The 104,656-nt window shown below is 56.7% G+C and carries 142 protein-coding genes; 121 read left to right on the forward strand and 21 right to left on the reverse strand.

Annotation, left to right across the window (positions count from 1 at the left end; translation table 11 throughout):
• The 3 genes from ACGLHT_RS15005 to ACGLHT_RS15015 all read right to left on the reverse strand — a co-directional run.
• Positions 1-221 (reverse strand): transposase family protein (locus ACGLHT_RS15005; RefSeq protein ID WP_142977754.1); only part of this gene is annotated, 221 nt, incomplete at its 3' end.
• Between the two features lie 21 nt (positions 222-242).
• Positions 243-755 (reverse strand): signal peptidase II, encoded by a 513-nt coding sequence (gene lspA, locus ACGLHT_RS15010; RefSeq protein ID WP_003821921.1) that lies wholly within the window; start codon positions 753-755, stop codon positions 243-245.
• Between the two features lie 3 nt (positions 756-758).
• Positions 759-1,655: a cation transporter gene (locus tag ACGLHT_RS15015; RefSeq protein ID WP_004364974.1), complete on the reverse strand. Its 897-nt coding sequence runs from the start codon at positions 1,653-1,655 to the stop codon at positions 759-761.
• Positions 1,656-1,750: 95 nt separating this feature from the next.
• Here ACGLHT_RS15015 and cadR point away from each other — a divergent pair, with 95 nt between their 5' ends.
• Complete coding sequence (cadR, locus tag ACGLHT_RS15020; protein ID WP_009403731.1) at positions 1,751-2,158, forward strand: Cd(II)/Pb(II)-responsive transcriptional regulator; 408 nt, start codon at positions 1,751-1,753, stop codon at positions 2,156-2,158.
• 240 nt (positions 2,159-2,398) lie between these two features.
• Here cadR and ACGLHT_RS15025 read toward each other — a convergent pair whose 3' ends face one another.
• Complete coding sequence (locus tag ACGLHT_RS15025; protein ID WP_135192924.1) at positions 2,399-2,821, reverse strand: TraR/DksA family transcriptional regulator; 423 nt, start codon at positions 2,819-2,821, stop codon at positions 2,399-2,401.
• A gap of 152 nt (positions 2,822-2,973) precedes the next feature.
• Between ACGLHT_RS15025 and ACGLHT_RS15030 the strand changes: the two genes are divergently transcribed.
• The 29 genes from ACGLHT_RS15030 (at position 2,974) to ACGLHT_RS15170 (ending at position 29,101) form a co-directional block, all read left to right on the forward strand.
• Positions 2,974-3,321, forward strand: a complete 348-nt coding sequence (locus ACGLHT_RS15030; protein WP_135192923.1) for a hypothetical protein — start codon at positions 2,974-2,976, stop codon at positions 3,319-3,321.
• Positions 3,322-3,370: 49 nt separating this feature from the next.
• Positions 3,371-3,691, forward strand: a complete 321-nt coding sequence (locus ACGLHT_RS15035; protein ID WP_135192922.1) for a hypothetical protein — start codon at positions 3,371-3,373, stop codon at positions 3,689-3,691.
• Positions 3,692-3,823: 132 nt separating this feature from the next.
• Complete coding sequence (locus tag ACGLHT_RS15040; RefSeq protein WP_255251287.1) at positions 3,824-4,114, forward strand: HU family DNA-binding protein; 291 nt, start codon at positions 3,824-3,826, stop codon at positions 4,112-4,114.
• A gap of 474 nt (positions 4,115-4,588) precedes the next feature.
• Positions 4,589-6,010 (forward strand): group II intron reverse transcriptase/maturase, encoded by a 1,422-nt coding sequence (gene ltrA / locus ACGLHT_RS15045; RefSeq protein ID WP_024718247.1) that lies wholly within the window; start codon positions 4,589-4,591, stop codon positions 6,008-6,010.
• Positions 6,011-6,140: 130 nt separating this feature from the next.
• Positions 6,141-6,626 carry a hypothetical protein gene (locus ACGLHT_RS15050; protein ID WP_010792911.1) on the forward strand — a complete coding sequence of 162 codons (486 nt, stop codon included), beginning with the start codon at positions 6,141-6,143 and terminating at the stop codon, positions 6,624-6,626.
• A gap of 2 nt (positions 6,627-6,628) precedes the next feature.
• Entirely contained in the window at positions 6,629-8,839 is a 2,211-nt protein-coding gene (locus ACGLHT_RS15055) for a helix-hairpin-helix domain-containing protein (protein WP_274120446.1), read from the forward strand.
• Positions 8,814-10,625 (forward strand): type IV secretory system conjugative DNA transfer family protein, encoded by a 1,812-nt coding sequence (locus ACGLHT_RS15060; protein WP_010792909.1) that lies wholly within the window; start codon positions 8,814-8,816, stop codon positions 10,623-10,625. The genes ACGLHT_RS15055 and ACGLHT_RS15060 overlap by 26 nt, the downstream gene beginning before the upstream one ends.
• Before the next feature lie 36 nt (positions 10,626-10,661).
• On the forward strand, positions 10,662-11,003 hold the full coding sequence (locus tag ACGLHT_RS15065; RefSeq protein ID WP_274120445.1) for a hypothetical protein: 342 nt from the start codon (positions 10,662-10,664) through the stop codon (positions 11,001-11,003).
• 104 nt (positions 11,004-11,107) lie between these two features.
• Positions 11,108-11,458, forward strand: coding sequence for a hypothetical protein (locus ACGLHT_RS15070; protein WP_010794271.1), 351 nt, complete (start codon positions 11,108-11,110; stop codon positions 11,456-11,458).
• A 3-nt stretch (positions 11,459-11,461) separates the two neighbouring features.
• Complete coding sequence (locus ACGLHT_RS15075) at positions 11,462-11,851, forward strand: hypothetical protein (RefSeq protein ID WP_274120444.1); 390 nt, start codon at positions 11,462-11,464, stop codon at positions 11,849-11,851.
• A gap of 2 nt (positions 11,852-11,853) precedes the next feature.
• On the forward strand, positions 11,854-12,231 hold the full coding sequence (locus tag ACGLHT_RS15080) for a hypothetical protein (RefSeq protein WP_010794273.1): 378 nt from the start codon (positions 11,854-11,856) through the stop codon (positions 12,229-12,231).
• Between the two features lies 1 nt (position 12,232).
• Positions 12,233-12,859, forward strand: a complete 627-nt coding sequence (locus ACGLHT_RS15085) for a hypothetical protein (RefSeq protein WP_010792904.1) — start codon at positions 12,233-12,235, stop codon at positions 12,857-12,859.
• A gap of 2 nt (positions 12,860-12,861) precedes the next feature.
• Positions 12,862-13,656: a hypothetical protein gene (locus ACGLHT_RS15090; RefSeq protein WP_010792903.1), complete on the forward strand. Its 795-nt coding sequence runs from the start codon at positions 12,862-12,864 to the stop codon at positions 13,654-13,656.
• A complete protein-coding gene (locus ACGLHT_RS15095; protein ID WP_274120443.1) occupies positions 13,653-15,176 on the forward strand; it encodes a conjugal transfer protein TraB in 1,524 nt (507 codons plus the stop codon). Before ACGLHT_RS15090 ends, ACGLHT_RS15095 begins: the two co-directional genes overlap by 4 nt.
• A 9-nt stretch (positions 15,177-15,185) precedes the next feature.
• On the forward strand, positions 15,186-15,509 hold the full coding sequence (locus ACGLHT_RS15100) for a TraV family lipoprotein (protein ID WP_010792901.1): 324 nt from the start codon (positions 15,186-15,188) through the stop codon (positions 15,507-15,509).
• Positions 15,497-15,970, forward strand: coding sequence for a hypothetical protein (locus tag ACGLHT_RS15105; protein WP_010792900.1), 474 nt, complete (start codon positions 15,497-15,499; stop codon positions 15,968-15,970). The genes ACGLHT_RS15100 and ACGLHT_RS15105 overlap by 13 nt, the downstream gene beginning before the upstream one ends.
• Positions 15,970-18,918, forward strand: coding sequence for a VirB4 family type IV secretion system protein (locus ACGLHT_RS15110; protein ID WP_274120442.1), 2,949 nt, complete (start codon positions 15,970-15,972; stop codon positions 18,916-18,918). Before ACGLHT_RS15105 ends, ACGLHT_RS15110 begins: the two co-directional genes overlap by 1 nt.
• Positions 18,899-19,276: a hypothetical protein gene (locus ACGLHT_RS15115; RefSeq protein WP_135192710.1), complete on the forward strand. Its 378-nt coding sequence runs from the start codon at positions 18,899-18,901 to the stop codon at positions 19,274-19,276. The genes ACGLHT_RS15110 and ACGLHT_RS15115 overlap by 20 nt, the downstream gene beginning before the upstream one ends.
• A 3-nt stretch (positions 19,277-19,279) precedes the next feature.
• Positions 19,280-20,563, forward strand: coding sequence for a hypothetical protein (locus ACGLHT_RS15120; protein ID WP_274120440.1), 1,284 nt, complete (start codon positions 19,280-19,282; stop codon positions 20,561-20,563).
• On the forward strand, positions 20,544-21,203 hold the full coding sequence (locus tag ACGLHT_RS15125; protein ID WP_274120439.1) for a hypothetical protein: 660 nt from the start codon (positions 20,544-20,546) through the stop codon (positions 21,201-21,203). Before ACGLHT_RS15120 ends, ACGLHT_RS15125 begins: the two co-directional genes overlap by 20 nt.
• The gene (locus tag ACGLHT_RS15130; RefSeq protein ID WP_057382867.1) at positions 21,200-21,904 is read left to right on the forward strand and encodes a transglycosylase SLT domain-containing protein; all 705 of its coding nucleotides are present in this window, start codon (positions 21,200-21,202) and stop codon (positions 21,902-21,904) included. Before ACGLHT_RS15125 ends, ACGLHT_RS15130 begins: the two co-directional genes overlap by 4 nt.
• Entirely contained in the window at positions 21,876-22,679 is an 804-nt protein-coding gene (locus tag ACGLHT_RS15135) for a sel1 repeat family protein (protein ID WP_172684664.1), read from the forward strand. Before ACGLHT_RS15130 ends, ACGLHT_RS15135 begins: the two co-directional genes overlap by 29 nt.
• 9 nt (positions 22,680-22,688) lie before the next feature.
• Positions 22,689-23,582, forward strand: a complete 894-nt coding sequence (locus ACGLHT_RS15140) for a hypothetical protein (protein ID WP_012805999.1) — start codon at positions 22,689-22,691, stop codon at positions 23,580-23,582.
• Positions 23,579-24,985 (forward strand): hypothetical protein, encoded by a 1,407-nt coding sequence (locus tag ACGLHT_RS15145; RefSeq protein ID WP_274120438.1) that lies wholly within the window; start codon positions 23,579-23,581, stop codon positions 24,983-24,985. Before ACGLHT_RS15140 ends, ACGLHT_RS15145 begins: the two co-directional genes overlap by 4 nt.
• Positions 24,978-25,916 carry a hypothetical protein gene (locus ACGLHT_RS15150; protein ID WP_394519667.1) on the forward strand — a complete coding sequence of 313 codons (939 nt, stop codon included), beginning with the start codon at positions 24,978-24,980 and terminating at the stop codon, positions 25,914-25,916. The genes ACGLHT_RS15145 and ACGLHT_RS15150 overlap by 8 nt, the downstream gene beginning before the upstream one ends.
• 51 nt (positions 25,917-25,967) lie before the next feature.
• Positions 25,968-27,020, forward strand: a complete 1,053-nt coding sequence (locus tag ACGLHT_RS15155; protein WP_394519669.1) for a hypothetical protein — start codon at positions 25,968-25,970, stop codon at positions 27,018-27,020.
• A gap of 102 nt (positions 27,021-27,122) precedes the next feature.
• Positions 27,123-28,061, forward strand: a complete 939-nt coding sequence (locus ACGLHT_RS15160; protein ID WP_274120436.1) for a hypothetical protein — start codon at positions 27,123-27,125, stop codon at positions 28,059-28,061.
• Positions 28,058-28,606, forward strand: a complete 549-nt coding sequence (locus ACGLHT_RS15165; RefSeq protein WP_274120434.1) for a hypothetical protein — start codon at positions 28,058-28,060, stop codon at positions 28,604-28,606. The genes ACGLHT_RS15160 and ACGLHT_RS15165 overlap by 4 nt, the downstream gene beginning before the upstream one ends.
• 72 nt (positions 28,607-28,678) lie before the next feature.
• On the forward strand, positions 28,679-29,101 hold the full coding sequence (locus tag ACGLHT_RS15170) for a hypothetical protein (RefSeq protein WP_171886956.1): 423 nt from the start codon (positions 28,679-28,681) through the stop codon (positions 29,099-29,101).
• Positions 29,102-29,158: 57 nt separating this feature from the next.
• Here the strand turns inward: ACGLHT_RS15170 and ACGLHT_RS15175 are convergent, their stop codons facing one another.
• From ACGLHT_RS15175 to ACGLHT_RS15185, 3 genes are read right to left on the reverse strand one after another with little or no spacing between them, the layout of a single operon-like run.
• Positions 29,159-29,734 carry a hypothetical protein gene (locus tag ACGLHT_RS15175; protein WP_019486166.1) on the reverse strand — a complete coding sequence of 192 codons (576 nt, stop codon included), beginning with the start codon at positions 29,732-29,734 and terminating at the stop codon, positions 29,159-29,161.
• 7 nt (positions 29,735-29,741) lie between these two features.
• Positions 29,742-30,794 (reverse strand): ParM/StbA family protein, encoded by a 1,053-nt coding sequence (locus ACGLHT_RS15180; RefSeq protein ID WP_010794287.1) that lies wholly within the window; start codon positions 30,792-30,794, stop codon positions 29,742-29,744.
• A gap of 15 nt (positions 30,795-30,809) precedes the next feature.
• Complete coding sequence (locus ACGLHT_RS15185; protein WP_274120433.1) at positions 30,810-31,823, reverse strand: hypothetical protein; 1,014 nt, start codon at positions 31,821-31,823, stop codon at positions 30,810-30,812.
• A gap of 660 nt (positions 31,824-32,483) precedes the next feature.
• On the opposite strand from ACGLHT_RS15185, the gene ACGLHT_RS15190 reads away from it, so the two are divergent.
• On the forward strand, positions 32,484-32,774 hold the full coding sequence (locus tag ACGLHT_RS15190) for a hypothetical protein (RefSeq protein ID WP_171886957.1): 291 nt from the start codon (positions 32,484-32,486) through the stop codon (positions 32,772-32,774).
• A gap of 232 nt (positions 32,775-33,006) precedes the next feature.
• Here ACGLHT_RS15190 and ACGLHT_RS15195 read toward each other — a convergent pair whose 3' ends face one another.
• Positions 33,007-33,333 (reverse strand): hypothetical protein, encoded by a 327-nt coding sequence (locus ACGLHT_RS15195; RefSeq protein WP_010792885.1) that lies wholly within the window; start codon positions 33,331-33,333, stop codon positions 33,007-33,009.
• Between the two features lie 447 nt (positions 33,334-33,780).
• Here ACGLHT_RS15195 and ACGLHT_RS15200 point away from each other — a divergent pair, with 447 nt between their 5' ends.
• From ACGLHT_RS15200 to ACGLHT_RS15220, 5 genes are read left to right on the forward strand one after another with little or no spacing between them, the layout of a single operon-like run.
• A complete protein-coding gene (locus tag ACGLHT_RS15200; protein ID WP_274120432.1) occupies positions 33,781-34,512 on the forward strand; it encodes a hypothetical protein in 732 nt (243 codons plus the stop codon).
• Positions 34,494-35,864: a hypothetical protein gene (locus tag ACGLHT_RS15205; protein WP_057382877.1), complete on the forward strand. Its 1,371-nt coding sequence runs from the start codon at positions 34,494-34,496 to the stop codon at positions 35,862-35,864. Before ACGLHT_RS15200 ends, ACGLHT_RS15205 begins: the two co-directional genes overlap by 19 nt.
• On the forward strand, positions 35,857-36,174 hold the full coding sequence (locus ACGLHT_RS15210; protein ID WP_274120430.1) for a hypothetical protein: 318 nt from the start codon (positions 35,857-35,859) through the stop codon (positions 36,172-36,174). The genes ACGLHT_RS15205 and ACGLHT_RS15210 overlap by 8 nt, the downstream gene beginning before the upstream one ends.
• Positions 36,167-36,742: a hypothetical protein gene (locus ACGLHT_RS15215; RefSeq protein WP_274120429.1), complete on the forward strand. Its 576-nt coding sequence runs from the start codon at positions 36,167-36,169 to the stop codon at positions 36,740-36,742. The genes ACGLHT_RS15210 and ACGLHT_RS15215 overlap by 8 nt, the downstream gene beginning before the upstream one ends.
• Before the next feature lie 13 nt (positions 36,743-36,755).
• Entirely contained in the window at positions 36,756-37,988 is a 1,233-nt protein-coding gene (locus ACGLHT_RS15220) for a hypothetical protein (protein ID WP_010794292.1), read from the forward strand.
• 53 nt (positions 37,989-38,041) lie between these two features.
• Here the strand turns inward: ACGLHT_RS15220 and ACGLHT_RS15225 are convergent, their stop codons facing one another.
• On the reverse strand, positions 38,042-39,571 hold the full coding sequence (locus ACGLHT_RS15225; protein WP_274120428.1) for a diguanylate cyclase: 1,530 nt from the start codon (positions 39,569-39,571) through the stop codon (positions 38,042-38,044).
• Positions 39,572-39,784: 213 nt separating this feature from the next.
• Between ACGLHT_RS15225 and ACGLHT_RS15230 the strand changes: the two genes are divergently transcribed.
• Positions 39,785-40,888: a hypothetical protein gene (locus tag ACGLHT_RS15230; protein WP_274120427.1), complete on the forward strand. Its 1,104-nt coding sequence runs from the start codon at positions 39,785-39,787 to the stop codon at positions 40,886-40,888.
• Here ACGLHT_RS15230 and ACGLHT_RS15235 read toward each other — a convergent pair.
• Positions 40,878-41,678, reverse strand: a complete 801-nt coding sequence (locus tag ACGLHT_RS15235) for a hypothetical protein (protein ID WP_274085195.1) — start codon at positions 41,676-41,678, stop codon at positions 40,878-40,880. The two genes, ACGLHT_RS15230 and ACGLHT_RS15235, sit on opposite strands and share 11 nt — an antisense overlap.
• A gap of 112 nt (positions 41,679-41,790) precedes the next feature.
• Between ACGLHT_RS15235 and ACGLHT_RS15240 the strand changes: the two genes are divergently transcribed.
• The 12 genes from ACGLHT_RS15240 (at position 41,791) to ACGLHT_RS15295 (ending at position 48,596) form a co-directional block, all read left to right on the forward strand.
• Positions 41,791-42,303, forward strand: coding sequence for a hypothetical protein (locus ACGLHT_RS15240; protein WP_274120425.1), 513 nt, complete (start codon positions 41,791-41,793; stop codon positions 42,301-42,303).
• A gap of 115 nt (positions 42,304-42,418) precedes the next feature.
• Positions 42,419-43,198, forward strand: coding sequence for a hypothetical protein (locus ACGLHT_RS15245; RefSeq protein ID WP_274120424.1), 780 nt, complete (start codon positions 42,419-42,421; stop codon positions 43,196-43,198).
• 101 nt (positions 43,199-43,299) lie between these two features.
• Positions 43,300-43,602 carry a hypothetical protein gene (locus ACGLHT_RS15250; protein ID WP_010792875.1) on the forward strand — a complete coding sequence of 101 codons (303 nt, stop codon included), beginning with the start codon at positions 43,300-43,302 and terminating at the stop codon, positions 43,600-43,602.
• 31 nt (positions 43,603-43,633) lie between these two features.
• Positions 43,634-44,071, forward strand: coding sequence for a Lar family restriction alleviation protein (locus ACGLHT_RS15255; protein WP_274120423.1), 438 nt, complete (start codon positions 43,634-43,636; stop codon positions 44,069-44,071).
• A gap of 23 nt (positions 44,072-44,094) precedes the next feature.
• The gene (locus tag ACGLHT_RS15260; RefSeq protein ID WP_183596622.1) at positions 44,095-44,709 is read left to right on the forward strand and encodes a hypothetical protein; all 615 of its coding nucleotides are present in this window, start codon (positions 44,095-44,097) and stop codon (positions 44,707-44,709) included.
• A gap of 148 nt (positions 44,710-44,857) precedes the next feature.
• On the forward strand, positions 44,858-45,232 hold the full coding sequence (locus tag ACGLHT_RS15265; protein WP_123084680.1) for a hypothetical protein: 375 nt from the start codon (positions 44,858-44,860) through the stop codon (positions 45,230-45,232).
• 266 nt (positions 45,233-45,498) lie between these two features.
• Entirely contained in the window at positions 45,499-46,143 is a 645-nt protein-coding gene (locus tag ACGLHT_RS15270) for a hypothetical protein (RefSeq protein ID WP_394519681.1), read from the forward strand.
• 49 nt (positions 46,144-46,192) lie between these two features.
• Positions 46,193-46,588 carry a hypothetical protein gene (locus tag ACGLHT_RS15275; protein ID WP_274120422.1) on the forward strand — a complete coding sequence of 132 codons (396 nt, stop codon included), beginning with the start codon at positions 46,193-46,195 and terminating at the stop codon, positions 46,586-46,588.
• Positions 46,589-46,678: 90 nt separating this feature from the next.
• Entirely contained in the window at positions 46,679-47,128 is a 450-nt protein-coding gene (locus tag ACGLHT_RS15280; RefSeq protein WP_274120421.1) for a hypothetical protein, read from the forward strand.
• A 216-nt stretch (positions 47,129-47,344) separates the two neighbouring features.
• The gene (locus ACGLHT_RS15285) at positions 47,345-47,731 is read left to right on the forward strand and encodes a hypothetical protein (protein WP_274120420.1); all 387 of its coding nucleotides are present in this window, start codon (positions 47,345-47,347) and stop codon (positions 47,729-47,731) included.
• Positions 47,732-47,938: 207 nt separating this feature from the next.
• Entirely contained in the window at positions 47,939-48,205 is a 267-nt protein-coding gene (locus ACGLHT_RS15290) for a hypothetical protein (protein WP_010792853.1), read from the forward strand.
• 13 nt (positions 48,206-48,218) lie between these two features.
• A complete protein-coding gene (locus ACGLHT_RS15295; RefSeq protein ID WP_274120419.1) occupies positions 48,219-48,596 on the forward strand; it encodes a hypothetical protein in 378 nt (125 codons plus the stop codon).
• Between the two features lie 112 nt (positions 48,597-48,708).
• On the opposite strand, the gene ACGLHT_RS15300 is transcribed toward ACGLHT_RS15295, so the two are convergent.
• Positions 48,709-49,548 carry a hypothetical protein gene (locus ACGLHT_RS15300; protein ID WP_020190442.1) on the reverse strand — a complete coding sequence of 280 codons (840 nt, stop codon included), beginning with the start codon at positions 49,546-49,548 and terminating at the stop codon, positions 48,709-48,711.
• A 116-nt stretch (positions 49,549-49,664) separates the two neighbouring features.
• Between ACGLHT_RS15300 and ACGLHT_RS15305 the strand changes: the two genes are divergently transcribed.
• The 3 genes from ACGLHT_RS15305 to ACGLHT_RS15315 are packed head-to-tail and all read left to right on the forward strand — an operon-like array spanning position 49,665 to position 51,688.
• The gene (locus tag ACGLHT_RS15305; RefSeq protein ID WP_274120418.1) at positions 49,665-50,522 is read left to right on the forward strand and encodes a class I SAM-dependent methyltransferase; all 858 of its coding nucleotides are present in this window, start codon (positions 49,665-49,667) and stop codon (positions 50,520-50,522) included.
• A 27-nt stretch (positions 50,523-50,549) separates the two neighbouring features.
• Positions 50,550-50,981, forward strand: coding sequence for a hypothetical protein (locus tag ACGLHT_RS15310; RefSeq protein WP_274120417.1), 432 nt, complete (start codon positions 50,550-50,552; stop codon positions 50,979-50,981).
• A gap of 56 nt (positions 50,982-51,037) precedes the next feature.
• The gene (locus ACGLHT_RS15315; protein ID WP_274120416.1) at positions 51,038-51,688 is read left to right on the forward strand and encodes a hypothetical protein; all 651 of its coding nucleotides are present in this window, start codon (positions 51,038-51,040) and stop codon (positions 51,686-51,688) included.
• 228 nt (positions 51,689-51,916) lie between these two features.
• On the opposite strand, the gene ACGLHT_RS15320 is transcribed toward ACGLHT_RS15315, so the two are convergent.
• Entirely contained in the window at positions 51,917-52,219 is a 303-nt protein-coding gene (locus ACGLHT_RS15320; protein WP_135192709.1) for a hypothetical protein, read from the reverse strand.
• 162 nt (positions 52,220-52,381) lie between these two features.
• On the opposite strand from ACGLHT_RS15320, the gene ACGLHT_RS15325 reads away from it, so the two are divergent.
• From ACGLHT_RS15325 to ACGLHT_RS15385, 13 genes are all read left to right on the forward strand, one after another.
• Positions 52,382-53,092, forward strand: coding sequence for a hypothetical protein (locus ACGLHT_RS15325; protein ID WP_135192708.1), 711 nt, complete (start codon positions 52,382-52,384; stop codon positions 53,090-53,092).
• Complete coding sequence (locus ACGLHT_RS15330; RefSeq protein WP_135192707.1) at positions 53,085-53,669, forward strand: hypothetical protein; 585 nt, start codon at positions 53,085-53,087, stop codon at positions 53,667-53,669. The genes ACGLHT_RS15325 and ACGLHT_RS15330 overlap by 8 nt, the downstream gene beginning before the upstream one ends.
• A 4-nt stretch (positions 53,670-53,673) precedes the next feature.
• Positions 53,674-53,931 (forward strand): hypothetical protein, encoded by a 258-nt coding sequence (locus ACGLHT_RS15335; protein ID WP_123084687.1) that lies wholly within the window; start codon positions 53,674-53,676, stop codon positions 53,929-53,931.
• 44 nt (positions 53,932-53,975) lie between these two features.
• A complete protein-coding gene (locus tag ACGLHT_RS15340) occupies positions 53,976-56,222 on the forward strand; it encodes a hypothetical protein (protein WP_135192706.1) in 2,247 nt (748 codons plus the stop codon).
• Positions 56,219-56,434: a hypothetical protein gene (locus ACGLHT_RS15345; RefSeq protein WP_123084689.1), complete on the forward strand. Its 216-nt coding sequence runs from the start codon at positions 56,219-56,221 to the stop codon at positions 56,432-56,434. The genes ACGLHT_RS15340 and ACGLHT_RS15345 overlap by 4 nt, the downstream gene beginning before the upstream one ends.
• Positions 56,427-57,011 carry a hypothetical protein gene (locus tag ACGLHT_RS15350; protein WP_123084690.1) on the forward strand — a complete coding sequence of 195 codons (585 nt, stop codon included), beginning with the start codon at positions 56,427-56,429 and terminating at the stop codon, positions 57,009-57,011. The genes ACGLHT_RS15345 and ACGLHT_RS15350 overlap by 8 nt, the downstream gene beginning before the upstream one ends.
• A complete protein-coding gene (locus tag ACGLHT_RS15355; RefSeq protein ID WP_123084691.1) occupies positions 57,004-57,276 on the forward strand; it encodes a hypothetical protein in 273 nt (90 codons plus the stop codon). The genes ACGLHT_RS15350 and ACGLHT_RS15355 overlap by 8 nt, the downstream gene beginning before the upstream one ends.
• Positions 57,277-57,339: 63 nt before the next feature.
• Positions 57,340-57,474, forward strand: coding sequence for a hypothetical protein (locus ACGLHT_RS15360; RefSeq protein ID WP_010794363.1), 135 nt, complete (start codon positions 57,340-57,342; stop codon positions 57,472-57,474).
• 118 nt (positions 57,475-57,592) lie between these two features.
• Complete coding sequence (locus tag ACGLHT_RS15365) at positions 57,593-57,781, forward strand: hypothetical protein (protein WP_135192705.1); 189 nt, start codon at positions 57,593-57,595, stop codon at positions 57,779-57,781.
• 165 nt (positions 57,782-57,946) lie between these two features.
• The gene (locus ACGLHT_RS15370) at positions 57,947-58,324 is read left to right on the forward strand and encodes a hypothetical protein (protein ID WP_010794365.1); all 378 of its coding nucleotides are present in this window, start codon (positions 57,947-57,949) and stop codon (positions 58,322-58,324) included.
• A gap of 2 nt (positions 58,325-58,326) precedes the next feature.
• Positions 58,327-58,590 carry a hypothetical protein gene (locus ACGLHT_RS15375; protein WP_079743059.1) on the forward strand — a complete coding sequence of 88 codons (264 nt, stop codon included), beginning with the start codon at positions 58,327-58,329 and terminating at the stop codon, positions 58,588-58,590.
• Between the two features lie 207 nt (positions 58,591-58,797).
• Entirely contained in the window at positions 58,798-59,088 is a 291-nt protein-coding gene (locus ACGLHT_RS15380; RefSeq protein ID WP_123084692.1) for a hypothetical protein, read from the forward strand.
• 171 nt (positions 59,089-59,259) lie between these two features.
• The gene (locus ACGLHT_RS15385; RefSeq protein ID WP_183596625.1) at positions 59,260-59,427 is read left to right on the forward strand and encodes a hypothetical protein; all 168 of its coding nucleotides are present in this window, start codon (positions 59,260-59,262) and stop codon (positions 59,425-59,427) included.
• Between the two features lie 232 nt (positions 59,428-59,659).
• Here the strand turns inward: ACGLHT_RS15385 and ACGLHT_RS15390 are convergent, their stop codons facing one another.
• The gene (locus tag ACGLHT_RS15390) at positions 59,660-60,361 is read right to left on the reverse strand and encodes an ERCC4 domain-containing protein (RefSeq protein WP_274120414.1); all 702 of its coding nucleotides are present in this window, start codon (positions 60,359-60,361) and stop codon (positions 59,660-59,662) included.
• Positions 60,362-60,537: 176 nt separating this feature from the next.
• On the opposite strand from ACGLHT_RS15390, the gene ACGLHT_RS15395 reads away from it, so the two are divergent.
• The 6 genes from ACGLHT_RS15395 to ACGLHT_RS15420 all read left to right on the forward strand — a co-directional run bounded on the left by ACGLHT_RS15395 (position 60,538) and on the right by ACGLHT_RS15420 (position 63,675).
• On the forward strand, positions 60,538-60,876 hold the full coding sequence (locus tag ACGLHT_RS15395; RefSeq protein WP_123084694.1) for a hypothetical protein: 339 nt from the start codon (positions 60,538-60,540) through the stop codon (positions 60,874-60,876).
• A gap of 323 nt (positions 60,877-61,199) precedes the next feature.
• The gene (locus ACGLHT_RS15400; RefSeq protein ID WP_223271134.1) at positions 61,200-61,463 is read left to right on the forward strand and encodes a hypothetical protein; all 264 of its coding nucleotides are present in this window, start codon (positions 61,200-61,202) and stop codon (positions 61,461-61,463) included.
• Positions 61,464-61,553: 90 nt separating this feature from the next.
• Positions 61,554-61,775 carry a hypothetical protein gene (locus ACGLHT_RS15405; protein WP_043313031.1) on the forward strand — a complete coding sequence of 74 codons (222 nt, stop codon included), beginning with the start codon at positions 61,554-61,556 and terminating at the stop codon, positions 61,773-61,775.
• Between the two features lie 26 nt (positions 61,776-61,801).
• The gene (locus tag ACGLHT_RS15410; RefSeq protein ID WP_135192704.1) at positions 61,802-62,050 is read left to right on the forward strand and encodes a hypothetical protein; all 249 of its coding nucleotides are present in this window, start codon (positions 61,802-61,804) and stop codon (positions 62,048-62,050) included.
• Positions 62,051-62,139: 89 nt separating this feature from the next.
• Positions 62,140-63,087, forward strand: a complete 948-nt coding sequence (locus tag ACGLHT_RS15415) for a hypothetical protein (RefSeq protein WP_274120413.1) — start codon at positions 62,140-62,142, stop codon at positions 63,085-63,087.
• Positions 63,088-63,126: 39 nt separating this feature from the next.
• A complete protein-coding gene (locus ACGLHT_RS15420) occupies positions 63,127-63,675 on the forward strand; it encodes a hypothetical protein (protein WP_135192712.1) in 549 nt (182 codons plus the stop codon).
• Positions 63,676-63,677: 2 nt separating this feature from the next.
• Here ACGLHT_RS15420 and ACGLHT_RS15425 read toward each other — a convergent pair whose 3' ends face one another.
• A complete protein-coding gene (locus ACGLHT_RS15425; protein ID WP_135192702.1) occupies positions 63,678-65,183 on the reverse strand; it encodes a Fic family protein in 1,506 nt (501 codons plus the stop codon).
• Between the two features lie 208 nt (positions 65,184-65,391).
• Between ACGLHT_RS15425 and ACGLHT_RS15430 the strand changes: the two genes are divergently transcribed.
• The 6 genes from ACGLHT_RS15430 to ACGLHT_RS15455 all read left to right on the forward strand — a co-directional run bounded on the left by ACGLHT_RS15430 (position 65,392) and on the right by ACGLHT_RS15455 (position 70,844).
• Positions 65,392-66,018, forward strand: a complete 627-nt coding sequence (locus ACGLHT_RS15430) for a hypothetical protein (protein WP_135192701.1) — start codon at positions 65,392-65,394, stop codon at positions 66,016-66,018.
• A 79-nt stretch (positions 66,019-66,097) separates the two neighbouring features.
• Positions 66,098-66,553: a hypothetical protein gene (locus ACGLHT_RS15435; RefSeq protein WP_274120412.1), complete on the forward strand. Its 456-nt coding sequence runs from the start codon at positions 66,098-66,100 to the stop codon at positions 66,551-66,553.
• Entirely contained in the window at positions 66,550-66,807 is a 258-nt protein-coding gene (locus ACGLHT_RS15440; RefSeq protein WP_274120411.1) for a hypothetical protein, read from the forward strand. The genes ACGLHT_RS15435 and ACGLHT_RS15440 overlap by 4 nt, the downstream gene beginning before the upstream one ends.
• Positions 66,808-66,834: 27 nt before the next feature.
• Positions 66,835-67,587, forward strand: coding sequence for a hypothetical protein (locus ACGLHT_RS15445; RefSeq protein WP_274120410.1), 753 nt, complete (start codon positions 66,835-66,837; stop codon positions 67,585-67,587).
• A gap of 578 nt (positions 67,588-68,165) precedes the next feature.
• On the forward strand, positions 68,166-68,849 hold the full coding sequence (locus ACGLHT_RS15450) for a hypothetical protein (RefSeq protein ID WP_183596634.1): 684 nt from the start codon (positions 68,166-68,168) through the stop codon (positions 68,847-68,849).
• A 105-nt stretch (positions 68,850-68,954) separates the two neighbouring features.
• Positions 68,955-70,844: an AAA family ATPase gene (locus tag ACGLHT_RS15455; protein ID WP_135192697.1), complete on the forward strand. Its 1,890-nt coding sequence runs from the start codon at positions 68,955-68,957 to the stop codon at positions 70,842-70,844.
• A 140-nt stretch (positions 70,845-70,984) separates the two neighbouring features.
• Here ACGLHT_RS15455 and ACGLHT_RS15460 read toward each other — a convergent pair whose 3' ends face one another.
• Positions 70,985-71,833 carry a hypothetical protein gene (locus tag ACGLHT_RS15460; RefSeq protein ID WP_183596637.1) on the reverse strand — a complete coding sequence of 283 codons (849 nt, stop codon included), beginning with the start codon at positions 71,831-71,833 and terminating at the stop codon, positions 70,985-70,987.
• 156 nt (positions 71,834-71,989) lie between these two features.
• Here ACGLHT_RS15460 and ACGLHT_RS15465 point away from each other — a divergent pair, with 156 nt between their 5' ends.
• The 3 genes from ACGLHT_RS15465 (at position 71,990) to ACGLHT_RS15475 (ending at position 74,545) form a co-directional block, all read left to right on the forward strand.
• Complete coding sequence (locus ACGLHT_RS15465) at positions 71,990-72,865, forward strand: hypothetical protein (RefSeq protein WP_123084710.1); 876 nt, start codon at positions 71,990-71,992, stop codon at positions 72,863-72,865.
• Between the two features lie 312 nt (positions 72,866-73,177).
• Positions 73,178-73,810, forward strand: coding sequence for a hypothetical protein (locus ACGLHT_RS15470; RefSeq protein WP_123084711.1), 633 nt, complete (start codon positions 73,178-73,180; stop codon positions 73,808-73,810).
• 144 nt (positions 73,811-73,954) lie between these two features.
• Positions 73,955-74,545, forward strand: coding sequence for a hypothetical protein (locus ACGLHT_RS15475; RefSeq protein WP_135192696.1), 591 nt, complete (start codon positions 73,955-73,957; stop codon positions 74,543-74,545).
• Between the two features lie 54 nt (positions 74,546-74,599).
• On the opposite strand, the gene ACGLHT_RS15480 is transcribed toward ACGLHT_RS15475, so the two are convergent.
• Positions 74,600-74,902, reverse strand: coding sequence for a hypothetical protein (locus tag ACGLHT_RS15480; RefSeq protein WP_123084713.1), 303 nt, complete (start codon positions 74,900-74,902; stop codon positions 74,600-74,602).
• A 169-nt stretch (positions 74,903-75,071) separates the two neighbouring features.
• Here ACGLHT_RS15480 and ACGLHT_RS15485 point away from each other — a divergent pair, with 169 nt between their 5' ends.
• The 9 genes from ACGLHT_RS15485 (at position 75,072) to ACGLHT_RS15525 (ending at position 82,103) form a co-directional block, all read left to right on the forward strand.
• A complete protein-coding gene (locus ACGLHT_RS15485; protein ID WP_057382932.1) occupies positions 75,072-75,521 on the forward strand; it encodes a hypothetical protein in 450 nt (149 codons plus the stop codon).
• Positions 75,522-75,695: 174 nt separating this feature from the next.
• The gene (locus ACGLHT_RS15490) at positions 75,696-76,427 is read left to right on the forward strand and encodes a hypothetical protein (RefSeq protein ID WP_135192695.1); all 732 of its coding nucleotides are present in this window, start codon (positions 75,696-75,698) and stop codon (positions 76,425-76,427) included.
• A gap of 86 nt (positions 76,428-76,513) precedes the next feature.
• The gene (gene yejK, locus ACGLHT_RS15495; protein WP_135192694.1) at positions 76,514-77,527 is read left to right on the forward strand and encodes a nucleoid-associated protein YejK; all 1,014 of its coding nucleotides are present in this window, start codon (positions 76,514-76,516) and stop codon (positions 77,525-77,527) included.
• Between the two features lie 50 nt (positions 77,528-77,577).
• The gene (locus ACGLHT_RS15500) at positions 77,578-78,006 is read left to right on the forward strand and encodes a hypothetical protein (RefSeq protein WP_135192693.1); all 429 of its coding nucleotides are present in this window, start codon (positions 77,578-77,580) and stop codon (positions 78,004-78,006) included.
• Between the two features lie 98 nt (positions 78,007-78,104).
• The gene (locus tag ACGLHT_RS15505; RefSeq protein WP_031300062.1) at positions 78,105-78,284 is read left to right on the forward strand and encodes a hypothetical protein; all 180 of its coding nucleotides are present in this window, start codon (positions 78,105-78,107) and stop codon (positions 78,282-78,284) included.
• Positions 78,281-78,721 (forward strand): DUF6283 family protein, encoded by a 441-nt coding sequence (locus ACGLHT_RS15510; protein WP_023111038.1) that lies wholly within the window; start codon positions 78,281-78,283, stop codon positions 78,719-78,721. Before ACGLHT_RS15505 ends, ACGLHT_RS15510 begins: the two co-directional genes overlap by 4 nt.
• Positions 78,722-78,788: 67 nt before the next feature.
• Positions 78,789-79,502 carry a hypothetical protein gene (locus tag ACGLHT_RS15515; RefSeq protein ID WP_010794425.1) on the forward strand — a complete coding sequence of 238 codons (714 nt, stop codon included), beginning with the start codon at positions 78,789-78,791 and terminating at the stop codon, positions 79,500-79,502.
• Between the two features lie 164 nt (positions 79,503-79,666).
• Positions 79,667-80,617 carry a methyltransferase gene (locus ACGLHT_RS15520; protein WP_128683671.1) on the forward strand — a complete coding sequence of 317 codons (951 nt, stop codon included), beginning with the start codon at positions 79,667-79,669 and terminating at the stop codon, positions 80,615-80,617.
• Between the two features lie 130 nt (positions 80,618-80,747).
• A complete protein-coding gene (locus ACGLHT_RS15525; protein ID WP_274120409.1) occupies positions 80,748-82,103 on the forward strand; it encodes a hypothetical protein in 1,356 nt (451 codons plus the stop codon).
• A gap of 50 nt (positions 82,104-82,153) precedes the next feature.
• Here ACGLHT_RS15525 and ACGLHT_RS15530 read toward each other — a convergent pair whose 3' ends face one another.
• Positions 82,154-82,552: a hypothetical protein gene (locus tag ACGLHT_RS15530; protein WP_019484835.1), complete on the reverse strand. Its 399-nt coding sequence runs from the start codon at positions 82,550-82,552 to the stop codon at positions 82,154-82,156.
• Between the two features lie 197 nt (positions 82,553-82,749).
• On the opposite strand from ACGLHT_RS15530, the gene ACGLHT_RS15535 reads away from it, so the two are divergent.
• The 12 genes from ACGLHT_RS15535 to ACGLHT_RS15590 all read left to right on the forward strand — a co-directional run bounded on the left by ACGLHT_RS15535 (position 82,750) and on the right by ACGLHT_RS15590 (position 89,458).
• Entirely contained in the window at positions 82,750-83,391 is a 642-nt protein-coding gene (locus tag ACGLHT_RS15535) for a hypothetical protein (protein ID WP_019484836.1), read from the forward strand.
• A gap of 19 nt (positions 83,392-83,410) precedes the next feature.
• Complete coding sequence (locus ACGLHT_RS15540; protein ID WP_019484837.1) at positions 83,411-83,626, forward strand: hypothetical protein; 216 nt, start codon at positions 83,411-83,413, stop codon at positions 83,624-83,626.
• A 5-nt stretch (positions 83,627-83,631) separates the two neighbouring features.
• Positions 83,632-83,982 (forward strand): hypothetical protein, encoded by a 351-nt coding sequence (locus tag ACGLHT_RS15545; protein ID WP_019484838.1) that lies wholly within the window; start codon positions 83,632-83,634, stop codon positions 83,980-83,982.
• Positions 83,979-84,182, forward strand: a complete 204-nt coding sequence (locus tag ACGLHT_RS15550; RefSeq protein ID WP_019484839.1) for a hypothetical protein — start codon at positions 83,979-83,981, stop codon at positions 84,180-84,182. The genes ACGLHT_RS15545 and ACGLHT_RS15550 overlap by 4 nt, the downstream gene beginning before the upstream one ends.
• A gap of 319 nt (positions 84,183-84,501) precedes the next feature.
• Positions 84,502-85,098, forward strand: coding sequence for a hypothetical protein (locus tag ACGLHT_RS15555; protein ID WP_019484841.1), 597 nt, complete (start codon positions 84,502-84,504; stop codon positions 85,096-85,098).
• Entirely contained in the window at positions 85,095-85,334 is a 240-nt protein-coding gene (locus ACGLHT_RS15560) for a hypothetical protein (RefSeq protein ID WP_057384255.1), read from the forward strand. The genes ACGLHT_RS15555 and ACGLHT_RS15560 overlap by 4 nt, the downstream gene beginning before the upstream one ends.
• 65 nt (positions 85,335-85,399) lie before the next feature.
• Complete coding sequence (locus ACGLHT_RS15565; protein WP_019484842.1) at positions 85,400-85,690, forward strand: hypothetical protein; 291 nt, start codon at positions 85,400-85,402, stop codon at positions 85,688-85,690.
• A gap of 15 nt (positions 85,691-85,705) precedes the next feature.
• Positions 85,706-86,107 carry a hypothetical protein gene (locus ACGLHT_RS15570; RefSeq protein ID WP_019484843.1) on the forward strand — a complete coding sequence of 134 codons (402 nt, stop codon included), beginning with the start codon at positions 85,706-85,708 and terminating at the stop codon, positions 86,105-86,107.
• 94 nt (positions 86,108-86,201) lie between these two features.
• Positions 86,202-86,951, forward strand: a complete 750-nt coding sequence (locus ACGLHT_RS15575) for a hypothetical protein (RefSeq protein WP_019484844.1) — start codon at positions 86,202-86,204, stop codon at positions 86,949-86,951.
• 3 nt (positions 86,952-86,954) lie between these two features.
• Positions 86,955-87,536: a hypothetical protein gene (locus ACGLHT_RS15580; protein WP_023111037.1), complete on the forward strand. Its 582-nt coding sequence runs from the start codon at positions 86,955-86,957 to the stop codon at positions 87,534-87,536.
• Positions 87,537-87,597: 61 nt separating this feature from the next.
• Complete coding sequence (locus ACGLHT_RS15585; protein ID WP_023111036.1) at positions 87,598-88,209, forward strand: hypothetical protein; 612 nt, start codon at positions 87,598-87,600, stop codon at positions 88,207-88,209.
• A gap of 73 nt (positions 88,210-88,282) precedes the next feature.
• Positions 88,283-89,458 (forward strand): phosphoadenosine phosphosulfate reductase family protein, encoded by a 1,176-nt coding sequence (locus tag ACGLHT_RS15590; RefSeq protein WP_019484847.1) that lies wholly within the window; start codon positions 88,283-88,285, stop codon positions 89,456-89,458.
• Positions 89,459-89,577: 119 nt separating this feature from the next.
• Here ACGLHT_RS15590 and ACGLHT_RS15595 read toward each other — a convergent pair whose 3' ends face one another.
• Entirely contained in the window at positions 89,578-89,793 is a 216-nt protein-coding gene (locus ACGLHT_RS15595) for a hypothetical protein (protein WP_019484848.1), read from the reverse strand.
• A 360-nt stretch (positions 89,794-90,153) separates the two neighbouring features.
• On the opposite strand from ACGLHT_RS15595, the gene ACGLHT_RS15600 reads away from it, so the two are divergent.
• The 12 genes from ACGLHT_RS15600 to ACGLHT_RS15655 all read left to right on the forward strand — a co-directional run bounded on the left by ACGLHT_RS15600 (position 90,154) and on the right by ACGLHT_RS15655 (position 97,106).
• Positions 90,154-91,266 carry a hypothetical protein gene (locus tag ACGLHT_RS15600; RefSeq protein ID WP_019484849.1) on the forward strand — a complete coding sequence of 371 codons (1,113 nt, stop codon included), beginning with the start codon at positions 90,154-90,156 and terminating at the stop codon, positions 91,264-91,266.
• A gap of 85 nt (positions 91,267-91,351) precedes the next feature.
• The gene (locus ACGLHT_RS15605) at positions 91,352-91,948 is read left to right on the forward strand and encodes a glutathione binding-like protein (protein WP_010792737.1); all 597 of its coding nucleotides are present in this window, start codon (positions 91,352-91,354) and stop codon (positions 91,946-91,948) included.
• A 40-nt stretch (positions 91,949-91,988) separates the two neighbouring features.
• On the forward strand, positions 91,989-92,243 hold the full coding sequence (locus ACGLHT_RS15610; RefSeq protein ID WP_019484850.1) for a hypothetical protein: 255 nt from the start codon (positions 91,989-91,991) through the stop codon (positions 92,241-92,243).
• Between the two features lie 288 nt (positions 92,244-92,531).
• A complete protein-coding gene (locus ACGLHT_RS15615) occupies positions 92,532-93,161 on the forward strand; it encodes a hypothetical protein (protein WP_171949185.1) in 630 nt (209 codons plus the stop codon).
• Positions 93,162-93,394: 233 nt separating this feature from the next.
• Entirely contained in the window at positions 93,395-93,676 is a 282-nt protein-coding gene (locus ACGLHT_RS15620; RefSeq protein ID WP_010792735.1) for a hypothetical protein, read from the forward strand.
• Between the two features lie 82 nt (positions 93,677-93,758).
• Positions 93,759-94,127 (forward strand): hypothetical protein, encoded by a 369-nt coding sequence (locus tag ACGLHT_RS15625; protein ID WP_019484852.1) that lies wholly within the window; start codon positions 93,759-93,761, stop codon positions 94,125-94,127.
• A gap of 20 nt (positions 94,128-94,147) precedes the next feature.
• Complete coding sequence (locus ACGLHT_RS15630; protein WP_019484853.1) at positions 94,148-94,612, forward strand: hypothetical protein; 465 nt, start codon at positions 94,148-94,150, stop codon at positions 94,610-94,612.
• A gap of 23 nt (positions 94,613-94,635) precedes the next feature.
• Complete coding sequence (locus ACGLHT_RS15635) at positions 94,636-95,205, forward strand: hypothetical protein (protein WP_019484854.1); 570 nt, start codon at positions 94,636-94,638, stop codon at positions 95,203-95,205.
• A 126-nt stretch (positions 95,206-95,331) separates the two neighbouring features.
• Positions 95,332-95,544: a hypothetical protein gene (locus tag ACGLHT_RS15640; protein WP_019484855.1), complete on the forward strand. Its 213-nt coding sequence runs from the start codon at positions 95,332-95,334 to the stop codon at positions 95,542-95,544.
• 106 nt (positions 95,545-95,650) lie between these two features.
• Positions 95,651-96,151: an Arc family DNA-binding protein gene (locus ACGLHT_RS15645; protein WP_019484856.1), complete on the forward strand. Its 501-nt coding sequence runs from the start codon at positions 95,651-95,653 to the stop codon at positions 96,149-96,151.
• A gap of 58 nt (positions 96,152-96,209) precedes the next feature.
• A complete protein-coding gene (locus ACGLHT_RS15650) occupies positions 96,210-96,875 on the forward strand; it encodes a hypothetical protein (RefSeq protein ID WP_023111030.1) in 666 nt (221 codons plus the stop codon).
• A 33-nt stretch (positions 96,876-96,908) separates the two neighbouring features.
• Positions 96,909-97,106 (forward strand): hypothetical protein, encoded by a 198-nt coding sequence (locus ACGLHT_RS15655; protein ID WP_019484858.1) that lies wholly within the window; start codon positions 96,909-96,911, stop codon positions 97,104-97,106.
• Between the two features lie 46 nt (positions 97,107-97,152).
• Here the strand turns inward: ACGLHT_RS15655 and ACGLHT_RS15660 are convergent, their stop codons facing one another.
• Positions 97,153-97,974 (reverse strand): glycosyltransferase, encoded by an 822-nt coding sequence (locus ACGLHT_RS15660; RefSeq protein ID WP_023111029.1) that lies wholly within the window; start codon positions 97,972-97,974, stop codon positions 97,153-97,155.
• A gap of 167 nt (positions 97,975-98,141) precedes the next feature.
• Here ACGLHT_RS15660 and ACGLHT_RS15665 point away from each other — a divergent pair, with 167 nt between their 5' ends.
• From ACGLHT_RS15665 to ACGLHT_RS15675, 3 genes are read left to right on the forward strand one after another with little or no spacing between them, the layout of a single operon-like run.
• Positions 98,142-98,429: a hypothetical protein gene (locus ACGLHT_RS15665; RefSeq protein WP_023111028.1), complete on the forward strand. Its 288-nt coding sequence runs from the start codon at positions 98,142-98,144 to the stop codon at positions 98,427-98,429.
• The gene (locus tag ACGLHT_RS15670) at positions 98,422-98,721 is read left to right on the forward strand and encodes a hypothetical protein (RefSeq protein ID WP_019484860.1); all 300 of its coding nucleotides are present in this window, start codon (positions 98,422-98,424) and stop codon (positions 98,719-98,721) included. Before ACGLHT_RS15665 ends, ACGLHT_RS15670 begins: the two co-directional genes overlap by 8 nt.
• The gene (locus ACGLHT_RS15675; RefSeq protein WP_019484861.1) at positions 98,714-99,100 is read left to right on the forward strand and encodes a hypothetical protein; all 387 of its coding nucleotides are present in this window, start codon (positions 98,714-98,716) and stop codon (positions 99,098-99,100) included. Before ACGLHT_RS15670 ends, ACGLHT_RS15675 begins: the two co-directional genes overlap by 8 nt.
• A 9-nt stretch (positions 99,101-99,109) precedes the next feature.
• Here the strand turns inward: ACGLHT_RS15675 and ACGLHT_RS15680 are convergent, their stop codons facing one another.
• Positions 99,110-99,397 carry a hypothetical protein gene (locus ACGLHT_RS15680; RefSeq protein ID WP_171949186.1) on the reverse strand — a complete coding sequence of 96 codons (288 nt, stop codon included), beginning with the start codon at positions 99,395-99,397 and terminating at the stop codon, positions 99,110-99,112.
• A 120-nt stretch (positions 99,398-99,517) separates the two neighbouring features.
• Here ACGLHT_RS15680 and ACGLHT_RS15685 point away from each other — a divergent pair, with 120 nt between their 5' ends.
• From ACGLHT_RS15685 to ACGLHT_RS15700, 4 genes are all read left to right on the forward strand, one after another.
• Complete coding sequence (locus ACGLHT_RS15685; protein WP_023111027.1) at positions 99,518-100,369, forward strand: hypothetical protein; 852 nt, start codon at positions 99,518-99,520, stop codon at positions 100,367-100,369.
• An 86-nt stretch (positions 100,370-100,455) separates the two neighbouring features.
• Positions 100,456-100,965 (forward strand): hypothetical protein, encoded by a 510-nt coding sequence (locus ACGLHT_RS15690; RefSeq protein ID WP_196644958.1) that lies wholly within the window; start codon positions 100,456-100,458, stop codon positions 100,963-100,965.
• An 18-nt stretch (positions 100,966-100,983) separates the two neighbouring features.
• A complete protein-coding gene (locus ACGLHT_RS15695) occupies positions 100,984-101,265 on the forward strand; it encodes a hypothetical protein (RefSeq protein ID WP_010792720.1) in 282 nt (93 codons plus the stop codon).
• Positions 101,266-101,340: 75 nt separating this feature from the next.
• Complete coding sequence (locus tag ACGLHT_RS15700) at positions 101,341-102,003, forward strand: OmpA family protein (protein WP_019484864.1); 663 nt, start codon at positions 101,341-101,343, stop codon at positions 102,001-102,003.
• A 15-nt stretch (positions 102,004-102,018) separates the two neighbouring features.
• Here the strand turns inward: ACGLHT_RS15700 and ACGLHT_RS15705 are convergent, their stop codons facing one another.
• Positions 102,019-102,720 carry a DUF882 domain-containing protein gene (locus ACGLHT_RS15705; RefSeq protein WP_224396990.1) on the reverse strand — a complete coding sequence of 234 codons (702 nt, stop codon included), beginning with the start codon at positions 102,718-102,720 and terminating at the stop codon, positions 102,019-102,021.
• Positions 102,721-102,822: 102 nt separating this feature from the next.
• Between ACGLHT_RS15705 and ACGLHT_RS15710 the strand changes: the two genes are divergently transcribed.
• Positions 102,823-103,437 (forward strand): hypothetical protein, encoded by a 615-nt coding sequence (locus ACGLHT_RS15710; RefSeq protein ID WP_171949187.1) that lies wholly within the window; start codon positions 102,823-102,825, stop codon positions 103,435-103,437.
• The last annotated feature ends 1,219 nt before the right edge of the window (positions 103,438-104,656 follow it).

Below are 104,656 nucleotides of genomic sequence, written 5' to 3' on the forward strand. Positions count from 1 at the left end.
CGGCGGACCACCCAGAGAGTGACCCGCTTGCCGTGGATGGGCAGATCACGATAGGGAACGTCACGCTTGCCGAACCGTACGAACTCACCCTGCACGCCGCATTCCTCGCAGGCGATGGGATCGGGCACGTCCACCTGGAAGTGCATTTCGTCGTCGGTTGATTTGCAGCCCAGTACTTGGTATTGCGGCAGGTGAAGGATGTTGTCGGGAAGTTCGGTCATGGTGTTGTATAGGCGTAGGTGTCAGTCAGATCCATCCGACTCGGCATTGGTGTTTGCTTTTTTACCCAACAAGCTGCTGGAAACGAAAAGTAAGGCACCGAGGACAATTGCAATATCAGCCAGGTTGAAGGCCGGCCAATGCCAGTCTCGCCAATAGAAATCAAAGGAATCCACAACATAGCCGCGAAAGACCCGGTCAATCAGGTTGCCCATGGCGCCACCGAGGATAAGACTGTAAGCGATGGCTTCTCCTTTATGACGATTTTCAAGGATCAGCTTGATCAGAAAAATCGAGACCACTACCGCGATTCCGATAAAAAAGTAGCGCTGCCAGCCTCCACCATTCGCAAAAAGACTGAATGCGGCACCGGTGTTCCATAGGTGCACCCAGTTAAAGAACGGGGTCACCGAAACATACTCGCCATAGGCCATTGATTGCTGCACCAGCCACTTTACAGCCTGATCAGACGCTGCCAGCAGGCCCGATATGGACAATAGGGCATACGGCGAGAGCTTTTTGCCAATAATGAGCATTATTTAACCCTTCAACGCCAAAATGCGTCTGGCACCGTTAAGTACAATGCCCCCCGCGATGGTGCCGATAATCAGATCCGGATAATTGGAACCGGTCCACGCGACCAGGGCGCCGGCGGTGATGACCCCCAGGTTGATCACCACGTCGTTGGCCGAGAATATCCAGCTTGCCTTCATGTGCGCCCCGCCTTCCCGATGTTTGGATATGAGCAGCAGACAACTGGTATTGGCAATCAATGCGACGAATGCGATAGCCATCATCACCAGCGATTCAGGCTCACTACCGAATACAAAGCGTCTCACCACCTCTACGAGCACGCCCACAGCCAAGATCAGTTGCAGTACACCAGCAAGATGCGCGGCACGTACCTGCATTTTCACGCTATGTCCAACCGCATAAAGGGCAAGCCCGTACACCGCCGCATCGGCAAAATTGTCCAGGGATTCTCCAATCAGGCCGGTGGACCGGGCGATCAGACCGGCAGTCATTTCCACCACGAACAGAAGTGCATTGATGCCGAGCAACCAGCGCAGGGTCCCGGATTCTTGCTTAGCAGAAGCTGCCGAAAACTCGGCGGCCTTGATGGTCTCCGGATTTGCAGCGACGGTTTCCTGAAGCGAGGCGCCTAGCCCCAAGGTCTTCAGTTTCGAGGTGACGGGCTCGACCTCGCCGTCATGCACGACCTTCAGCCGGCGGTTCGACAAGTCGAAGGACAGCGCCCGAATCTCCTCAAAGCCGTTCAGGGCTAGGCGAATCATTCGTTCTTCTGATGGACAGTCCATCTTCGGCACGGCATAAACACTGACCCATCTCCCTGGCGCCTCGGAGGAGGCCTGTATATCGGTATCCGCTGCGGACGTTGCATCACCGCCACAGGCGCCACCACAGGATTTGCTCATGATACGACTCCACTTGAACAATGTTGTGGTACCATTTAAAACTATAAAGCTACTATAAGGTCAATAGAGTAAAGAATCCGTTGGGGAGGAGGCTGATGCGCATTGGTCAGTTGGCGCAGTTGGTAGGGGTCGAAACACAGACGATCCGCTTCTATGAACAGCAGGGCTTGTTGCCGCCGCCTGATCGGCAGGACAACGGTTACCGTGTCTATACCGAGAAGCATGGTGAGGGGCTGGCCTTCATCCGTCGCTGCAGAATCCTGGGCCTGTCACTGGCTGAGATTCACGAACTACAGAGCTATGAGGACGACCCTCATCAGCCTTGTACCGCCGTCAACGCCTTGCTCGATGATCACATCTCTCATGTGCGGTCGCAGATAACCGCTCTGCAAGCGCTTGAGAAACAACTCGTTTCACTGAGAGCGAGTTGCAACGATGACCGGGAAGTTGAGGCGTGTGGGGTTCTTGCTGGAATTAGCGAAGGAAACATGCACCAGCAGTAGGTGAAGCATCAACCAGATAATCCGATGAGATGCCGGTCTGTCTCACTCTCATGCAAAGGTAAGATCAACCATTTAATCCGCTTACCCAAAACGAGAAAGTACATGCGGGGACCGACTTCCATGATGCAGCTCCTAGGTAAGAGATGTTCAGCCTGCATTTTGACTGATCATAGAACCTGAGGAGTGAGGAAGTAGGAAGATCGAAAGGAGAGTCGAGGGGGCATGCCCCCTCGCTGGAGGTCATGCTACACGCTGGCGCTGCGCACGACGTTCCTGAATCTCTTGAGCATCGATGCAAAGGCTTGCAGTCGGCGCGACCAAAAGGCGCTTGAGCCCAATCGGCTGCCCAAACTCAGCGCAGTAGCCATAATCTCCTTCTTCGATCCTTTTCAGTGCAGCCTCCACGTCCAGCAACTCTGCCTGGTCCCGCTTCAGCATCCGCATTTCCATCGCGCGCTGCTCTTCCGCGGAGGCAGTATCCGCCGCATCCGGGAGACGCGCCTCGGAGTCATCGCGGAACGCCTCTGCTCGTTGAGCGAGCAGGCCCTGTAGGTGCAGTTTTCGATTGAGAAGAAGGTCCTTGAAGAAGGCCAGTTGCTGGTCGGACATGTACTCCGACTCCGGGGCGGAAAGCAGTTGCTGCTGAGTTAGTAAGGTGGACATAGGCGATTCCTTGTGAGGAGCTGGATGGCCCGAGCTTAACGAGGCCTCTCCCCTCTTCAACTCAAATGCCTCCGCTGAATCCCCGGCTACGCGGACTTGAACCACAGGACTACACCGTTATGGTCACCTTTCACACTAGCAGGAGGACATCCATGGAATTCAGAACGCTGAGCACTGGCCGTTCCACATTTGATGAGCACTACGGGGCGGCAGCCTATTCCCTGGGCGACCAGCTCGGTTTCATTTACTTTCGTTCAACCGGCATCGAACCGAGCCATTGGGAAAGCCGTATCTATGAGAACGGCCTGGTAGCAATGGCGCCAGTGGCTACTGACACGACTATCCAGGAAGCATTCGACAAAGTGGATCTCTGTGCCGCGCATGCCAGAGCTTTCTCCAGAGCGATGGAAGCTCTGAGCGCACATGGTTGCTCCGATGAGGTGCTCTGTCTGCTAACAGCGGCAGAGGGGCAAATTCAGGAGTTGATTTCTGCTGTTTAGCGCTGAAAGAGGCTGCTACCCTTGTCGTGAAAGTCAAGAGGAACGCGCTATGCAAACCACCGTCAAAAGCGCTGCAGAGATCGAAGTCGGCCCATTCCGCTATACCGAACGTGCCTACCTAGCTACCTTGCTTTGCCTGGCCATCGGAGCGTTGGCGTTAGCATCGATGGTCGGGAGTCACCCCACGAGCGATGCCACCTTGGCCACACGCATGGTGTCAGTGCAGATGATCGCTGCATACCTGATCGTACCAATCACCAGTGTGGGCGGTTTCCTGTGCCACAGAGCCGGCTCTAAGGCCCTTGCCGGAATGCTCCCCCTTATTGGAGCAGGCTTCTTGGCCGGCGCGCTGGGCGCAAGCTTGATCTGATTTCCCCTTAGGCTCGGCATTGCCGAGCCGTTTTCTTTTTGTGCGGCGCGTCCATGGAATCCAATCGCTGCAGAAGACCAGATTCACTTGGAGGCCACCAGGCCGCCGTTATACTGCTTACTTCACCCCCTGATTTACATGGAGAAATGCGTGAATAAACAAGAACTTATCAACCAAATCGCCGAGTCCGCGGACATCACCAAGGCTGTCGCTGGGAAAGCACTGGATGCGGTGATCGAGTCCGTGACTTCCGCGCTGAAGGCCGGTGACACTGTGACGCTGGTGGGCTTTGGCTCATTTTTGGTAAAGGAGCGCGCTGCGCGCGAGGGTCGCAATCCTCAAACCGGCAATCCTGTCCAGATTGCTGCTGCGAAGATTCCTGGCTTCAAGCCGGGCAAGGCGCTCAAGGACGCGATCAACTGATCGCTCCATCGCAAGACAACCCCGCCCTTCGGCGGGGTTTTTTTTGAGTGCGCCAGGCATGGCGCGTTGCGCGTAGCGCAACCCGCTTGGTTGTGGTGGCCAAAGCGGGTGACTTGGAGGTGAAAGTCCTCTACACACCCGGCAAGGGGAAGTGTTAGCCAGAGGCAAGGGTGTCGTGGGCGACCGCGAATCTGAAGGAAGCCCGAGGCAAACTGCTGGCCTGACGAACAGGAAGCGGATAGAGGCGGCACAGCGGGGTGAGGCGGCCCAAATCGTCAAAGCCCAGTACTTGCACGGGACGCTGTGACGTAAATCCGACAGGCATAAGCAGGAAGGTCACGCGAATTACCCTGGGAGATCTGCACGTTTGCCACTGTGCTACCGAGCGTCGAGAGGCGACGGGACGAGCGTGCAGAAGTCAGCCGAGGCCGTAGTAAGTGGCGGTTAACCGCGCCACCAAGGGCCGAACAGGTTATGCCGCCAGTAGGCGTCACTGTCTCGTTGGTAGCCGTAATGCAGAAATTTCCTACAACGGAATCTGTCACTCCGAATCCCGGCCAGAAGCCGAGGGTGATGCCTGACAGTGCAAAGGTGCCGGCGGCGTCAGCGACGTGGACGAACGCGGAGCCGGACACGCTGATGGAGCGGGTGCTTGCACCGGCCAACCTCAGGCGTGCGTATCAACGCGTGGTTAGCAACAAGGGGGCTCCGGGTGCCGATGGCATGACGGTCGCTGACTTGGCGGGCTACGTGAAACAGTATTGGCCAACCCTCAAGGCCAGGTTGCTGGCCGGTGAATACCATCCCCAAGCAGTGCGAGCGGTTGAAATTCCCAAGCCGCAGGGCGGCACACGGCAACTGGGAATCCCCACCGTCGTGGATCGCCTGATCCAGCAAGCATTACAGCAACAACTCACGCTACTCTTCGATCCGCTGTTTTCGGACTACAGCTACGGTTTTCGTCCGGGCAAAAGCGCTCACCAAGCCGTTGAACTGGCCCGCTCCCATGTGGCGGCGGGGCATCGCTGGTGCGTGGAGCTTGATCTGGAAAAGTTCTTTGATCGGGTCAACCACGACATCCTGATGGCCTGCTTGCAGCGTCGCGTCGAAGACAAGCGAGTGCTTAGGCTCATCCGCCGCTACCTTGAAGCTGGGGCCATGTCGGGCGGTATCGTCAGCCAACGGCAAGAGGGGACACCGCAAGGCGGCCCACTCTCGCCGTTGCTGTCGAATATCCTTCTGGATGAGCTCGACCGCGAATTGGAACGGCGGGGTCATCGCTTCGTGCGCTACGCCGATGATGCGAACATTTATGTGCGCAGTCCTCGGGCGGGCGAGCGGGTGTTGGCCAGTATCGAGCGCTTCCTGTGCCATCGTTTGAAACTGACGGTGAACCGGAAGAAGAGCCAAGTAGCAGGGGCTTGGAAGTGTGACTACTTGGGTTACGGGATGAGCAGGCACCAGCAACCAAGGCTGCGTGTGGCAACGATGAGCCTGGGGCGCTTACGCGACCGACTCAGAATATTGCTACGCAGTGTAAGGGCCCGCAAAGTGGCGACTGTCATTGAGCGAATCAACCCTGTCCTGCGAGGCTGGGCTGGCTACTTCAAGCTCAGCCAGAGCAAACGCCCACTTGAGAAATTGGATGGTTGGGTCAGGCATAAACTTCGCTGCGTCATCTGGCGTCAATGGAAACGGCCCTCAACGAGGGCGCGCAACCTGATGCGCCTGGGCCTGAGCGAAGAACGTGCCTGTAAATCGGCCTTTAATGGCCGAGGCCCGTGGTGGAACTCGGGAGCATCTCATGTGAATCAGGCGCTACCGAAGAGGCTATGGGATAGGTTCGGACTGGTCTCGATACTGGATACGATAAACCGGCTTAGCCGTATAACCTGAACCGCCGTGTACGGAACCGTACGCACGGTGGTGTGAGAGGACGGCGGCTGTGAAGCCGCCTCCTACTCGATTATCCCCCAAAAAAGGGGCACTCCCTTTCCATTATTGGATTGAACAAGGATTTCAAGACATGAAATACATCCACACTCCTGAAGCGAAGGCATTCCTGGTCGACGGCAGCACTTGGCCGGCCACCATAAACACTTCGCTCCCCCATTTCCTCGCCAAGGCATCCGGCATGCTCTTTGGCGGCAAGAGCAGCCAGGAGATCCGCCTGGCTGAAGGTCAAGTTCTACCCAAAATTGAGCATGCGCGCAGTCTGGTACTACGCCAGCTCCGCCCATTCCTGTTTGTCGACCCGACAGGGCTGTTCAACGGCATGGAGCCGGTTGCTGCATACGATAAGTCGCTGATCGTCGCAGACCAGGTCCTGGTGGCTGTTGATCTGCTTGAGGACTTCGACATTTTCGTTGGGCTGACCCGTCTGTATCCGGCCTTGGTGAACGATGCTGCGGCCGTGAGAGCCGAACTCGCCAACCAGATCGCCCGTAGCTACAACGGCGTCCACAAGAGCGTACGGAACGTGAATAGCGGCCGCGCGCACCCAAGCGGATGAGCATGACTGATCGAATTCCTGACGGGGCTGAAGCCCTCACCCGCGAACGCGGCACCCTAGTCGATATTGTTTTCCGTGATCCCGCCGGCCCTTGGTCGGTCTGTACCTTCCGGCGGGAAGACAACACCTCCTTCACCGGTACCGGCAATTTCGGCAACGCAATCCTCTATGAGGACTACATCCTGTACGGCAAGCGCGTACCGGATATCGACGGCGCTGATTTCGATGTCAGCCAGTTCACCTCGATGCCACCAGCGAAGGTTGAGTCACTGGTTGGATATCTCAGCGTCCTCACTGGCGTCCCGCGCAGCGTTACGAGCAAGGCTGTCCAGTACTTCGGCGAAAGCCTGATTCCAATTCTGGACCAATCCCCAGAAAGACTCGTGGAAGCTGGAATCTCCCCACAAGAAGCCCAGGCCTTAGGCCAGGTTTGGGCTGAACAACGAAGTGAGCAACTCGCTCTCGCACAGATCGACGTCGAGGGGATTCCGCCGGCGAAGCTGGCAACACTTCAACGTCGCTTAGGCTATGCCGCGAACCTCAGTGAGGTTTTGAAAGAAGATCCATATCTGCTCTACGTCCATTTTGAGGACATTCTCTTCACTTCCGCGCTGAACCTCGCGAAAAGGTTTGGAGTGACCAACAACACAGTCTCTGCAGTTAAAGGCGCGGTGGTCGGCGTGCTCCGCCGGGAGGCTTGGCTCGGGCACAGCTACGTTGAAGGTAGGCCGCTCATCGAGTCGGTTATGAAGATGCTTCGACTCACCAAAGATGAGATCAAGCCCCTCATTGCTCAGGCCGTAACCGACCTCGCCATGGCCAAGGTTGTCCACGCCAGCAGCGGACAGCTACAACTCCTGAGCCTGCACGAAGCAGAAACCAAACTGGCCGGCCTCGTGCGGAAATGGGCAGCACTGGACTGCAAAGACGCCGAGGACCTGGTGCCCACCGAAAAGATGGGCACCAAGCTCTTGAAGCCACTGGGCCTTGAAAACGGGACTGCGAAGACGTTGTCAGCAGGACTCCGCTCGCTCTTAGGAGAACGTTTTGCGCTCATCCAGTGCGAAACCCTCTCAGACCAAATGCTGGTTATCAAGGGGCTTCAACTCTTCCTGAAAGCCTTCGGCGCAGACGCCATCTATTCCGCTTATACAAACGAGATGGCTGACGAGGTGAACCGGCTGCTCGATGACGACAGTGTCGTCGTCACGTACTCGGCCTTGATAGGCATTGATCCAAAGACAGGTGTTCCTTCACAGCATGGCAAAAGACCGATCAGCGCGGATGTGTTGATTCTTGCTGGGGCGGACTCGCTTGGGATAGAGGAAATGGTGAACGTCCTGCGCGCCGTACCAGATTCGAGCAGGGTTTTCCTGCTTGGGGCGGCGAAGGACCTACCAGCTCACTCCATTGGCCAACCGTTCGCGGAGCTCACCCAATGCGGGCCGGCGCGAGTATTCCAAGCAAGCTTTTGGTTGCCAGCCAGATCACCGCAACGGGAAGCATCGCGGCGTATCTGGAGCGGGACGCTCAAAGCGAACGGCGAAACCTTCGACCCGACCCAAGCGATATCTTGGCTGTCGGTGCCATCCGAGCTGCTCATTGAGACCTTACCTGTTGTGGTTAAGGAGTTCGCCCAGCAGCTACAGGTAGACCCGCTGCTCGATATCAGGGTTGTAGTCCCAGCCGCCAAGGGGTCTCGAGGTGAGGACATGGTGGGCCCGCTGTCTGCAGCGATCGCTCGGGAGTTCACTGGCGAGGAGCACCTGGTTGAGTTCCATGGAAAAGGGCTGTTCAAAGGATTGCCTTTCGTAGTTAGACAATCCGTCGCCAGCACAAACCATCCACCCTTTTCCGTGTTCACCGCCGCTGAAATCAATCCAGAGCGCCTGAACGCTGTAGACCGAGCTGGTAACCATTACATGCTCAGCCTGGCAGAGCGCCTCGATGTGTTCCAGGGCGCTGTCATGACGCCGAAGCTCATCCGAGGGCGAGTCTACGACGTTGTCGTCTTGGTGGTCGGCGAAGGCCAGCAGGACCTCATCAACACCACCCTCATCTCGACTCTCCTGAACAGTGCGAAGACCACCTTGCTGGTGGTTGGCGCACTCGACGGATTGCTGACGGGATATTCCCTGCGCGAACCGACTGTTGCCCGGTCTCTTCTCCCTAAACGGATAAATCCAGATGTCGATCAAATCAGCGCGCCTTGAGGCGCTTGCCGCCGAGCATGCGGAAATTCAGCGACAGCGAAATATCGCAATCAGCCTTCCGTTGGTAGGGGCAGCAATTCCATTTGTGCCGCTCCCCCTGACGGTGGCCATCGCTGCAGGCTGCGCTATCTGGTCCCTGCTGCTTGATCGGAAAGAAGCAGAAGCGTCTACCACGGATATCTGGGACGCCGGTTACATCGAAGCCCCGATTCCGGATTGCGACTTCCGCCGCTCTACCTTTCTGGGCAAGGCCATTCCTTGGACAGAGTGGAAGGATCGCGTTGACGCGATCACGAGTACGAAGGGCATCGCCACCGCTGACGATATCCGCCGGGAGTTGATCGACACCTATCCATCAATGATCCCATTCATGCTGTCCGACGACATCATGACTCGCCATGTAGCGCTGCTCGCTGCAACCGGGACCGGCAAGACCGAACTGCTTCTGGCAATCATTCAACAACAGATAAAAAAAGGGGCTGGACTTCTGCTAATCGAAGCGAAGTCAGACTCTGATTTCTCGGGCTCGATTTACGGAATGATGGAGGCGGCCGGCCGGCTCGATGAGTTGCTGATCATCAACTTCGAGTTCCCGGAAATGTCGCATACCTACAATCCGTTCTTCTCGGGCGGGGTCCGCGCAACCATTTCCACTGCAATGAAGCTCCAAGCCAACTCCAAAGAGGAGTTCTGGACGGACATTGCTCGCTACTCCCTGACTGCCGCGGTGCTGTCGCTGAAGCTGCAGCCCGGGGAGCCAGTGTTCCACATCAAGGACATCATTGCAGTGCTGTCCGACTTCGACCTGCTGCTGAGCTTTATCCGCAACATACGGGTATCCGACTCCATCTATCACAGCGATGGTGTCGAGTGGCTGCACTCATACCTTCGCTTCTGGTTCGACGAAGAAAAACAGGTGTGGAACTTGCGCGGGTACAAGCAGTTGCTCCAAGGACTTGTGTCCAAACTTTCGGCGTTCGCCCACTCCGAATACTCCAGCATCGTCAACACCTACAGCCCGGATGTCGACCTCAAAGAGGCGATCCTCCAGAACAAGGTTGTTGTGTTGTCCATGTCGTCGCTTGCCGACAAAGACGGTGTGGAGCTATTCGGCAAATTGTTCATCTCTGATCTTGCTCGAGCGATCGGCGAAATCCAGCTCTCGAAAGCCAAGCCGTTGATGATGTGCCCGGCCATTTTCGACGAGTACCCATCATTCATGGACGAGAGCCAGGTATCCCTGTTCCAGCTGGCGCGATCGGCGAATGTGCCCATCATCATTGCTTTCCAGGGCGTTGGCTTCCTCCAGAACATTTCCCCTGCCTTCGTCGAGATGGTGCTGGGCAACTGCTGGACACACCTGTACTGCGACATCCGGGATGCCCAGACGCGGGAGTTCGCCGTCAAGCTCGCGGGGACGATGATCAAAAGGTTCGTCCAAGAGTCCTCTGGCAGCAGCACGGGGCAGAGTTACGCATCCGAGCAATCAGGTCTCTACACAAACGACTCGGAAGGCGCCAGCTCAAGTACCGGATACAAGGCGACGCGGGAGGACATCCTGCAACCCGAAGACTTTGCGTCGCTCGACCAAGGCGACGGGATCATTGTCGCGAAGTCGGGAACCTATCGTGTCCGCATGCCGTTGGTGAGGAACAGCTTCCCGAACGTCCACTTCAAGGACATGCGACTGGTCCGCAGGCCACGTCGAGCGCGCTCGGGCGTCAACGCCTGGCAACGATTCCACGAGAAGAACAAGGCAATGCTGGAAAAGCTGACTCAGGGCTGAATTTAGCATGCGAAACTCGAGCATTGAGGAGACACCATGAATTGGCAAGACAAACTGCGGCAGTGGGATTGGGACTTCGGGGTTGTATGGGACTGGTTTCTCGATATTACCCAGTTCCATGTGCAGCGAATCGGTTGGCCCGCTTACTTGGCCATCGCTGCCGTGATCATCTGCCTCGGGCTTGCTTTCCAGCCTACTCGCGGCCTGACCTCTCTGCTGATTAACGCCTTCGTCCGCATGATTTTCACCTACGTACAGATCGTGCTGTCGTTGGTGACCGTGCAGTTGTTTCGATTCCTGGGCAAGGTGCTGCTTGCACAATTCCATCGAACCAGGCGCTGGGTTGGCCAGCTGTTCGACGAGAAAAAAACCTCTTAACTCTCTGCTCCCCTCCCCTCGGGCCGGCCCAAAGCCGGCCTGTCACTACCGACCCTCAAAAAAGGGGCACTCACTTTCCACTATTTGGGAAAGGAGGGCCCTTTATGAACTTTCACGCATGGGCTTTAGGGATCGGGTATCTGGCGGCCATTGCCGTTCAGCCAGCAATTGCTGAATCCGACCCGTACGTAATCGATCAGCGCGATCCCCGGTATCAGCGTGCCATTGAGCACCTGTCTCTCGCTGCTCAAAACCTTCGCATGGCTCAGGACGAACTCAAGAAGGCCGAAGCCAGCGCCCCACTTCCAGGGCTGGATCTCGTAAGGATGCTCGCACAGGTCCGGCCCGTGGAAGAGACCATCAACGTAGTTCTGCAACCGGAGCAAAAGCGGCTCCGTTACCAGACCGTTACCCCCGATGGCCTGTTTTTCACCCCAACTCGAGTCGGAGATTGACCCATGCAAATGACTGGCCTCGCGCCGCAACTGAAAACGGAGGACCTCAAACGCTTTGCGTTGGGGATTCTCGCTCTGGCTGTGACCATCTTCATTGTCACCATGCCCGATATCGCCATGGCTGCGTTCGACGGCAATTTCGCGCCGGATAAGGAGATCGCCAAGAACTCCAACAACAGTTTCCTCTACTGGTGGCGCTTGATCGCCAGTTATGGACTGTGGGCTGGCCTGGCGCTTCTGCTCCTGTCGGTTCTCTTTGCAGGTGCCCGCGGGTGGTGGGTATTCGTGCTTGTCGTCCTCATTTCGCTCTTCGGCGAAACCGTCGTCATCAAGGCAGGTAACCTGGCCGGCTTCGATATGGCCAGTGGTTCCGGTTCCTCGGGAACAAAATAACTATGCGCCTAAGAGTCACAACTGAAGCACCGACTTATGCCTTCGCGACAGCACCGGTGAACTTTGGTGGCCTCACCCAGGAGGACCTTCTGTTCTTCATCGTGCCCCTGGTGATCGTTAGCAAAACTACTGGCGAAAACATCTGGGCCTTTGTCATTGCGTTCTTCTGTCTGTGGCTCTTCAAGCGTGTAACGCGAAACAAGCCTCAGGGCTTCCTAGCCCTGATGGCCTCAACTTTCGTAGGCGACCTCTACGTAATGACGAGCGAGTTCCCTGCCCTTCAAAAGGCAGTCGGGAAGTTCGGTCGATTCACTGCGCGGATCTGGCTCGAGATCGGGCTAATTCCCTCACCGTCTTACTGCAACCGATACGAGCCCTGACATGAGTGAGCAATACGGCGCACCGTTGAAGTATTTCAATTTGCTCGGCGCAAGTGATCTTCGAGCGGGCAGAGCCATCATTACGCTGATCGCCATCTCAGCGGTTTTTGCAGTCGTTATCGCCGTGCTGGTTGGCATGAATAGGGAACTGCAGGAAACAAACCGGAGATTGCAAAGCGAGCGAATCATGTATGGATTCCCAAACTCTGAGGGGATCTTTATCAGCGAGCGGCAGATTCCACAGAGACACATCATTGCATTCGTGGCTGTCTTCCTTGACAACTACTACAACTTCACTCCTCTGTCTGCTCGAACCAATGCCGAAGAAGCATTGAGAATGATGTCGCCACGTCTCCGCGCGCTGAAGGAAGATAGTTTGAAGATCGTTGCAAACCAGTCGGTTGAGCAGCAGATCACACAGGTATTCACAAAATCTTCTCCATATCAAGTCGAAGTTACCCCACAGGGTTATGTGGTGTCCTTCACTGCTGAACGCCACAGGGCCACTTTGAATAGGGTTTTCAACAAGGCTAAGTACAATGTGAAAATTCTAATCAAGCCAGTCAAGCCTTCGAAGTTCTACGAGTGGGCGGTTGTGGCTGATGACTTCGACATCCAGGAGATTTAGGGTTGAAGAAGCGACTGATAGCTGCCGGCCTTTGCGCAGCCATGTCAACCACGATATTTGCGAGCGACGAGTGCAACCGGAATCCGCGCACTGTTGTTTACAACAACTCGCCAGTTGACATTTACATTTCAAACGACACCCAGCGTGCAGAGGTTTTGTTCCCCGAGCCCTACCTCGACGGTATTTATGTAGAGGTAACTCAGGGCATGGACTTCTACCCGTCCCCTATCAAAAACAAGCTCGCATTTCAAGCGACAGACCCGCTGTATACGGGCCTTGTTTATGTCGATGCGCCGTCCAAGCAAACGTACATTCTCAAACTTATAACCCGGCCTGGTTGCGCAGACAGCCAAGTCACTATTTCGGGCCAGCCGATCGCTGATAGGTCCGCCATGGCGCGAGACTCCCGCGGAAGAATTAAAGGTCTGATGAACTATCTCTACGATGGGAAACTGCCTTCGGGATATCGCGAACAGGATTTTTCCCGACTTTCAGAGACTGATCGTGTTGTGTTTCGGCAGGGCTCGCTGGAATTCAAACTTCGCTCCCAAGTTGTGGGTCCGAAGTACATCGGCACTACTTACGAAGTCATCAACAACGGTCGCACGTCAACAAAAGTCGCCATTGATCAAATCGACTATGGCAACAAGGCCGTACGCGAGTCCCTTGGAATTGCCAGACAAGTTTCCATGCTCCCTTCCTCTCGGATACTAGGCCCCTCCCCCGAATACATTACCGAGGTCTACGGAGAGTCACATCGCGGGTTGCTATTCATCGTATCGGAGAAAGTACAGTGAGCGCCGATAACGATCAGAAGAAGAACGTAATAACGAAGCAACGCGGCCTATATATCGTCGCTGCAGTTGGTGCGCTTGGTGTTGCCATGAACTTCATGGGCGGCAACAGCGAAACCACAGGGGCGACTTCGGTTGACGCACCCAAGGCAGTTGAGGTAGGCAGTGACAAAGTCAACTCGATCACCATCCAGGATAAAGATGCTGCACTGACTCAGTTCGCCAAGAAGATCGAAACCCTTGAGGACAAAATCAAGCGAGGCGAGGAGGATCGCGAGGCTCTCAAGGCGAAGATGCTTGAGGACCAACGCAAAGCAGAGCAGAAATCGAACACTGAGATTCGAGCTCTCAGTGAAGAAGTTGCACAACTACGAAAAGATCAGGTTGACGGTGTTTACGGTGGTATCAACAAGCTGGACAAAGGCTCCAGCATGCCATTGCCACCCTCCTCTTCTGAAGGACTAAACCTCGAGGACTTTTCACTCGAGCCGCCAATGCCGGCAGTTTCTGCAAACCCATCGAACTCCAACCGTTACGGTCCGAACTATTTCCTGCTCAATGGCGGGGACGCGGGCGGTCAGCAATTCAACGGAAAAAGCGGAGGCGGCGCGGGCTCAACTGCTGAGACCGAGCAACAGCTGTTTGCCAACATGTCAGCTCCTGAGTCGAATGGCATTCAGCGCGCTGGCGTGAATACCTACAACGAGACCGACGCGACCCTGGCAAAGCTGAACGGCCGCCAGCCGAACCCGGACCCGATGCCGGCAGCCCAGTCTCTCAACGCCTCCCTGCCAACCCAGAGTCCGCGCGAAACGTATGAAGTACCCGCCTTCTCTTTTGTAGAAGTCACCACGCTTCACGGGGTTGCGTGCCCGATCGGCGCCAACGCTCCTGGGGCATCCGAAGAAGGGAAAATTCCCGCTCGACCGGTAGTCCTTCCGGTGCGCGGCATCTTCAAGGGTCCCAACGGCGCCGAACGAGATCTCGGCACTATCCACCTGATGGGCCTCTGCTCTGGCAACCGCAACTCCAGCTCGAATACGGGCCGCGCGACCATTCGCATCGAGCAACTCTCCTACTGGGACGAGACCGGTGGTGCCCAGACGGTCCCTGCAACCGGGTACATCGTCGATACGCGAGACAACGAGCAAGACGTCTACGGCCGCCTGGACAAGGCCTCAGGCCGCACCCTCGCACTCCAGTCAGCTGCAGCAGCCGCAGCGGCATATGCCTCCACCCTGAGCCAGGCCGAGTTCACTACGAATAGCGCGATGGAAAACGGAACCAGCTCAACCACCAGCCAGTTAACCGGGAACGCCACGAAGGCGGCGGTCAACGAGGGCATCGCCGGGATGTTCAAGAAGATCTCGGAGCGATTCGAGCGAGAAGCAAACGCTGCGGTAGACACCGTCATCGTCGAGCCGGGCATCAAGCTGCGCTTCGTAACAGACCAAACCTTCCGTGTTTTGAAACCAGCTGAGGCGTTCAACATTGACCCCGGCATGTACGACACCCTGATCTAGGAACCAGCCATGAACATCCGCCCATTCTTGGCCTTGTCCACCGCATTGCTTCTCAGCGGTTGTGCCAGTGAGGAGCCTTTCAAAAACAGTGCTTCGATGGACCAGATCTACGATGCGGTCCATGGCAGCGCCAGCAGAGACACGGTCTCGCTCCTGCGCCAAGGCCTGCGCGCGCGGCCAGAGCTTGGCTCATCGGAACCGTACTTTCCGATCCGAAACCCGGACGTTGTAGCGCCGGTATGGGTGGTGCCATACGCCGACGCTAAAACCGGCGTGAAGCATGGCGGCCGCTGGGATTACATCATCGTGGAGGAAGCAGATTGGGCAAACTGACCATCGGCTTCTGTCTCCTGGCAGCGGCATCCACGGCTTTGGCTGAGGGTGTTCCCCAGATGTACAAGGATGCCATTCGCGAACACCACACAAAGATGATCCTGGGATCAGGCCAAGACCTGACTGTTCTTCAACCTGACGTCGTTCTCTATCGGAAAATTTTCCAAAAGGAAAACACAACCGATCACCGCGAGCTGATTCAGGCAGACGAAATCCCGTGGGCACAGCTCTTCAAGAACCAAGACCTCACCCTTGGTGAAATCGTCCGACTCTCGGCCGCAGCGTCCGGCTACGACTCTCGCTTCGATCCGCAAGTCAACCAAGACCAAGTGATCAAGCTCAACTCGCATCCCAACTCGCTGCGCGACCTTGCGGAATACCTCACCCGAGTCAGTGGCGCTCGTGTGACCGTTTACCCGGAAGGGCGCGTGGTTACAGCAACACTCAAGGGGCAGGGTTGATGGCCAAGGTAAAAATTGACGACCTGCATCTCTACGACACTGAGTTGGCTGGCCTGGCTCGCCGCGGGTATCAGGGCGGCATGCCCATCCAGTTGCTTTCCGATGCATTCCTGTACGAGAAGCATGGCAGCTATTTCCACACCATCGATGGTCGCTTCGCCAAAATCTGGAAGCTACGAGGTATGGATGCCTCGCTCCTGAACAACGATGACTTGTGGTCCCTCAGTAAAGGTCTTGGTGATGTACTGAACAAGTATCCATCTGGATCGGCCGGTCAATTCATTCGTCACACCCATCGAGATATTCGCGAAGTTCTTGGGATCTACCGTGCAGGTATTGAAGGCGGAGAAGATGAGTTCGCTCTCGAAATCGCGAACTCGATCGTCGAACGACAGATCGTTGCGGCAAGCTCGCCTGAAGGTTTCTTCACAAAGCTCTCCACCGAGGTCCTTAAGCGCATGCGTGAGGACTCTCTGGCCGAGATCGAGGATGAGAAGCTTCGAAATAATGTTCGGACTCTTCTCATGGGCGGTGACCCCTGGGCGGAAGAGGGAGAGGATGACGTCCGGGCCAATGTCACCGAGCAGATTGAGCGCGAAGTAAGCCAAGGTCGCTATCCCTTTGTAACGGACTTCTACCTGGTCTTGCTCTGGAGTCCGGATTATCTCTTCGGCAAATTCATCGACAACACAGCGAAGAACGCACTGGCTTCGATGGGGCTTATCGACGCCAACAAGCTGGCTCATAAGGAATACACGAAGCACGCAAGACGCTTTGGCCAACTCTGTCATGAGATCGGCCAAGCTCTGGCCACGTTCGGGTTCCAGCCGGGCTCGCTTAACGGCCAAGGCCTCATCAACCTTCAGTACCAGCTTTTCAACCCCGTTCGCTGCTTCAAGGTCGACCCGCCCAAGTACCGGCCTGACTTGCCCATCCTGGATTGCTTGAAGAACCCGAGCCAAGTCGCGTACCGGGAAACTCTCAACAATGCCCCGATGTTCGCCTCTGTCGAAACCGAGGAGAAAGGCTGGACCATTCACGATTCCGGCGTCCCCTACTTCATCCGCCCAGTCTCGGTATTGGGTAAACCAACCTCGAGCTTCCCGGGCATGCTGCAGGTGGCCATGTCGGGCATCGAGAGCGAATCGCTGATCACCATCAACTGGAGCGTGCCCTCCCCAATAGCGATGATGAGCCGCCTATGGACTCGTGGGCGCATGCAATCCGGGAAAGAAGCCATGAAAATTGGCGACAAGGATCTGCTGGCTCAGCAGCGCAATGACCTGGAGAAGGTTAAATCCAAGATCAGTGCGGAAAACGCCAACAACCGCGAGCAGTTTTTTGACGTGTCGCTTCACATCAACCTGATGGGGTTCGTCGAGTCCCAGGTCGATGATCAAGCCATGCAGTTGGAGAACATGCTTTGGCGTGTGGGGCACAAAGAATCCCTTCGCGGCGACGCTGCTGTCAGGAACAGCATGCCGTTGAACTTCCGCAAGAGCAGCATGAAGCTCTTCCGTCGTGACACCCCTCACCTCACGGAAAGCTTGTCCCATCTGTGTCCGTTCTTTGTTGAATACCAAGGCTGTTCCGACCCTGCAATCCTGATGAACAACAGGGCGGGACAGCCGATCTATCTGGACCTGTGGGGCCAGATGACGAACACCGCGCATAGCCTGATTTGCGGTAGTACCGGTACCGGTAAGTCGTTCACCTTCAACAACCTGTTGATGGCCTTGAGGGTGAAGTACCGACCGAAAGTCTGGATCATCGACAAGGGCGACTCCTACGAGAGCCTCTGCCTGGTTCTCGATGGCAACTACATTCGCCTTGCGACCGAGCCGTTCAAAGAGCCGATCACCGGGCGGACCATCAACCCCATCTGTATCAACCCGTTCTGGATCGGTAAAAACGACGACGGCAACAACGAAATGCCGACGTTGGAAGACATGTTCTTCATTGCTCGCATGCTGGTGATGATGATCACCTCCAGCGCTGCAGAGCAGTCCAAAACATCGGTCATTACCCCAGTGACAGTGCCTCTGCTGTATCAGGCACTCAACGAGTTCTATACCGACTGGGTAGCTACCAAGCCGAAGGACGAACCTCGTTTCAGGGACTTCATCCCTTACCTCGACAAAACTGAGTTCACTGAACAGTCGGGCAGATCGCTCGTCCAGGCGCTCACCCTCTATTACGGGGCCGGGCCATTTGCAGCTCTCTTTGACGGTTTCCTGCAGGTCCAATGGGAGAACGACTTTACCGTTCTCGAAACCCAGCGGATGGCAAAGTCTCCAGCCCTACCCGTAGTCACTCTGGCCCTGTTCCGCCAGATCGACTTGTACTGCAAGTTCAAGCTTGAACGTAGCCGCAAGAAGATCGTGGCTGTCGACGAAGCGTGGGCAACCCTTTCTGACCCGACTGCCGCATCGGCGCTCTCCAGCTTCTATCGAGAACTCCGCCGCTATGGTGCCGGCTGCTTGCTGATTTCTCAGACCGTGAAGGACTTCGTCAACCTGATCCGTGCTGAGTCCGGTGGGAATGGCGAGTCACAGGACGGCATCCTCGAGAACACAAGCCATTACTTCTTCCTGGCCTGCTCGCAGTCAGACTACGACATCGCGAAGGAATTCCTCGCATTTACTGCCGAGGAGATTGAGCTTTGGCGATCGCTTGCATCTCTGCCCCCGCTGTACAGCGAAGTCTTTTACCGGATGCGGACAACCAAATCCGAATACTACAGCGGTGTCTTCCGGCTCTTCGCCAGCCCCATGGCGCTTTGGATCGCCTCGTCCCATCCGGACGACTACCAAATGCGCGAGCGCAAGACCCAGGAGCTTGTGCAGAAGCACTCCATCTCCGAATCAAAAGCTCGCCAGAAGGCAATCTCCGAGCTCGCAAAATCTCACCCGTATGGTGCTCGATACCATGTCAATCAAGCTGCTTAAAACCCTCGCGGCGGTAGCCGCACTCGCCTCGCTCGCAGCTTGTTCGTCGAAGTACGAACCGCGCGAAACGATCATCGAGGAGCAGGCCAAGCCTATTAAGCCCCTCTACGCCCCCAAAACCGAACTCGAGCGCCGCGCGTACGAGGAAGGCGTCACACAGGTTCTCACAGATCTGAAGGGAAAGATGCGTGCACGCGATCGGTTCACCTGGGACCCGCCGGTCATTCAGTGCGGTGTTGACATTCCTGCACGGGTGCAAAACGGAATGCTGGTCCCGGGCCACAAGGAATGCGTCCAGATCGCTCCAGGTCGCTGGACCGAAGAAGCACCAACCTATCTGCCGGTATTGGGAAATTAAGCCATGAGCAACAACGAAGAAAAACCTTCCCTGAAGGACCTCGTCAATAAGATCAGCTCGGGGGTTGGCAACCTCGCACGTAAAAAGCCAGGACAGGACAGCGCCAGCCAAGGCACAGAGCCCACCATTGACCTTGGTTCGGCGGCCGCGAAAGAGTCGCCTCAAGCCGACGCACACGGCGACGAACTGGAGCCCTTGGAACCGATCATTGCGGAAGATGATGATCAGAAACCCAAGAAGACCAACAAGCTTTCCCAACTCACGATGGGGCAAAAGCTGATTGCAGCGATCCTGGTCGTGGGGCTTGTCCTCTTCGCCAAAGGTCAGATGGAGGGTTCCAGTACAAGCCAAACGCCTTCTGAGAATGAAGCAGCCCAGGAGACCCCTACCTCCAGCGAGGAAGGAATGGCTTTTGGCACAGAACCCGCCGATCACACCCAAGCAGAACCTGGCGCCCAGGATGATCTGTCTCTGCCTATTGATGGTCCCGGTCAAACTTCGAGCAGTCTCAGTTCGGAACCAGAGCCATTCCAAAAACCAACTGAAATCAGTTCGGCTCCTCCAGCATTCGGTGGGCTGGACCAGCCATTGAGCGAGGCGGCACCCCACACCACCGCATCCCCTGACCTGGGTGTCTCTGCTCCTGCTCCTGCTCTTGCTCTTGCTCCTGCCGCGGAGCCTTTCTCGCCGCATGAGGATTCGCCGGCAAATCCTTTCGGTGCTCAAGCACCAATAGCAAGCCAATCTGGGCCCGCAATTACCTCTTCGATTGGCGCGGAAAAGCAGCCCCCCGTTTTCGCTGGAACCCCCAGCGTCAACCCGGATAGTGCTCCCGTAAAGGAAGCGCCGAAAAGCAATGAGGCTTTGACAAAGGCTAACGCTGACATTGCCGCTCAGGCTGAAAAGATCTCAGCCCTCGAGCAGAAGCTCAGCAAGATGGAAGCCCAACTCAAAGCTGAAAAGGCCAAGCAAACCAAACCGGCTGTTCAGCAACGCATCACCAAAGCGCCGACAAGAACCCCAGTGGCGAAGTCGTCGCCAGTCGCGATAAGCAAGGCTCGTCCGCGGATTTGTGTGAAAGCAGTAGCAGAGGCGGCCAGGAACTGCAGCACCTGTGTTGCACACGCCTTCATCGTGCACGCGGGAGCAGAGGACATGGTTGGCCAAGGCGATTTCCTTGATGGGTACCGCGTTTCAATCGTGGGCGATCGCTTGGACCTGCAAGACAAAAACGGTCAAGTGGCCCACAAGTTCTGGAGTTCACCAAATGGCTGTAGCGCGATCTAACGTCCTCCGTCAGGTCTCACCGGATGAGCAACTCAATCTGGAGCGCCTGGCCGACGAGGTGAATCGCAGCTACTTCGGAAATTCCATCAACATTCGCCCGCGCTGGGGCATCCCCAGCGCCTGCGAGTCCCCAGAGCCTAAGACTGAGATCAATCATCTCTCTCCACAGGAGCTGAAGGATTTGCAGGCGGGTGTTGAGGCCTACCACAAAAAAGATCTTCAACAAGCCAAAAGACTCCTGGAGCAGTTTTCACCTAACGGCCCAAGAGACGCAGCACTGCTGTACGTACGAGTGCTCACCCTGCTGAAAGATCCAACCTGGCCGGATGTGGCCAAATCGGTGAACAGAGTTTGCGACGACACGATCTACGTCGCCCCGGGCAGCATCGAAATGGTCAGCGGCGAGGAGTCGCTTCTGGTTCATCCGATCCTCTCAAGATCGGCCGGCAATGGAGCACCGATTTTCGTCATCCGGTACATCATCCATCACGAGATGGTTCACAAGTTCCTTGATACCTCCTCTACAGACCCTCACCCGGAAGCTTTTCGACGTCTTGATGCCTGCGCACGTGATCGTTCACGCGCTTTGCAGTGGTTGCGCAAGAACCATTTCACAACGATCGAGGATTCGTCCCGATGAGATGGATTTTGATTGCACTCCTGATGATCACCTCGGCCACTGTCTCGGCTCAGGACTATGACTACCTCATCGACGCTACGGCAGCCAGATACGGAAATGATCGACTCGTGTTCCGGGCAATGGTGCAGAAGGAATCCAGAAAACAGCCGTGGGTATTCAACGTAGACGGCGAAGGTTTTTGGTTCCAAACCAAAGACCAGGCCGTCAATGCCCTGTGGGCGCTCACCTCCGCACCCTGGCTTGTAAAGATCATCCCGGACAAAAACTCCAAAGCAATACGGCGGTTCTTCCCATCTGAACGAGCTGCAATGAGTTTCGCCAATAGCTATCAGCGCAGCAGACAGGCCCAGGGCTTCCCCGCTCTCCTTCAACGAATGGATGACGCGAAAGAAGTCCTCGATGGGCAGCTGCGCGTGCGCAAAGTCTGGCTACTCAATACCGATCTCGGAATCGCGCAAATCAACTACCGCTTTCACGGCAAGGGCAAGGCCTCTGTCCAGCAGTGGCTCGATCCTGCTTTCAATCTTGACTACGCAGCCCGCCATCTCACGGACCTGAAAAAGCGGTACGGATCAGATCTTCAGGCGGTCGGCTACTACCACTCCAAGACCAAAAAGTACCGCGACATTTACATGAAAGAGTTCATGCCGATCTATCACGAGGAGAGAGCCCGTGCGGGTATTTCTATTGCTGCTAAGTAGCCTGCTGATCAGTACCTCACTGAACGCAGCGGAGAAAGGTCCTTCAGAGGATCAGCGCGTCGGCGAAGGCCTGGTACTCATGCTCAAAGGGGAAAATCAGAAGGCCTGGGACCTTCTTTTCCCCGAAGCCAAAGCAGGCAACGTAACGGCGATGTACCACCTCGGGATGATGATGATGCGGGCAACAAATACCCCGGATCATTTGCAGAGGGCAAAGACCTTCTTCGAGGCAGCTGCCAAGCGTGGCCATAAGGGCAGTGAGGCAATGCTCCTGCAGGTACAGAAATCCTTAGCTGCAGCCACGCCAGGCACCCTCCCCTCGATTGCCGGGAAAAGCGGCCTCCCGGTACCGGCAGATCTGGAAGGAGCTAAACGGCAAGCAGAACGCATGAGGCAACAGGTTGGCCGTTTCATAGACCCGCTACGTGAAGCCGCTGCAGAAGTGACGATCATGTCGTTCGTGTCCGACAACTCGGATGCGGTCGAAAAGATTCGCTCTACGATCGACGAAGTCCGGGCCCGTTTTGGTGATCGAGTAGACGCCCAGTTCTACGTAGTAATCGATCAGGCCACATGGGACCCCAAGCGAGTTTTTAATCAGCAATCCGGCCAACTGCCAATGTTGGGTTTCACCCCTGACATGGGTGGGCGGATTGCCAGCCAGTACGGTGTGCGAAGCACGCCGGCACTGGTCCTCATTCCCAAGAACGGACAACCCAGGGTGGTCAACAACCCTGCCTCATTGGTTGCCGATCTCACATCGTTCCTGAACTGAGGTCACCCTATGAACCACAAGCTCAAAATCGGGCTCGCCTTCGTCGCCGGCGCACTGATTTCCAACGCAGGCACTGTCATGTCCAATGTGCCCAACGGCCAGGATGTCCTGGCGGATGCCTTGTCTTCGGCGCTGGATAAGGTGAATCGGACGGCTCGGGATCGTGAGAATGAAGAGCTCGACAAACTCCCGAACATCCTCGACTGCCAAAACATGCAGTGGATGAAAAACTGCACAGAACTCAATCGAAACGCGAAGAAAAACCCGAACGCGCCTTTGCGAATTACCAACAACAAAGGGCTCGAATTCAACTTTCAACCGGGAACTCCAAGTGCAGTCATTCGCCTACAGCTCGAGCAGTCCCCCGAAGCTGCCAACGAGCTGGTCAGTTACATGGACCAGACTTGGGGCCAGTACAAGCAAGCAGCGAATCTCTACCAGATGGCGATGTGGCAACGCGGCGACCTCCAACACATCAAGGGGCTTGACGCGGCCATGGAAGAGTCTGCAGCGAAGAAGCCCATCGACACTGACTCGTTGAGCATTTCGGTATTCACTGAATCCACTTGCCCTGTCTGCGACCGTCAGTTAGCCACTCTCGGCAGGCTGGTTCAGAAATATCCGAAGCTGAAGGTGCGAGTCTTCCAACTCGATCGCGATGCAAAGGTCTTCGCAGAGAAAGTGACCGCGCGTGGCTTGACCGGGCGGATGCTCAGCCAGGCTGAAAGAGACAACGTCACGAAGATGGGCATCACAGCCTGGCCCATCACCTGGATCGACAACATGAAAGTGAGCCGAAGAGAAACTTTGGTTGGCAACAGAACCATGAACCAGCTGGAGGGCCGGCTGATGGCTATGACCTACGTGAAAAATAACACCGTTGCGAAGAAGGACTCCAAATGAAACTCAACAAACTCACAACCTTCTTTCTCGGTCTTTCCCTGGCCGCAGCTTTCACCACCGCTAATGCCGCCGATGAATCGGCGAACACCGATGGTTCAGATTCTCCCTGGTCCCGGCGGATGGACGATGTAACCGGTCTGTTCGGCGCCAAACTCTCTGGAAGTGCCGTAAACAAGGCCGGGCGAGGCGGAAGCGGAAGCTTTGACACCTTTACTCCATTTCAAGATAAGCAACAATTCATCGTAGGTGCGTACGGAGCTACCCAAGTCGGAGTAGGTTGTGATGGTCTGAATTTGGGGACAGTGCTTGACGGCCAGATTGGTCAGTACGGCGACATGGTCGAGCAGTTCATCCAGAACGCGCCGGCGCTCGCAATCATGTACCTAGCTTACAGCCAGCCAACCGTGAAATCGGTGATCGATGAGTTGAACGGGGTAGGCCAGTTTGGCCTTGATCTTTCGAACCTCACCTGCAGTGGTGTACGCCAGCGAGCCGACAAGGCATACGAAGAAAACATGCAGGTGATGGCTGAAGCCGACTGTACTGTCGAAGAAGGTTACAAATCTGCGAAATGCATGTCTGGAGACGGAATCACCAGCAGTCTCATTACCCGCATGAAAGACACCAAAAAGACGATTAGCAGCCGAGCCTCATCCTTGATGAATGGCGTGTCGGGGATGACTGGTGGCCTGGTTGGTGTCAAAGGGGGAGGTTCTTCAAATGGGGGGGCGTCGGGATCAAGTGGCGGGAGCGCTGGAAATGGCACAGGTTCTGGTGCGGGCTCTCCTCCGCTGCCCACGAAGAATTGCGGTGCCAAGCCAGAGGATGGCAAAACCTCCCTTGTGCTGGCTGCATCTGAGCTCGGCTGTGAAGACATCAAGAAATATTCGGGCCTGCTGCCAAATTACAGCACCGAAGAGGACGCGCATACGGTCACTCCTCGGACCATTTCGCTCGAAGATGAATCGAAGAAGCTGACTCAGGAGTATCAAAGCCTCTACGCGAACGTATATCAAGCAGACCCAGCAACCTTCGAACAAAGTGACGCTTATAAAGAGTTGGTGAATCGCGGCGGCATCGTCATCACCGAGACTGAATTTAAATTCATGCGGAAACTGGGCACTACAAATCCCGCATTGTTTGCCAAAGCACAACAAAATCTCGCCACGCTGGCCATGATGAAAGAGCTAGACGAGGTTATTTCCAAACTTGAAGTTGGGGTAATGACCGGGCTGGCGAACCAAGTTGATGACCAAGCAATAAGCTCCAATGATCAGACTCGATATTCAAATGCACTGTCCTCACTTCGCAAAGAATATGAAATGCTCCAGAACAAGATTAAGCATGATATGGAGCGAAATAAACTAATCGAGCAGACAGCTAAGGCGGTAATAAATGGCTGATGTTGATGTCGATAACTCCGTCAAGGACTACGATTTCCTCAAGCTCGTAGATTCTAATTTCGCTGACCTAGTTGGTTACTACCTTGGTCTTTGGCAAGACTACCACACTCTTCTGGTTAACTCCGCTGGAGTTATTATCGGAGGTCTGGGTCTTGCCTGGACCTCCATCCTTATGATGAGGAGCCCTGAGGATAAGCTGAGGTCAGTTTTCACCGGCCTCACGGGCACCTGCCTGATGTTTTTGCTTCTTTCAGTCTCTACATTCACATTCCCCGGCACAGGTAGCTCTGTTCAAATGGCGCGTGGTGGTGGATGGTCGTTGACTATAGTCGGTAACATCTACGCGATCTTTAAGTCTGCACTTGACAAGGTCAATGAAGGAAAGATTACGGAAGATGCATTCAGCAGGGCTTACCACGTAACAAACCAAAACACCCTAAAACGTTTTGCTGACAGCCCTGTGTATCCACTTTATTCGGACTATTTGAATAAGTGCGAGCCTGCATTCATTGCTGCTAATGGGAAGTCTCCCGAAGCGTTAAGTGCAGGACGCTATGTTGGATTCTTTGGGTCTACTGGAATCGGTGCAAATGAGATTGAGTTCGAAGACAGTAGAGGCTTTCTGGACAAGATCACGGGCAGTGGCGAGGCCAATTACGATAACCCTACCAACTCCACCTGGCTGAAGCGTGATGGTGGCAATGCAGTAGTAGAAGGTACAAAGAAGGGTATGGCTATGCTCGACAAGATCGAGGGTGATAGCAATCCTTATGACGGCACGAACCCACCCCAAGGCTTCGAGATCCCAACCGAAGCTTATTGGGTTCAGAAGCTTTTCTCTGAAAAAGCTGGGGAAGTTGCTGACCAAGCATTGTCTCTTGACGCTAACGACTCAAAGTACAAAAAATACTTGAACTCGGGCTTCAAGTAAGCGCCAACTACTGGCGGAAAGCAGAATTTCTATCCAAAGACCTGCAAAGACATGTTCTTGATGATCGATATGGCTCAGAGAAACTTTAACTCTGCCGTGCAAAAACATGCTCCAGCTTATCAGGAAAACTCATTCAGACGGGATGGTGATGATGCGGCGGCAATAATGCTAAATCACATACGGAATGAAGCCGCCCAGCGGAAAAAGGGACAGTCGGAGCTACTTACCTATGGTGGTATGTACTATCAAGATTCCGACGTCCGCGATCCTATGACCATGCTGTTCGAAAGCGGAACAACAAAGTTCATGGACATAGGCAAAACCTTCCGCGAATGGATGCTTACTGTTAAAATTCCTATGATGATAAACGGCGCTGCCATGCTCGCCGCACTAATGGGAATTACATTCCCCATCTTTGCAGTTTTCGGCATATTCTGGTCGACGAGAGTAATTTTCACCTCTGTTAAGATTATTGCTTTTTGTTTTATTGTTGCATTTGTGAATGATCTTTGCTTAACGATGGCCTCCACAATGCTTGCAGTTAATGCTGAGACCATGCAAGGCTACAACATGGGCAACTATGCTCAAAACTCCACTCTATTGATATCGGCCGGAACTGGTCAGTACATTATCTTTGTGGCGCTGACCGTAATTGAAATCATCTTCGCTAAACTTTTGCTCTGGGACGATGTTAAGAGTCTTGGAGGCTTCAACCCTGCCGGTGCAACTACCGGATTGGCGGCAACCGGTATGGCCGTAGTAGGAGCAGCCATTCGACTTGCGGGGGCCGCTACCGGAATTGCAGGTACAGCTGGGGCTCTCGCCAGTGGCGGCGCCAGTGCTGCAGGTGCCCCTTCTGGAGGTAATCCAACACCTGGTGGTGGGGGCGGTGGGGGCGGCGGTGGACCAGCGCAGCAGAAAGTACAAACTGCAGCCCAGGTTGCGGGTGGGTTAGCCGGGGGGCTGGGAGGAGGTGGAGGTGGGCAAAATGGCGGTGGCCCAGGTTCATCGGGTGCCAACGCACGTTTGGGAGTGAAAATTCCAACTCCGCAGGCTTCTCAGTCCTCCAAAGGCCAGCGCTCGAGCCTGGACGATCTCATCTGATAGACCTAATCCTGCTCAGGGCCCATATTGGGCCCTTTTTTTTGCTTGAAATCCGAACACTGGGCGGTATAACGATCGCCATCCGAAGATGGAGAATGAACGATGAAGGGAAAAATGATGTTGCTGGCATGCCTTCTGGTAAGCGCATGCGGGAATGGGGAAGTCGAGAACAATGCGGCCGGGGTTGCCTCCACAGGCCAGGTGGATGGGCACCCCGACTGGAAAATGCCTAACTCAACCGTCTACGAGATAGTGAACAGTCCAAACAAAAAGGCTACGTATGGCTATGAATTCCGCGCCAAACGAACCAAGGACTGGGAATCGGAAGGGTGGACAGTTTGGGTTGCTTCCAACACCTACTCCGATGCAAAGGCACAGCTTAATAATGCCGGCCAAGCCGAGCAAAGCCATGTACGAGCTCGCCGTGAAGGACGGGCTATGTGGGATCTGAAGCTGCTCCTAAAAAATGCAGGGCTTCCGGTGTCCATCAATTATCTGTCGTATGGCCAGATGCCTATGTCCACTGTACGAACAGCTCAACGTGACCATGGCGTTGGGATGACATTCTTCGGAGACGAATGTGGTACTGGATTCCGGGAGTGTGTCGACCACTACTACTACTCGCCGGCACTACGGCTGAAAGAGCGCGGTAAGGTATCGTTCAAAGAGTGGCTCGCTCCTTACAGCTACTTCCCTGACAACGAGTGGGGCCAGATGAATCAACGTACGATGCTGGCACAGGGATTTGGTGCAGACGAATCGTCGGCGTTCTACGACTGGTGGCCAACGATGGTCTTTCTGGTCAACCCCGACAATGAAGTCGTACGCGCTTGGCTTCCTCAAACCGGTAACGCCGCAACCCCACATAGCATTCTTCGCGCTGTAGTGGAGGAAATGGACGTGGACCCGAAGACAGTCTCATTGACCGGGGCTCGCCCAGCCCAGTACACCACCTTCCCCAACCATGCATACTTTGGCACCAGCATGGAAGACAAGGCGATCCAGGATATCGCCAAGATCCTGGAGGACATTTCGGGATGATTGGATCGCTTCACTTTCAAATCAACGATGAGTCGGTTCCCTGCTTTGTCCTTGACATGGCTGGGAACCTGATTCGCCGCGCGGCCGTAGGTTCTCCACTTACGCTGATCCCCTACGCCGTTGAGTTGGTGACTCCGGCGGCTGAAGTGATTGCCCCACGCCCCTGGTCGATCACGCCTGAAACGGTAATGTCCCGTGTCACGAAGGTTGCTCCTCTGCTGCCAGAGGTCGGCCGTGCGTACCCACGAAATTCGGTTGAACAGATCCTCATGCCGTTCGCACCTCAGGTAGAAACGGATGAGTCTGATGAATCGATAATTCAGGCTATCGACATGCTGCCTGGGTTGGATGAAGAGTCGGCCAAGGCGGTAAGAGAGACTCTTGGGATCCACGGTATCCACCCAATCCCTGTGAGTGGTAACTACAACGAGAATCTTCATCAGGCCCGCGCCGGCGAGATTTGCGTTGGGGAGGTCGTGAAGGTCGCAGATGGCTGGTTTTCAAACATGAAGGTGTACCGGAAAGCACTGGTTCGTTCTGCTTAGGTTACGGGTCCGAACGTGTGCCACCAGCCCAACACCTGAATTTTTTTGGTGAATCCAATGCGCAGCATTCAGATGAACAACGACTTCGATTTCGATACGGACACCAGCTACCTTCAGCAAGACGATGCATTTTCGGTGAACGAAATGCTCTCGGAATGGCCTACGACCAAGAATGCGTTTGTTAAACGCCTGGCCAACACTTTGGGCCAGGGTGCGTATTTCGAAGCTCTACGCCTGCAGGACTTCATGGACCTGGTTGGCTCTACGGCCGTCGCTCGACCGCGTGAGACTGTCACATACGAGGTTCACCTTCGCGATAGGGACACCCTGCTCGTCGACGTTGCCATCACCTCGATCGCCGGCACGAATCCCCCGATCTCCGCGGACAACGCTGGCTTCTTTAAGTACGCCCTTCGCTGGTTTGCAAAAGAGCGTCCGAAGATCAAGCTCTCTGCTCGAGCTGACGGCCTTTTCTGGGTTCACCTGCCCGAGTAATTTCAGATCAAAAAAAGGCTATCGGGAGCTCCAGATAGCCTTTTTTATTGCCCATTCTCAGAGGCCTATGTCCACTGATGCCATGGGGTCAGGGACGAATAAAGGAGCCGGAGGTTCAGGCGTCACGTCTTGTGGAGCAGCCGAGATCGCGCTGGCGACCGAGTTCGCATGCCCCACTGGCTCATCAGGCCTGGGATTTCCGGACGGCTCAGCCACCCCAGCGGCAGCATCTTGACTCAGCACCGTCCGTGTAGATTCGGGGCACGATCTGGCAAGAGCATAATCTGTCATTGCCTGCATCACCGCTTCTGGAGCACCAAAGCTCAACGACACGTGGCGGTTGAGCATGTTGAGGAAGACAGTTTGTCGATTGCCATGCCCCAAGCCTTTGTAGAGGCGGAAGAGTTCGGGGTAGTAATCCTCTCTCAGAGTCATCTTCACCTCGACTGCGCGCTCGTCAGAATGCGCCGGCGGGGTGAAGTCACTCAACGTGACAGGCCACTGTTTCTGGCAGGCAGCTGAAATGCTGAACACCATCTGATTTCCGGCTCTGGGCCCATGTTGGCCCAGGGCTTCGATCAACGCATCGTGGTGGCCAGGGATGAGCTCCGCTCGGATCACGACTTTGCTCATCTGTGCGTTACCCCTGGCGGATCAAAGCATGCTCTTTGAAATACTGACTGACCATGAAGCGGTAGTACCCGCGGACAATCGACTTGTCAGGGTCTTTTGCGCTGTAGATCGGGCAGGTGATGTGGCGCTTCAAGAGAGGGCGGCCAAGAACGGTAGTTCCACCGCCGGCGGCTACCATCCCTTTCAGGAAATCAGTTGAGCCCCACAACTGCTTGATGAAGCGAGGAATGGTCTGATCGGTGAAAGCCTGGCGCGCGGGAAAGCTGATCGGTTCCATATCGATCTTGGTTCCACGCCAGATGAAGTGGCCTTCTCTCAGCCAGACATCCATCGTGTACTCGTTGATCTGGTTGTCTAATGCGAAGTTTTTCGGAAGCTTCGCTCCCTTCTTCGTGATGAGCTCGTTCAACTGCTCAGGGTTACTCAGAGAGGTGTAGATCGCTTTGTGGATGTCAGAGACGCCACTGGATTCGCCGTATCGGATATCACTGACACGACCATTATTGAACTGCCCACCGTCGATCGTGCCGTAGCCGATATCGATGATGCCGTACTTACCTTTGACCATTTCGTTGGGATCAAGCGGGTTACCCTCTTCGTCCTCGAGCTCTGGATCGAACCATGGGCCAGCGAACTGGGGAAGGATCTTGACCAGCTCTGGATGGTAGCCGTCTTCTCGTGCCCACTTTTTCAGATCGGCCTCGAACTCGGCCGCGTGGGTGGCGAAGAATTCGGTCGGTAATCCTGTAGCGATGACCGGGTTCTTGATATTCGCATCCTTCAGCACCTTCAGAAAGAGCACTCGAATCTCGTCGGATTTGTAGAAGCTCGAGTCTGTGCTACGAGAGCGCGCACCCTCTTCCCTGCAATCATCACCCACCAGGTAGCGACGACCGTTCTTCGTGGTGAAGACTTCCCGACTGAGGGCTCCACCAAGACTGCTGCCGGCATAGGGTGCAACCAAGGATGGATATTCCCCGCTGGCACCGTTACCGGCCTTGTAGCTCGTCGAGCCGTTGCCCAGATCTATGGCAACCAATTGCTCAAGCTTCATAGACATTAAATCCCCTCATGGTCAAAGCAACGCTTGAAAAAGGCCGCGTAGTGCGAGCCATTCATCCATAGACGCTGCGATAGTTTTTTGTTGCCTAAGGATGCTGCCTGAATGCTTACCCAGGTAGCAGTGAGAGATGACATCACTCGTGATCCACTGCGTCGGCGGCCTCCTCTTCTGACGCCCTATTGCTTCAGCTACCTCATCAGGTGTCGGGTTTCGCCCCAACTCTTTAGCCAAGCTCGCTTTCATCTCCGCGCGGAGCATGCTCCGCTTGAACTCTTCGATCGGCTCAGTTTTCCGGGCCCCAGTGACCCGATTAAAAATTCTGACCACCCTGAAGATAGGCTGCGATGGGCCCAGCGGATCACTTTGATCGACATCCTGGCGGCAGATGATCGACCTATATCGTACAGGCTGCCTGGCCTGGTTGAACTCGATTAAGGCCTCCTGAAGTTCTGAGTCGACCAACTCGAAACGGCCAATCAAGGTTTCAAGCTTCATTGGAGCGCTGCCCCCCAGCCGTTCAATCGCACCAACCCAAGCGCTGATCACCGAGCCAAAGCGAACGACGTCGATGTCTAGAGGCATTCCTAACGTATGCGCCCATCGACTCACACGTTCTGAAAAGTGGAGAAGGTCACCCAGGTCGTTGAGAAATTCAGTGGTAAGCCGTTTCCCCAGGAGCGAAGTTAGCAGATCGATTACGTCAGGCTCGGCATCAGGAAGGATGGCCTTTCGGTAGCTCTGCAGTCGTCCCTCAATCCGCTCGTTGCACTTAAGGTAGAGCCGGAGAGAGCCAGACGATTTCCGGGAGGCTCTCCATTTCCAGAAAGTGGAGATGGTTCTCCCGTCTTGCTCAATTGGAAAACGTGATAGAGCGATTTCAAGCTGCATGAGCTTTTCGGTAGCAGACCGGGCTGCGGTACGCAGGGAATTGAGGAGCGCCAGAAATGTCTCTGACCGGCGCCTTACCGAGTGCTCGTACTCATCAACATACCCTTTAGCCAGGGCATCACGGATTTCCTTCTTCAAAAGTCACCCTACTGAATGTTTTCTGTAATTTTCGGAAATTCTGGGCATTTTCTTCTCCCCTTATTCGCCTCTAATCGGCCTTAACCGGCGCACCCATACTTTTCCCGCCCTAGAACTCCCCCATATCGCCCCGTAAGGCCCCTTTCACGCCCTTTCACGCCCGGAATCCGATCTAAATTCCGTTTCCGCAATGAGTCTGTAAATCACCCATAAATGCCCTTAGCCGTCCTTTCTAGGCATCTCCAGGCCAACACCGGCCCTTAAATCCCTTATCCCGCCCCATGACGACATTTATGGCCCCACACGAACGCCTTCGAGAGCCAGAATTTCGCAAAATGACCTCTTCAGTAGGTTTTTTGGGTAAATTAGGCAAGCAATTCACCATTGAAACGGCAGGACGCGGGCCGACTGCGTTCCCCTATTTTTGGTTAAAACCCCGTCTAATGTAATAGTACGGATTTCTTAGGATTTTGCTTCTTCAAGGCACTTACCCAATTTCCCCATATGGAACGACTCTCCACCGTCCAGGCTGCTAACCACCTCCACATTTCTCGGCCCACCATGCGGAAACTGCGCAACACCGTTCTCCCTCCTGACGAGGTGTCAGGCAGTGGCAGGCCCTATTGGTACCGAAGCACGCTCGATAACTACCGAGCTGGCTTGGATACGCAGAAAGCCATTGCCCTATACATCACGTGCGTTGTTGACGGGATTGGACTTGGCGGTGACGTGACAACCATGCCGCTATTGAAAGACGTCCACTTAAGGGAGTACCGGCCAGCATCTGGAACTAGGACAGAGCAGTTGATCGAGGTCCTCAATGAGATCCAGAGGGTTAAACCAGCCGCGGTGGTCCTCCCATTTCAGCGGGTGCTGACTCCCCCCGCCGCGGTGGTCACTGATCTGTGTTACGACCTCGGGATTGCCGTCGTACTGCAAGGGAAGGCCTGATGCGGCTTACGGGCGCACGCAGTGGGCTACTTCGTGTAGCCCATTGAGGATGGCCAAGGTCTTGATGCCAAGGCGAGCGCTGGCACGATGGCTTGTTCGGTTAACCGGCGCAGAAGGATTGCTGCCTGCCCTGCTGAGCAGCCTGGTAAGGGGGACGTTCTTGTGGACTTGGCGCTGTCATCAGGGTAGCGGACAAGCTCCCCTTTATATAGGAAGCAGACCAAGGGCTCACTCAGTGCTTAGTGCTGCCGTTAAAACCCAGTTTCGTACCAGCATCAATTGGCCGCGCACCGCAGTAGATGTTGCGAAGGGCACCAACCAGGTGCTCTCCCCCGCCAGCTCTTTCATTCAGATAAGCAACAATGAGGTCGAGATCTGCTGCATGGGTGTGGTCCATCCAGACCACCTCTGCGCACACGTCGCCATTGTCCTGATAGACCAGGGCGATTATGGACGGGACACCGTCCACGCTTTCCACCAACCAACCCCTCACTCTCTGCGCGCCGAAGGCGTGATGCCCCGCTACAGCCTTCATTGCATCGCTGTGTACACCGATCATCAGTTTTGTACTCCCATTTACACATTCCCGACCTTAACGACGATCGGTGCAATTTCCAGGCAGCAGCTAAAACCAACGTGTCACGCGCTGACGGTTTTCAGGCGCCAAAACCCTGATGGATACTGGCGTTGCGCCATACCATGGCTTTGACCCAGCCCACACAAACTAGGCGCGCATGTCACCAAATCGGCCTCGGACCCGCCTATTTCGCGGGATTTCAGCCACCTTTTTTGGGTTGCCTGTCCTTTTCTTGCCCCATAAAATCGCCGCGAACTACCAGCGGACAATCTGCGGATGGCCACTGGAGTTGGTGCAGTGACAGCTGAAAAAGCTGCACTCACTGTTTGAGGGGGGGCCAATTGGCAATCAGCCGATTGGAGATTGTTGCGGTGTCGGCTTTCGACACCGCGACGCTTAGGACCGGCTGTTCTTGCCGGAGGAGGGGCCATGCGCTCACAGCGCAATAATTGGCTGACGGGATTGTCACGCGAGGAGTTCGCGCAGCTCGATCCGTGGGAAGTCGTCTGCCATCCCGAGTCAGGACCACAGTGGATCGCTGAGGTTCGTTCAAAGCTGCGCGTCAGCCTGACGGACGACGAGATCCTGTCCATCCTTCAGATCGGGCTCTACAAGGCCGTCGCTTCCGCGATCGAGCTTTATCAAGATGTCGAGCCTCATCAACGTGCTGCCCATATCATCGGCGCGGCTCTCAACTACATACGTTGGGACGGACGCGGGGATGTGCTTGCTGAAGTTCCTGGCAGCTCGGCTATCAATATGGGTGACCTGGTAACCGAACTTGGTCCTCGCTCCCATTCTCTTCAGTCCGACTACATGCTCGCGTCTGCACAGTTTTCTGAGGCGTTGGAATACGCACCTCAGTTCCTGGCTGATGGGGTCCTTCTACCGGACGAGACCGGCCAAACCTGCCACCAATACATCGAACAGATCCGCCACCTTCTTTCTGCCCGTGAGCACCACATCCTGAGGCTGGCTGTTATTGAGAATCAGGAGTCCGGCGCGATTGCTGAGATACTGAAGATCTCAAGAAAGCAGACATGGAAGGTACGTCGCGGCCTGAAGCGGAAGCTAGCTGAGATCGCCAGTGAGGCCGGCGCCTCAAAGGAATTCATCCGAGCGGTTTCGACAGGAGCAGCCGAATGCAGCGCCAGTCAATAACCGAATTCCTCCATGAAAAGGTGTATCCCGAAATAGATGCAGTCTCGTCAGGCTTGCTCGACCACCTGAAGCCGACGAAGCTTCAGACCTCAGGGACATACCGGATGCTCTGCCCGGCCTGCGGAATGCATGAGGCCTTCCATCACCCTGGAACCCACTTGATCCATTGTCCGCGCAAGAAGAACTGTGGCGAATCGACGTCGCTGTGGGACGTGATGGAGAAATCGGGCTACTCGAGGAAGGAGATCGTAGAGCGCCTATGCGAGCTTGCCCGAGTTGCCCCCCCTTCGAACAAAAATCCTGAAGGTCGTATCAATGGCTCCCCTGCCCCCCTCTCCCCAGGGCGCGCCATTATCCAAGCGACCCAAATCCTGGCCCGCAAGTACCCGGATCTTCTTCAGCAGCTGCAGACAGATCGTGGTTACAACGATGAGCAGATGGCGACGATGCGACTTGGTGTCTATTCGTCCCCCGAAGAGGTTCTGGCTTTACTCGAGGAGCGCGGTATCTCCCGGGAAGTAGCCATCGCCAAGGGATACATCTTGGTCGAGGAGAACAACCCTTCGAAGTACCGGCGGACGATGAACAATCGTGTCATCGGTTACTGGCCGCATCCTGATGGGGACGTTCGTCTCTGGGGACGCCTGCCTTCCGGCAAAGGCGATCGATGGAACAAGAAGTATATGTTCGCCGACTCGCTCAAGAAGGACACCCCGTATCTGTTCAGCATGAGGAAGCCCGGCCCCCTAATTGCTGTTGAGGGTACTTTCGATGGCTGGTCGATCCAGTTCATGGGGTTCTGGGGTACCGCTATTGGGCAGGCTTCCATCAATGCTGGTCAGGCGGCCTTCCTCGCAGGTGAAGGTGTCACCGAGGTGGCACATATGGTGGACGGCGACATCGCGGGGTATGAAGGCGGGATCGTCTCGATCAGAAACTGCGAACCTGCAGGCATCGTCACGGCCATTGTCCCGCTGGGCCAAGGCATGGATGACCCTGATGCACTCCGAAAAGCTGGACGCACCGCCGAGTTCGAGAAGCTCATTGCGTCCAGGATGAACGCAGGCGAGTTCTTGGCTCGCATGTGCCACACCTATGCATCGGAATCTCCCCCGAACATTTCCGGCATTCGAAAGATCCACGCGATCGTTCCCATGCTTACCCCAGTTTCAACAAAGCACTGGAAGGACTGGAGCCAAACCTTAGGAGTCAGTGAACCTAAGGACGTCGCCTCGGTGCGCCTCCTCTCCTCACTGGTCGATGGTGGCTTTGATCTCGACGAGGCTCTTGCCTTGGTCCTCAAGCGCACAGGCTTCCGCATCACGCTCACACAGGAAACCGTCAATGGCTGAAGGAAAAGCAAGCAGCCCTTTTCGTCAGATCCTCACGTTGATCCTCTCGGTCACGCTGATCCTTTACATCGGCAAGATCTACCTCCGTACGCCGGAGTATCGACACATCGAGGTCTGCTACCTGCCCCACAAGGCTGCCCATCTCTTCTGGGTTGATGTGTGGGGAGCCTTGGTGCCTGACGACACCGCCTCATATCTCAAGCACTCACGCGACCTTGAGGAATTCTTCAACTCCTGCGTCCAGCGCACAGCGCACTGGACCTGGCTCCGGTCTTTTGGCCCAAGCAACCAAGGTGACAACAATGGCTGATGAACGCAGCAATGAAGCTCTACACCCGACCAAAGAGGTTCGGATCACTGGCGAACGATCTGCAACCCTGGTGGGTATGGCAATCCAAGCCTCCCGCGTTGATACCACGATCCTCCAGATGAAAATGGCCGGCTCACCTGAGACTCGGCGCCGTGCTAATGAGGCTGCCGACCGATTCGAGCGGGCCTTGAACGCATTCGATGCCGAAATGCGAGAGGTGAACAAGGACCTGAACCTCAACCGGAATGGCGGCGGGCAGTCCGCTCGATCCGCGCAACAGTCTGGCCAATCGAAGCAAGCCCCTAAACCTGTCCTGCAGAAAGCGAAAAAGGGCGGAGAGCAACAAACTCAAGCCCAGGGCAACGCTAAGGCAACTCAGACCGGTCAGCAGAAGCAAGGCAGCAACGCCAAACCTCAGGGCCAGCAACAGAAGACCGCCGCCGGCCAAAAAAACAATGGCAAAGCTCAACAGCCAGCGGGCGCGGCTTCCAAGCCACAGAAACCAACTGCGCCAGCGGTAAAGGAAGCTACTCCGGCTCCGGAAGTAGCCGCTGAAGCCCAGGCATAAGAAAGGAGGGATGATGAGCAGTCTCAGCAATTTAAAGGAGGCAACCCGGCTTCTGCCGGGTTGGGTACCTCCGTTCTTTTTGTCGTGCCTGGTAGTTGGTCTGTATGTACTGGCCGTGTTCACTTATAAGGACAGACCGAGTGATCTCGTAGAGACGGCAACGACGGCTGCCATCGTCCTCTCCATCGTGATTGCTTTCGCTTTCCTGGTGTCGGCGATTGTTAAAGCCGATCCCGGGAAGCTGGGGAAGTCTATGAGCGATGGCTTCGCTCGCGGCCTTCACTTCGTTTGGGCAACAGCATCCGCAGGACTGGCAACCTACGTAGGGGCAGCTGGCATTTACAGAGCGGTGACAGACAATCTGGGTTACAGCATCTCTGCCCTCCTGGTTGCTGCTCTGCTGGGTGGCGCCTATTGGGCTACGTCCTCCAAGAAGGAGGTCAAGCCTGAAACCACCGACCCGATTTCCGGGATGTCTAAAGCACTTGCTCTCCCTGAAACGTTCGCGCAGACGCCAGCCCAACGGCCGGCCTTTCAGGTGACAATGGCTGATACAACACGCTTGGCCATACACCAAGCCGCACGGATCATCGCTTACAAAGGCAGCAACTGCCTGATCGATGGCAGTTTCTACGCAGACCTGGATCTCAATGCCCGTACCGCCAAGATCTTTTCGGACATGAACCTGATTGCTACTGGCCAATTCATCAATTGGCGCATGCACATGCTTCTGATTGGTAGCGCAGCAGAGCAGGTCATCCGCGGCACCGCAAGCGAAGCAGCATTCGATGACCTGCAGTCGTTCGACGAACTTGCTTCGAAGTTCTTGATGTTGGGCGATGGCCGCCATGCGTTCTACAGGCCAGCAAATGATGCCGAAGCAACGCTGAAGGCTTCACGCCTGGCGATGATCCGCAAGAACGTATGGTCGCGGTGCATGGCTGCCGTTGAGATGAACAAAGAGGCGATTATCCAACTCGTACGCTTGATGCGTATTCAGCCTTGCCTTACCCATGGCGACATCAAACACCTGCTCGAGAAGGTCGAGATGCCGCTTGATTTCCCCATAGCGGAGTTCGATACCGACGAGATGATGGAGCGCGCGCTGCTCGGGCTCGTCCATGAGGCCGAACCTGTGGAAGAGGATGATCACTCCCAAACATCGTCCCTGGACGAACAACCGCCAAGCACCCGACCGGACAATGTGCGGGAGTTTCAGCCGCGCAACACCACACTCCAGGCCTGAAGACTGGAAACCAAAAGCCCCGCAGAGTGCGGGGCTTTCATTTTGCGGATAAATTATCCAAGCAAGGCGATCTCAACACGATCTCGCCCACTCCGTTTCGCACTGTAGAGCGCTTCATCGGCGGCACGGTGCGCTTCCTTCACGCTTACATTCAGAATCGCAACACCGGCACTGAACGAGCAACTGAACGAGGTCCCATCTTCGGACTGGAACTGAATCGCGGTAAAGATGGACCGCAGCCGATCCACAACCATTTTCGCCTGGCTTGGATTGGCACCTACCATGACAATGCCGAACTCCTCTCCCCCAAGCCGCCCGACATAGTCATCAGTCCGCAGCGAATCGGTGAGCACCTCGGCCAGGCCAACCAGCACCCTATCCCCCACTGGATGGCCAAAGGTATCGTTGACCGACTTGAAATGATCGATGTCGATCAGAACCAACGAACTTGGCGGGCCTTCGGCAAGAACAGTCGCGGCGGACGCCATAAATTGGCCGTGATTCAGGAGGTTCGTCAGGGGGTCTCTTCTCATCCTGGACTCCAATCCCTTGGACCTGCTGATTATCGACTTCAACGCCTTGATGAAGGCTCCTCGCTTCAGCGGTTTCTGGACGAAGCCGTCCGCCCCTCGGGACAAGGCGAGCAGTTGCTTCTCGGCGTTGGACTCCCGGCTCAGGAAAATAATGGGAATGGTGGCGTCCCTGTCCTGCCTGATGATCGAGGCAACGACGTCCCCGTTCGCCTCCGGCATGTGGAAGTCAGTCACCAAAACATCAGGTCGGAATCGGGATAGAGCTTCCAGCACTTGGCTTGGATGCTGGATGTGCTCAACGATCAGGCCTTCCTCGGTGAGGAATTTCCGGGCGAGGTAGGCATCGGTCCTGGAGTCATCTAGAAGCAGCACCCGATACCCTTCGATCTCGATGTCACGATTTCGGCTCCGGAATAGGGAGCGCAAGTTGCGGATGTCATCATCGAGTCCCAGGATACGAACTTGTCCAAGCTCCGTGGCTGTCCGACGCTGCTCGAATGTCAGAGGGCAGGACTCCACGACAAGCACGACCAGGGCATCAGACTCAGAGGTCATCACGATCTTGGAGATGAAGGGGATGGCCTCTGGATCGTAGAGCACTCCGTCACCGACGATGAGCATACTGGAGCGGCGAATTCCGGCCTCATCTTCGGGGTTGAAAGGGATCTGGTGGCAGAGCGTGATGACCTTCGCCCCCATACCTTGGAGGCCACGAGCTAATTCTTGCGCCCTGACCCCAAAGCCAGGGACGAATAGCGCCACCGGCCCTGACGTTTCAGCGGCTGCGTCATTCACTCGCCGGCTTGCGGATTGAAGCTCTTCCATCATGCGATCGACCTCAGAAAATACGGCCTCAGTCAACGAGGGCGCCTTACGGATTGCTGTGAGGACGTCTTGTACTCCAGTGACATAGCTGCCATCGACGTCTCTCAGAATGTGGGTTGCGGAAGCTAGGAGTTGGATAAACGCATCGCGGTGACGAAGGCTTGGCATCGGCCGCACTTGTAGCCACCAGGTTGTTTGCAAAGCGTGGTTTACAGAACTGATCATTGGGGAGGATCTCCTCACCCTAATAGTGTCCTTTGGGTGCCCCTTTTCCGCTGCCCGCGAATCCGCGTGGGAAGGAATTTCCTCTGCTGACGAATCCCTACACCATCCCGGCGGTGCAGGTCGGAATCCGTCCTGAGGGCTGTTCAAGGTCAGAGACCGGTTCTGGCACAGCGCCCGCCCCTGGAATATGGAGGCTACATAGGAGACAACAGCATGTACCCAATCAACCGTGATGCACTGGTCTGCCCGATGCACCTTCGTACCGCCCGGCTGCGTCTCAAAGGGATGTGGAAGGATTCTGACGAAGCAACCAATGACGTAGTACGTGCCCTAGAGGCTGGCTGGTTTCTGATCCCAGCTGGACGTGAGGGTAACTACACCAAACGGCAGTTTGAGGCCTTTGATAAGTGCTTCGCCGCGGCCCCCTGGGTGAAGCAGATCCAACATGAGGCTGGCGATTTTGACGAGAGGTTGCGGGCCCGCCTCGGTGCCAGATTTGAACGTCTGTTTTCAGGTGGACGGAAGCTGACTTCTCCCCTCACCCAGGCACTTGCCCTCCCCCATCGGGTCGCGCGACTACCGCTGAGCTTCGAGGCCGGCGCATTCGGCCCCGAGCTTCTGGTTTCATGCCTTGAGGATACCCAGAGGGTGTGCCTGCGGATTCAAGACGAAATGCAAGGTCTTGAGCCGGATTGGGTCCTGGCTGAATCCGTAGACGTGGGCGCCCTTGTTGAACACCTGAACCGGGCTAGGTGCGTCCACCTCCTGATACCGATTCTGGTGGCTACCAGCCCCAGCTACCTCCCCAGGGAGCAACAAGGATGGCTTTGGCAGGTCCAGGTCGGGAATCTTACCGTTACCGAATATCTGGACAGGATCGCGAGACGAGACCAGGAACATACCGACCACGTTCGTGAGTCGTGGAGGAGGCGATTCGCACAAATTCGCACCCTAGCTTCGGTTCTGGAGAGTCTTCCGTCTTACCACCAGGCGACTATTACCCGGCGTCTCCAGTCGGCTGATTGGAGATTCAGGGCGAAACGTTGGCAGGGAAGCTTGGTAATTGATCTCGGTGACCTTCATGAGGTTGGTGCGAGGCACCAGCTGCGTGATGGTTTCGAGTTGGTGAACTTCGTTTTGGCCCTGGACCAGGCCCTCGATCGGGCGGAACCGTGCTGGGACTCGTATCACCGAGGCGAACACAGCGCATTTGCCCAAGTCGAGCGAATGAGGGAGGAGATGGCCCAGGAAGGCCCGCCGCGGGGCCTAGGAGACGTTTTCAGGTCGAACCAATCGCCTCACTGGATTAGCCGCTAAGGGCCCTATAGGCGGCCAACGCCGCCATCATGATAAGGACCGCCGGCCCTATGATGTGCAGATGCTTGGCGAGAAAGGTGGCAACGCCCCATCGGATGGGACGTCGACGCGCATCATCAAGAGCGTTTTGAAGGCTACTGCAGCGATTCTCCAGCGTGCTGATCTCGTGGCACAGACCACGTACGTGGCTGTCTTGGTGCTTGAGATAGTCGTCCATTCCCAGTTCTTGGATGTTCTGTTTCCAGGTCTCGACAAGAATGAGGTCTCCGGCGCGTGCCGGTCGCGATCTTCCATTCTCATGTTCCTCATCGTAATAGTCGAACTTGAGACCTACCTGCTCGTAGAACCGGTTTCTGCGTACGCGATTGGATCTGTACGCTTGGGCATCGCTCAACCTGATGGGATTGACCTGTGCATCTGGAAATTGGTGCAGGAACTGCGCCACTCGCCACATGAGATAGGTTCCTAACCTGTGCCCCTGTAGGGCATCCGGCGTCACTGTGATGAATCCTCGGTTAAAGCCGTCGGTGGCACCGATCGACGCCGTGTTCATGTTCCTGTTCACACCTGCGGCCAGGCTCCCCTTACCAGTTGAGGCATGGCTGCGGCCTGAGGTTGTGTACTCGACTGTGATAAACGCCTCGTGCTGAGTGATCACTTCTGTACTGGTTACGAAGACTTTTGCGACCTCACACTCCGGCGCATCTCTGCTGCCGATAACCAAGACAGTGGAACTGACACGCGGGTGACGGCTTACTGCCGGCCATGAGTTGATTGCTTGCTCCAGCACGGGTGCATGGCTCCCTGGATTGTGGGGTGAGATGGATCTGCGCAGAGCGTGATTCTGGCACACGGAAACGCCATTGAGGATGGAGATGCCATAAACCACAAAGGCATCTCACATGGAAATGACCATCAAAAACCTCAAGGCCATCTCTGCCGCCCGCATACGGCTGAAGGACCTGCACACTCACGAAGATGGTGACAGCGAAAATCTGGCCTGGTCCTGCATCGTGTTTCTCAAGGGTAAGCGGTTGGGGAGCGTTCAGGACCCGGGCGAAGAAAAGCCCCTGTCGATCGAGATCGACTCCATCCAGCAAGTAGCAATGGTCAAGGCGCTGAAGGAGCACGGGTATCAGCTAAACTTCGAGGCTGCTTCTCGGATCGACGCCAGCGATACCCACGAATACCTGGAGCAGGCTCTACCGCAAATGGCTGACGAGGTGGAGTGGTTCAACAAGGCGAAGCCGCTCTTGAAGTCCAACACCTTGTTCCGCATTCGAGGTGACGAGGAAGGAACGTTCCGTCTGATCCTCGCTTTGTACAACGAGAAGACGGAGCACGCCCTCCAATCGCGGTTTGGCGATCAGCTTGAGGCTGTCCTGAACAATCAGTTGAAGGGGATCACTCTGTAGTGTGGGCTGGGCAGGCCTCCACTACGATTGTTGGGCACCGAAGACCCGTATTGGCGACCCGCCTGGCCCAGATACTCGCAATGCCCGCTTCTGGCACCCACCACCAGACATGAACATGGACTCCATCGACACAGACGCGGAGTACACCATGACGCAGCAGCCCCACATCACGCATCAGATCCCCGAACAGTGGTGCTTGGTGTTTGCAGACTATCCACTGGGTGAGCCCGCCATGGAAGCAATCCAGGGGCCACTCTTCTTCAGCAGCAAACGAGAAGCGCTGATCGAATACCTGAAGTACCTATCCCCTCGACTGGAGCAGGAAGGTGGCCTAGGAGAGTTCCTGGATGCTTTGAGCGATCTGGGCATGGTGCCCAAAACCCTGAGCGCCGACACCAGCGGGGAGTTGCTCCGTCTTGCAGATACGGTCGAACTGGAGATCCTGGAGGGAATCTGCGCCGGCTACAGCCAGGACGGGACGTCTGAAGGTCGAGAGGTAATTTTCCTGGTCGAGGCTGTTCCACCCGCAAGGCACCCCTCATTCCCACCGGTAACTGCTCTGCCCCCACAAAACCTAGCCAACGATGGAACCTCGGAAGATGGGCCCCGGGTATACGCAACTTTCCATCCCCAGGCCTGGCAGAACGACAACGCGATAGGTGTAGACCCTGGCCCTACAGAGATTGACGTAACGCCCGAGGTCCTTGCGATGGACCGGCCCTATGCATTAGCTATCAGGGACAACACTCACGAGTCTGACGGTTTCATCCACGCTCGGCTCGCACCTGAGTGGGTACGCGACTGGCAAGGCCCCTTCTACATCGAGTGCAAGGAATCTATCGAGAAGTTCTTTGCTAGCACCGCAAGCGTGGGTAACTCCACCGTGACCGGGTAACCCCGCGCCAGCGGTGAATTACAGTCCACCACTTTGGCTCTTACTGACACCGGCCCCCCGGTAGTATCCGGGGCTCCGGCCTTCCTATCGTGAGGAACCCTATGCGCCCATTAGACGTAATTCTCTGCCTCGCGTTGGCAGCCACTTACCATCGGACCGACGCTGCCGTCGTAGCAACGGCGAAGCGTTTACTCAAGCGAGTAGAGCGCCGGGACAGGCAATCGCTCTTTGATGTGATCAACCACAAGACGCCGTGCCGTTACATCATCCACCACTTGGTGAACCTTCCCGATGAGGTCATCTGTATGGATCTGCCGGCTGAGCGCGTAGCACCACACATCAAGCTGTCGATGGCCAAGGCTCAAGCAGCCAGTGCCATCCAGAAACCTTCACCTGCCGCCTAACATCGGAATCAACTCGCAAAAGGAGCGACGGATGAGCCAACAGAACGCTCGTTGCCCGTACTGCAAGACCATCAACTTGCTCGCCGATCAGAGTCTGGCGGGCCATTTCATCCAGTGCCAGTGCTGTGGAGCGCGCGGCCCAATCAAGGACTCCGAGGCAGAAGCCTTTGCCGCCTGGAATGGGGTAGACGAATCGCGCTCTAACTCCACCGGCGACCTGCAGGTGCTCGGCTTCCTCAGTACCGAGGCAGTGGAGGCACTCCTAACCGATGCCGATGTAGCTGTCACCTGTTTCAACAAAGCCAGGATGATCCCTACCGGCGCGATCGCCGTAGTCCGCTATGACCATGCTCAGGCCCAGGTTGAATTCGCAGAGGCTCGGCAGTCACTGCTGACTCTCGAAGTAGACCCTAAGTCTCCATCCAATATTTGGACCCCAGCTTTGGGATCAACGGTTAGCTCTACATAGGTGACCAAATCGATTTGGCAGACATGGCCGGTCATCGCGTGATGGCGAGAGCTGCCGTCGGCGGGCGCGTCACCTTGGCTGAGTTCGAGCGGGTGGCGAGGTTGGGGAATCATCGCGATCAGGTAGCTGGTCACCCCTGGCATACCAAGCGCCAGCCTGACAACAGCTGGTGGCACAGGGCGGGGTTGGGAGAATGCGAGGCTCAAGAGCAAAAGCAGGCCTTTCAAGTACGAGTGATCGGCTTGTTGTTACCACTACATTCGGGAGTAGCCTTCATGATCGATCTCAACACCGCCGGTGCACGTCAGGCTCTGCGCATGCAGCAACCTGATGAGGAAATGGAAGTTCGGGTGCGATATCAAGGCCGAATCTTCGACATCACGTTCCTTCCTGACGAAGATGGCACCCAACCCACAGACCCCAACGATCATCCGGTAACCGACGAGCAGGCTAAAGGATGGCTGCGCGGAGAGTGGTGGTATCACCACATCATGGTTCATATCCGCAACCATGACGGCTCGGAGATCGACGATGTGAAGGCCACCTGTGACAGCTACAGTTGCCTGCCCAGCTTCTCCGAACCCTACGACATCATCGTTCGCCTCTGTGATGAGCTCCTCAAAGAACACCCCTTCTGATCTCGCAAAATCATCCCCGAGATTCGGGGGAGGACGCTTCGCTGGAATCCCTCCTGCGCCCTGATACCCTGCAGAAATTGAACCTCATTCCTCGGCGCTGAATGGCGCCGGGGGCTTTTGCAGCCGGACCAGAAGGCGACTCCGAACGATGCTGAACCTCTACGACCCGGCCGCCCGCCATGCGCTGCGCATGCCCGGCCGAGACCAGGAACATACCGTCGAGCTCCGTCATCTAGGCGAAGGCTGGTGGGTGGACTTCAAAGTCACCTTCATCCCCGAAGAACCTAAGCAATGCGTTCAGCATGAAACATCGGAGACCAATGCGTTGGTGCGGCCCGCCGTGGGGGAAAACGTAGAGTGGTGGTACCACCGCATGGTCGTAACCTTCCTGAACCTAGCGGAGGAGCCGAACGAGAGAGATCCACTCTCGATTATTCGACATGAACGACTGATTTCTTCCGATGATCACTACGACCTGGTGCTCGAGGGCTGCCGGCTACTGATGAAGGAAAACCCGTTCTAGGTTCCGCCGGCGGCCGTAATGTGCGGAGGTGGTCCGCATACATTCGAAGGTGCTATGAACATTTCGCCCGGTCCTGCGCATATTTGCGGTGCATCTCCGCATATTGCGCCTGCCTCGTATGCCGATTGACTACCAATCTTCGGTTATGACTGATTCCGGGGTGATCGCCTTGCCCTGCATCGGCCCACATCCGCAGGAGGTTCTGGCACAGCTAGGCACGTCCGATGATGGCTCCATCAGACCTAACCCAGTCACGGAGCCGCCTCATGAACCCTGCATTCGAAAAAGCACTCGCCGCCCGCTCCCTGTGGAACAACGTAGCTGTCCTCTCTAGCATCGAAGGGTGTGATCCCCAGGCCGAGGAGGCGTTGCAGTCGGCATATGACGCTGTCCATCAGTTGGCAAGCGATGACGTGCTGATCCATCGCCACTATGGGTCACGCGCCCCTCTGCTCTTACTGGATGTGCCTGAGTTGGCTGAGCAGTACAACCTGGCACATGAGCTGTACACGGAGCTGTACTACGAGAACTACCGCAACGGCTCGATTGGTCAGCTCTCGGCTGAGTGGCTGAAACCGGCCTCGCCCCTAGATCAGCCGTACACGAAATGGCTGGTGGCGGTGGACAAGCAAGTGGCGGCCTTGATGGAGATTTCCTACTCGCAAGTAGCTGAGGCTACCCAGGGGCAAGCCAAAACCTTATTGCTGGCCTGGAGCCGGGGGATGGATGCAGACGAGGCTGCGGAGACCGTAGTTCAGGCGCACATCGAACGTGAGTACGAGAGGGAGTTAGCGGAGGAGGAAGAGCGCCAGGCGCACTGGCAAGACATTCAGGACACCTACGCCTCCATCGAGTCTGACCTCTGGGCTGGCTGGCGTGAAGAGTGCGTGGAATTGGGCCTGGTCGACTAATGCTAACGCTGCTACCGCAAAGCATGCTGTTCAAAGAGAGGGATTGACCATGATTCAGCTGACAACCGACGCCGCGGCCCGGGCGCTGCGAATGAAACGGCCAGACGTGCCGCATACCGTCCGAGTAGGCTACAAGGGACACACCTTCGATGTGACGCTGGGCACGGGGGCAACTTCCGTTGCACCTCTCGACAGCGCGCCCTGGTTGTTCGAGCACGATGACCTAGCCTTCTACATCGACGGCGAATGGTGGGAACACCACGTTGAAGTCCGATTATTGGTTCCCGATGCTGGCGCTTGCCAGACCCGAATGTCGGTGGCCAAGGCCAGCGCCAGCATTGTGCCCAGCATTATCAACCCCTCCTTTGACGAGATTGTCCTTTGCGAGGACCTGATCGCGGAGTTGGTTCGCATGGGTTCTGGTACGCATGCTTCTACCCGATGATTTGATAGTCACTTCGAAGCGAAACATGTTCCGCTCGACTCCCCAGCCGAAAAACTGGGGCTTTCCAATTCCAACGTGTGGGGTTCAACAATGAAGTTCAAACCATTTCCTCATCGGTTGCGCCGTCTGGATTTCAACCAGCGCAAGGCTTCCTTGTTCGAGCGAAGGCAGCAACGTGAGGCGAATGCTTTACCGCTCTTCGCTGAAATGATCCGAGCGGAACAGCACGACTGGGAAACCGAGAAAGAGATTCGCCAGCGTAGGGATGATGCAACCTTGATCAACTGGCGAGATCGGGAAGCGCGAGTCTGGCGCAAAGCCAGGAGCATGTTTTTCGCCCTACCGAGCGACGACAGGGCTTCGGTCATCCGCGATTGGAACACCATTTGGCGCAACGCATGGACTCCCACCAACCTGATTTACCTGGTGGAGAAGTACAACGGGGTCGGGGCCCAGCGTGAAGCCGCAATGCGAGAGGAGCGCCGGCAGATGGATGTCCGGATCATGGCCAAACTCTCACACCAACAAGGGCTCTTTTGATGGATGGCGGGAAACCAGATTGGAACCTTACTCTTGGTTCCCAAGTTGGGGGCTTCCCGCCACGCCACAATGCCGTTTTCAATTCTGTTCTAGCATGGCGCCGAGTCATCGTTCAAACAATCGACGTGACCATCCTGTGCGCAAGGTGTGCGCACTGCGGTTCTGGCACAGTTAGCCTGCCCTGAAGATGGCCTCATCACTTCAGGAGGTTATCCCATGCAGCGCCCCCACTCTCCCAATCAGTTCAGCTTGACCTTCTCGGCCCAAACGCCCCCGGCGAGCCCTGCTCTAGTTCTGTGCCCGGCGCACCTCCTACCGGGCGCAGTAGTTGCCCTGGATGATCCAATTCTCCAGATCAGCGACATGGACATTCGCGAATACATGCGCGCTCGTTTCACCTACGACGAGATGCTCGCAGAGCTGACAGCTATCAGCCATCTGGCAGAGAAGCGCCGGCGATACGGTTCCCGAGCAGAGATGGGCCTGGGCGGCCCGCGCAGCTACCAGGACGTGGGTACCGCGGAATCGGTTATGGACTGGATGCACGAACACGAACTGCGCCGCGTGAACCAGATCAAGCTGGCGCTCCAGGGGAGCGCCTAAGCAAACAGCGAACGGCTCGCCCTGGACTGCAATCTTCACCGGAGCGTCTGTCGAGGTCATATACCCCTACAGTGACGAGGACGACTATCGAATGACGAAACACGATTTGTTGAAGGTCATTCAAGAGAGTTCAAATGTTCAAAAGGCTGAGATAGCTGTTGAAGGCGTCAAGGTCACTTACTCCTGCCAGCATCCGGTAACTAAATCATGACCGATTCCCTAGGCCCTTTGAGCCCCGAAGAAGAAGAAATGATCCGTCGGCATCGCGACGAGAAGGCCCAGCGTGCCGCGGCATTGGCATTCCGCTTGAAAGCCCTCAAGGTGGCCGCTGAGTACGAAGCCTGGCTGCAACAGGATGAAGAGTGTGGGGATTCGTTCTCGACGTTCGTGAACCGATTCGGCTACCAGGACAGCGATTGCCAACCCATGCACGAATACGTCAAGCGAATCCATAAGGCAGCAACTCCTGACTGAAGGTAGGGTTTCGATGGAAGGAAGTCCGTTCATCAAGAGCGTGACCGGGAACTATCCCGTTTACCCGGGCGATCCCCTGGTACTGGCCACTGCGATCATGGAGTTCTACTCCGACTTTCCGACGGCCAATGCGCCTACAGAACATGGTTGGTGCGCCGCCCTGAGCGATAGCCGCATCCCTGGAGCCGGAGACCACGTCGGTGCTGCGGTGCGCTGCTTGAGTATTGGAGCCGAAGGCGGTTCAGTAGATGAGATGGTGGCCGCCGCGTGCAGTTACTGGGAGCGAGGGCAGGCCGGCGGGCACCATGGATATGTCTCTGCCGGCATCGAGCAGGCCAAGGCCGTGGAGCCGAAGTTCCGCGAGCTGGCGGAGCGTTGGTTCCCGAACTGACCCACCCTCCCCGATCAAGGCCCGCCGATTTGTCGGGCTTCTCGTTCCTGCAGGGAAGGTCGGGCCCTACGGTTGGGCTGAAGCTACGCACTAGCCGTAGTGAGGCTCGGATTCATGCCCGAGGTTCCGAACTCACCGTGCATCGATGAAGAGTGCGTTCAGGCCGAAATTTCCGGCCCGGGAGCAGTTGGAGCTTGAGGTTCGGTTTCGAGTCCCGAGATCGGTCTCGAAGCTTCCGAAAGTGGGGTATCCGAGTATTCAGGGTCATCCATTTTTCAAGCTCGGGCATAAAGCCTTCGCCAAGCACATCGCGTATGCACTTGTAGATTGCAGACCTGAATTGCAGATCAGAGAGTAACTTGATCTCCTTCCGCCGGCGGTCCCACTCGGTTTTCAGTTTCCAACTCCGGGCGCCTTTCCCGTTCTCCTCCAGCTCACGGTTCAGTTCGACCAGGGCGTCATAGGCCCTGAGTTTCGATACCTGGATGGCTTGCAGGAGTTGTGTGTCGGTGAAACCGTTCTGCTGGGCCCAGAGCGGAAAATCTTGACCATATACACCCGCTTCCCAGAACTTCGCTCGGATCACTCCCACAGCGCCCACGATCTCCGGGTACAGCTTCGAGAACTCGGAGAGGTATCGCTCTCGTTGGTAGTCGTGCACGCGCGCCAGGGCGGCCTCGCCGGCGAGATGTAGCACGCCACGGGCAAGCGCCTGGTCGGTTCGGATTTCCAGCCGTACATGCATCTCGCTTCGCAACACTTCGATCTGCGTATAGAGGTAACGCTGACCGTCACGGTCTTTGCGAGCCACCGCGGCTTCCAACCTGCGGTTCAGGATTCCAATCGCGCCAGCGCACAGGGCCACGACGGTGCCGTGCCTATAGCTGCTCCTGATGAACTCCAGGAATCCGGCCTCGCTTTTCAGTGCTGATTTCAGATCAATCCACGGCATAGGAAATCTCCCCTATTGATTCCCCGAGGCTACTCCACTCCTGAGGAGGTACATGCTCAAAGGCTACGGCTGATTTCCGGATCGCAGATGGTGGCACGGGAGGACCAGCCCGATTCTTGCCTCAATTGATCAACGAACAGGCACTTGAGGCGATGAGCACGCATAACACACAGATCGAACTCGGCCAGTACCCAACCCCGGCCTGGGCTGCAGCCGCGATCGTACGAAAGAACTTCAGCCACCTCAGCGCCAAGGATTTCGTCCTTGAGCCAACGTGCGGCCCAGGGCGCTTTCTGCAAGCGGTTCCCCAATATGTGCCGGCGCTGGGGATAGAGATCGATCCGCATCTCGCTCAGCAAGCACGTGACCTAACCGGCAGGCCGGTCATTACCGGCGACTTCTTCCAGGTGGAGCTCGAAGAGCGTCCAACCCTGGTCATCGGTAATCCGCCTTTCGAAACCAAATTCATCGAACGATTGCTGGATCGTGTACACGGCCTGCTGGTCGACAATGGCCAAGTGGCATTCGTCCTACCCTGCTACTTCCTCCAGACAGCGGCGAGAGTGTGTCGGTACAACGAACGCTGGGCCATCCAGCAGGAGATGCTGCCCAGAAACCTCTACGCCGGGCTGAAGCATCCCCTGACTTTCGTGACGTTCACCAAAGACCAAGAGCGCCTGATGATCGGCCTCAGCCTTTACCACGAACTGGCGTACCTCCAGGGCCTGCCAAAAGATGTGCAGGAGGCCATGAGTCAGGGCCCCGCCTCCTGGCGCGAGGTCGTCGGGCAGGCCCTCGATCTGTTCGAGGGAGAGGCCGACCTGAGCCAAATCTACGAATACGTTGCTGATCGCCGGCCGACGGCTAACCCGAACTGGAAGGAGCAGGTCCGTAAGGTCTGCCAGCAGACTGCGCGCCGCGTGGGCCCCGGGCGATATGCGAAGCCGGAGCAGCTGGACATGCTGGCCGCATAGCTGATCGAACATCTGGAGAGACACCGCATGACCACAACCAATCAACAGCAGGCGGTTCAAGGGAATCAACCTGAGAAGGTCAGCCCCGAAGAACTGCAAGCCATGATCGCCCAGTACCAGGCCGGAGAAGTGATTGCGTCCCGGCTACCCTTCACGTTCCCCTCGGGCTTTAAGCTCACTGAGGTGGTCCCGCAATGCAAGCTGTGCGGGAGTGAAATCCGAAAGCAGGACTTTAGGGGGAGCTGGAACCACGTACTGCCGGATGTCGTGGTGATCGATGGCCACGGAGTGTGTCGGTCCTGCCGTTGCATCACAGCATTTCTCTTCCGAGTCCGAGGGGAAAGCCCTGTGGTCCTGGAATCGATCAGCGATGAAGGCGTTTGGCAGCAATACACCCAGCACCAGACGGTGTGGGCGCGGATCAAGCGCCAGCTCCGATTGCTGACCTCCCGCTTCTGACACACTCCGATTGACCTCAGACTGGTCTCATCGCTAACACGCCATGGAGCCCCATCATGAGCCTCAATCCAACGATCATGGACGAAGCCAAAACCGAAGTTCTGAGCTGCCTCAACAACGCGAGCCGGTCAATCCACGAGTTTCACGACGCACCAGCGTTCATGAGATGGTGGGAACAGTACGATTCTGGTGATTCCGGCCTGACCCACGACCAGAAAATCGACCTCTACTGTCAGCTTCGGGTTGAGGTATACACCTTCCAGGGCTGCCTCGATGAGTACCGCCGCCTACTGACGGGAAAACCAGGCATAGCAATGAGAATTGGCGATTGCCATTATGCCTACCTCAGCGCCAGCGGGGAGCTAATCGGCTTGACGGTGAACCGCAATAGCACGATCGACGAGGCTGAGCCTTACGACTTCGATAGCAGCGCGTTCAATACCTGCATTGGGGGCTGGATGGATGAGGATTACCGCCAGACACGCAAATGGATTACCAAGCCTCAATTCGTGCCGGTGACAGTCGATCCTCTCCCTGAGAAGTACACAGAGTTTGACCATGCTGGCCAGCGCTGGTCATTCAACCGAGATGAACTCTCCATGCTTGAGAGCGAAGACAGCTGCTTCCACTTTGTGGCGTATCACTTGCTGTCCGAACCGACGACTGAATCGGTGATCGCTTTCATTGAATCGAATGGGTTGGGTTAACTCTCACCCCCATAACCCTCCGCAGGACAAGCATTTCGAGCGAGTGGATTAGGACACTCGCTTTCCCCCTCAAAACTCTCATCAAGCGAATTTCAGCCGGTCGCTTTCGTTGGTAGCCAAATTTCGGTCGCGGGACAATCCGGGTCCATCTTTGGAGAAATCCCGTGCTCAGACGACACCGAAAACACCTCGGCGTGTTCTTGATCCTGGCGACTGTGGCAGGAGTGATCAGCTCCTGCTGGGGTATTGGCACACCTCAACCAAGCCGACCATGCGGAAGACTACGAGCGTACCGTCCTGGCCTTGCAGTCCGCTGAAGCGGAACGCGATCAATTCAAAGCCGAGCTTGAGCGGCTTAAAGATCAGGCGCCCGTTGCATTCATGTTCAGGGGGGCCGACGGCCGTCTTCGTATGGATGCTTGCCGCCACAAACCCAACGAACCGGGATGGGAAGGCGTCTACGGAGAATCCAGGCCACCCCGACACCACGCCCGACAATCTGATATCGCCGCGCGAACGCACGGAGGACATCAGCCGACTTGAACGCTCAGGCGTGGAACTGCATTGCTGGTCAAGTTTCCCCTGGCAGAAGCCCAGCCTGCCTGAGCAGGGTCTGGTTCTGGCACACCCCTAGGGCGACGATGATTGCTTCCGTGAAATCCCATTCCTCCAATTTTTCAGGAACTGCTAGCGATGAGCATCGAAGCGAAAAGCACCATACCGGCGTCCCTCATCCATCAGCCGGAGGTTCTCGCGTACCTCAACTACCACAAGCAGGACGTCGCCGGCCTTTCCTTCTCGCCCCTTTCGGGGCAGTGCAAGCAGCTGATGGCCGTTGAGCAGTACCACCAGAGTGTGGATGCTCTGACGGCCCAGCTGGACATAGCTTTGCAGGACCTGGCTACGGCTCAAGCCGAGCTGCAGCGTAACAAGGTCACCATTGCTGGGATGAATGAGGCCCATGCGAAGCTCGCAGGGATGTATGAGGGGGCTCTCTCGCAGATCAAGACGCTTACTGCCTCGCCCACCTTCAACCTGTGCCGCTGCGGCGATCAACGTCTTCCGGCCGTGACCCTGGAACGCAACTCCCTGGGACCTTTTTGGAAAGCTGCATGCCCGGCCTGCAAGCATTCGGTATCGACCTTCACCGAGCCAGGCCTCGTCCAACTGTGGAACGCACTGTCCAAGGTGCCCCGGCCCATGCCTGAACCCACCGACGTGGAAGGGCATGTCGGTTTGGTCACCTACACCGCCTTCTGGCACACCTACGTGTCCGGCTATGAGAATGGAAAGCAGGACACAAGAACTAGCAACTGTACGAAGTACAACCCCAGCGGGGCAGCTCACAAGTCCATGGCCCTCCTTGCCAGCCTGGCCCAACAGGAGCAGAACGCCCATGAGTGAGACCCGGCACAACCTGAGCACATCGGCTGGCGGCCGCGGCTACCTGGTGGATTACTTCCAAACCAAACTCGGACGCTACGACTTCACCCGATACATCCGCGATCGCCTGGCTGCTGATTTCGCCTGCATTTTGTCCCAGCACCTGAAAAAAGAGCAGGCCGAAACCGACACCATGCGCGCGGATCGGACGGCAGGCTGGCGTTGCTTCCACTGTGGCGAGCACTTCCTCGACGAGGCCGCTGCCGCCCTTCATTTCGGCACTCATGAGATGCAATCGCCGGCCTGCCTTATCGACGTGGCGGAGTACCGCGAGATGGAAGCACGTCTGCGCAGCTACAACGACGAGGATGCCGAAATCCACCGAGCAATGGCGCGCCAGCGAACCCAACATCAGATCGAGCTTCGCCGTGCTGAAGAGCAGGGCTATTCCCGGGGCCTTAAGGACGCTGCGGATGCCATGGAGCGCCAGCAAAGCTTGCATCAAATTGAGCTAAGCCGCGCTGAAGGGCTGGGCTATTCCCGGGGCCTCAAGGAGGCCACGGGGGCGATCCTCGACAAGCAAATGCAGGAGGACTAGCCAGATGAGCCGGATACAAACCGCCGAAGACAAGATCGCCAAGGTGCTGGACTCGTATCACGCCTACCTGAAGGAATGGAAGTACGACGAAAAACAGTCCCTCTTTTCTTCTGGCGGGTGGGTATTCAAGGGCAAGAACCACACCGCCCACGAAATGAACAGCAAGATCCTCGCCCGCCGAAATCAGGGCGTGCAAAAGATCCTCAAGATCACTTCCGAATCGAACGCCGGCACGGCTGACACCTCGCTCTCTGCAGAGTAACAGGCACGCCAGCATCTCTTCATTCCCAATCTCGTGGAGCCAACATGTCTTTCATCCCATCCCCCTCGAAATCCGGTGGTCGAACCGAAGCCGACGCAACACCGCAAGCCATGGGCCTTGCGATGAACGGCTATGAGATCCGAAATGCTCTGGAGTTCCTGGCCCCGGAGCGCACCCCTGAACAGATGAGTCATCGACTGGTGATCGAACTGCACTCCGAATCTCAGGAGATCCGCTGTCCTGAGTCCGGCCTTTACGCGCGCCACGAGAGACTCCCAGAGGACATCGCCATCTACCTGGTTGACCATGAGCCCGCCCAGGTGCTGCCCACCCAGGGTATGGCGCCGTACGACAAGGACGATCTCGATGCTGACGATCAACCCCGGCATGTACCCAGCCTCGTGCTGAACGGCTATCAGTTGCTGAACGCCATCGAGTTCCTGGCCCCGGACAACACTCCTGAGCAGTTCGAGCAGACGCTGGTGATCGAGCTGCATGAGCAGGACGAGGACTTCCCTGTGGCAGGCTTGTACGCCTACCACGATGAGTGCCCTGAGGAAGGGGCAATACTGCTGCTCGAGCACCAGGAAGGAGTGCTGGCCGGAGGTAGTCAAGAAGAGACCTACGAGACCAAGATTGCGAACACCCTCGAGCTGGTGAAACAGGCTGCAGATGCCATCCAGGTTTTCACCGGGCACGACAGCAGCGCGAATCTGCGGCACCACTATGGCGAGAAATGGTGGGAGAAGTTGGACGACTTGCGTGACAAACTGCGCGCAATCGGGAAGAGCCTCCCGCTCGCCCACTCCGACCAGTTGCTGGCGCTCGACAAGCAGTGCCGGGATGATGTCGGTCGCGCGTTGGGGCTCATCCCTTCGGAAGATCGTGGTTTTGCTTGGTCCTATCTGCTTGCCGCAATCAAAAAAGTAGTGGGCTCACACGTCCTGTCCTCGATCAAAACGGCAGTTGAGCAACCTGGCGCGCATGAGGCAGTTCAGGATCAACGACCTTCTGATTGGTCGTGCTTCGATCCAACGTTCGTCATCGAGTATCTGCGCGAGAGCAGCACCTTCGATGCTGACCTCATCGGGAAAATGTTGGAGTACGCCACTCGCCCTGTCGAAGCCGGGCAAGCCTCCCCTAGCCCTGTGCTTGGGTGTGACTACCGAGGCAAACATTTCGGAGCGCCGTACCTGGATGCTCAATGCCAGAATGGCTACCTCTGGGACGAAGATAGCTGCGATGAGCCTGGGGGGCCGCTGCTCAACGGCGGTGATATTCCGTGCCCCAAATGCAATGCCGCGGAGTACGCGGAATATCTGCGCCTGGACGAGGACGACAATACCAGCCCGGTGCCTGTTGGCGATATCGAACTGGCACGCAAGCTGTTCGAAGAAATGGCACTCATTGCGGATGACGAGAAATGCATCCACATGCTGGCCGGCGCACTTTCCAAAGCACAGCCCCTGGCACCCCGCGACGATATTCTCTCCCGAATGAGCGAACTGGAGTCCGTCGCCAAAGAAGGCAGGCCGAAGAAGATCGTTGTCCGACTGAAGCATCCCGACAGCGAACCCACCGGTTGCAGCAGCCTGCTCAACTACCACGAACCGACGCGCCAGCAGTTGATTACTGCCGGTATCCCGCTGAGTCGGCACACTCGGAATCCTATCGTTAGTTTCGGGATGATCGGGTGCAAGACGACGGCCGATGGTGTTATCGAATACACCTGGGGGGAATCCCAGGAGGTCCTGCTCGACAAATCCATCCCGACTGTAGACATGACACGTCCGGCCTGGCTGATTCCGGAACTCAAACCTGACGTTGTGGGTGCTCTGCTGCTGGGAGGAATCAGCGGCTCGGAGTACGGCGACAACGACATTCAGGTTGATTCCAAGGTCGTCGAGCGGCTCCAGGCCGAACGTGTAACCACCGAAGGCGATGTAGTGGTCGAGCTGGTAACTGCCGACCAGTACAAGCGCGACGTCGCTGGTCTGCAAGCACGTGTGGATCTCTTCGACCGGCTGGCGGTCGCTAACAAGGCCCTTGCCGACTCGTTCCAAGCTGAACGGGACACTGCACTGGCCAGCCAGGCGGCTCAAGTCCGCGTGATCCCGGCAAACTGGAAGATCGAGCGTACCGGCGAGCGCATCATCGTCCAGCACCTGCACAACGGCGCCGGCTATGCCGCCTCCCGTGCGGGTGAATCCGGCATTGCCGAGGCGGTACTGTTCCTCCTCGCTTCCGACCTGGTTGGTGATGGCGTTGTCGCCCAGGAGGACGAGGCATGAAGCGCCGTCCAACTGGGTTCGTTGCGACCTGCCAGTGCGGCGTTGCCATTGGTGCGATGGACATCAATCGCACTGAGCGAGCGGATGCGGGCAGGCTGCTCGGCAAATGGCTGTACGACGGTTGGACCGTCGAACCGCGCTTCGCCGGCACCTGGTCCGCGGAAATCGGTCCGTGTAAGTGCCCCAAGGCAGAAGGAGACCAGCATGAATAAGGTGCAACGCTACAGCGTGGATGCGAGACATCTGCACCCGCAAGGCTTCCTGGTAGGCCAGGGTATGGGGGAGGTCGTCTACGTCGAGGAGTTCGACAAGGTAGCCACCGAATCCCAGGCAAACGCCAATGCGCTCGCAGCGGCACAGAAAGAGATTGCCACTCTCCGCGCCATGCTGAGGATGGCACCGGAGTGGATGGCCCTCACTGGCCCGGGCCAGATCAAACAAGGGGACATGCTTCGCTTTAAGGTCGGTGACAGCGAGATCGAAGCGCCAGCGCAACTGGTGCTTCATGAGGGAACCGGCCGCGAGGAAATCGTCTACAACCGTGGGAAAAACCACTATTTCATCACCGGCATGGCCGTCGATGGCACCAGCTCTCACAAGAACGTCATGGTGAAGAGAGGCCAGGCACGGACGGGTAATGAACAGCTTCTTCGTCGACTTGGACAGGTCATCGCCTGGCAATGCTTCGGCGACTGCAGGATGTTCAGCGAAGAAGCAGTGCTGACCCCTGCGGAGGTCATTGCAGAGCTGGACGCTGTACTGAAGGGCGCGGAGTCCGGCCATGCCTGAGAAGCTGAAGCCGGTTTGTCATCGTGCGTTCTTCCTGAGCGCTCCCCAGCACTGGGGACCATGCAGCAAGGAGCACCATGACATGGTCAAGGCCAACCCAAAGGAATGGCCTGATTATGAGGTGCAGGAGCTTTACGTCCTTCCTGCGAATCATGTGGTCCTACCGCGGGATCTGCTGGAGCGCATTGCCCACGACGATGAAGGCATGTCCGATCTAGCCGACTTTGAAGAGTTGAAGCGGCTCCTTCGTCTCCGGCAACCGTAACCCCGACCTCCAAATCCACATCCTGGGCGTTATTGTCCAGCACACCCCACCAGGAGAAGCACCATGGATCTTGTTCAACTGCTTGACGCGATCCGCGCTTACTACGGCGATACCAGCCGCAGTCGCGAGGCCACCCGCGAAGGTCTTGAAGAGGCCCAGAGCGAAATCGAAACCCTGATCGACAGTTTGGCTGACTAGACAAAGCCTACCGGTGGCTTCTGGCACGCACTGATCAAATAGAAGATGGGCTGAAGTCATAACGCTCCAGGAGAACCCCGACAGTGCATCAAACCCCTGAAACCGCCCCCTCACGGCCATGACGGAGTCCCAAGTGCTGGCATGGATCGACGAGCAGACCTGCTATTCGGACCTGCACAAGCCTACCCCGTCGAACTTGCTGTATTTCGCACGCGCCAGGGGGAATGCCAACCTGACGGACATCGATGAACGCCGGTGGGTGCTATCCCATACCCCGGCCGGATATGAGTTGAAGTGCCTGGACTAACGCCTTCCCCGCCTGAGCCTGCCAGGTAAAACAGGCCCGATACCCTTGGCAGTTCGTCACGGCTCTGCCAGGGGGCATCGGAGAGAGAGTTGAATCGCGGTACCAGCTCGTTCTCCCATGCAGCCCGGAAAATTAGTTCGCCCCGCAGGGCGTAATGGAGCCCCTATGGCATTCGAGTACGTGCGCCAGCACTATCAAGTCCCAGCATGCGTTGGCCGGCGCGTTACCGCTTACGGTGAACCAGGCACGATCATGGCGGACCACGGCCATTACATCGGCGTGGTTTTGGATAGCGACCCGAAGAAGCGGATTCGGAATTACCACCCCACGGACGAGATGGTGTACGGGGAAGTTACGAGTGACCTCCCCCTCCGCCAGTTTGAAGTCCTGATCTGGGGGAGGAATTGGTGGGATTCTGCACGGCAAACCATGCAAGTTTGGGCTGCCAACCACGCCCAGGCCAAATACAAGGCGTACCAGGAACTGGATGACTGTTTCGAGGACGCAACTGCGATGTTCGGCTTCAAAGCCCGGCTGGCCTGATCATGGAAGTCAACGCGCGCGAATGCGAGGCGGCAGGGCTTGATCCGAAGGAGGTCCGCAGGATAGCTGCCGGTCTGAGCCGTTATGCCCGCGAGGCTGCAGCTCTGGGGTTGGAGATCTTCGGCGGTTCAGGAACAGGTGACCTTCGTACCGAGGCAGACGCCCGACGCGCAGGACTGATTCTGGCACGCCTGGATGGATCGTTTAATGGTGGTGACGGTGCATCGGATTACGACGAGGACGGACTTCTCCGGGGCGAAAGCTGAGTACCGCGCGCCAATCAGAGGACATGTGCATGAGTGATGCAGCCAAGACTCTGCTCCATCAAGTGAAGGGCTGGCGCTCCGGCGGTTGCGCCGATGAGCCGACCCGAGGCTACGCATTCCACGCAGCACGTACTTGGGCACAGGCGATCATCGCCGGAGCCGAATAACGAACCGCTCTGTTCAGGAGCAACCAGAGAGAGACCCGATATGGAACAGCTGACTATCGATGGAAACCCGGTCGAAAAGACAATCAACCTTCGTTGTTTCCGAGTGGACGACCATGACTACTACGCCGCCGCCGACGAGGCCGAAGCCCTCCGGCTGCACTCCGACCTGACGGGCATTGACTGTGAGGAAGTCGACAGTTGCACCGAGGTTGTCGGCGATCTGCTCGACAAACCATGGCAGGAAGAAGACAAACCAGGTGTCTCTGTCGGTACGCTTCGGCAATGGCTGGCCGAGGCCAGGGAACCTGGCTGGCTGGCCGGTACCGAGTAAGGAGCCGGTCATGACCACCGAAACCCATCGGGACTATCCCTCACCGCCGACGAACTCGCTGACATGGACATGACTGAGCAACAGTTTCATGACCACGTAGGGGCAGCCTTGGATGACGCGCAACCCGATCTGCCCGGGTTCAATGTCGAAGTAGACATCCAGGACTGACCTATGGCCGCCAAGCAAGAGAAGTCGATCGCTTTCGAAGCAGGCCGCCAGGCCTACCACTGCGGGGTACCGCTTGAGCAGAGCGCACTGCGCATCGGCAGCGCCCAGTACGAAGATTATGTCGACGGCTACGATAGCGCGAAGTCAGCCACCTCAAAGCGCAAGCAGTAATTCGTGGCGACCGCTTAACAAAAGCCCCCTCAAGACTGAGGGGGTTTTACGTTATGAAGCCATGCTTCCCTTCCGATTTCGCATGCGAAACTGCCAGCAGGGCTCCCAGAACTCAATTTCAACCCAAATATCAAGCGCAGGGATAGTGGCACCACTCTGGACTGAACTGCAAAGACCAACGCCAGCAAAAAGCCCCTGCTACGCAGGGGGCTTACCTCGCAGTAACTTGAATTCAAACCAACGGATCTGATGCCGGCGGATCAGCAAACAAAGAGGGCTGCTCTTCAACTGACATGCCTTTCGAAACTTGGAAGTGAATCCCGTCGTAGATAGCCTGAGCCTTTTTCGGACCTATCCCCTTCACCGCACACAACTGTTCCACCGAGGCATTGATCACCGCATGTACGGAACGGAAGTGCTCGAGCAGTTTGCGCGCGGCTACTGGGCCACAACCATTCAAACCCTCCAGAGTGAACAGAAACTGGCCAACGCCGGCCGGCACCTTACCTTTGCGAGTGGCAGGCACGTAGTCGAGTCCATCCTGCTCGTGCTTGGCGAGCCGGTAGATCATTCCGGCCGCACGCCTGGGGGCCTTGTACCAGAGCACCGTCTGTTGGTGCACCACTGCCAGATAACTCAGTGCTCCATCCAGTGCATCAGGATGAATCTGGGCCCTGGTGGAATAGACGTCGCCTTCAATTAGCCAGATTCGGCGCTTGAAGTTCATCATCATCTTGCTGGACTGGTTGATGAATCTGCCATCGGTAACGCTCATGCAGAAGTCGATGGCGGTTTTCCGCTCCAGCACTAGATCGGCGCTCAGGACGTAGTCCCCAACCTCCAGGTTCACGATTTCAACCTCTGCGCCCATCTCGCGCAGGGCATCGGGAATACGTGAAGGGATTTCCCGGGCGTCCACAAAAATCTTGACCATTGCCTTTCCTGACCGAATTCGGGGATCGACCTCAATATAACGGGTGACTCAGTTCTGACCACGTCGAAACACTGCCCTGGAGAGCAGGCCCGATATTTCTCAGGGTAAGGGGTGGCGGCACACTCTCATCGCTGTAAAGATCGCTTCATCAACCAATACGCGCTTTGGAGAGCCCCATGAACACCCTGACTTCCCCTGTGGAACAATTGGCCAATCTCGGCTACGACCTGGTCAATGGTGTCGTGCGCTTTGAGGCCGCGATGTCGATGGACGCCTCGATCATTGTCCGTGACGAAAATGGCAATGACCTGCAGATCAGCAGCAACGAAGGCAAGCTGGTTGTGGGCGCTGCCGTTGCAAAGCAAGGGCTGACCGTACCCGCCATGATGGTACGCCGCAATGATCGGCAACCCTGCGACAGCAAAGGTGGGAGGAGCGTGACTCCGGCTCATGTCTCCAAGAAACCCAATGTGCCGGTGGACATGCTGCGCCTGCTGGCACGCATCCAAAAGTAATCCGGTCTAGGACTGGAACCGGCCTGGCCAAACCCATCATTCGGTACAGGCACCCCTGGATGGCCACCGCTACGCCTATGGAACCCTGGCAGAGGATTACCTAGGCGAAGACGTGATCACCAAAGTCGTGTTCTTCAACGGTACCACCCAGATTGTTGGCCGGTGCAACGTGAACATCAACAAGGGCCAGATGCCCAGTGCCCTCGAGCTTTGAGCAAGGAGCAAGGAGCAAGGAGCAGCTGCATCATGCGCGTTAAACAGAAAACTGTCCTGGGAAGCCACCCGACCAGCCTGCCCCCACCCAGTGATGACGAACGGCCGACATGAAGACCAGCGGCTATTTCCTGGACACCAAGAGATTCCCTTGCGGGCGCGTCGCTGGCGTCATCAAGTTCATGTTCACCTATGCCATCGTGGCCGACGTTACCGTAACGAGCTATTCAAGGCGCTGGTGCTATTCCGACCTGATAACTACCCTCTGCGCCCTAGAGGACTGGGACTACTACGAGACCAGGCCTGAAGGTTGGCATCGAGAGACTCATTCAGGAGAGCGCCGGAGCGCTGACGGGAAGGTCGAGTTCTACTAAAAACGACGGTTTTGGCACCGATCGACCGGCAAAATCATGGGCGGAGCGTTCCAGTCCGCTGTCAAAACAATGAATCAAAAGGAGATTCACATGGAAACCAGGCTCTGGACTGTTGCCCGCTTCCCTGTTGGTAGTTGGACCACAGGTGGAAGGCCAGAGGATTCTGACTACGAATTCAGCGAGGTGTACCAGATCCCGGCGGAGAGCCGGGAGAAGGCCACCAAGAAGGCTCAGGCAGTTCGCTCCCGGCTGAAGAAGAAGGGCCTTCCCTTCCCGACCCAAAAACAACCGTACCGCGAAGATTTCAAGTAGCGGTAGACTGCAGGAAGGAGTTGAGCATGATGGAAGAGTTCAACGGTCGGCCATTGACCGACGAGCTACGCCGGCTGGCCAGGAAAAGCAACGGCGACTGTCAGACCGTCATGGTCCTGGCCGCCGACGCAATCCAGAATCGCACGCCGGCAGACTTCAAAGGCAGACCTCTCCACCAGGCCCTCAGCAGCATGGCCCATCGGAATATGGGGGATGCCAAGTCGGCGATGTTAGTCGCGGCCGATGTACTTGAAGCCAGGCTTACCCGGCCATGACATCGTTCATGGCCGCCGGCGTACGATAGCCACTCGCAGTTAGGTAGTGGTGGTCGTATCCTCGATGGCTCCATCCCTCAGGAGCCATCATGGAAAGGGAATACTTCCTCGCCCAGCCAGATGTCGAACAATTTGTCCGCTGGCTGACCAACCACCTACCCACTCTCCAAGTACACCTCAAGTGCCTTCCCAGTCAGTTTGTGCCCGGGGGGCTAGATGTGCAGGTTCAAGGCATCGAAGCCGTACAGGGCCAATACCAATGGAAGGGCAAATGGACAACCGTCAAAGCCCGGTTGGATGCTCTGCGGGAAGACCTCAGATCGGCAGTTCAGGCCAAAGACCAGGGCGATACGTTCAGCGCCTGTGCCGCCATTCTCGACTGGGGGAATGTGCCGTCTTCGAAGGGCTTTCTCCAGGAACTCAGCCAGAATGGACAATTGGTCAAGTACCTGAGCGACCGGCAACCCCTGTTGAGCCCTGCAGGCACTCAGAAGCTGTCCGATCTCACCAAACAACGGTTTAGCAGATTCAACTCGGGCCTGACTAAAATCCATGCGCTTCTGGATACGGATGGTTCCCCGATCTATGACGGAAGAGTCGGGGCGGCGATCGCCATGCTCTACCACCTGTATAGGGGTTCGTCAGAAGCTCTGGCCGACGGCCTGGCTTCCCACCGGATGTTCGGCTGGGGACCGGGCCTCGACGATCCAGAATCTGACAGGATTCGACAGATCCGCAATCCAGCAATGCTCGGCCGCGGTTACAACGGGACTCCCCAGCTCCTCTACCAAAGCCCCCACATTTGGGCACAGCGCCAGCTGATCCTGGGCTGGATCATGAGGGCCGTGCTCGAACGGACCACCTTGTTCACAGGAGTGGACAGTTCCCTGGCTCAACGGTGCCATGCCTTCGAAGCAGGGCTCTTCATGATGGGCTATGACCTTCGCGCGCTGATCCCTGGGGGGTGGTCGATACCTGATCCGAAAAAGAAGGTCTATCGTCGTCGCAAAGATGCTGGCACACCTCTGGTAGCCTGAGGATATGACTTGTCCGAACTACTAGATCAGGATCATCAAATGGAATTCCACGAAGTTGTCCGTCTCGTCAGCACCGTTTCCACGCATGCAGCCAAGGTGCTGTCGGAAGCACTGGCCAAACCCCGTACCGGCGATTGGCTGGCGCTGGTGGACGATGAGGCCCTGCAAGCGCACTCCGCGATGGAGCAAGCCTTGCGCGAGGTGCGCGATTTGAAGCGCAAAGTGAGTGAAGATGCTCCGGAAGAGGCTTACGACTTTCTGAGCCGCTGCGACAACACCTTCGAATACTCGCTGGCCACCATCACTCCTCGCCGTGGTGATGAGCCGGCGGAGGCGCATGCTGGCCGTGCAGGATCAGCTAACCGGCAGTTGACCTACCTGGTGAAGCTGGCTGGCGTTTACATCACGGCATGGGATGAGAATGACGCAAAGATGCGCGACTACTTCGAAAGTGGTTGCCTTTGCATCCTGAAGGAAAAGACCCTGCAGAAAGCGCCAGCCGAAATGTCCAACGAAGACGCAGTGAAGCTCTACATGGACAATTGCAAATGCAGCCGACACCCGGAGCATGGTCTCCGAAAGGGTTAACCCTACTCGCCTTCCCCAACGTTGTCCTCGTTGCGTTGGTCGCCCAGTACCTGCTGGGCGACCTGCTCGATGAACTCGAACACCTCCTCAGGCACCGTGTACTGGAACTGCTTTCGCCGGTTTTTCGAAACGATCCCCTGGTTGGTCAGGCACATCATTACCAGCTGCGCCAACTCACTACCGCGAACATCAAATCGCTCGTCTACGGCCCTATAGACGGCGTCAAAGCACTCCAAGAACGCAGTTTCCTCCCTTAGCTCAACCTCCAATGCATGCCTGGCCATAACCATAGTGAAGGTCACGCAAGGCGTAGCATCCCAGAAGCGGTATACCGCCGGGTGCCCGCGGAACTGGAAGGCTAGTTGGCCATAGTCGATCCACTGCACATCCCAGAAGTCTCGTACCGGACGCGAGAACGTCTGAAGCGCTTCGAGGTACATGCGCTCTTCTCGCTTCATGGCCACGGACACAGGCAGCAGTAGACCATTCTCCAGCGCGCCGGCGCGACAAAGCGCTTGGTGGATGAGGAAACGAGAAAGCCGGCCATTGCCGTCCATGAATGGATGAAGAAATACGAAACCGAAGGAGATGATTCCCGCAGCAACAAGCGGATCGATCTGCATGGGAGCCTCGTTGGCAAACCCCATCAGGCTCTCCATCAGCTCCCTGCAGAGCTCAGGTGGCGGCGGCACATATGTCACCCCTGCAGCCCCTTGAAGAGCGCCAGCGAGGTGGTTCTGTTCATGCCGGAAGGCAGCGGCGAGATCGTAAGGATTTGCGACTGTCGCGTTTTGGAGCCCAACCAGGTATTCCTCAGTCAGCGGCTGGCGCTCATGGGCCTGGCGCAGCAGCTGGATAAAGCGACGTGACTTGTCTTCCGTTGGAGCCTCACGCTCGATCGCGAAGCTGTCCTTCGTCTCGCTCAGGTAGGCCCAGTTGATAGCGCGATCCATCATCCCCGGCGGGAGAGACTCCATGAAAACTTTCGCGCGGCCAAGAATATCGTGCTCGAGCAGCTCGGTTATGGCATGTGTCCGCTCCACGGTGGCACAGTAGGTGAGATCGCCAAGGCCATTGAATTCAACACGCCACTTCGAGTTCCGGTTGCCAGGCCTTGTGATGTAGCGCTCCGGATCGAACAAGTGGACGAATGGCCCCCGGACTGGTGCATGCTGGGCTAGTTGCTCGCCGGTGAAGGCTTCTCTCAAGAAACTGGCCTTTCTGATATAGATCCCATTGGGTGCGGCTTGTAGCGCCCGCTCAAACTCTTCAACCGGAATCCGGGGGAGCGATTGCGCGAGAATCGAAAGATTGATGCCCTCATGCTTTAGGGCAAACAGTACATTCCCCAGGAGGTCATCCGGGGCTGGCGCGATGGCCGGCGGTACAGCCAGGGTTTGGCCGATGCGCTCAAGACGAGTCACAGGCTGTACAATGGCCGGAAGACGTAGTGGTACCGTCGAGAGCGCCAGCCGCTCATTAAGTAGTGCGTACCCTGCTGCCTGCATGCTGGAATTCCTTACATTCCGCCCTGGTTCCCAAGTTTTTCTTCACTTAACCAGGAAAATCTTTAGTTCTTGCGAGTATGCCGATTTTTTCTTTACCCGCCAGCTTCAATCTGAAACATGGGCAACGAAAATCTTCCCCTTCGTCGCTTCTGCCACATCCCCGGCCCGCTGACGATGAGCCTCATCAATCACGAATGAGGCATTCATCATGCAACTGCGCAACACCACCGACCAAGACATCCACCTGTCCGCCGATCAACTCGAGGAGAAATACAGCCCCGCCGGCGGCGGCCAACACCCGACCTTCACCCGAGAGGACTGGCGTGTCGCCGTAACGGCAGACGACACCATCAGTGGCTACTGGTCCTGGGTACATGGCGAGATCCAGTCGCTCCTCGATGACTCCCTGCTCGAGCCCAGCGCCAGCAAGGTGGTCGAACCCCCCATGGACCTGGTGGCTGACGAAGGCGTCCGCCAGTTGCGCTTCGTAGCAACCATCCATGGCACCGTGGACGTGAACGATGGCGAACCAGGCAGCCAGAGCGTCACCGAGAGCGAACTCGGTCGTCAGATCAGCGAATCCATCAGAACCATGATCAGCAATGGTGGCCTGACCGGGAACACTCCAGCCGTCGTCGAGAGCAAATCGGTCAGCATCTGCGTCGCCGAGGTGCTCCAAACCTCCCAGCAGACCATATCCATGCTTCGTGAACAGGGCTACGCCGTTGTGCTGTTCAACAAAGACGAACTGGGCAATGCCAGTGCATCTGCACTTCAAAGCCGTCTCATCGAATTGGCCTCCGACGAGATCCAATACCTGCAATCTGCAGAGTGATTTTCAGCGCCCTGACTTGGAGTGAGCCCCGGCAGCCCGGATGGTTTACTCGCTCGACCTTATAAATTTGCTGAGTTGAATGGATATGACCGAACAAGCCCTCATGGCAACCAAAGCCCTTGCCTCCCAGTCCTACCGCGATCCCCGCGATGGGAAAGTCATCTGGAGCAACAATGGAGAGGACTGGCGCAACGAAAGCCTGGCCGAAGTCCTCAAGCGAAACGACCACCTGCTGGTGGGTTCCACCGTATTTCGCGGCGAAATGCACTACCCCGATCCTGCAGATTACATCCCCGACGTCGATAACGTCCTCATCCATATGCAAGAAGAGGCCGAGGGAAGCGACTGCGGCGAATGGGTGGAGGACTACCCGGAGCCTTCTGATGAAGCAAAAGCCGATCTGCAGGCTCTGCTTGAACCGATCAAAGCTTGGGCGCGCCTGCATTGCCGTCCCGACTTCAGTCTCGTCGAGAACGTCCAGCCGCACGTTCTTACCCAGGAAGACATCGATCAGGCCATGGAGACCGAGGCGTGAACACCTACATTCCCTCCCAGACGACTCCCAACCGGCTTGGTGCTGATTCCCGCGCCTGGTCTGCTCGGGTTCGAGCAGAGATGCAGGAAATGCTCCAGGAATGGTTCAACTCTGCCACTCAGTGCGAGGAAGCCGACGTCGACCACGAGTTCAATCGTGCCCTGGAGCACCTGATGATTTTCGCAGAGCGCCCCCAGGACCTGGTTGCTGAAGACGCCTCTTACGATCTGGCCACACTCCCACGCTTCGACTAGTTTTGCGAGGAAAGTGAAACTGCTCGCTTGTCTGGTGAAGGCGCCTTCACCCGCTATGAACAAGCGGCACAACTCGTTCGCGCATTGGAACTCAAGGTCGCCCAGGCTGAGTTCAACTACGACAGCGATCGGGCGGCCTGGCAACGCCGGGAAGCCGAACTGCTGGCGCTGCTGGGCTCCCCGACCACTACCCCAATTCACCAGTGTCGAGAGATGCACAACCCGCTTTGGGAAGATTGCACTACTGAAGAAGCTGAGAAAGCGCGCGCAGAGGGTCTGGAGGTTCGTACCATGTACTGCCTACCTGAAGACGCTGTACGGGTGGGGTTGGAGCAGGAGAATCAAGATCTACGCTTGCAGTGTGGCGGCATGGAAATGACCATCGATGAGCTCCGCAGCTCGCTCAGTCGGGTCCAACACCAGCTGGCCGAGATCTCGACGGACGCAGTTCAAGGCGTTGAACCGGTTGCGAAGTGCGGCCGCGGCCCGGTGGCCTCTTTCTGCCACCTGACGGACTATGGTCGCCAAGTGCTGCCCGAGGGGCGGCATTCTCTCTACCTGGCTGCCCAAGTTAAAAACGGTGTCCTACTCATCCCCGACAATCTGCTCAGTCACCAACAAAGCTGGCGCGCAGCGTTCGAACGTCTGATTGAGCTTGAACCTGAAAGCTATCAACCTGATCATGATGAACGTGGATTCTGGAGGCGCGAATTGAGCGCATTCGACCATATGTACGCCGATCTCGACCGCCTCAAGGCAGCGCACCGCGACAAGGTGTGATGCTTTTTCAGTGGGGCGGTAACGCCCCACTCCCAAGTACCTGGCCGACAGAGCTAGGGCCCTTCTCCGATCTGAACAAACGGAGGCATGCAGGCTACATAGCCCATCATCCAGGCTGCATTTCGACCCAACGCCCTTGCTGAACATCAGCATGAGGCTCCACCGGGCATATACCAACGGAGAGCCGTGCCAAGGTTCACACGGTCTGCGGATTGGCAAGTCCGCTTACGCCAAGTGGCACTCGCGACTCCTGATTGTTTCTTGGTTCTCCTACTTTCGCTTAACTGATCAGCCAGACCTCGGCCATGTGGATCAGACTAAGTCATCTTCCTCAGGATCGCATCCTATATGTTTGCAGCGGTCCATCCGTTACAGAGAGCGAGAATGTGTGGGCATCGTGGAACTGCCGGTACCGATCAGCACCGTGACAAGTATATAAAAACATTGGAGGAATTGAGCCGACCCGTGATCATTCAGTAAGGCCTTCTACCAGGGCCGCAGGGCAATTCACTGCGGTTCTGGCACGCATCGTCTGCCCTGAAACTGTGTCCATTCTGAACACAGCCAGGGGCTACACGATGACTGCAGCACGCAAATTCCAAACCTCACCTGAGACCCATACGGTCGAAGGGATAGCAGCCATGTACGCTCAGGAGCTGGGCGGGCGCGCCGGTCGAGAAATCCAGGTGCGGGACTATCACCTGCATTTCGCCGAAGCGATCCTGGCGCGCGATGCGTATGCGCTCAATTTCCTGGCAAACGGATTGAACAATGTCGGCAAGGCAGTGTTCACCGCAGTTACCGGAGTCCAGCTGCCGCGCACTCAATCCGGCACCTGGGCCACTATCCTCGAATGGGCCGGCGTAGATCCGAAGCAAGACGACCTCAAGAAAGCCGAGCATCGCCTACAGGTTCTGTACACAAGCCTGTGCTCACGTTTCTCTGAAGTAGACCGCCTTACCCGCTTCGCGGAGAGTGGATATGCACAGGGCTTCGTTCAGGTGATCAAAGATGGCCGTCGCTACCTCATGGCTGATGCAAGTGGAAAGGTAGGGATCAACCTGAGCACTCGTGGGCTTCACGGTGAACACACCCGTCCCTACGTCGAGGCCTACCTTGCTGTCCAAAAGATCAAAGTTGAACTGGGCCTGCAGAAGGAGCCGGTGTACGTGCCTGCAGACGCGCCTGCGGGCAACCATTCGCCGGCGCCCAAGCCTACTCCTGCCACCCAGCTGACAGAGCAGCTCGGCATGGGCTTTTGACAACCGCCAGCTTTTCAGAAGGTGGAGATGGCTTGAACACTCCACCTGCCCATGATCTTTTCATCACCAGCGGGCCAGCCTTGGGCCCGGCCTAAAGGGAACTCCATGAAAGACTCGCTCCTCACGCGCATCCGCCGGTCTCTGCGCAACAAGTATGTGCAGTCAATGATCGGGTGCGCACTCACCTTGGTGCTGTTCGGCGGTTACTGGGCGTACAACCAATTCCTGCAACCCCAGGGGCCTGTTAGGACTGCTGAACAGCACCATGCAACGATCATGGATCAGATCAGTAAGAACCCCTCCCGGTGGACCGATAACAGGAAAACGCTGGACAACCTATTGGAAGACGTCCGTCTGGGGAACGTCATCGAAGCTGACATCGGGAAGGAAGACATCTACATCACGACCAAGGACGAACGGGCCTATGTCGTGAGCGACCAGTTCGGCCAAGTAGCCCGGCAGTTGCTCAACTTGATCTACAACGAAAAGACTCCGTTGTTCACCATTCAGGAACTGAAGATCGGCCCTCAGATCAGCGCAGCCCGTTCGCTGGACGTAGCGGTTCAACTGATGATGGTCCTCTTCTTCGGGTGCATGCTCTGGCCCATGTTGAGCCCCTACCTCACGATTCGAAGGAAAAAAGCGACATCCAAGGTCACCTTCAAGGACGTGATCGGGTGCGATGAGGCAAAGCGAACCCTGATGGACATGACCGCCTGGCTGCGGACCCCGGAGAATTTCGCCCTCCTGAACGCGCGACCACCCAGAGGTGTCCTGTTCACTGGCGACCCGGGCGTAGGCAAAACGCTCTTGGCCAAGGCGCTGGCAAATGAGTGTGGCGTGAACTTCATCGAAGCGAATGGCAGCAGCTTCAGCAGTATGTTCTATGGCGTTGGCATCCAGAAGGTAAAGGGCCTGTTCCGAGAGGCACGCCGTAAAGCGCCATGCATCCTGTTCATCGACGAGATAGACGGGATTGGCCGGCGCGTCGACCAAGGGCGACTTGCCGATGGTGAAGGGAACCGCATCGTCAATCAGTTCCTCACCGAACTGGATGGGTTTAGCGAGAACACAGGGGTGATGCTGATTGCCGCGACCAACCATGTCGAAGCCCTGGACAAAGCTCTGCGCCGGGAAGGTCGCTTCGATCGGACAGTTCATGTCCCCCTTCCGACGCTCGAGGACCGGGTTCGCTTGCTTCAGCTATACTTGGACAAGACCAAGCCGGCAGAAGACCTGGACTATGACCGCCTTGCCAAGAACTGCATGGGGCTGACGCCGGCGGCTATCGCCTTCGTTGCGAACAACGCAGCGCTTCTCGCTGCTCGAAGCAGCGATACCGAAGTTGGAATGCACCACATCCTGGAAGCGATCGAGATCCAGCGCATGGGTGAAGCGGACGAGAACCAGAAACTGGCAAGCTCCAAGGACCGCCGCAGAGTGGCCGTTCATGAAGCTGGTCATGCACTGGTTGGCGCGCTGCTCAACACCGGACGGGTGGAAAAAGTCACCATTCTCCCCCGCGGGCCTGCGCAAGGCGTCACTCTGATTCTTCCGCTCGAAGACAAGCGCCTGCATTTGCAGTCCGAGATTCAGTCGCAGCTCGCTATGGTCCTAGCGGGCCGCGCTGCGGAAGCAAACGTCTTTCAGGAAGTATCCACTGGCGCTGCTGGGGACCTGCAAGAAGCCACCAGGATAGCCCTATCAATGGTGACCAATTACGGGATGTCCGAGGACGAATGCCTCACCAGCTTGGCGACTATGCAAGAGCTCGGAATAGAAATCGATGCCCGAGTCATCCTGGAGAAAGTGGATGCGCTTCTGAAGGCTGGGTACGAAAAGGCGTTGGCACTGATCGAGAACCACCGTTCAGAGCTGGATTTCATCGTCGATCAACTGCTGGCACATGAGACCATTGACGGCGAAGTCGTATATCAGGCCCTGGAGCCAATCGCACTCTTGGTACAGAGTGTGGAGTCCGCAGCAGTAGCTTGACTGCGCCGGCGGGCCGGGATTACTCCGGCCCTGCTGCTTCTGCCACAAGACCATGCTTCCCTCGCAGGCCTTCGATGAAGCACTCGAACTGCCAAGCAGGAAGGTCCTAGAGACCTTCCGCCTCGGATTAGTCGCCCCTGCTAGAAGCCATAGGGTGAGGAGCCATAGGGGTTCTGCTGGGGCCCCTTGTAATCCGTCAGGAACTCGTCGAAGCGCTCCAGCATCTGCACAAAGATGTGCAGCGCCCTCGTTGATTCGTCGCGGAACACCAAATTCCCCTCTTCGTCCACCTGGTGGTAGAAATCGAACATTCCCTCACCCATCAATGCCAGGGCAGGCATTTCGGCCAGGCGCCCAGCCATCCGAACGATCTCACTTTCCCAAACCTGAATTTCCGGGGTGAATGTCCAGTGCGGATGGTATGCATTCCACGGCTTGGCCATGTACATTCCGGCCCGATTACGAATCAGTCTGGCGAACTCCGTCTCGAACTTTACAGTGGAGTTGAACCGATCCCCGGGCGATACACGGAACTTCTCCTCCCGGAACCTCACTCTGACCTGCCAAACCTCATTGAGGAATTGCGCCGCATTTTGATGATCGCGGGTGAGATCACTGCCAACCAATAGAACTTGAGGGCGGCGCCCCCCGGCTTGGTGAGCGGCGATAGCCAAGCGCTTCCAATAGTGCAGCATTTCTACTGGGTAGAGGTGAGCGCTGTGATCGATCATGCGATGGCAAACCGCGCACAACCAAATGCCATTTTCATAGCCGTGTCGATCCACATCCATTGGCAGATCGTAATATCGGGCAGCATCTGGGCGCGCCCCGCATATATGCGCAGCATCGCCGGTCAGCTTGTCTTTGCGCCTGGCCCGATCGTAGACAAAGGTCTGAATCCCACAAAATGGGGCCGAACAATACCCCCCAACATCCCGCCTTAAATCTTCTTTTACTCGCCTTGGGAATCCATCATCTGCCGTGCTCATGCTTTTTCTCCAGAGCCTCTAATCAATGAGTAGCCGCCAATCAAAATCGGCACCGATGGACGAGGATAACCGGTAAATTCACCGTTGCGTTTTGACGTATCCAAGCTTGAGTCCGCCGTTACCATCATGAACCTCAGGAACTCCTGGAGGATCACAATGAACACGCCGTTGGAATGCTGCCCAGTGTGGCAGCGCTATCTCGAGGTTGTTGCCGCGGCCGGCGCAATGCCCAACCACCTTGCCGACAAGAGCTCGCTCTACCATCGGCTCCGTACCGGCAAGCAGCCACTGGTGCTGCCGCCTCCCTTGTCCCATTCTTACCCCTGGTACGACGTTGTGGAGTCCGAAAAGGTTTTCGCCCCATTAGACGGGCCAGTCGCTTACGAGCTGCTGACTGAAGACGAACCGCCCGTCGATGCGGTAAGGATCGATCAGACTCCCTGGCTTGTGGTCGAACGGCTCAACAACTCGGAAATGATCGTCTCGCAACCTGGCTGGCTGGATCTCGGGTTCCGGTGGCGCTACTGGCATAAACCAACCCGCGCTGATCAATCCGAAGCATGCATGATCGCCCACTATGATCGATCTGTTGGCCGAATCACCACCAGTGCTCAGCTCGATCTGGAGTGCCGGTACCAAGCCGAGCAATGGAAGGCGCACCTCGAAATAGCCGTATCCAGCTTCAGCAACGAGGTCAAGCTGATGGGGATCGACCCCGATCTTGAGGATTCAGAAAATACCCTAAGAGGGCGAATGAACAGGGCCGCGGCTCAGATGCGTCTTGACCGGGCAGTGAGGGATGCACAGACCCGAGCGGAGAAAGGCCTGCCAGCGGTGCCGCCTGATGCGGAGGTCGAAGCCTACGCGCAGCGATACCGGACAAGCCTCCTTGAGGGTTCCTTCCAGGAGCAAGATGGCTGGTTGTATGTAGATGGATGGGCGTTGCAGCGCATTTCTCCAGAGAAACTCGGACCCGAACACTATTTGCCTGGCGCATCGGTTACCCAACCGCAAGCCAGCCTGGAGGGCTGAACTGTGCTCCAACCCTGCAATGAAACTGCGAGAAATCTACTAGCCGCCTTGAAGCGGCAGTTATTGCTTCGGCGTTCGGGCCATCAACGTCATCGGGGTGTTCGAGCTTGGTAGGACCCTGGGATCTGATTTCGGCAAGATCCGCGTCGAAAGCTATGCGGAGGGCCACATCATCGCGCTCCCGGAAGCGTTGTTGAATCTGGCTCACGGTTCTGCCTGAGCATTTCCAGCTCGGTCTGCTGCACCGGTTCTGGCACAACCGGCGCAGCCCCACCATAGGTCCATCGAATTTATCAACGAAGGATCTACTCTATGAACACCAATAACCCCAACACTCTCGACCTCAACCGCGACATCAACGCCTCCTCCAGTGACGAGGCGGAGCGCGTGGCCTATCAGCGCATGCAGGAGGTCGGCTTCAAGATTGCTGACATCCTGATAGAGATGCCTCTCGGGACCATGGCTGATCTGGGCCAAGGCGAATGCCTGTTCGTAGCCCCGTATGCCGGCCGAATCGAGGTTTTCTCTACCCCGGACTGGCATGACAACTGCCGCTGGGGTGATGTCAACTGGTTCTTCCTGAATGACTACCAGGGCCTGGCCGCCGAGGACCTGGACGAACACCGAGTCACGATGGAAAACTGGCTGAAGAACCAGGTGTTCCGGCAATGCGTGCCTGCGGATAACGCTTTCAAGGTCGTAGCTGCTCAGGAAGAATGGGCGCAGAGTCAAACCGGGGCGGCTCCCTCGCCGCTGAATCGCTATGAGCATGACAACGTCAAAAACCTTATCGGCGGCTACATGGTCCCTTCCAAGTCCAAACCGCAGGAAACACGAGTGGAGCAATTCAGCCGGGCGAAAGCTGAGTTGATCTGTCACTTGGAGCGCCAGCTCCAGCAGGTTAAAGGCTTCACCTTCTTGGATCTGTCCAAGAAGGTGAGTTGAGCTCAACCCCAACTCTTTGAAACCCCGCTTCGGCGGGGTTTTCTATTCCTGGGTGGGGCCTAGGCCGAAATTTAGCCCTGCCATTTCGCTTGTGCGCGCGTCCACGGGCAGGACACTAGGGCCTTTCTCACCCAGGGAGCTAACATGATCAGCATTCGAGACAAGAAGGTTTTCGAATCGGCGGACGAAGTCCAAATCGAAGTCCATCAGGACGACATCCATCTGAATGCCCTGGGGCAGTTCACAGCGGTACGTTGCGGCTATGGCGGCCATACTTCCTTCACGGCCATTCAAGAGGACAATCCCTTCGATTCCCAAAAGCCCCTGGTGCAGGTGAAGGAGGGCTACAACACACTTGCGTGGTTCACCAGCGAGGTCGAAGCCAACAAGCTCCTAGCCCAGCTTCGCGAGGTGTTTCTAGAGATTAGGACAAAACAGAACGAGAATTACCGTCATGAGCCGGATTCCACCACCGTCAAAGTGATCAAGCGTTCTATCGAGTGGATCGGAATCGTGCTGACAGCGCTGGTAATCGCCTTTGGCGGCGGCTTGACTGCATATCCGGGCTGGAAGGTGGGCGAGGGCCTGTATCACTCTGTGATGAACAGCTCTGAGACGCAGCCTGGGCTGAGCTTCGATTCGGCCGCGGAGCTGCTCCCGCCGGCAGAATCACCCGTAGCTGATCCCGCGATGGAGCCCAATCAACCCAGCGAAGAATCTCCGCCTAAAGACTGAAAATCCAAAACCCGACACGCACTCAAAGAGGTGTGTCGGGCTTCGTCCCAGATGTCAGACCACGCCAGCGCGGATCGCCTCGTAGACGACTTCCAAGAGGGGCTTATGGTCTTCGAGCGAACCATCCTCATCCATCTGGTCGTATGCCGTTAGCGTGTCGAGCCAGGTGAAGAACGCCTCGAAGTCGTCATATCCGCTGATCACATCAAGAGGATGACCGTCTTCGGCCAGCAGGCCTGATACCTGGGCCATCAGCTCGCGATAGGAAGGCAGGACTCCATCCAGCTCAGCTGCGAGCTCTTCGAGCTTTTCGTTGTAGCGTTGTTCGAATGCGGAAATGTTGGTGGCGTTCTGCATGATGCTGGCTCCTGTGGCTGGGCCCTTTGCCCCGCGATGGAGTCACTATCAAGCCGTCCTTCTTGTGCCAGAAGCATTCCGGCATTTTTTTTTGAAGGTCGGCACTTTCCCCTTCGGTTCAGGCACCCCCCATCTTGATGGAACATGACCACTCGATCAGGAGAGAACCATGTTCCCGAAGCAAAAGCACTTCTACCGCGGTACCAAAGCCAGAACCACGAAATTCCAGCCCGCAAGTCGCGGCACTTTTGGTGCGGGCCTGTATTTCGGGGATCAAGCCTGTGCCGATGAATACGCAGGACCTGGCGGCTCTGTCTGGGAGGTCAAGCTCAACATGAGCAACCCTTTCCACTGCCTGGCCAGCCTTGAGCATGACTACGACCTGGACAGTCCGGCCGTTCCCCTAATCGAGCAGGTTTTCTCGGAAGAGACTGCAATTGAGCTGATAGGCAAGGCTATTGAAACCGACGGCTATTTTGGGGTTGAGATTCAGCAGCGACTTGAGCAGCTCGGTCATGACGGACTTATGGCCACCTACCCGGACGGGAGTTACGAGGTTGTGGTCTTTTCCCCAGCACAGGTCATGGATGTTCGTCGACTGGATAGCCGCGCAGCGTGACGTCACCTACAAGGAAGCGAGGAGTTCACACTCTGAATATAGGGGGTTCGGGCACGCCAGCAGGTGGCAGATTATCGGCTTGGCGAGTCGGGATTTCAGCGTGCCATTTTGGCTTTGTGCCACCCGACAAATCGCGCAACCTCTTCCCACCCCCAGCCAAAAGGAATCAGGCAAATGGTCAAATTCACCCCCGAACTTCTCGACGGTTACACCTACATGCTGGATGGCGATCGTACGGTGGACACTGCCGTTCAGGAGTTGAAGGAGGCATTTTCTCCGCAGGCAATCTTCGATTCCGCGGAACGCAGGCTGATCAAGCTGAATCCTGGTACCACCCAGGACCTGCATGCCTACATGAGTGTCGGATACAACCAGTTCGGCGCAGACGCCCGAGCAGTAGCATTCAAAATTCTGGTAACCGATACCGAACAGACTGCTGGCAACGCTCTCCTCTGCGCAGAGGGCTATTTCATCGCCACGACCTGCAAAGGGTTGGATCTGGTCATCGCGATGGACAATATCAGCCAGGACGTTTACCTAGCTGGGGAACTCTTCAGTCAAGGATGGCCACGCCGTAATGGCACCTTCACGCTTTTCACCCAGCTGATCGTTCACCCCGATCTGCGGTCCCCTGTACTCCATGACCTGATGCTGGAGCTCGAGGGGGGTATCTGCTCACTATCGCCGGAAATCCCAACTCTCTCCTCGGGGCTCATGCTGGTTTTCAACCGCGATTCTGAGCCGACCAACGTGCTGCTGGAGCAGTGCAGTATCTGCACCGTTCACGAACAACGGGACCAACTCCGCCTGTTCAGCATCCCAACGGAGTCTTTCGTCACCGATCGACCCAGCGCACGCGCCACTCGCAAGCGAGTTTGCGAGTTCCGGTTCGACGCTTGCGCTTAATCGCCCTCCTCCGTTGCCGGCAGGATCTCACTCGTTAGGATCTCGCCGGCAACCGCTTTCTGCTTATCAGTCTGACCTGAGGTCCCATGCCCATTCGCCATTGCATTGTCCATTTTATCGACAAGAAACCCGACGGGAACCCGGCGGCACTCCACTCCCGGGATGCCGAACTGGAACACAACGAGGCCGCAGATAACCTGCTTGCCGATCTCAACGATGCCTACAACGCCAAGGCAACTAAAGGTTGGGGGCTTTTCCATGGTCAATCGGGGGCCTATCCACTGAGTGGGTGGCTGAGCGAGTACCTGGATGGCGGACAGGATTTCGTGAGCTTCAGCCGCCAGGCAGCCGAGCACTTGGTGATGATGGAAGAATCGAGCCTGACTGTCGGGGGCCATTTCCTGCTGGCGCATTACCAGCAAGGAATGACTGACTACCTAATGCTCGCAATGCTCCATCACCGCGACGGCGTCGCGCTGACCGAAGGCCTCGAGGTAGCCGCCATCAAGCATCTCGATGTGGGGCAACTCCACATTGCCGCAAGGATCAATCTGTCTGAGTGGCGTAACAACCCCAAGTCGCGCCAGTACATTTCCTTCCTCAAGAAAGGTGGCCGCAAGGCTTTCGACTACTTCCGCGACTTCATCGGTTGCGAGGAAGGCCACGATGCTCCAAGCGAGACGCGAACTCTGCTGAAAGCATTCTCCGACTTCGTTGAAAGCGAAGACCTGCCAGAAGCAGCTGCCAGGGAGAAAACCGACACGCTGGTTGATTACGCCAACGCCCAAGCGCGACTCGGGCAACCGGTAACCCTGGACGAACTTTCGAGCCTGATCGACGAAGACCGACCGAAAGCCTTCTACGACTACATCCGGAACAAGGACTATGGTCTGGCCCCGGAAATTCCGGCGGACAAGCGGACTTTGAAGCAGTTCCAGCGCTTTACCGGACGTGCTGAAGGCCTGGCTATCACCTTCGAAGCCCATCATTTGGGATCGACGGTTGAGTACGATGAAGATCGCGATATGCTGATCATCCGCAACATTCCGCGCCAGCTCAAAGACCAACTCGCGAAGCGGAAGGACTCTCAAGGGGCCTAGGCGGCCCCGACCACTCTTACCGTGTGAACACAGCATTACAGGAGAAGTGGGTGACCAGTCTGCAACCGGACCAGATCCTCAAAGGCGTCAGAACAATGTACGAGTCGATGCTGCACTCCTCACTCGGACATGAGCGTACGAACGGCACCTGCCTCTACGCCGCCATCCTCTGTGAGGCACTGCTACGGAAGTTTGCCGCGCTGGACCCGATAATTCGAGGTGGTGACGGTAAGGAGGACGGTGGCCTGGTGATTGATGGGGTTCCGCACGGCCACTACTGGGTTGAAGTCGAATATCAGGGCGGAATCCACGTCGTAGACATCACTGCGGACCAGTTTGGCCTCGACGCCATGGTGTTTGCCCCGAAAGACAGCATTTCTGCTCATTACGTGGCCGGCGACCAGGCGACTGTTGACGCTCACGTCCAGGACATGGGGAACAAGATCAAAGAGGAATATGCAGATCGGAAGCTCTCTTAGCAGAGCCAGGGAGAGATTACTGCCTGACTTTTGTCCGGGCGGATTCTGGCACGCAGCCGTCCCCCTGAGACTGGCGACATTCCAACAGGGAGTCGCCCATGCTTCTACCAATCGCTCTCTTCGCATCCTTCATCTGCGCAGCGCTGGCCATGACTTGGCTGGCCAACACTCTTCCAGTAGCCTTTGCCACTGAAATTCAAGGTGTGGCAGCAATCCTGGCACTGCTCGCGCTTGCCCTCCTGATCACTGCATGCCGTCCGAACCGGTACCTCCAATGACTACCAAGAACAGCAAACCAGAAGTCCTCGATGCTCGATGGGCTGATTGGAACCACCAGGTGGTCACCATCAAGAGCGGGCGCAAACATGCCTGCAAGGTCCCTTGCAAAGATTGCCCATGGAGGCGTGATTCCGTCGGAGTATTCCCCGCCGAGGCATTCCGACTTTCCGCTGCAACCGCCTATGACATGAGCGACCGAACCTTTGGCTGCCATACCACCGGGAAGGAGAAGCCAACTACCTGCGCGGGCTTCCTCCTCAGGGGGGCCGATCACAATCTCTCGGTTCGGTTAAACCTCATCAATGGTGAACTGGACATGAACCAGGTTTCGGACGGCGGAGTCGATCTGTTCGACAGCTATGCAGAGATGGCCATCGCCAACGGCGTCGACCCCGAAGATCCGATTTTGAAGCCCTGCAGGAACAACTATTCCTGACCGGGGCCCGGCTTCTGGCACACCAGCCCAGCCCTGATCATGGCTCCATCTCATAAGGAGCCATGCGATGAACGTAACCTTCACCTACAGCTACAACCACAGCATCGTGCCCCCTCGCTGCCGCCTGCCTCGTACAGTCCGCGAGCACGACGGACTGATCACCGTTGAAATTCGGGAAATCCCGCCGGAGCAAGCCCCGGTGGCGATCATCAGCCGAAACACCAGCGACCAGGGCCACGATCCGGTGGAATACCGCGCTTTCGAGGGTTGCCTCTGGACGAACTGCAAGCTCTTCGCCGGCGCGCGGGACAACAAAGCGGAAGGAGGCCCGAACGCGACCCATCGCCTGCCGGAGCCTGAGATCTCTCTGGTGACGGAAAGCGTCACGCTGAGCCATTGGGAACAGGGAATCTACATCGGCGCCTATCAGGGAAAGGCCGGGATTGACGAATATCTGGAGAGGTGGGCACGCGATCGGATTATCATCGATGGCCAACTGTTCCTGCCGGTCGGAGAACCCATGTATGTGGTGATGACCTTCGGCCTGTCAAACAACCACGGCGGTACGTCCCTCCATTGCACGGACTTCTTGAACGCCAACATCAAGGATTCTTCCTACTTCTCCATTTTGGAGTTCGATCAAGCACTGGAGTACGCACGTCAGGTGGCAGCAAACCGTGGGGACACTATCAAATTCTCCGTCGATCCTGGCTTCGAGTTTCAGGTCCTGATCCCCAAGGCCGTTCAGTGGAAGAACCCTGGCTTGTCAGTGGCTGCATGACCGCGCACTGACTCCTCACCCGCCATCACCCGAGCTTCTAGCTTGCTCAATAGAGACCTTGTGCTGGCTGGGTGATGGTGGCACGACCTACCTGGTCAGAAAATTCCCTCATCAAATACACACCCGAATCAGACACATACCGTCTGAGCCGATGAGGAAATGAAATGGCTAAGTTATCCAAAGAAGCGGCGAAGCGTCACAAGCAGGCGCTCGACCTGGTTTACTCGGACAAGAGCCTGCGTCTCGAGGACCGCTACTTCATCTTGGAACATTTCCATGAGTCCGCGACCAACATGAATGGCCTAGCCGGCGCATTCTTCACGCCAGAGGGACTGGCCAACGATTTTTCCATCGAAGTCCCGGAGTGTGAGTCCTTGATTGACCTTTGCGCAGGCATCGGGAGGCTAGCTTTCGCCTGTCGCGAGCGTGCAAAGCGTATCGTGTGTGTCGAGATTAACCCGGAATACGCTGAAGTCGGGAAGCGAGTGCTGCCAGAAGCGGAGTGGATCGTTAGCGATGTGTTTTCGATCCCGGATATGGGGCGTTTCAGTACAGCGATTTCGAATCCACCCTTTGGATCTGTGAAGACTGGCCAGGCGTTCGACGGTCGCTACACAGGGGCAAGTTTCGAGTACAAGCTGATAGAAGCCGCATCCAAGATCGCTGATCACGGCGTGTTCATCATCCCGCAGACATCCGCCCCATTCCGGTACTCGGGCCAACGCTCCTATAGCGTCGAGATTACGCGGGAGTGTGAGAAGTTCATGAGTCAGACCGGTATCGTGCTCGACCATAATTGCGGCCTGGACACATCCGCCTACAAGAACGAATGGCACGGCGTCAGTCCGATCTGCGAGATCGTCTTGTGTGACTTCACTCAAGACCCTGCCGAAATCCCAGCCGCTCCGGCAGAGGCAGAGCAGAATTCCGTGTCCAAGGCTGTAGGCGCGCCGCCGGCTCCAGCGCAGAGCGAACCCACGCTGGCGACCGTGTCCGATCGTGCTGTAGCGCCAGCACCAACTGCACCGGCCCGAATGAAGGCCTCCAGGAAGCCAGACACAGGTTCTGCCAACCCGCAGTCCTTTGCCCAGCTCTCCCTTTTTGATGCAGCGTAGAGGGCTTTTTCCGGGCGCTTCTGGCACACCCCCTGCGCCTTAAGAATGGTCATCAGTCCCCGGACTTCGCTGGAATGAAACCCAAGCATCCGGACAATTAAGGCAGACCACTCTGGAGAATCAGCCCGTGATGAGCACCACCGTCTACCATGCCCTCGAGCAGATCGCGAATACCCCTGGCACCAACGACAAGCTGGCGCTACTGAAGACCCACGTCGACAGCGAAGCCTTCCAGCGCGTCCTGATCTACATGCTCAACCCATTCATCACTTTTGGCATCCGCCCGGCCCGGGCCAGCCAGTTCGGGGCCGAGGAGTTCAGCCAGGAAACCTGGTCGATGCTCGATCAATTGGCCGCCCGAGGCCTCACCGGACACCGCGCTGAGGAGGCGGTTACTCGGGCATTGAGGTCCTTGAACCCAGAGTCCTCTGAATTGCTCTGGCGCATCCTTTCCAAGGACCCGCGCGCCGGCTTCAGCGAAACCAGCATCAACAAAGTCTGCTCCGGGCTTATTCCTGAGTTCAGCTACATGCGCTGCAGCCTCCCTCACCACACCAATCTTTCGGAGTGGAACTGGGCTGCTGGTATCTACTCGCAGGTCAAAGCCGACGGCATGTTCGTCAACGTGACGATCGAAGCCAATGAGGTCAGCCTCACCTCGCGCGCTGGCACCCTTCTCCCTGGAGCACCGTTCCAAGAACTGCTCGACGGGCTTCGTCAGCTTCCGACCGGGCAAGCGCATGGTGAGTTGCTCGTCGAATGCGACGGCAAGATTCTCCCCCGTGAGGTCGGCAACGGCATGCTGAACTCGGTAGTCCAGGGCGGCCAGTTCGATCTTGGCTGCCGGCCGATCATCAAATTGTGGGATCAGATCCCGCTGGCCTCGGTCAAGAAGGGTGGGCGCTGCGACACCCCATACAAGGACCGCTTCGGTCAGCTGACCGACCTCGTAACGGCGCTTGCCCACTCGGCGATCTCGATGATCGAGACGCGCATCGTGTACTCCTTTAAGGAGGCCATTGACCACTATGTGGAGCAGCTTGAACTCGGACTGGAAGGCTCGATTATCAAGAAGCCAGAGGCTATCTGGTTTGACGGTACCAGCAAGGATCAGGTCAAGCTGAAGCTCGAAGCCCCCTGCGAGCTTGAAGTGGTTGATTTCCTTCCTGGTAAAGGAGCAAACGCAAAGACCTTCGGGTCACTGCTCTGCAAGAGCTCCTGTGGCCAGTTGGTTGTAGGAGTAAGCGGCTTCAAGAAGAAGAAACGAGAAGAGATCCATCTCAATCGGGATACGTGGCGCGGGATGATCATCACTGTACGATCCAACCAGATCATGCGTCCGAAGAAGCCAGGCAAACCCTACAGCCTCTTCCTCCCCCGCTTCGTCGAAGAGCGCTTGGACAAGTCGGTTGCGGATGATCTGGTGCGGATCGAGGAGCAGTTCGAAAACGCTATCCGCATGGCTGCCTTGGGATTGGCTGCCTAATCTCAGACACGAAAGGGGCCGCCTAATGGCGGCCCGATCTTATTGGCCTCTTAAAACTCAAAGCATCCGCAGGGGCACGTCAGCCAGGTAAGTCCGTGCGAGCAAATGCCCTCCTCACGGTCCCTTGCCTGATCCTCAGCCTCTTCTTGAGGACTACGGTATCCGTACTTCTCCCGAGCATATTGAAAAGCTTCGATCGCCTCTTGGCTCGCGGTTTCTTCATCTCCAAACTCGCTGCGCATGGCAGCGCAAAAGCAGGTGAGTACCACCATTTCGTACGTCGGATATCGCTCTACCGCCTGGCTGTACAACTCGCCAACTCGGTTTTGAATTCTGCTCGGCAACATCGGCACTCCACAGTCATCAGCTCTCCGAACCCACGGCCGGATCTGCTGCTTGACGACATCGCTCCAATCTTGGGAGCTCACTCCCATGAATTCGGTTTTCATCGATTTCTCCCAGAATCTGGGCAACCGTAACAACACCGCTCCTGCGGCTCACGCCAAAGTAGGCTTGTGAAAATCGTTCGTGGCTGGTGTCACTAGCCATGGCGTGGAGAATTCACGGTGTGCGGTACGGCAAGCTCCCTACCATGCCCAACGTTATGATCCGTCAATGTCAACACAACGCCTGGAGTAGCAGGGAAATGCCTTTGAATCACACCGAGCTTGAAGATCGTTGGCATCGGCTCTGGCGCGCGCTTGGCGCAGCACCTGCTGCAGGTGCCTTCGACTACCTCCTTATGCAATACAGCGAGCCCGGACGGCACTACCACACCCTTGAACACATAGCCGCGTGCCTTGAACACTTCGACTCTTGGCGTCATCTGGCCGACAAACCTCACCTGGTTGAACTGGCGCTGTGGCTTCACGACGTGATCTACGACACTCACCGAGTGGACAATGAAGCTTGCAGCGCTCAGTACGCCATCACCCTGCTCACAGCTGCCGGCGTTCCCGAGTACATCCCAGCTGTGGAAGCGATGATCATGGCGACCAACCACCAGACGGGCTCCCAGGCCGATGATTGCGGCCTGGTGCTCGACATTGATTTGGCGGTTCTGGCACAGCCACCACAGGCGTACAAATCCTACCAACAGGCAGTTCAACAGGAATTTGCCTGGGTACCGGATGACCTTTTCCGTGCCGGACGTGCAGACGTCCTACGGGGACTGCTGAGCTGTCACCCGCTGTACGGCCACCCTGAAATCTCGGCCGCATGGGAAGCGATTGCAAGGTCGAACATCGAATCTGAACTGTTGGAGCTGGAAGGCCCGCAGTCCAACTAGCTCATTCAAGAGGTGAACTATGTGCAAGCTGAACGCCCAGGACCGGGCGACCCTAGAGAAAGCCAAGGCCCAGGCTGCAGAGCTGGTTGAGGCCCTGACCAAGCTCGGCTCAGCGAAGAACGGACTGCTCGGCTCAGCGAAGAACGGACTGCTCGGCCTCGAGGGCCTGGATCTCCAGCAGCAAGCAATTTCCATTGAAAAGCGACTGGGCGCGATCCAGTCCGTAACGGAGTAACCACAATGCCGACCAAAACGACTGGCTCGGAACTCAAGGCCTTCTACAACGACGACGGGTTCTGGAAGCCGAATGGTGAAGATGATGTCTGGCATGAAGAGCTTGAGCTTGAAGTTAACGGCCAGGTCATGGATGACTCCTTCTCCATCGGCGAAGACCTCAAGCCAGAGGACCAGGTTCGAATCTTGGCTGGGTGGGTGCAGTCCAATGACGGTTCTGTCGACGTTTCCTTCGAAACTTACTTCAAGCGCTGGAAGAAGAAACAAAACACGGTTTTCCTCTCGGTCCAGGCACCGAAGGACAAGCTGGATGCCATCAAGGAGGCGATCATCGCCGCCGGCGGAAAAGTAGCATGAGCCTCTCAATAGAGGGGTTCGCCAAAGTCCAGCAGTGGCTTCTAGATGAGGGATTCTGCAGGGATGAGGTGGCCACCGCTGAGCAGGTCCAGGCATTAGCCCAGAAACTTGAGGGTGAAGGGAACCGTCTCATCAGCCTTGCAGAAGACATACGCATCCAGTTGTCCGCGGCACGCCCAGCGGACAAAACGGCATGGTGAGGTGAGCATGTCCTGGGCAGATCGAGCGGCACCGATAGTGGCAGAAGTCATCAACCGCGTTGGACGGAAAGACATGACTGCATTGCGCAAGGCTCTCGCCGAGGCATACCCCTGGGGAAACCGCGCAAACAGGCCTTACAAAGCGTGGCTCTCTGAGGTCAAGCGCCAGCTTGGGCACCCGCTTAACGCCCCCAGGACTGACCTCAACAACCGGCAAATCGATTTCTTGCAAGATCAGTGATCATTCTCTCCCGCGCCGGTTCTGGCACACCGTCAGCCCCCTGAAGATTTCCTCAGTCCACTCAACTGAGGAAGTCACATGAACAACACATCCGTCAGCGCCGGCCTCGGCTTTATGCGTGCCGCTTTCCACGGTATAGGCAAATCGGTCGGTGATCGGGAGCGCTCCAAACTTCTCCATGAAGCGATGGAAATCGCGATCAAGGGCAAGATGGCCTTTGATCTGGATGACGTTGAGCCGATGAAACGTTTGCAGATGACCACTTCGGTCGGCGTTTTCCGCCCCTTCTCGGACCACAACTACTTCACCGCATGCCTGTCAGGGGGAACGTTTTGCCGGCTGTGGGAAAAGGCCTTCGACTTCAAACCATTCAAAGCCCCGCTGGTTGCGATATCGACCTCCGAAGTCCTGAAAGACAATCGGGTTGCACCAGGTGTCGCACTGCTGGTGCCCGGCGATGACATCGACCTGATGATGCCTCGATTCCAGGACCTGCAGGTGTGGTGGTGCACCAGTCTCAGTACCAGCAAAGACACGATTACCCTCAGTCGTTATCGACTGACAGAGGACCGTCGTTACCCGTTCTCCCGTGAGGGGCATCCGGCAAACCTCAAGCGCCTGACCCGGGCAACCTGGAAGGACTTCGTCTGCGGCGCAAATGGTGCTGAGCAATGATCCCGCTCTACCCAGCGCTCGACCTCCCCGCTCTTGATGTGGCTCGTTTGCGCCGGGGGCTAGCCGTGCAAACCCGGATTTTCTTCGCCGACAGCATTCCTGGGAACAAGGCAAAGGTCATTCGCTTCTGGGATACCCAAAAGGGCGTCTTTGTCCGCTGTAACTACGGCAAGAACCAGGGTGGGCAGTCGTTGCTCAAGACCATGCCAGCCAACGTGCTGGCCCTGGCCGATTAGCTCACGGCTTCCGGCACGCGCTCGGTCTCCCGAGCATAGACCTGATCAAATACGAGGACGTTCGAATGATTTCTACGATTCCGCCCAAATCCCAGCTCGAAGAGCTGATCGGCGATTCCCAGAACCTCACTGTTGGCCGGCGTGAATTTGCTGTTTCAAACATCCGCCGCGAGGGCGATCTTGGTCTGTTTGCCACGTTCAAAACCAAACGCGCGGAGTTCATTGCGATGAACATTCCCGCCCGTGTCATCGGGCGTCCCAACGCCGAAGCCTGGAGTGTGCTGTCCCTTCGTAACCGAGGGAGCAAGATTGTTGACTTCGCGATCGATCAGGGCCGCGTCCTGGTACTGGTGTGACAAGAGGAAATGCTCATGCTGACCATCTTCATGGCGTCTGCATCGCTGGCTTGTTGGGTATGCACCGAACGAACGGCTCAGCGAGGATTCGGATTCAACCCTGCCAAAGGTCTGGCAAAGCTGATCGACAACGTGCCTCATCTACTTGCGTTCGTCGCCTCGGCCGGCCTGGCAGCTCAAAGCCCCATCCTCGGTGTTGTGTTGTTGGCCATGCACAACGTGGTTTTGCTACTGCTGGCTCTGATGGTAAGAGCCGACACCTTGGATGCTCGATCCCCACGGCTTCGAAAGCGCAGTGATGCGTTGGCAACAATGGACGGCCGCCGTATCTGGAGGCTTACCTCCATGTACACCACGATCCTCATGATTGTTCTTGGAGTGCCCGCGTTCTCGCTGCTGCTGCACCTGCTGAACTGAGCCGACGATGGCCCACGAAACATAGGCCACCCACTTGGCTGGTGACACACACCGTCCAGCTTCACCATGGGACATCGATTGAAGGAGTCACCTCATGAGTACCAAGATCAATCACGGCCGGATCAAACGCCGCGCAACCCTGGAGCAGGCACTTGCCGAGCTTGTACGGATACGCCCTGCTTTCATCCAGGAAGCTCGCAAGGCGGTGGCTACCGTCATTGCTCGAAAACTCGCCTTCGGCCGGGACCTGGCGGAGAACTACTGCTTTGTCGATGAGGACCGCAATCGCTGGACCCGAAATCATGTGTTAGGCCAGATCGAGGACGCCTACCGCAATCAGGACAATGCGATCAAAACCATGAATTGGGACTTCATAGGTTCGGTATCGGTTTTGCCGTTCCGCGGTGATGTTCTGATGCTGACGTATTGGCGCAACCATGCGCCGTTCGCTCGCCTGATTGAAGACGCGGGATTCACTGACTACCACTACCAGAACTCAACCGACAGGCCTGACACAATCAGCGAAGCTGAGTGGGACACCAGGAGAGATGCGTGGGATGAGGCACTACCCACCGGCAGGGCAGTCGATGTCGCTTTCGAGTTCCAGCTGGTGGATTGGTACGACATCCTTTCCGCAAGATATGACGCCGATCTGATCCGAGACTGCGCTCCCAGCGAAAAGGCCCGCAGGGAGCGAGTCGCTTACCACCTCACGGAAATCGAACAGTTCCACGGATGTGATACGACACAAGGCGCAATGCGCATTGTTCGCAAGGTTCGAGAGATCTATCCAGAGCGGGTACCGTCGATTCATCTTTGCGCAACGCCGCTGCAGGAGGTGTGAAGCATGCCCAGCCCGTTATTTTCGCTGTTGCTCAACGCCGCACTACACAGTGCCCAGCTCCGCGTCTGCCGTGCGATCTACTCTGATCTTTTTGGGACGGGAAGCCTGTATGAGCCTCGCCTACAAGGTTACTACTCCACCCTGGACCTGGCTCGAAAGGCTATTAAGGAACTGGCTGATTACTGTCGACGGCAGAGCATCGATGCGAGCAGCCAACCATTGTTCGACTCCCTCGACTTGAAGGATGAATTTCTTGCCCGTGTAGAGCTAGGACGGGAATTCGTCCTGGACGATCTCACTCCCAGCCAGATCTATGAGACTGGGGAGAAAGGCTGGATCGTTCAGTTCCAGGGTTGGATGCTGCGTCGAGGCAAGCTGGAAGAGATGACCGACAGCTACGGTCTACCAGCGTTTGCTCATCCCCTGGTGTTGATCAGCCCAACTGGTGAGCGCCACACTTTCGAAATGCCCGACGCCAGGATCGAGCGCGCACGTCTTGCCTATTCGCTGATAATGGGAACCGAATATGTGGGCGACGATGGACTTGGAAGCGACCCAGAACATCCGTTCGAGCGAGTGGCTTAACCGCTTCTGGCACAGGCGGCTGCGGTAGATCCTGTTGGCCTCTTACCAATAGGGCCAGGCCATGCCGTTCTACAGAAATCCCATCTCAAGCGATCCACAAGCTGTCCCGCCACTGACCGCCGATTCCATGGATTTCCGCGCTTACTGGAAGGGCAACGAAGCCATTCTGATTGCCCGGCCGGGGCGCGGGCTCATCCTGCGCTGCCCAGAGAGCCCGCACTTCAAAGAGGTCAACTTTATGGTTGGGGGTGAAGTCTGCTCGGCACCACTCCATGAAGATGGTCTGATCGACGTTGATGAGATCGGGTGCCTAGATCCCCGAGGTTGGGACTTTGAAGGAGAGGAATGGGTTGTTCGGCAGTTGAACAAGCCTGAGCTCATCGACATTCGCCTAAGACCCTACGGGGAGGTCAGCGACCTGTACTTCGAACATGATGACTTCGAGATCCGCGACCCAACGCTCAGCGAGTGTGGCCGCTTTAAGGTTGAGCCCAGACATTACGGGTTCATGAAGACTTCGCCCGACGATACCCTGTGGTACCGGCCTGTTCCACAAGGCAGCCTTGTGGTAACCCCGACGCAAGTAGTTCTGATGGATGAATCGGGACGGATTCTTGCTGCGAGGGACATCGACGCGATCCCGGTACCTGGCGAGGAAGAAGCACCAGTCTGAACCCTGGGCTGCTTCTGGCACACTTCCACTCCCTTGATCCTGTGACCATCACTTTCATCACCGGATCAACGAAATGTCCTTCCAGCGTAGCTTCATCAGTACCACCCCTGACATCGACAGATTGCTGGCAGCGAATGCTGCAGTTGCTGTCGGCGTCAGCGGTGGCCAAGACAGTCAGGCTTGCCAACTGGCCGTACACGAACATCTCAATTCGATCGGCCATACCGGCCCCCGCATTGCCGTGCATGCGGACTTGGGCCGTGTTGAATGGGATCAGAGCCTTCCGAAGTGCCAGGAGATGGCAGAGTTCCTGGGATGGGAGCTGCTGGTCGTGCGTACCGGCAGCGGCGACATGATGGATCGCTGGTTGACGCGCTTTGAGAACAACGTGAGGCGCTACATCGACCTCGAGTGCGTTCAGATGATCCTGCCCTGGTCTACTGCCTCGATGCGTTTTTGCACTTCCGAAAAGAAAGCAAAACCGATTGCGAGCGCCCTCAAGAAACGATTTCCCGGCCAGGACGTAATCAACGTGGTGGGTGTGCGACGCGAAGAAAGCGCGAACCGGGCAAAGCAACCCGTAAGCAAACCGGATAGCACGCTGGTCACCCGGGGTAAGGAGGGGGCGACCTGGAACGCGATCATCGATATGAAGCGGGACGAGGTGATCGACTTCATCGAGTCATACGGACTGGCCAGGCACGTCGGCTACACCTCCTACAACATGACCAGGATCAGCTGCGCATTTTGCGTGCTTGCTTCAGCAGGGGACCTGAAGTCGTCGACTGGGTATGAAGGGAACCACGATATTTACAGGGAAATGGTGGGGCTCGAAATCGCATCAACCTTCTCGTTCCAATCCGGGAAATGGCTGGGGGACGTGAGACCTGATCTCTTGACGCCAAACATGCGCCTGGCCCTGGAGGAAGCAAAGCGGAAGGCCATCACACGCCAAATTGCGGAGGCTCGCCTTCCGAAGCACTTGCTGTATGTGAAGGGGTGGCCTGTTGCAGTGCCTACCCTTGGGGAGGCCGAGCTGCTTGCCGAGGTACGATGCACTGTTGCCGATGAGCTCGGCTTGGCAATCAACTATCGAGATGCACAAAGCATCATCGTCCGGTACCAGGATCTGATGGCCAAGGCCGCGGCGAAGGGTAAGGGCATCCCCCCTACTTTCGAGCGGCAAGCCTCAGGCATGCTGATTCCTGTTCAGCAGATCGATGCACAAGAACACGCCTGGCCGTTCTGAGGCCAGGCCCCTTGCCGTTCACGGGAGTTCTTGCGGAGCCTGGGGCACGCTCAGCCTTGGCCGCGGCGGCTGGGGCGTGCGTTCCCGCTTTTGGCAATTTGCTTGCTCATTAACTTTTCTTAATTCACCGCTTTGTTCAGACCGTCACGGAGGCAGTGCGCCTGATCCTCATAACGATCGGAGCGGTCCAGAATCTGTCCGCAGGAATTCGTGATCTGCCAGAAGCAGTCACCTGTTTCAATCTCGTCGACGAACAATTCAAGCATCCGACTGTTGTCGACCTGTACGCTGTAAGCGACCTCAAAACCATCTACTTCTTCACGCTCGATGCTCATTGGCTTTTTCCTATGTGATGAGATCGCCGAGAGTGTGCCACCTCGATCTGCCAGAAGCCTCGCTCCAGGCATTTCGCTGAACATGCTCGGCAGCGACTTGCAGGGTCAGTATTCGGCGGTTTCCTCAATAACTGGGAGCCAGGATAACGGCAGTTCGCCCAGTCCCCACTCCATGTACCGATCATCTCACAGCGATAGGGAATGCAAGCTCATAACAAGGCTCCAGACACCGACAACTCCTACCCGAATGTCGGTCGGCAACGGTAACTAGGGCATGGATTCCAGACTGCGGCTTTGGTTTGGGCTTCCGGGTATTGAATGGCAGGATCGCTTTGCTTCTGGCACTGGCCGTAAGCACGCATGCTGAATGCGATCAATTACTACGGCCACAACATGAAAAGCATCATCGCCATTCTTCTAGCCGGCATCTCCATCAACTTGGCTGCCTCCCCCGCTCCGGTACCGGCGGACGATCCGCGCCTTCAGCCTGCAGCAGTGACGTTCCTCAAACCGTCTGAGGATGGCGGATTCCCTGAAATCTACATCGACGGCTATATCCATCAGCCAACGGTGGAAGCATTCAAGCGCATCGGCAATCTCAATAGGGCAGGCCTGGGAATGGTCTACTTCAACTCGCTCGGCGGGGACCTGGTTGCAGCAATTGAACTCGGCCAACTCATTCGAGAACGAGGCTTTTCAACGAGAGTAGGTCGACGAGGCGCTGCGGGCACTCCACAACCTGGTCGCTGTGAAAGCGGTTGCCCATTTGCATTCGCTGGGGGGCACTTTCGCTTCCTGGATGAGGATTCGAAGATGGGCGTACACCGTTTCTATCGGGCTGCCGGCCAGCAAGCAAACGACCTGTCATTGGCGCAGGTCGCGTCGACACTGATCGCAACTCACCTCAGCGCAATGGGAGTTAGCCTGAGTCTAATGGACCGTATGGTCTCGGCTGGCAGTGAGAGCATGCGGTATCTGACTCCGCAGGAGGCTTATGACCTGGGCCTGATCAATGCGGGTGAACTGCCGGCGCAGTGGGGTATCGAAGAGGTCCAGGGAGCCATCGTACTGGTGGGGACTCAGGAGAAGGTGCAGGGTACAGGTAAGATCGCCTTGGCCTGCAGTCAAGATGCCAGTGTCGAACTAGCTGCCCTTTTCAAGTCCTGGTACTCCCCTTCGCTGCTCCGGAGAATGGATACCATCAAACTCACTGTCGATGGGGCTCCGACCGGCCAAGCCTTGGCCGAATTGAATCCTGAGCTTCGGAACGGATTCCTGACATTCACAACAGAACCTTCCGCAGAGCAATTGATCGCAATTTCGCGAGCCAGAACTGTTGGGTTCCGGTACGGCAAATCCGGGACTGATCTTCGGACAGGATTCGACGTTGAGGTGGATGGCGCATCGGCCATGATCGGTAGCTTTATTCAGCTCTGCCAAGGGAAAAGGTTACGACTGGCTGCCCGGCTTTGATTGAATTATTTTTCGCGGATGGTTCTGGCACACACCAACCAAGCTGAAAATTTCCCCATCGCAAACAACACCTCGGGGAAAAGCCATGAGCAAATTGAACACCCTAACCTTCTTCTCCAACAGCACCTGCTACCTCTCCCATATCGTTCGCTTGGTGCTGGCAGAAAAGGCAATCGACGCTCGCATCTTAGATGTCGCAGTACCGGCCAATGCACGATTGATGGCTCAGTTCGGTTCCACGATGCAGGCACCCGCGCTGGCTGAGCGCGACCTCGCACTTCATGAGGTGGACATGGTTGTCGAGTATCTGGAGGAGCGCTACCCGCATCCAGCGCTCTTACCCAGCACCACCGTTGCCCGTGCCCATACCCGCATGCTGGCTCGCCGTATCCACCGGGAACTCTATCCGCTCTTGGACAAAACCCAAGATGGTTGTTCCGATTCGCGCAAGGAACTGGCAAGCACTCTGCTGGCGCTGGCACCGCTCTTTGAGCAGAAGAAATACTTCATGAGCGACGAACTTTCGGTCGCTGATTGCACCCTCGCCCCTCTCCTTTGGCGGGTAAAGTCCCTTGGGATAAACCTGACCAAGGTTCGCGGAATCTCCGAATATTGCCAGCGCATATTCAACCGCCCTAGCTTCATCGCCAGCCTTTCCGAGCAAGAGCAAAAGCTGGCTTAAGTCCTATGCGGCCTCTCTGAGGCCGCACTACTGGTGCCGCATGAAAATCTGCAAGAAGCTACACCTTGCTCTCGACAATGCAGCTCACGCCCTTGCTGTAGCCCCCGAAGTCCATAGCCACTACAAAGACCCGCCACCGACCTTGTGTGACAACATTCGCTACTGGATTTTGGCTTTCATTGACGGTCTGATCGGCGATCTGCCGCTGCACATCCTTCGATGCAAATTCTCGGCGCTGAAGCAAAAGGCGGCTGCCAAACTCCGCGCCCTTCTACACCAGTTCAATCAAAAGTGACCAAGCGGGTTCAATGAGTCGGCTTATGTGAGGTTGAACCAATTCTCGACTCCGCGATGTTTTCCTGGCGGCTCCCGTGCCATTCCGGTCCCTGCTTTGGGGGCCTGAATTTGAACCTGCCGTTCACTTCCCCATTTGGGACTAGAACATCCCCCGCTCTGCTCACGTGCAATCTTCAACAACCTGCCTCGGTGGACAGGGGTTGGAAAATCGGGCCATTACAGTGCTTCTGGCACACTCAACCGGCGGGGAAGATGGTTCCAATTACACACCACGGGGAACCTGAAGATGAACGTACCTGCACCTATCACCGAGAAGGAAGCGGACATGATCGGCCTGGCCAGCATGCAGGCCACCTACGCAGCCTTGGAAGCAATCTGCGGCGACCATTTCCACGACAGCTATGAGAAAGCGCGCATCGTCTTCAATAAAGACGGTCGGTTTACTACGGTCATGCGGGATGGCCAGTGCGTTGCGCACATGGCAGGCCGCTTTTCGAAGCAGGAGCTTCGTGACGCACTCAAGGGGAACATCAAGGATCATGGGCGCTATGTTGCCGGCAAGATCAAATCGATCCTGGAACAGAAGCTTGTCCTGCCTGATACCTACCTGTTCCGAATGGACATCGAGGACGACCTCCGCTGGGTAGATTCGATCCGGAGTCGCCAATTCTCCGCCTGGGTGGTTCCAAAGGTTCCGGACAATGACGATCCCAAGCAAGTGCGAGCTGAGTTCCGATTCTGGATCGCCGAAGCTCGCGCAATCATCTTCGCCGACAAGGGCAAGGCCTGGGCCTGGCAACACAAGGCCATCGTTACCGACGGCCTGCAGCATCCGAAAGCAGACACGCACGAGGAGCTGGCCCACCTGGTCGCGGATACTTTCAACAAGGCCGTGGAGCACGCCGGCTGGGACTAACACTGGCGTGTTGACATGCATTTGGGCAGCAAGCGCGTGCTGTTGCCCCCTGCATTTTCCCCTCCCCTAATGGCCGGGTTCTGCACCAAACCTGGCCAACTCTCCTCAATCACACCCTTGATATTCATCGGGATGAGGGCCGCCTTGAATTTCAGCACCCTCACTTCACTTGAATCCCTTCCCACAATCGGAACACTGGCCACCGCCAGTACGTACTGTTATCCGGAGCTTCAATGCCTTCCACACAACTCGAAGCCTATGTGGCACAGCATGGTTCATCCCTGGACTTCGCCGGCGAACGCATCCAGGTTCGCAATTTCATCCAGCGCACGGCCGAGTCCGTTACCGCCGAGTTCCTAGGTAGCCGAAACCTCTACCTAGGTCGTTGCGACAGGCTGGATGACGATGCCAGTAGCTCGAGTCATTCCGAAGTTTGGGAGCTAATCCGGATTTCCGGTCGAGGTAACGTCGCCGGAAGGCTCAAGGTGGAGAACCAGACGATCACTCAACTTTGAGTCCCCCCGGCTCAGCCGCCTGGGGTTCTGGCACGCCCTGACGCGCTTGAAGATGTCTCCAATCCAATAAGGGAGCATCTCCATGTCCACCAGCAACCAGGCGTTTGAATACTACACGCGGTGCATAGACCTTCATGACGGCGAGTCCGCACGATCAAAAGGACAAGCTATCAGCGACTTGGTCGAGGCTGCGCGCAAGATCACATTCAAATCGCTGGCGAAGCACGTCACCGGCCTTGAGGAACTTAATCAACAGCTCGGTTACGGGCGTGGATTGCGTCTGCAGGACGATTACCACGTCACCTACTGGAAGGGCGTTTACCGCGGGGAGCCTGCTTACTTCCTGATCCACTCCGCTATTGAGCACGTATTTATCCGCCCTTCGTCCAGGGCGGCGATCCGAGCCGAAACCGATCTTCAGAACTCATTGTTGCAGCGCCTCGCTGCTTGACTCTCTCCAGAGGAGGCATGATGACCACTACGCCAATCACGCTCGTCTTCAACACTGATGACGGCCTCGATGATGCCGTCATGGCTGAAGCCTATGTGCTGACTCCCGATGGCCCTGCCCAGGTCCTGGTCGATACCCAAAAGCTGTGGGGCGCAGCCGCAATTCAGTTTTTCTACCGCTACCCCAATGCCAAAAAGTATGGGCTCAGCCAATGCGCCTGCCATGCCGGGGCTGCAAGCTTCGCTGCAGCGCATGGCTTCGTCACGACCAATATGTCGCTGAAGACCGAGGACTCTCACGACGATAGCGGCGATCACATCGAGATCACCGTAAACGCCCCCAATGACTCATTCGTGGAAGGCGGCGAAGAAGCACTTCAAGAGTGGGTTGGCTTGCACTATCAGTCTCACTTCCCAAGCCTCGATTCCACCCTCCGGCAGGCTTACCTGCAGCGCTACGTAGAAATTCACCACCAGCATCTCTGATCAAGCAGCAAGGACCACTCGCTATGAATGCAACGCAGTCGAATTTGGCCCTTGAGGTGCTTCAAGGTCTGGTGGATGCGATGAACCAAGACGAGGACGGCGATTTCCTTCTGTTCGGTTCGAACCTACCACTGATCAATCAGGCTTTCGCGGTTTGCGGCTATGCCCCTGCAGCCGTGATGGACAAATCCGCCCGGAACATCGACATCCTCAGTCCAGGTTTCCGCAGAGAGGATTGTCCGCCCGGGGAATCCTATCCTGACTGGTTGAACGCTCAGCTACTCGCAGCCCACTCGGAGATCACTGCATCTCTTGCAAGTGATCAAGGTCCAAGAACCATCCTTGTCTCGCGGCCGCTGCTCGAGGTAGCTCTGGCCAACCTGGTATCCAACAGTCCCAAGGTCGCAGAGGTTCATTCGGCGCTGTACCTCCACCTCCGGGCCACCCGGAAGTACGAGCCAACCTACGTCAAGACCTGTGTCCCTCTGCTCGACGAGATTTGGGAACATCTGCCGAAAGACAGCTTCGCAGAACAGCGAGTGGCTGATGCGATTGGGGGCCTGATTGAGAAGGAACCCTGTCTTCAGGACTGACCCGGCATAGAAAAGGTCCTCAAGACCCTCGCTCTCCAACCAACAACTGAGACTAGCCCGATGCCCGCACCAACAATTCAAGTCACGTGCCTATCCTGCCTGCACCTGGACAAGGAAACTTTTGACATGCTTGCCAAGCACGGCGACGACAATGATTGGCTGGTATGTGCGGTGTACCAGGATGGAATGTTCCTCTACATCGAAGACCTGCCTGACACCGTCCCGCAATCTCTGCGCGACATCCGCCAATGGCTCATGACGCATAATCGTCTCGGATGGGTGCGCCTGGACGAGCAGTTCGATACCGTGGAAGGACTCGCCATTTACGACCAGAGCTAAGTTCAGCCTGGATTACAGCTCCGATGTTTGGCGGGCACTCCGCCAGCTCGACCGGCACAATGCGTACCACGGCCACCCTTGGCCGTGGTACCACAGAAGTAGGAGTATGGACGAAGCGATGAAGAACAAGGAAAGCAACTCCCGTACCGCCCCCAAAGTCATGGTCCGCCTCAACAGCCAGTGCCATGAAGGCCTCACCGACCTCGCCCTACAGCATGGGAGGAGCATGAATGCAGAATGCGTCATGGGCCTCATCTCTTGGCTTGACCACCAGAAACGCTGCGCATTGATCCGCAATATGCTGATCTCTCAACTTGATGAAGCGGCCGTCGCGGTGCTTCTGGCAACACTGCCTGTCGTCACCGAAGAGCCCGGCCTGGCTTCGAACAAGATATCGACCATGCTGCGCTACACCCCTTACATTCGGGACCGAATAGCAGAGCAAGCCAAATCCCATGAGGTGAGTGTCCACAGCATGCTGCTCACAGCCTTGGCGTGGTGGGTGAATGTCTCGCGCCAGGTGAACGCATTGCTTGAAGCGATCGTAGACCAAGGAGGAGCACTCCAAGCTCAACTGCTCGATCAACCAGCTCGATCCGCTGCCTAGGTTCTGCCACGCCTGACCTCATGGGGTAATGGCTCCAGTCACTCACTGGAGCCACCTCATGTCATCCTCCCGCTCGTACTGCCCCCGTACTCAAAGCGCTGCTCTTGCCCTCCGTCGAAACTTCGTTGTTGGCCCTTCCTATGCCCAGCCAATTGTCGAGATCAACACGATCCCTGCGCGGGTAATCGATATCGCGGCACGGCAGAAAACCTCCGGTTTCGTTTGGATGGACTACGGCCAAGAGGTGCTTCAGGTCGCAACCTATGACGGCAACGGACTGGTTTGCTTGGGCACTGATATCTCTGGACCGAAAGCATCACCGGAGTCGCTGCTGGTCTACGCAGAAAGCATTTTCCCAACTGTGCGCGTAACGAGCACTCCTGCTGTGCCTGTAGCCGGGATTGCTTCGTTCTACCGACCTGACCCTGCTTTTCGAGGTCCGATAGTTCCTCTTGAGGTGAGCGATGACCGAATGGATGCGCTGCTGCTCAGCAACAAGATGATTTTCTCCTATGAAAATTCAGACCACTTGTCGTCCAGCGAACTCGTTGACCAAACGTTGCACCTCCTCAAGACCAAGCCAGAGGGATTTGGCGGATGGGAAGCTCGGGTGGCGGCTCGAATCCAGGCGCTAGGCGATGCATTGAGCTTCTACGAAGGGGCGGTCAGGCAGGCGGTGAAAAATGATGACGAGAGGGCTCCTGGCACACCGGCAGCGGCTTGAGAATTTCGATAAATCTTACAGAGGTACTACCCCATGATTCTGCGCGTTCTCGCTGTCATCGCCTTTGTCCTACTCGCTTCCGGCCTTCAATTCTTCGTTGTGGAGTACGGGCACTGGGCAGAGTCCAACATTATCGTCGGCATCTCCATTGCTGCCCTGATCTGCGCGTTCTTCGCCGGCGGACTGACTGCCTTTGATGATCAGGCCACCCGCAAGCGTAAAGAAGGGTAAGCGGACATGGTTAAGTGGGGCGTGAGCCCCACGCTCCCCTAATCGTTCAAGCAGGCATGACTGGGTGATTTTGGTGCTGCTGCACAAAGTCGTGATAGTCCCCCTCTCCCCCACCTAACAAGAACGCATCGAAGGCCCGGCTCATGGCAATCCGTGAGCGGTACATTCGGATCAGTGCAGCCTCAATTCCTGGGCAGCCCACTTCCTGTGCCAGCCAACCCGCACGAACCACTCCTGACCGATAAGCCGAGGTGAAGGAGCAAGCATTCTGGGCACAGAAGGAGTGTGGGTGGAGCCTCACTCTGTAGTCAGCATCCACTACTGGCAGCCGCCCTCCCGCTCGGTGCAAAAATGCGATGCTCGCAACTACGTCTTCAGCAATCGCCGCTGGATAGAGCCTGATCCAGTTCCTGGGAGCCGCACAAATGACGCTGCCATAAAAATCCAGCAGTGAGCCCAGCTCCAGCGTTGGGGACTGAAAGCGCTTCACCTCCTCCCCTCCTCGGACATACACAGTCCTTAGAGCGACAGCAGGGGTTACTTTCAAAGCCGAGATCACAGCCTCGACGAACCCATCCGATACATCATCATCTGCATCCATCTGAACAACGTGACTTCCTGACGCAGCTACAAGTGCTCTTGTGCGCGCCGCGGCCGGCCCGGTTCTAAATGCTGGCGGGCAATGTACAAGACGAGGATCGCTAGGCAGCCTGGTACGTAGGTCGACACCATCATCAGACGCGAGAACGACCTCGATTTCGTTGGCGTGATCCTGGCCCAGGAGTTTGCTGATAAGCCCTGGTAGCCACTCCTCCGCCTCACATGCAGCGATCAGGAAAGAAAGGCGTCGAAACACAGTATTCCCCATTCAGTTCCCGGCTTAGGCCGGCAACCGAAGTGTCCACAAACTACCTAGTTGCTACACGCCAAGTAGGTGTGCTGCTTTCCAACCTATTCGCGGTCCCGGTTACCACCCTTCGCTTCTGCCACTCCCCTAACCCCCTGATCATGGCTAGACCAAATAGGAGCCATGACATGCAACAGATCAGCATTACTCTCCCCAGCGAATTGAAATCCTCCGGCGCTGTCCCAGCACTTGAATGTCCAGTCCAGCCTATGGACCACGTGATCTTCACACCTCACGACAAGTCCATGCTGAAACCGACAATTCGGGGACGAGTAATGAACACTCTGCGCACCTCCGCGGGAAACTGGCGATGCGCAATCGTCCTCCAGGGCGAGCCATTCCCCAACGGCAACAGCGTGAACGTTTACTCCCATGAAGGATGCTTTGATGTAGTCGAGGGGCACTTCAATGGTTAAGAGGACCCCAGCTCCAGGCTCTGCAGCTGAACTGATTGAACAGCAGGGTATCGAGGCGCTCCGCGGCCGGCCCCTGAAAGATGGCAACACAATCGTGTACATCGCCAACACAGAGGTTGATCGGCTCCAGGCGGAGGAGAAGGAAGATCAGGAGAGCGGCGAATTCCTTTTCCCGGCCTGGAGGAAGCGAGTCTACGGTGGGGAATCTCCCGACGCTCAGATGGTGCGCTGGGTGAACCTGAATACCGTTTCGCCGACCCAGGATCTGACCGAAGGGGACCATCATGGTTGATCGAAAAGCGCTGCACCTGATGGCACGGAATCCCAGGCTTCACGCCCAGTATGTTCGGACAGGGCGTGTACCTGAGTTCAAGAAGCCGGAAAGCCCTCTCATCACGCTACTGGAGTCGATCAATCCACGTGACAGACTGGCCATCACAGCCGTGGTGATCGGACCGGCATTGGGCTATAGCGGGCGGCGTTGTTTTCAGAATGCCGCCCAGGCCCTGAACTGGCTCAAACCCCAGTACACGGCAACAAGCTACCCGAGCGAGTCCTGGCGGATCAAACGATTCGCCCAACGTCTCGGAATCGACGATCTTGCTGAGTGTGCTCAGGTTCCGGAAGGGATCATCAAAGAGTGGAACCGGAGGCACCGCCCGGGCCGCTGATCGGCGGCCCTACCTTCTGAGTTCGATTTCCCAGATGCCCACATCCTTGCTGCCGCCTTCCTGCTCGCACCAGTCTCCGTCCATGAGGTTCCCCTCTGGTGCGCATAGGGTGGCCTCCCCAACAAATCCATCTGCTTCTGGCCAGTACCGCAAAGAGTAGATGCCGTCTTTCAGGTGTCCCCGATATGTGGATGGTTGCCCCTTGCGCGTGTATTCGATTACCACCTCTTCGTCGCGAAAAATAACGACGCATGGCTCAGATTGCCCTCCTGCGCAGCCGTTGAAATAGGTTGTCATGAGGGAATTCGGGTAGCGCATATTTGCAGCCTCAAAACCATACGAATCCTGATCATAACCGGCTGGTGGCACACTCAGGGCGAGTCACCATTTGCATGAATTCTGCTCATGGAGCTCAACATGCAAGAAGCCGCCTTCACCCCGCCAAGCTGGATGACCCCCTACAAGGAGGGAAGCCGAGTCGGGTACTCCCAGGCTGTTATGGCCTATGCCGACTACTACAACCTCGATGGCAGTGCTGATCTGGAACCGGAATGTGAGGAGCGGCTGCCAGTACATCGCCGCGAGATGGTCTCCTACGCAAGCAGAACTGGTACCAAGCAGAATCTTGCCGCCATGCGTGAGGCTGGCTGGCGACTGCTGGTGAGTCCAACTGGAGTATTACGGACGGAAAATTTCCGGTACTGCCTGGACAACGGCGCTTGGACAGCATTTCAGCAAGGACGTCCATTTGATGAGCGCGCATTTGGGCGAGCAATCGACCTGCTCGGCGAGGGAAGCGACTTTTTCATCCTGCCTGACATTGTGGCCGGTGGGATGAGATCACTGGAGTTCAGCCTCAAATGGAAGGAACGACTTTCAGGGATTCCCACCCTGACTTTGCTGGCGGTGCAAGATGGCATGGAGCCCGACGATGTACGAGAGTATCTCAACCCGGCATGCGGAATCTTCCTTGGTGGGTCGACGGAGTGGAAGTTGGCAACGGCCAACGCATGGGGTGTCCTGGCTAGACGAAGGAACTGCTACTACCACATTGGCCGGGTGAACAGCGCGAAACGAATCCACCTCTGCGCAGCCGCGGGCGCGCATTCGTTCGATGGCACCAGTGCTACCCGTTTCTCCAAAACGTTGCCCAGACTTGATGCCGCCCTGGATCATGCAGAACGGCAGGTGGATTTCTTTTCACCTCAGGCAAAGCCAATGGGTGAGACAGATTTCGACTGCGGGTGGCCCTTCAAGCTAACCCGATAGACGCTCTGGTTGTGCTGAGGATACTGGCACACAACCGTCACCCTCAGGATTACTCCATCCAACAAGGCCTTCATCTGAGGTAGATAATGCAACCGATTCAACGAGACCAAACCCAAGACCAAAGCTGGACACCGTTTTATTCGAAGTGGCGTCATGGAGGCTGGTACGTATCCAATCTTCGTTACCCAAGCGGGGCTTGCGGCTGCGTCAGCAACAACTATCCGGACGGTAAGTGGCGTATTGTCTGTGACCGCCGCCGCACCGACTTGGGCAAGGAAGGCGACTTCATCTTTGAGACTCGAGATGCAGCAGTACGCGCCGAGTTCGACCTGGTGCAGAACATAATCGCCGAGCAAGCACTGCAAGCTGCGCTGCAGGATGGATACCTAACCTGGCGTGGATCGCCTGTCACAGGTCCTCACCTTCCACACGGGCTCAGTGAAGCGAGCCAAGTCGAAGTGATCTTCCGCAACGGCCAGCGGCACACCGGCAGTGCACAGGCCTTCGGTTGGAACCACAGTGGTTACAACCCACACGCTCAAATCGTGGCCTACCGTGTGGTGGATACTACAGCCCACTCTCACTTTGCTGGCTGATTCCAGGACTCTCAATCCATGAGCACTCAATCCGTAAACGAACCGTACTCGAGCATTATCCAGCAAGCGTTGACCAAACGAGGCCACGATGCGGACGACTTTTCGCGCCATCCCCAGTACAGCGCGCCAAACTACGTGGTGAGGATGTGCACCAGCCTGACCGAAGCGGTCCACAAAGCGGGTAACCAGGCAGTCACTCTGGAGCAACTCATTCGACTTGAGAGTACCTGCACCGGGACCGACTACCAGCACAAGCTGGCATTGCGCTGCAATCGCCTGGCGCAAGGAATCGGCTGCTGAGGGGTATTGCAAGGGGCTGCTTCTGGCACACCTTGCCTACCATCAACATGGAGCTCCATCTCAAGGAGCTCCAGCATGAACAAACTGCTCAAACCCTTCAGCGTCCTCGTAATGCTCGCTTGCCTGGCCGGCTGTGCGACCAACCCCATGACCGGTGAGCGTGAAATTAACCGGACCGCCGTCGGGGCCGTAGTAGGGACTGTTGCAGGCGGCCTAATTGGCGCGGCGATCGGCGATAGTCGTGCAGCCCTCATTGGTGCGGCAATTGGTGCTGGTATCGGCGGTGGCACCGGGCTCATCCTCGACCGTAAGCATGGCGAACTAGAGGCAAAGCTGAAAGGGACAGGCCTCACCGTTGAAAAGCAGGTGGATGATGCGAACACCACCCAGGCACTCGTGGTGAGCGCGCCCGCGGACATTACGTTCAGCACTGGATCGGCAGATCTGCAAAGTCAGTCTTTCCCGTCCCTGGCGCGACTGGCCGAATCGCTGCGGAACCAAGGTAACCTTCGCATTGAAATCACCGGCCATACGGACAACACCGGTCCGTTCCAAAATAACCTTCGCCTCAGCTACAACCGAGCGCAGGCGGTTGGACAGTTCCTTTACGCAGGTGGAATCCAGGCTGACCGGATTGCAATTCGCGGGGTGGCCGATACGATGCCGGTCGCAGGAAATGAAACACCCGCCGGTCGCCAAGCCAATCGCCGGGTTGAGTTGCGAATAAGCGCAATCTAGGGCGGCTGCTGAAGGTCAAGCGAGCATTTCAAGTTCTGGCCAATCAGGCGCAAGGTTGGCCAGCCACTGAGCATCGGTCGAAGGATCGAGTAGCTCCACAATCCAGTGTTCTGGCTCCAGGACGGTCGATTCGGCCACGCGCCAGGTTCGAACCTTGCCGACGTCGACATGGATGAATCCCTTCGTGGGATAGAAGCCCACACCTCCGACGCCAATAGCCTGGGCCAGCTTTCCCAGGTTGTCGACGGACAAGCCTGGTATGCGAATATCCGCGGCCATCGCCTTGATATGAAGTGATTGCTTGGCTGCGCCCTCCAATTTGGAGTTGTGCTGTGGGGTGCGGTACCCACTGTTCACAAGGATCTTGTAGGGCAGTCGGTTGATCCTCAACCAGACCTGGATGAGGTAAAGCAGATCAAGTAGCTTCGGGCTCATGCGAACGGTTGATTTGAATTTCACGTCTCGCAGGATGCTGCAGGCTTTCTGGTATCCACCAACGTCCCAGCCCTTCCCTCCGCGGAAGTAGCAGAAAGAGGCCTTCTCACCGCTATCTGGCCTTTCAAGATCAAGCCAACGATCTCGGTTGAGCGCTACTACGCGCCAATCGTACTTACGTCCTGAGGGGACACTGCCGAGGGCTTGGCCCAGTGTGAGTGCGGCTGGCGCGGCGAGGAATGCTGCAAGCAGTTGCCGTCGGGTAATGGTCGATGGTTTCAACGCCTGTATCCGATGAACTCCGAAAGTCGGAGCCCACGATAGCTGGCGCATCTCGTCATTCAACTCAAAACGACCGCGGCTTTTCCCGAGCTGGTGGCACACTTGGATAATGCCAAGATCGGTGCTCCCAAGCAGATGATAGGTACCTCGATGCACCAACTTAATGAAGCGATGCGGAAGCGTGTCGCAGCCGCTATGGAGAAATCAGGCTGGGAGATGGACCCGGAGACCCCTGCCATTTCTGCAGTTCGATGCTGGTTTTACTCTGTGAACATTCACCGCGGTCCTCGAGTGGCCGCAATGGTTTCCCAGGATCTCTATCGCTCTGTAGTGAGTGGTGATGGGATCATCGCGGAACTGCTTCGACAAGATCCGAAACACAAGCCGTTCGAGCAGTATCTCGGCACAGTCGCCGAATTCGACTCCATTCCGGAGGCATCTCAGCGAGATCTAGGCAAGAGAAATACGGTAATCGCTTGCCTGGCCAGCTTCGCGCGGACCACGCAGACCTGGAGCCTTGCTCCTCCGCTCAACGAAGTTCCAGGGCTTCATTTTGTCGCGATCGATTGGCAGGCAAAGAATGGTGCACACGTACTTCGTTCTGGCCTGGCGATTGGCGACGCCCCCCTAACGAAAGAGGACCTGGCCGAGATCGCTTCGATTCAACTCGGCTTGCATCTGGCGCGCTGCCCCCAAGAATCACCGATCGACTTCTGAATGTCAGGCCCTTCGGGGCCTGATTTTTATCAGCTGGTGGCACAGATCCTCGAGCATCACGATGGGCGTACTCAAACTGGAATCCCATCACATGAAACGTCTCCGAGAACTACAGAAAGCACATCCTCTCTGGGAAATCTCCATCACCCGGGGAACACACTTACGTTTCAGCCGGCCAGGCTGCCCTCCGGTGTTCGCCTCGTACACGCCAAGCGATTGGCGAGCGGACAAGGATCTAGCACGCAAGCTGCGCCTGGCAGAGCGCTCCTGCCCAACCAGCACCATTGCCACAGCTGCCTGAGGAGACCACAGTGCCAATATACCTGGAAGGCCCAAGCTGCGATCCGCGTGGCCCTGATGGCGACGGAAGGAATCGCTTACGCATCGATTCGATTGACCCTCAACCCCGCTGCGCACTCCGGCCGCGGACATTTGCAGGGCTTCGGGAATCGATGAATACGGCCATTGCTCAGTGGGGTAGTCATTTCGATGTGTGCTCCGGCGGCGGTGAATGCTCGGCTTGCTTCCGATTCACTCGTCGACACAACATCCAATCACCGCCAGACGCACTGATAGTCCGGCTTCATCCCGATGGATCGCTCCATTACACCAGCGACGTTAAGGCAGGGTGGAATGCCAGTCTGACCCCGATCGCCTGGGATGACCTGGCTTCGCTTGAGGAAGGATGGAGCCTCGGCCGGGTACTGAGAGACGAACACTCGCAGTACATACCTCTAAACCGGGCTCGACCGCGTTAGAGTAAGAAAATAGGCCTCAGTTTGACTTGCGATGGGTAGGGCGTGGTGATACAAAAAACATGCTTCCTGCTTGAGTCCTTGGACTTTAAGCACCAGATGTACGCGCTAGAACTCTAGGGTGTTCATCTGGCCCCGGCTGAGACCTGAGTTTCAGTTTTCAATCGGGGAGTCACCGCTGGCTCCAACCACTGCACATTCGTGCACACCGAGTGACTCGACTACAGTCGACTTACTCAAATCCTCGAAGTGAGACCTGTCGGGCAACTCTCAAGCTGCTCGCCTGATGACGTGCGCCTTTCCGGCCGGCCATGTCGTGAAGTCAATCTGTGGATGAAGACAACCTGGTTGGCCAGGAGCAGCACACCGCGCATAGCGTGGTTCGAGCGCCCTGGCATCCGCCGGCGCGTCCTCTAACCCAACCTGGGGCACATCATGCCCTGGGCTTGAGTGCTCCCTTGGAG

Origin of the sequence: Pseudomonas sp. PsB (genome assembly GCF_043658375.1) — a bacterium.
Classification (GTDB): Bacteria; Pseudomonadota; Gammaproteobacteria; order Pseudomonadales; family Pseudomonadaceae; genus Aquipseudomonas; species Aquipseudomonas putida_Z.

Coding starts and splice junctions, on each gene's coding strand:
- ACGLHT_RS15460 (WP_183596637.1), bottom strand. CDS start 71,833: ATGAGCACGGCAGATGATGGATTCCCAAGGCGAGTAAAAGAAGATTTA.
- ACGLHT_RS15230 (WP_274120427.1), top strand. CDS start 39,785: ATGTACCCAATCAACCGTGATGCACTGGTCTGCCCGATGCACCTTCGT.
- ACGLHT_RS15620 (WP_010792735.1), top strand. CDS start 93,395: ATGCCTTCCACACAACTCGAAGCCTATGTGGCACAGCATGGTTCATCC.
- ACGLHT_RS15565 (WP_019484842.1), top strand. CDS start 85,400: ATGATTTCTACGATTCCGCCCAAATCCCAGCTCGAAGAGCTGATCGGC.
- ACGLHT_RS15155 (WP_394519669.1), top strand. CDS start 25,968: ATGTTCTTGATGATCGATATGGCTCAGAGAAACTTTAACTCTGCCGTG.
- lspA (WP_003821921.1), bottom strand. CDS start 755: ATGCTCATTATTGGCAAAAAGCTCTCGCCGTATGCCCTATTGTCCATA.
- ACGLHT_RS15485 (WP_057382932.1), top strand. CDS start 75,072: ATGTTCCCGAAGCAAAAGCACTTCTACCGCGGTACCAAAGCCAGAACC.
- cadR (WP_009403731.1), top strand. CDS start 1,751: ATGCGCATTGGTCAGTTGGCGCAGTTGGTAGGGGTCGAAACACAGACG.
- ACGLHT_RS15555 (WP_019484841.1), top strand. CDS start 84,502: ATGAACAACACATCCGTCAGCGCCGGCCTCGGCTTTATGCGTGCCGCT.
- ACGLHT_RS15180 (WP_010794287.1), bottom strand. CDS start 30,794: ATGTCTATGAAGCTTGAGCAATTGGTTGCCATAGATCTGGGCAACGGC.
- ACGLHT_RS15420 (WP_135192712.1), top strand. CDS start 63,127: ATGGAATTCCACGAAGTTGTCCGTCTCGTCAGCACCGTTTCCACGCAT.
- ACGLHT_RS15385 (WP_183596625.1), top strand. CDS start 59,260: ATGGCCGCCAAGCAAGAGAAGTCGATCGCTTTCGAAGCAGGCCGCCAG.
- ACGLHT_RS15545 (WP_019484838.1), top strand. CDS start 83,632: ATGCCGACCAAAACGACTGGCTCGGAACTCAAGGCCTTCTACAACGAC.
- ACGLHT_RS15600 (WP_019484849.1), top strand. CDS start 90,154: ATGCTGAATGCGATCAATTACTACGGCCACAACATGAAAAGCATCATC.
- ACGLHT_RS15475 (WP_135192696.1), top strand. CDS start 73,955: ATGATCAGCATTCGAGACAAGAAGGTTTTCGAATCGGCGGACGAAGTC.
- ACGLHT_RS15345 (WP_123084689.1), top strand. CDS start 56,219: ATGAAGCGCCGTCCAACTGGGTTCGTTGCGACCTGCCAGTGCGGCGTT.
- ACGLHT_RS15350 (WP_123084690.1), top strand. CDS start 56,427: ATGAATAAGGTGCAACGCTACAGCGTGGATGCGAGACATCTGCACCCG.
- ACGLHT_RS15100 (WP_010792901.1), top strand. CDS start 15,186: ATGAACATCCGCCCATTCTTGGCCTTGTCCACCGCATTGCTTCTCAGC.
- ACGLHT_RS15455 (WP_135192697.1), top strand. CDS start 68,955: ATGAAAGACTCGCTCCTCACGCGCATCCGCCGGTCTCTGCGCAACAAG.
- ACGLHT_RS15065 (WP_274120445.1), top strand. CDS start 10,662: ATGAATTGGCAAGACAAACTGCGGCAGTGGGATTGGGACTTCGGGGTT.
- ACGLHT_RS15225 (WP_274120428.1), bottom strand. CDS start 39,571: ATGATCAGTTCTGTAAACCACGCTTTGCAAACAACCTGGTGGCTACAA.
- ACGLHT_RS15640 (WP_019484855.1), top strand. CDS start 95,332: ATGCTTGCCAAGCACGGCGACGACAATGATTGGCTGGTATGTGCGGTG.
- ACGLHT_RS15490 (WP_135192695.1), top strand. CDS start 75,696: ATGGTCAAATTCACCCCCGAACTTCTCGACGGTTACACCTACATGCTG.
- ACGLHT_RS15655 (WP_019484858.1), top strand. CDS start 96,909: ATGATTCTGCGCGTTCTCGCTGTCATCGCCTTTGTCCTACTCGCTTCC.
- ACGLHT_RS15645 (WP_019484856.1), top strand. CDS start 95,651: ATGGACGAAGCGATGAAGAACAAGGAAAGCAACTCCCGTACCGCCCCC.
- ltrA (WP_024718247.1), top strand. CDS start 4,589: ATGCCGCCAGTAGGCGTCACTGTCTCGTTGGTAGCCGTAATGCAGAAA.
- ACGLHT_RS15435 (WP_274120412.1), top strand. CDS start 66,098: ATGGATATGACCGAACAAGCCCTCATGGCAACCAAAGCCCTTGCCTCC.
- ACGLHT_RS15430 (WP_135192701.1), top strand. CDS start 65,392: ATGCAACTGCGCAACACCACCGACCAAGACATCCACCTGTCCGCCGAT.
- ACGLHT_RS15115 (WP_135192710.1), top strand. CDS start 18,899: ATGTCAATCAAGCTGCTTAAAACCCTCGCGGCGGTAGCCGCACTCGCC.
- ACGLHT_RS15205 (WP_057382877.1), top strand. CDS start 34,494: ATGCAGCGCCAGTCAATAACCGAATTCCTCCATGAAAAGGTGTATCCC.
- ACGLHT_RS15515 (WP_010794425.1), top strand. CDS start 78,789: ATGAACGTAACCTTCACCTACAGCTACAACCACAGCATCGTGCCCCCT.
- ACGLHT_RS15030 (WP_135192923.1), top strand. CDS start 2,974: ATGGAATTCAGAACGCTGAGCACTGGCCGTTCCACATTTGATGAGCAC.
- ACGLHT_RS15085 (WP_010792904.1), top strand. CDS start 12,233: ATGAGTGAGCAATACGGCGCACCGTTGAAGTATTTCAATTTGCTCGGC.
- ACGLHT_RS15580 (WP_023111037.1), top strand. CDS start 86,955: ATGCCCAGCCCGTTATTTTCGCTGTTGCTCAACGCCGCACTACACAGT.
- ACGLHT_RS15295 (WP_274120419.1), top strand. CDS start 48,219: ATGGAAGGAAGTCCGTTCATCAAGAGCGTGACCGGGAACTATCCCGTT.
- ACGLHT_RS15450 (WP_183596634.1), top strand. CDS start 68,166: ATGACTGCAGCACGCAAATTCCAAACCTCACCTGAGACCCATACGGTC.
- ACGLHT_RS15210 (WP_274120430.1), top strand. CDS start 35,857: ATGGCTGAAGGAAAAGCAAGCAGCCCTTTTCGTCAGATCCTCACGTTG.
- ACGLHT_RS15505 (WP_031300062.1), top strand. CDS start 78,105: ATGCTTCTACCAATCGCTCTCTTCGCATCCTTCATCTGCGCAGCGCTG.
- ACGLHT_RS15685 (WP_023111027.1), top strand. CDS start 99,518: ATGCAAGAAGCCGCCTTCACCCCGCCAAGCTGGATGACCCCCTACAAG.
- ACGLHT_RS15615 (WP_171949185.1), top strand. CDS start 92,532: ATGAACGTACCTGCACCTATCACCGAGAAGGAAGCGGACATGATCGGC.
- ACGLHT_RS15120 (WP_274120440.1), top strand. CDS start 19,280: ATGAGCAACAACGAAGAAAAACCTTCCCTGAAGGACCTCGTCAATAAG.
- ACGLHT_RS15480 (WP_123084713.1), bottom strand. CDS start 74,902: ATGCAGAACGCCACCAACATTTCCGCATTCGAACAACGCTACAACGAA.
- ACGLHT_RS15700 (WP_019484864.1), top strand. CDS start 101,341: ATGAACAAACTGCTCAAACCCTTCAGCGTCCTCGTAATGCTCGCTTGC.
- ACGLHT_RS15520 (WP_128683671.1), top strand. CDS start 79,667: ATGGCTAAGTTATCCAAAGAAGCGGCGAAGCGTCACAAGCAGGCGCTC.
- ACGLHT_RS15110 (WP_274120442.1), top strand. CDS start 15,970: ATGGCCAAGGTAAAAATTGACGACCTGCATCTCTACGACACTGAGTTG.
- ACGLHT_RS15150 (WP_394519667.1), top strand. CDS start 24,978: ATGGCTGATGTTGATGTCGATAACTCCGTCAAGGACTACGATTTCCTC.
- ACGLHT_RS15285 (WP_274120420.1), top strand. CDS start 47,345: ATGCAGCGCCCCCACTCTCCCAATCAGTTCAGCTTGACCTTCTCGGCC.
- ACGLHT_RS15070 (WP_010794271.1), top strand. CDS start 11,108: ATGAACTTTCACGCATGGGCTTTAGGGATCGGGTATCTGGCGGCCATT.
- ACGLHT_RS15405 (WP_043313031.1), top strand. CDS start 61,554: ATGGAAACCAGGCTCTGGACTGTTGCCCGCTTCCCTGTTGGTAGTTGG.
- ACGLHT_RS15300 (WP_020190442.1), bottom strand. CDS start 49,548: ATGCCGTGGATTGATCTGAAATCAGCACTGAAAAGCGAGGCCGGATTC.
- ACGLHT_RS15370 (WP_010794365.1), top strand. CDS start 57,947: ATGGCATTCGAGTACGTGCGCCAGCACTATCAAGTCCCAGCATGCGTT.
- ACGLHT_RS15025 (WP_135192924.1), bottom strand. CDS start 2,821: ATGTCCACCTTACTAACTCAGCAGCAACTGCTTTCCGCCCCGGAGTCG.
- yejK (WP_135192694.1), top strand. CDS start 76,514: ATGCCCATTCGCCATTGCATTGTCCATTTTATCGACAAGAAACCCGAC.
- ACGLHT_RS15570 (WP_019484843.1), top strand. CDS start 85,706: ATGCTGACCATCTTCATGGCGTCTGCATCGCTGGCTTGTTGGGTATGC.
- ACGLHT_RS15635 (WP_019484854.1), top strand. CDS start 94,636: ATGAATGCAACGCAGTCGAATTTGGCCCTTGAGGTGCTTCAAGGTCTG.
- ACGLHT_RS15290 (WP_010792853.1), top strand. CDS start 47,939: ATGACCGATTCCCTAGGCCCTTTGAGCCCCGAAGAAGAAGAAATGATC.
- ACGLHT_RS15215 (WP_274120429.1), top strand. CDS start 36,167: ATGGCTGATGAACGCAGCAATGAAGCTCTACACCCGACCAAAGAGGTT.
- ACGLHT_RS15240 (WP_274120425.1), top strand. CDS start 41,791: ATGGAAATGACCATCAAAAACCTCAAGGCCATCTCTGCCGCCCGCATA.
- ACGLHT_RS15670 (WP_019484860.1), top strand. CDS start 98,422: ATGGTTAAGAGGACCCCAGCTCCAGGCTCTGCAGCTGAACTGATTGAA.
- ACGLHT_RS15130 (WP_057382867.1), top strand. CDS start 21,200: ATGAGATGGATTTTGATTGCACTCCTGATGATCACCTCGGCCACTGTC.
- ACGLHT_RS15630 (WP_019484853.1), top strand. CDS start 94,148: ATGACCACTACGCCAATCACGCTCGTCTTCAACACTGATGACGGCCTC.
- ACGLHT_RS15280 (WP_274120421.1), top strand. CDS start 46,679: ATGAAGTTCAAACCATTTCCTCATCGGTTGCGCCGTCTGGATTTCAAC.
- ACGLHT_RS15590 (WP_019484847.1), top strand. CDS start 88,283: ATGTCCTTCCAGCGTAGCTTCATCAGTACCACCCCTGACATCGACAGA.
- ACGLHT_RS15585 (WP_023111036.1), top strand. CDS start 87,598: ATGCCGTTCTACAGAAATCCCATCTCAAGCGATCCACAAGCTGTCCCG.
- ACGLHT_RS15170 (WP_171886956.1), top strand. CDS start 28,679: ATGAACAACGACTTCGATTTCGATACGGACACCAGCTACCTTCAGCAA.
- ACGLHT_RS15675 (WP_019484861.1), top strand. CDS start 98,714: ATGGTTGATCGAAAAGCGCTGCACCTGATGGCACGGAATCCCAGGCTT.
- ACGLHT_RS15470 (WP_123084711.1), top strand. CDS start 73,178: ATGAACACCAATAACCCCAACACTCTCGACCTCAACCGCGACATCAAC.
- ACGLHT_RS15270 (WP_394519681.1), top strand. CDS start 45,499: ATGAACCCTGCATTCGAAAAAGCACTCGCCGCCCGCTCCCTGTGGAAC.
- ACGLHT_RS15380 (WP_123084692.1), top strand. CDS start 58,798: ATGGAACAGCTGACTATCGATGGAAACCCGGTCGAAAAGACAATCAAC.
- ACGLHT_RS15680 (WP_171949186.1), bottom strand. CDS start 99,397: ATGACAACCTATTTCAACGGCTGCGCAGGAGGGCAATCTGAGCCATGC.
- ACGLHT_RS15560 (WP_057384255.1), top strand. CDS start 85,095: ATGATCCCGCTCTACCCAGCGCTCGACCTCCCCGCTCTTGATGTGGCT.
- ACGLHT_RS15325 (WP_135192708.1), top strand. CDS start 52,382: ATGAGCATCGAAGCGAAAAGCACCATACCGGCGTCCCTCATCCATCAG.
- ACGLHT_RS15625 (WP_019484852.1), top strand. CDS start 93,759: ATGTCCACCAGCAACCAGGCGTTTGAATACTACACGCGGTGCATAGAC.
- ACGLHT_RS15510 (WP_023111038.1), top strand. CDS start 78,281: ATGACTACCAAGAACAGCAAACCAGAAGTCCTCGATGCTCGATGGGCT.
- ACGLHT_RS15525 (WP_274120409.1), top strand. CDS start 80,748: ATGAGCACCACCGTCTACCATGCCCTCGAGCAGATCGCGAATACCCCT.
- ACGLHT_RS15140 (WP_012805999.1), top strand. CDS start 22,689: ATGAACCACAAGCTCAAAATCGGGCTCGCCTTCGTCGCCGGCGCACTG.
- ACGLHT_RS15160 (WP_274120436.1), top strand. CDS start 27,123: ATGAAGGGAAAAATGATGTTGCTGGCATGCCTTCTGGTAAGCGCATGC.
- ACGLHT_RS15530 (WP_019484835.1), bottom strand. CDS start 82,552: ATGAAAACCGAATTCATGGGAGTGAGCTCCCAAGATTGGAGCGATGTC.
- ACGLHT_RS15265 (WP_123084680.1), top strand. CDS start 44,858: ATGCTGAACCTCTACGACCCGGCCGCCCGCCATGCGCTGCGCATGCCC.
- ACGLHT_RS15650 (WP_023111030.1), top strand. CDS start 96,210: ATGTCATCCTCCCGCTCGTACTGCCCCCGTACTCAAAGCGCTGCTCTT.
- ACGLHT_RS15340 (WP_135192706.1), top strand. CDS start 53,976: ATGTCTTTCATCCCATCCCCCTCGAAATCCGGTGGTCGAACCGAAGCC.
- ACGLHT_RS15255 (WP_274120423.1), top strand. CDS start 43,634: ATGAGCCAACAGAACGCTCGTTGCCCGTACTGCAAGACCATCAACTTG.
- ACGLHT_RS15145 (WP_274120438.1), top strand. CDS start 23,579: ATGAAACTCAACAAACTCACAACCTTCTTTCTCGGTCTTTCCCTGGCC.
- ACGLHT_RS15080 (WP_010794273.1), top strand. CDS start 11,854: ATGCGCCTAAGAGTCACAACTGAAGCACCGACTTATGCCTTCGCGACA.
- ACGLHT_RS15275 (WP_274120422.1), top strand. CDS start 46,193: ATGATTCAGCTGACAACCGACGCCGCGGCCCGGGCGCTGCGAATGAAA.
- ACGLHT_RS15245 (WP_274120424.1), top strand. CDS start 42,419: ATGGACTCCATCGACACAGACGCGGAGTACACCATGACGCAGCAGCCC.
- ACGLHT_RS15610 (WP_019484850.1), top strand. CDS start 91,989: ATGAAAATCTGCAAGAAGCTACACCTTGCTCTCGACAATGCAGCTCAC.
- ACGLHT_RS15335 (WP_123084687.1), top strand. CDS start 53,674: ATGAGCCGGATACAAACCGCCGAAGACAAGATCGCCAAGGTGCTGGAC.
- ACGLHT_RS15400 (WP_223271134.1), top strand. CDS start 61,200: ATGAAGACCAGCGGCTATTTCCTGGACACCAAGAGATTCCCTTGCGGG.
- ACGLHT_RS15355 (WP_123084691.1), top strand. CDS start 57,004: ATGCCTGAGAAGCTGAAGCCGGTTTGTCATCGTGCGTTCTTCCTGAGC.
- ACGLHT_RS15220 (WP_010794292.1), top strand. CDS start 36,756: ATGAGCAGTCTCAGCAATTTAAAGGAGGCAACCCGGCTTCTGCCGGGT.
- ACGLHT_RS15695 (WP_010792720.1), top strand. CDS start 100,984: ATGAGCACTCAATCCGTAAACGAACCGTACTCGAGCATTATCCAGCAA.
- ACGLHT_RS15165 (WP_274120434.1), top strand. CDS start 28,058: ATGATTGGATCGCTTCACTTTCAAATCAACGATGAGTCGGTTCCCTGC.
- ACGLHT_RS15390 (WP_274120414.1), bottom strand. CDS start 60,361: ATGGTCAAGATTTTTGTGGACGCCCGGGAAATCCCTTCACGTATTCCC.
- ACGLHT_RS15175 (WP_019486166.1), bottom strand. CDS start 29,734: ATGAGCAAAGTCGTGATCCGAGCGGAGCTCATCCCTGGCCACCACGAT.
- ACGLHT_RS15605 (WP_010792737.1), top strand. CDS start 91,352: ATGAGCAAATTGAACACCCTAACCTTCTTCTCCAACAGCACCTGCTAC.
- ACGLHT_RS15365 (WP_135192705.1), top strand. CDS start 57,593: ATGACGGAGTCCCAAGTGCTGGCATGGATCGACGAGCAGACCTGCTAT.
- ACGLHT_RS15250 (WP_010792875.1), top strand. CDS start 43,300: ATGCGCCCATTAGACGTAATTCTCTGCCTCGCGTTGGCAGCCACTTAC.
- ACGLHT_RS15375 (WP_079743059.1), top strand. CDS start 58,327: ATGGAAGTCAACGCGCGCGAATGCGAGGCGGCAGGGCTTGATCCGAAG.
- ACGLHT_RS15665 (WP_023111028.1), top strand. CDS start 98,142: ATGCAACAGATCAGCATTACTCTCCCCAGCGAATTGAAATCCTCCGGC.
- ACGLHT_RS15360 (WP_010794363.1), top strand. CDS start 57,340: ATGGATCTTGTTCAACTGCTTGACGCGATCCGCGCTTACTACGGCGAT.
- ACGLHT_RS15550 (WP_019484839.1), top strand. CDS start 83,979: ATGAGCCTCTCAATAGAGGGGTTCGCCAAAGTCCAGCAGTGGCTTCTA.
- ACGLHT_RS15200 (WP_274120432.1), top strand. CDS start 33,781: ATGCGCTCACAGCGCAATAATTGGCTGACGGGATTGTCACGCGAGGAG.
- ACGLHT_RS15330 (WP_135192707.1), top strand. CDS start 53,085: ATGAGTGAGACCCGGCACAACCTGAGCACATCGGCTGGCGGCCGCGGC.
- ACGLHT_RS15195 (WP_010792885.1), bottom strand. CDS start 33,333: ATGATCGGTGTACACAGCGATGCAATGAAGGCTGTAGCGGGGCATCAC.
- ACGLHT_RS15660 (WP_023111029.1), bottom strand. CDS start 97,974: ATGGGGAATACTGTGTTTCGACGCCTTTCTTTCCTGATCGCTGCATGT.
- ACGLHT_RS15060 (WP_010792909.1), top strand. CDS start 8,814: ATGTCGATCAAATCAGCGCGCCTTGAGGCGCTTGCCGCCGAGCATGCG.
- ACGLHT_RS15425 (WP_135192702.1), bottom strand. CDS start 65,183: ATGCAGGCAGCAGGGTACGCACTACTTAATGAGCGGCTGGCGCTCTCG.
- ACGLHT_RS15315 (WP_274120416.1), top strand. CDS start 51,038: ATGAGCCTCAATCCAACGATCATGGACGAAGCCAAAACCGAAGTTCTG.
- ACGLHT_RS15050 (WP_010792911.1), top strand. CDS start 6,141: ATGAAATACATCCACACTCCTGAAGCGAAGGCATTCCTGGTCGACGGC.
- ACGLHT_RS15415 (WP_274120413.1), top strand. CDS start 62,140: ATGGAAAGGGAATACTTCCTCGCCCAGCCAGATGTCGAACAATTTGTC.
- ACGLHT_RS15465 (WP_123084710.1), top strand. CDS start 71,990: ATGAACACGCCGTTGGAATGCTGCCCAGTGTGGCAGCGCTATCTCGAG.
- ACGLHT_RS15595 (WP_019484848.1), bottom strand. CDS start 89,793: ATGAGCATCGAGCGTGAAGAAGTAGATGGTTTTGAGGTCGCTTACAGC.
- ACGLHT_RS15015 (WP_004364974.1), bottom strand. CDS start 1,655: ATGAGCAAATCCTGTGGTGGCGCCTGTGGCGGTGATGCAACGTCCGCA.
- ACGLHT_RS15310 (WP_274120417.1), top strand. CDS start 50,550: ATGACCACAACCAATCAACAGCAGGCGGTTCAAGGGAATCAACCTGAG.
- ACGLHT_RS15035 (WP_135192922.1), top strand. CDS start 3,371: ATGCAAACCACCGTCAAAAGCGCTGCAGAGATCGAAGTCGGCCCATTC.
- ACGLHT_RS15075 (WP_274120444.1), top strand. CDS start 11,462: ATGCAAATGACTGGCCTCGCGCCGCAACTGAAAACGGAGGACCTCAAA.
- ACGLHT_RS15320 (WP_135192709.1), bottom strand. CDS start 52,219: ATGTCCTCCGTGCGTTCGCGCGGCGATATCAGATTGTCGGGCGTGGTG.
- ACGLHT_RS15125 (WP_274120439.1), top strand. CDS start 20,544: ATGGCTGTAGCGCGATCTAACGTCCTCCGTCAGGTCTCACCGGATGAG.
- ACGLHT_RS15540 (WP_019484837.1), top strand. CDS start 83,411: ATGTGCAAGCTGAACGCCCAGGACCGGGCGACCCTAGAGAAAGCCAAG.
- ACGLHT_RS15395 (WP_123084694.1), top strand. CDS start 60,538: ATGAACACCCTGACTTCCCCTGTGGAACAATTGGCCAATCTCGGCTAC.
- ACGLHT_RS15535 (WP_019484836.1), top strand. CDS start 82,750: ATGCCTTTGAATCACACCGAGCTTGAAGATCGTTGGCATCGGCTCTGG.
- ACGLHT_RS15575 (WP_019484844.1), top strand. CDS start 86,202: ATGAGTACCAAGATCAATCACGGCCGGATCAAACGCCGCGCAACCCTG.
- ACGLHT_RS15690 (WP_196644958.1), top strand. CDS start 100,456: ATGCAACCGATTCAACGAGACCAAACCCAAGACCAAAGCTGGACACCG.
- ACGLHT_RS15055 (WP_274120446.1), top strand. CDS start 6,629: ATGACTGATCGAATTCCTGACGGGGCTGAAGCCCTCACCCGCGAACGC.
- ACGLHT_RS15260 (WP_183596622.1), top strand. CDS start 44,095: ATGGCCGGTCATCGCGTGATGGCGAGAGCTGCCGTCGGCGGGCGCGTC.
- ACGLHT_RS15410 (WP_135192704.1), top strand. CDS start 61,802: ATGATGGAAGAGTTCAACGGTCGGCCATTGACCGACGAGCTACGCCGG.